This window comes from Amycolatopsis sp. NPDC004378 (assembly GCF_053602455.1).
Genome location: NZ_JBSGDR010000008.1, coordinates 1 through 112,408 on the forward strand (window position 1 = coordinate 1; position 112,408 = coordinate 112,408).

Genomic DNA, 112,408 nt, shown 5'->3' on the forward strand with positions numbered 1-112,408 from the left:
TCGTTCCAGCAGAAGATGAACACCAGGATCGCGGTGGTGAACACGCCCGGCGCGGCCAGCGGCGCGATCACCTTCCGGAACGCCTGGGCCGGCGTCGCGCCGTCCATCTTCGCCGCCTTTTCCAGCTCCCACGGGATTTCCCGGAAGAACGCCGAGAGCGTGTAGATCGACAGCGGCAGGGCGAACGTGATGTAGGGCAGGATCAGGCCCGGCCAGGTGTCGAACAGGTGCAGGTTCCGCTCGATGTTGAACAGCGGGGTCACCAGCGACACCTGCGGGAACATCGCGATCAGCAGCGAGAGCCCGACCAGCAGCTGCTTGCCGGGGAACTCCAGCCGCGCGATCGCGTACGCGGCCATCGTGCCCAGCACCACCGCGATCACCGTCGAGATGATCGCGATGCCGATGGAGTTCACCAGCGCCAGCAGGAACTCCGACGTCTGGAAGATGTCCGCGTAGTTCTGCCAGGTCCACGACTGCGGGATGAAGTACCCGTCGGTCAGCGTGTCCTTGGTCTTGAACGACAGCGAAACGACCCAGAGCACCGGCACCAGCGCGAACACCAGCACGAGGATGTCGACCAGGCCCCACCTGACCTTGCGGCCCGTCGTGACGGTTCCCATCACCATCAGCGCTTACCCCCGTCGTCCGAACCCGGTGCGGCCGTGCCGAACACCTTGATGAAGATGAAGGCGATGATCGCCACCGTGATGAAGATCAGCACCGCCATCGTCGACCCGATCCCGAGGTTGAGCCCCTTGACCAGGTTGTCGTAGGTCTGCATGGACACCGAGCCGGTGTCCTGCGCGCCGCCGGTGAGCACGTAGATGTTGTCGAAGATCCGGAACGCGTCGAGCGTGCGGAACAGCAGTGCCACCAGGATCGCCGGCTTCATCACCGGGAGCATCACCTTCGTGAACCGCTGCCACGCGCTCGCGCCGTCCATCGCCGCCGCCTTGAGCAGGTCGTCCGGCACCAGCGCGAGGCCGGCCATCAGCAGCAGCGCCATGAACGGCGTGGTCTTCCACACCTCGGCGCCGATGATGATGAACATCGACGGCCACTGCTCGGTGAGCGGGGCGCCGTCCGCGGCCAGCCAGTTCGCCAGGTAACCGGTCTTCGGCGTCCACGCGTAGTACCACGAGAACGCCGCGACGACCGTGACGATGCCGTACGGGATCAGCGCGACCGTGCGGACCAGGCCGCGTCCGACGAGCGTCCGGTGCATGATCAGCGCCAGCGCCATGCCGAGCACGAACTCGATCGCCACCGACACGACGGTCAGGAACATGGTCGTGCCGAACGCCGTCCACCAGTACGAATTGGACAGCACGGCCCCGTAGTTGTCGAAGCCGATGAACTCCTTCTGCGCGGGGAACCGCAGGTCGTAACGCTGCAGCGACAGCCAGATCGAGTAGACGATCGGGTAGCCGGTGACCGCGATCATCACGATGAACGCGGGTGCGCACAGCCACAGCCCGAGCTTCCGCTCGGCCTTCTTCCCCTCGGAGAGGGCGGGCTTGCCCTTCTTGTGCGACACGGGTTCCGGTGCCGCGGTGGCGCCCGCCGTGGTCGGGTCCTGGACGGTCACGGGATCACTCCCTTCGACTGGAGCGCGTCGTTCAGCTGCTCGCGCAGCTTGTTCGCGGTGGCCTGCGGGTCGATGTCGGCCGGCGGCGAAAGGACCTTGGACATCACCGTCGACATGTTCTGGTAGGCGGGGGTCAGCGGCCGCACCGCGGAGTCCTTGATGGCGTCGATGATCGCGTCGCGCATCGGGTACTTGAGCGCCATGTTCGGGTTGTCGGCGCTCGCGGGCTTCGACGGGTCGAGCGGCGTGTCGTTGTGGTACACCGATTCGATGGTCGGCGGCACGCCGTCGTTGATCGCCGAGAACTTCTGGTTCTCCGCGTTCCGCAGGCACAGCGCCGCTTCGAACGCCTCGGGCTTGTGCTGCGACAGCGAGCTGACGCCGAGGTCGTAACCGCCGATCGTGGTCTTGGCCGGCGTGCCGGCCTGCGCCTCGGGGTAGACGGCCCACTTGAAGTGCGAGACGTCCTGCGGCTTTTCCTTGGCGTAGGAGGCGTAGACGAACGGCCAGTTGAGCTCGAACGCGGCGTCACCGCGCTGGAACGTCTGACGGACGTCGTCCTCCTTCGAGTTGGTCAGCGACGGGTCGGTGATGCCCGACGACGCGATCTGCTTCAGCAGGGCGAGAGCCTTCACCGCGCCGTCGTCCAGCACGACGGACTTGCCGTCTTCGGACAGGATGTGCCCGCCCATTGACTGCACCAGCGTGTTGTAGAAGACGACCAGGCCTTCGTACTGCGCGCCCGTGAAGACGATGCTGTAGGGCTTGCCCTGCGCCTTGAGCTCCTTGGACTTGGCGATCATCTCGTCCCACGTCTTCGGCGGCGTGGGCGTGATCCGGTCGTCGTACCAGAGCAGCTGGACGTTGGTGTTCTTCGTGGCCGCGTAGAGCTTCCCGTCGTAGGTCGCCGTTTCCAGCGGCCCCTGCAGGACGCCCTCGGTCGCCGCGGCCTTGTTCTGGTCCTTCCACTCCTCGACCCAGCCGGCCTCGGCGAACTCCGAAACCCAGGTCACGTCGAGGCCCAGGACGTCCATCGCGGTGTCGCCCGCGGCGAGCCGCCTGGCCATCTGCAGGCGCTGGTCGTCCGCCCCGCGCTGCAGCTTGTTGTAGACGATTTCGTACTTCCCGTTCGCCGCCTTGTTGCAGTTGTCGACGACTTTCTGGAAGCTGTCTTCGGGCGCGTAGTAGACGTTGATCTTCAAGCCACCGCCCGAGCCGCAACCGGCGAGCATGCCGGTCACCAGAGCCCCTGCCCCCAGCAGGACCGCGGTGCGGCCGGGCGGGCGCCCCCGTTTGCCCGCGCCGATCCTCTTCCCCATAAGGCCTCCTCACCCGCGTGCACGCCGGATACCGCGGTGCTCGACGAGCACCACGACGCGATGAGGCGAACCGCGCCAGCACCCCGACGTGCTAGTGATCGGGCCGCCGCGCTGGTTGGGCGAGGCCGCCCGACTGGTGTCGGACAACTTATGCCGGGCGATCACACCCCGCAAGCAGTATCGGTAACGATTCAGCCCACTGCAGCTCGAACTGTGATTTTCCCCTGATAATGGTGCCTTTTTTCAGGTTGTGGCCGGCGGTGGTTTGAGAGCGAGCTTGGCGAGCAGCTCACGGGCCTGCTCGGCGGTGCGCGGCTGGCACAGGACGTCGTAGCGGCCGGCCACCAGCTGGCTCGCCGACGAGAAGTCCCGCCGCCCGCGGGACATGCTGTACCCGATGGCGGCGAACATCAGGCCGGACAGCACGCCCAGCACGAGACCGGTCAGCAGCTGCAGCGCGAAGCCCTGGTTGACGAACAGCCCGAGCAGCAGCCCGGCGAACAAGCCGAACCAGGCGCCCGACACGGCGCCGGTGCCGAGCACACGACCCCAGCTGAGCTTCCCGATGACGCGCTCGACCAGCATCAGGTCGACACCGACGATCGTCACGTCGCTGACGGAGAACTCGCTGTCCGCGAGGAAGTCGACGGCCTGCTGCGCCTCGCCGTAGGTCGCGTACGACCCGATCGGCCAGCCGGTCGGCGGGGTCGGCAGCCGCGGCAGGCCTTGGGGCGCCCGGCCGCCGCCGAAAGGACTACTCACCATCATCACCTGCGCACTCGTGGGTCTGGGCGTCCATCTTGTCAAGAACGCCCGGACCGTGCGAGCCGCTTACCCCGAAAGGCCGGGCACTTTTGTCGCCGTGTCGACATTTCCCGGAAATCAGGACCGCGTCTTGTACTCCCGCAGCAGGCCGCGGCTGATGATCGTCTTCTGGATCTCGCTCGTGCCCTCGCCGATCAGCAGGAACGGGGCCTCGCGCATCAGGCGCTCGATCTCGTACTCCTTGGAGTACCCGTAGCCGCCGTGGATGCGGAACGCGTCCTGCGTGACCTCGGCGCAGTACTCGGACGCGATCAGCTTCGCCATCCCGGCTTCGACGTCGTTGCGCTCGCCCGAGTCCTTGAGCCGGGCCGCGTTCACCATCATCAGGTGGGCCGCCTCGACCTTGGTCGCCATCTCGGCCAGCTTGAACGCGACGGCCTGGTGCTCGGCGATCGCCTTGCCGAACGTCTTGCGCTGCTGGGCGTACTCCACGGCCAGCTCGAACGCGCGGATCGCGATGCCGCACGCCCGCGCCGCGACGTTCACGCGGCCGACCTCGACACCGTCCATCATGTACGCGAAGCCCTTGCCCGGTGCTTCGCCGAGCACCATGTCGGCGCCGATCTTGTAGCCGTCGAAGACCGCTTCGGTCGTGTCGACGCCCTTGTAGCCCATCTTGTCGATCTTGCCGGGGATGGTCAGGCCCGGCGCCACCTCGCCGAAGCCCTCCGGCTTCTCGACGAGGAACGTCGTCAGGTTCTGGTGCGCCTTCTCCGCGCCTTCGTCCGTCTTGACGAGCAGCGCGATCAGGTTCGACGAGCCGCCGTTCGTCAGCCACATCTTCGAGCCGTCGATGACGTAGCCGTCGTCGGTCTTCTTCGCCTTGGTCTTGATCGCGGCGACGTCCGAGCCGAGGTCCGGCTCCGACATCGAGAACGAGCCGCGCACCTCGCCGGTGGCCATCCGCGGCAGGAAGTGCTGCTTCTGCGCCTCGGTGCCGTGACGGGAAATCATGTGCGCCACGATGAAGTGCGTGTTGATCACGCCGGACACGCTCATCCAGCCGCGCGCGATCTCTTCGACGACCAGCGCGTAGGTCAGCAGCGACTCGCCGAGCCCGCCGTACTCCTCCGGGATGGTGATCCCGAACAGGCCCATCTCCTTCATGCCCTCGACGATGTCCGCCGGGTAGGTGTCGGAGTGCTCGAGCTCCTGCGCGTGCGGGATGACCTCCTTGTCCACGAACGAGCGGACCGTGGACAGGATCTCCTGCTGCACGTCGGTCAGGCCGGCGGTCTGGGCGAGACGGGCCATCACGGCTCCCTTTCCGGTTGCGACGCCGGCTCCCGGCGCTGGGTTACCGGTGAGTATGACCCGAATCCCGAAACCCTGCTATGAGGGCGCTCACCCTCCGCTCCGTAGAGTGCGCCGCGGAGGGGGCGGACCATGGACCACCCGTACGACCCGGATGACCCTTACGGGCGCCCGGAGCCGGCCGCCGAGGTGCCGCGGCCGGGGCCGGGCCTGGCGCTCGGCGGGCTGGTCTGTTCGGTCGTCGGCAGCGTCCTGTGCCTGTTCGTGGTCGTCGCGGGGATCATCATGGGCCACACCGCGTACGGCAGGGCGAAGCGCGGGGAGGCGACGGGCCGGGGCCTCGCGGTCGCGGCGTTCGTCGTGGGCTACGCCGGGCTCGTGGTGAACGCCGGGCTGGTCGCCCTGATCATCGCGAACGGCTGGGTGCCGACCCGCTAACGTGGGAGCCCTGCACGCACGAGGGGACCCGTCATGACCGACCCGTCCGGGGACAAGGACCGTCCGGCCGAGCCGTACGACCCGCCGCCCACCGCGGAACCGGCGCCGTACTCGCCGGAGAACTACGACCCGCCGGCCGCGGAGCCCGACGCCGCGATCGCCGACCCGCCCGCGCCGCACGCCGACGCGACCGCGCCGCACGCCGAGCAGCCGCCCGCCAGCCAACTGCCGCCCAGCGCGTTCGAGACCCCGGCCGCCGAACAGCCGCGCGCGAACGAACTGCCACCCGGCGCCTTCGAAACCCCGAACACCGAGCAGACGCCCAGCGCCTTCGCAACGCCGGGCGCCGAACAGCCATCCGCGAGCCAACTGCCGCCCGGCGCGTTCGAGACCCCGGCCGCCCACATCCCCGGCACGCCGTACGTCGCGCCCGGCCAGCCGCAGGCGGCCTACGCCTACCAGCAGCCGTACCCGCCCGCGTACGGGCGGCCGTACGCGCCCCCGGCGCCCTACGGTGTGCCGCCCTACGGCGTGCCGCCGCAAAGGCAGGACAACGCGCTCGCGATCGGCGCGCTGGTCTGCTCGATCCTCGGCTTCTGCTCCGGCGTCACCGCGATCGCCGGACTGGTCATGGGCCACATCGCGCTGAGCAAGACGAACCGCGGCGAGGCGGGCGGCCGCGGGCTGGCCACGGCCGCCGTGATCGTCGGCTACGTCGTCGTCGCGCTGTGGGCCGGGTTCTTCACCACCCTGATCATCCTGGGCGTCAACGGCCAGCTGAACTAGTCGGCGGGCAGCACCGCGTCGCCGGGGCTGCGCGGGGACGGCGCCGCGTGGCCGTTCGCCTCCGGTTTCGCTTCCGGCGCCTCGGGTTCCGGCTCGAGCGTGAGCTCCGGTTCCGGGGCGGCGGCCGGCGCCGCGGGCTTCGGCGTCTGCGCATCGAGGAAGCGCAGCAGCTCCACCGGGAACGGCAGCACCAGCGTCGAGTTCTTCTCCGACGACACCTGCACGACGGTCTCCAGCAACCGCAGCTGCAACGCCGACGGGGTGTCGGCCATCCTCGCCGCGGCCTGCGCGAGCTTGTGCGACGCCTGCAGCTCACCGTCGGCGGAGATGACGCGCGCGCGCCGTTCCCGCTCCGCCTCGGCCTGTCGCGACATCGAGCGCTTCATCGCCTCCGGCAGCGCGACGTCCTTGATCTCGACGCGGTCGATGTGGATGCCCCAGTCCAGCGCCGGGCTGTCGATCATCAGCTCCAGGCCCTCGTTGAGGCGTTCGCGGTTGGAGAGCAGGTCGTCGAGGTCGCTCTTGCCGATGATCGAGCGCAGCGACGTCTGCGCGACCTGGCCGACGGCCGACCGGTAGTCCTGCACGTTGACCGCCGCGACGACCGGGTCGATCACCTTGAAGTAGACGACCGCGTCGACCCGGACGGTGACGTTGTCCCGGGTGATGCCGTCCTGGGCGGGCACCGGCATGGTCACGATCTGCATGTTGACCTTCTGCATCCGGTCCGCGAAGGGCATCAACAGGATCAAGCCGGGTTCCGCGACCCGCGACCGCACCCGCCCGAAGCGGTACACCAGGCCACGTTCGTACTGCTTCACCACGCGCACGCTGGCCGCGAGCCAGGCCCCGCCCGCGACTACGACGGCGCTGAGGATTTCCACCACCATGGCTGCTCCCGGGGTTGCGTTTTCCCCTGAAATCCCAGCGTACGCCCGCTGGGGACCCGACGAAACGCACTGGACGCGACTGCCAGGCTGGGGTGGTGAACGATCTCCGCGTCCCGCCGCTGTTCGCCGCCCGGGCGCCCCGGGTGCTCGGCCCGGGCGCCGTCCCGTGGCTGGCCGCCCTGCCGGACCTCGCCGCCGGGTACGCGCGGAAGTGGGGCCTGACGTTCGAGGGCGAGGCCATGCACGGTTACGTCGGCGTGGTGCAGCCCGCGCGGCTGCCCGACGGCACGCCCGTGGTGCTGAAACTGGGCTGGCGAGACGAAGAATCGGCCGACGAGCCGCTCGCACTGTCCACATGGGCCGGCCGGGGTGCGGTGCGGCTGCTGGAGTCCGCGCCGGACGACGGTGTCCTGCTGCTCGAACGGCTCGACGCCGGCCGCACGCTCGACGACCTCCCGCTGCGCTCGGCGATCCCGCTCATCGGCGGCTTGGCGCGGCGCTTGGCCGTCCCCGCTCCGGCCTCGATGTGGCGACGGCTGCGCGCCGAAGCCGCGGAGCTGGCCGAGGACCTCCCCCGCCGCTGGGCCGAGCTCGGCGAGCCGTTCGAAAAGCGGCTGGTCGACGACGCCGTCGCGATCTGCCGCGAGCTGGGGCCGGCGGCGGGCGAACTGCTGGTGAACGAGGACCTGCACTTCCAGAACGTCCTGGCGGGCACGCGCGAGCCGTGGCTGGTCATCGACCCGAAGCCGCTGGCCGGCGACCTCGAGTGGGGCGTGATCCCGTTGTTCTGGAACCGCTTCACCGAGTCCACACTGGACGATCGGTTCGCGCTGATTGTCGCTTCGCAGGAGCTGGACGCCGAGCGCGCCCGCGGGTGGACGCTCGTCCGCGCGGTGCAGAACTGGCTGTGGATGATCGAAGAGTGGTCCGAAACGGGCGAAGACAGCGACGACCCGGCCTTCGTCACAGTGGCGGAAATCGCTCCGTGGGCAGCCAGCCGATAGTGTCAGCGGCATGGCCGCGGTCAACAGGGTTTTCGCAGCTCAGCTGTCCGGGTTGCCGGTATTCGGCCCGGACGGCGAATCCATCGGCCGGGTTCGCGACCTCGTCGCCGGGCTCCGGCTCGACGCCCAGCCGCCGCGGATCCTCGGCCTGGTCGTCGAGCTGGCCACGCGGCGGCGCGTCTTCGTGCCGATGCTGCGCGTCACCTCGATCGAGCCCAGCGCGGTGACGCTCGCCACCGGCTCGGTCAACATGCGCCAGTTCAACCAGCGCCCCAACGAGGTCCTGGTGCTCGGCCAGCTCCTCGACGCGCACGCCACGCTGGCCGGATCGGACACGCGGATCACCGTCGTCGACGCCGGGATGGAACCGACCCGCACCCGCGACTGGGTGCTGGCCAAGCTCGCCATCCGCGAGCGGCGGCTCGGGCTGACCCGCCGCCGCGCGACCATGCAGGTGCTGCCCTGGTCGGAGGTGGCCGGGCTCGGCCTCAACGACCTCGGCGCACAGCCCCAGGGCGCCGGGCAGCTGCTCATGCTGTTCGACACCATGCGCCCGGCCGACATCGCCGCGACCGTGCGCGACCTCCCGCTCAAGCGCCGCCACGAGGTCGCCGACGCGATGGACGACGAACGCCTCGCGGACGTCATCGAGGAGCTGCCGGACGACGACCAGAAGGAGCTGCTGGCCTACCTGGCCGAGGAGCGCGCCGCCGACGTCCTCGAGGCGATGAACCCCGACGACGCCGCCGACCTGCTGGCCGAGCTGGCCCCGGCCGAGCAGAACCGGTTGCTGGAGCTGATGGAGCCGGAGGAGTCCGCGCCGGTCAAGCGGCTGCTGGAGTACTCGTCCGACACCGCGGGCGGCCTGATGACGCCGGAACCGGTGGTGCTGACGCCGGACACGACGATCGCCGAGGCGCTGGCCCACATCCGCAACGCCGAGCTGCCGCCCGCGCTGGCCAGCATGGTGTTCGTCTGCCGCCCGCCGACCGCGACGCCGACCGGGCGCTACGTCGGCGTCGTCCACTTCCAGCGGCTGCTGCGGGAACCCCCCGCCGAGCTCGTGGCCAGCGCGGTGGACACCGGGCTCCCGCCGCTGACGCCGGGCGCGTCGCTCGCCGAGGTCACGCGGTACTTCGCGGCCTACAACCTGACCTGCGGCCCGGTCGTCGACACCGAGGACCACCTGATCGGCGCGGTGACCGTCGACGACGTCCTCGACCACCTGCTGCCGGAGGACTGGCGCGAAACCGGCCTGCACGACACCTTGGAGGAAGACCGTGCCTGAGCTGACCTCGGGACGGCGGCTCGACCAGCCGCGCAGCCAGAGCCGGTTCAGGCTGAACATCGATCCGGACTCGTTCGGCCGGTTCACCGAGCGCATCGCGCGGTTCCTCGGCACCGGCAAGTACCTGTTCTGGCAGACGCTGATCGTCATCGTCTGGATCGTGCTGAACCTGGCCGCGGTGTCGCTGCAGTGGGACCCGTACCCGTTCATCCTGCTCAACCTGGCCTTTTCGACGCAGGCGGCGTACGCGGCCCCGCTGATCCTGCTCGCGCAGAACCGGCAGGACGACCGCGACCGCGTCTCGCTGGAGGAGGACCGCACCCGCGCCACCCAGACGAAGGCCGACACGGAGTACCTGGCCCGGGAGCTGGCGGCGCTGCGGCTGGCGATCGGCGAGGTGGCCACCCGGGACTACCTGCGCAGCGAGCTGGACCGGCTCCGGGACGACCTGGACGTCAAGCCCAGGAAGTCCCGCACCCCTACCGGTACGTAACATGGACGGGGTGACCAGTACGCAGCAGCTCCCCAGCGTCGACGACGTCCGCAGCGCGCTGAAGAGCGTGCAAGACCCCGAGATCCGGAAACCCATCACGGACCTGGGGATGGTCAAGGACGTGGCCGTCGGCGAAGACGGCGTCGTCACCGTCGGGATCTACCTCACGGTGGCCGGCTGCCCCCTGAAGGCGACGCTGACCAACGACACCAAGGAAGCCGTCTCGAAGCTCCCCGGCGTGGCCGACGTCAAGGTCGAACTGGACGTCATGAGTGACGAGCAGCGCACCGAGCTGCGCAAGTCCCTGCGCGGCGACCAGGCGGAGCCGGTGATCCCGTTCGCCCAGCCGGGCTCGATGACGCGGGTGTACTGCGTCGCGTCGGGCAAGGGCGGCGTCGGCAAGTCGTCGGTCACGGTGAACCTGGCCGCGGCGATGGCCCAGCGCGGGCTCTCGGTCGGCGTCGTGGACGCGGACATCTACGGCCACTCGATCCCGCGCATGCTGGGCGCGCGCGAGAAGCCGACCAAGGTCGACACGATGATCATGCCGCCGCAGGCCCACGGCGTGAAGGTGATCTCGATCGGCATGTTCACCCCGGGCAACACCCCGGTGGTCTGGCGCGGCCCGATGCTGCACCGCGCGCTGCAGCAGTTCCTCGCGGACGTCTTCTGGGGCGACCTGGACATCCTGCTGCTGGACCTGCCGCCGGGCACCGGCGACATCGCGATCTCGGTGGCCCAGCTGATCCCGAACGCGGAGATCCTGGTGGTCACGACCCCGCAGCAGGCGGCGGCCGAGGTGGCCGAGCGGGCGGGGGCGATCGCGCTGCAGACGCGTCAGCGCGTGGCGGGCGTCATCGAGAACATGTCGTGGCTGGAGCAGCCGGACGGCACCCGCCTGGAGATCTTCGGCGCGGGCGGCGGCGAGACGGTGGCTTCGTCGCTGTCGAAGTCGATCGGCTCCGAGGTGCCGCTGCTGGGCCAGGTCCCGATGGACCCGCGCGTCGTTTCCCAGGGCGACGCGGGCACCCCGATCGTGCTGTCGGATCCGGAAGCCCCGGCTTCGCAGGTGCTCGCGGAGGCGGCGAAGAAGCTCTCGGTCCGCGCGCGCGGGCTGGCGGGCATGATGCTGAACGTGACCCCCGCGGGCCGCTGACCGCGGTCCGGAACGGCGAAGGCCACCCCGCGGGGTGGCCTTCGGTGTCTCAGGTGGCGTCCGGGTCGATCGGCGGACGCTCGCCCGGCTTGAGGGGCTCCGGGGCCGGCCGGGTCTGGCCGACCGTGTAGCCGTTCGAGCCGTTGGTCCCGTTCGTGCCGGTGCCGCCGTTGAGGTTCGGGCTGCCGTTCGTGATGCCCTTCAGGCCGAGCGGGTCCGCGTCGCCGTCGAACAGGTGCTGCGTCACGACCCGCTTCGGGTCGAAGTTGCGCAGCCCGCGCAGGTCCTCCAGGGGCTTGCGGAGCTGGTCGAACTCCGGGCCCATCTCTTCGCGGAGCTGCTCGCGCGCGCCGTTCGCGAAGTCGCGGACCTTCTTCACGCTCTTCGCCATCCAGGAGGCCGCTTCGGGAAGCCGTTCCGGGCCGAGGATGAAGAGACCGGCGATGATGAGGACGAGGATTTCCCCCCATCCGACACTGTCGAACACCCGTCTACCTCCGCTCGGAACCTGCCCGCCCAGGGTACCCGTCCGCGCCCGCGCTCCGGCAGGCCGAACAGGGAACTCAGTCGGAAGCCAGGGTTACGTCGACGACGAAGCTGGCGCCGTCGCGGACCAGCTGCACCGGGACGACTTCGCCGACGTCGTGGGACCGGACCGCGACGGTCATCTCGGCGGAGTCGCGCACGAGGCGGCCGCCGATCTTCGTGATCACGTCGCCCTCCTTGATGCCCGCGTTCGCGGCCGGCCCGCCCGGCGCCACGTTCTTCACCTGGGCGCCCATGGTGGACGAGCCGGCGACCGTCGACGACGCGTTGATGCCGATGTCGGCGTGCTGGACCTTGCCGTCCTTGATCAGCGCCTTCGCGATCTTCACGGCGTAGTCGCTGGGGATCGCGAAGCCGATGCCGATGCTGCCGCCGTCCGCGCCGGACGAGCGGATCGACGAGTTGATCCCGACCAGCGCGCCGGTCGAGTCGACGAGCGCGCCGCCCGAGTTGCCGTGGTTGATCGCGGCGTCGGTCTGGATGGCCTCGTAGGTGACCGGCGGGGCGCCGTTGTCGCCGCCGGCGGTGATCGGGCGGTTCAGCGCGCTCACGATCCCCGCCGTCACCGAGTTCTGGAGCGCGAGCGGCGAGCCGATCGCCATCACGGTGTCGCCGACCTGCAGGTCCGACGACTTGCCGACCTGCAGCACGGTCGGGTTGGTGACGTTGACCTTCACCACGGCGAGGTCGGTCTTCTGGTCGGCGCCGACGAGTTTGGCCTCGGTGCGGGTGCCGTCGATGAAGATCGCGGTGACCTTGACGCCCGGGTCGGCGCTCGCCGAGGAGATCACGTGCTCGTTGGTGAGGATGTAGCCCTGCGGGTCGATCATCACGCCGGAGCCCTGCTCGCCGGATTCGGCGCCGGGCTTGAAGACTTCGAGCGAGACGACGGCCGGCGCGACGCGCTTGGCGATGTCGGCGACCGAGCCGGCGGGACGCTCCTTCGCCGCCTCGGCTTCGGAGATCGTGGCGGAGCCGGTGAGCTCGCCGCCGGTGTCGGCGACCCACCAGCCGACGAGCCCGCCGGCCGCGCCGATGAGCAGCGCGACGACACCGAGCAGGGCGAGCGCCTTCGGCTTGACGCGCCGCCCGAACAGCACCTCGGGCAGGCTGAGCAGCGCACCGGGGGGCCGGGCGGCGGGCTTTTCCTCGTCTTCGGCGGGCACGGCGGGTCCGGCGAGGACCGCGCCGGCGCCGGGATCGCGCCAGGGGTCGGCCGTGCTGTTCCAGAGCGGCGGATCCTGCGGGGCGGACTCCCCCGTGGCCTCGCGGGGGCGTTCGAGCAGGACGTCTTCGGCGCCGGGCGGCCGCCGGAAGGCTTCGGCGAGCGACTCGGGCGCGGGGGGCGCGAGGCTGACGCCGTTGGCCTTCTGCGGGGTGTAGAGCTGGTCGAACGCCCCGTCGACGCCGTGCGGCCGCCCGAAGACGGCGGCCTGGGCCGGATCGACGGCGGGCCGCGCGAGCGGCCGCGGACCCAGCCGGTCGGCGTCACGCGCGCCGGGCTGCTCGGGATTCACGTTCGGCTCGGTCATCATTCCCCGGTGCAGAAGATCAGGTGGCTGGGCGTGACGATACCCAAGCCCAGTGCTTCGAGTCTGCCGGTCCGCCGGTGAAGTGGCTGTTGCGAGGCCGAAGGCCGCCACGGGGAATCCCCCATGACGGCCTTCGCGGGAAAAGACTTCAGCGCATGCCCACCGGTACCGCGGCGGGTGCCGGGCGCGCGGTGGTGGTCGACGTCGGGACCGGGGCGGCCTGCTGGGGCACCGCCATCTGGGCCGGCAGCAGGTTCGCCTGCTGCGGTGCGCCGCCGCCCGTCTCCGGCGAGCCGTCACCGCTGTCCGCGGACGTCCCGACCAGGGCCAGGGCGCTCAGCACCAACCCGGAGACCACGACCCCGGCACCTTGGGCGGCACGGCGCTTGAAGCCGCCGCCGAGGACGTTCGGCGACTGGCCCAGCGGGGCCGACGAACCCAACGGCGCCACACCACCCAGGACGCCCGTGTCACGCAGGCCCGCGACCCGGTCGGGGCGCTGGACCGCGACCAGCTGGCCGTCGGCCGTGATGGCCAGGTTGTCCGGCGTGGTCGGCAGCTCCGTGTGCTGCGGGATGGACTGGAGGCTCGCCAGGAACCCCGCCGACATCGACGGCGCGCCCGCCCGGCGGATGGCCTCCACGGTCTGCCGCTGCGCACGCACCTCGGCGGCGCACGCGGCGCAACGCGTGATGTGGGACGCCGCGCGCTCGCGGGCGCCGTGCGTCAGTTCCCCGTCGACGAACGCCACCACGGCATCCGGCAGCAGGTGCGACTCGGGGAGTGCCCAGCCTCGCGGTGCGGTCATACCGACACCTTCGCAGACTCCGGTGCGTAAGCGCGCCGACGCTCGAGCGACGCCCGCAGCGCCTGGCGCCCGCGGTGGATGCGGCTGCGGACGGTGCCCAGCTTGACCCCCAGCGTCGCGCCGATCTCCTCGTACGACAGCCCTTCGACGTCGCACAGCACCACGGCCGCGCGGAACTCCGGCGGCAGCTCGTCGAGCGCCGCCTGCAGGTCCGGGTCCAGGTGGGTGTCCGAGTAGACCTGCTCGGGGCTCGGGTCGTCGCCCACGATGCGGTCGGTGTCCTCCGGCAGGCCTTCCATCCGCACGCGCGAGCGGCGGCGGGCCATGTCGAGGAAGAGGTTGGTGGTGATCCGGTGCAGCCAGCCTTCGAACGTGCCCGGCTTGTACGACGCCAGCGAGCGGAAGACCCGGATGAAGGTCTCCTGCGTCAGGTCCTCGGCGTCGTGGGTGTTGCCGGTGAGGCGGTAGGCGAGCCGGTAGACGCGGTCGCCGTGCTCGCGCACGACCTCGTCCCAGGACGGGGGCGTCCAAGCCGCCTCGTCGAGGGACACGGGCTGAGCCGCGACGGCGTCGTCGGCAACGGCGTTCTGCATCGCGGGAGCAGGCACCTCCATCTGTGTTTCTCCTGTCTGCTCCACCCAACGCGGGTCGTCGGCACGGTGTTCCCGTGTTCCCCATGAAGTCTGGCTCGACTCCTTATGGTTCTAGTGAGACTGGACTGAGAGCTGCCTGAGAACTTCTTCCCGGGTGCTTACCAGGGAGCCTGCGCGGATTTATCGACAACCAACGCTAACCTCCGTGCGTGAACACGCCCACCCCTGCGGCCGCGCCGGCCGATTCCGGGTTCGTCGACGGGTACCTGCCCGACGACGAGGTGCTGTCGTCGGCCCGGGCGCGGGCCGAGGACCTGGGCTGCACCTCCCTCAGTGCGGGGGCGGGGGCGACGCTGCGCTTCCTGGCCGCGACGTTGCGCGCGAAGGCCGTGGTCGAGGTGGGCACGGGCGCCGGGGTGAGCGGGCTCAGCCTGCTGCGCGGCATGGCCCCCGACGGCATCCTGACCTCGATCGACGTCGAGCCGGAGTACCAGCGGGCGGCACGGCTGACGTTCCGCGAGGCCGGGTACGCGCCGGGCCGCACGCGCCTGATCGTCGGGCGCGCGCTGGACGTGCTGCAGCGGCTCACGCCGGGTGGCTACGACCTGGTGTTCGTCGACTCGGCGCACATCGAGTACCCGGGGTGCTACGAGCTGGGCGTGTCCCTGCTGCGGCGCGGCGGGATCATCGCGTTCCACAACGTCCTGGCCGGCGGCCGGGTGATCGACCCGGCGCGCCGGGACCCGGAGACGCTGGCGCTGCGCGAGGTGGCCCGGGCGTTCCGCGAGGACGAACGCCTGGTCCCGGCCCTGCTCCCGGTGGGCGGCGGCCTGCTGGTCGCCGCGGCGACCTGAGTCAGCCCGCGTCAACCAGCTCCCGGCGTTCGGCTCGCACCCGCGCTTCAGCCCACGTTGACCAGCGCTCGCCGGGCTTCCCGCGCCGGCGCCGTCCCGGCCCCGACCGCGGCCACCGCCAGGAGCAGCCACACCGCCACCACCGCGATCAGCCACGGCCAGCCCGCGTGGCCGTAGACCCACGCGCCCGCCGCGCCGCCGACGCTGCTGCCCAAGTAGTACGTCGCCGTGTACATGCCGCCCACCTGGCCGCGCGCGTTCTCCGGGGCGTCGGCCGCCGCCCAGCCGTTGGCGACCGCGTGCGCTGCGAAGAACGCGCAGGTCAGCACCAGGAAACCGGCGATGACCAGCGGCAGCGAGTCCGGCAGCGTCAAGGCCGCGCCGACCCCGGTCAGCAGCAGCGCCCCGACCAGCGCCCGGCGGCGGCCGACGCGGGCCACCAGGCGGCCGGCCGCGGCCGAGGACACCGAGCCCGTCGCGTACGCCAGGAACACCAGCGACGCGATCGCCGGTGACAGGTCCAGCGGGTGGCCGGTCAGCCGGAAGCCCGCGGCGTTGTAGAGCGCGACGAACGAGCCCATGGCCAGCAGCGCCACCGCGTACTGGGCGAGCAGCACCGGCTTGCCCAACGCCGTGACGAGCCCGCGCGCGACGGCCTTCAGGTCGGCGGCGCCGCGGGGCTGGGTGCCCGGCGGGAGCGTCACGACGGTGATCGCCGAGCAGAGCGCGCCCACGCCCGCGACGACGTAGAGCGCGCCGCGCCAGCCGAGCGGTCCGGCGGTGAACCCGCTGGCCAGCCGGCCGGCCATGCCGCCGATGGTGTTGCCCGCGATCATCGCGCCGATCGCGGCGGCGACGCCCGCGCGGCCGAGCCGTTCGGCCAGGTAGGCGGCCGCGACGCCCGGGAACCCGGCGATCGCGACGCCCTGCAGGGCGCGCAGCACCAGCAGGGCCGGGTACGTCGGCATCAGCGGCAGCAGCAGGCCGAAGACGACCGAGGCGATCACCGACGTCAGGATCACCGGGCGCCGTCCGACCACTTCGGACAGTGCGGCGATCGGCAGGACGGCGACGGCGAGCGCACCGGTCGCGACGCTCATCGCGAGCGCCGCGCCGCCGGGGTCGAGGTGGTACTGCGCGGCGAGCTGCGGCAGCACCGGCTGCGGCGCGTAGAGCAGGGCGAAGGAGGAGATCCCGGCCGCGGCGACGGCGGTCTTGACTCGGCGGGTGGAGGTCACCACCCGAAAGTAAGCAAAGCTAACCAATACGTCCAATGCGTCACTCTGGCATGATCGATGCGATGACGTATGACTCGCTGTCGGCGCAGGTGGCACCGCACCTGCCCCTGCTCGCCGCCCTGCGGGAGACGAGGAACGTCACACGCACGGCCGAGCTGCTGGGCATCCCGCAGCCGACGGTCAGCCGCCGGCTCGCGGCCCTGGCCGACGCGCTGGGTGCACCCCTGACGGTCCCGCACGGCCGCGGCATCCGCCTCACGCGCGCGGCGGAACTGCTGGCGGAGGCCGCCGAACGCGGCTTGGCGGCGGTCGACACCGGCGTCCGGCTGGCCCGGGAGGAGGTGGCGCCGGAGTCCGGCCACGTCGTGCTGGGGTTCCTGCACCTGCTCGGGCGGTCGCTGGTGCCTTCGCTGCTGCGCGGGCACCGGGCGCGGTACCCGGGCGTCCGGTTCACGCTGGTCCAGGGCTCGCGGCAGGAGATGGTCGACCGGCTGGTCGACGGCGAGCTGGACCTGGCCCTGCTGGCGCCCCTGCCCCATGCCCCGTCGCTGGCCACGGCCGGCCTGGTCGACGAGGAGATCCTGCTTTCGGTCCCGGCGGGTCACCGCCTCGCGGGCCGGAGCTCGGTGCGGGTGGCGGAACTGGCGGACGAGGAGTTCGTGCTGCTGGAACAGGGCTACGGCGTCCGCACCCTGACCGACGAGCTCTGCGCGGCGGCGGGCTTCACGCCGCGGATCGCGTTCGAGGGCCAGGAGTCGGACACCGTGCGCGGCCTCGTGGCGGCCGGGCTGGGCGTGGCGTTGCTGCCGCGCTTCGGCCCGGGCAGCCCCGCGGGCGTCGCGGAGGTGCCGCTGTCGCCCCGCCCGTACCGCACGATCGGCCTGGCCTGGCGCGCCGACGAGCCGACGACCCCGGCGGTCGCCGGCTTCCGCGACCACGTCCTGGCCACCGCACGGCCGAAGCCGTGACGGTCAGGCCAGGGACGCCGTCAGCTCCACCAGGGTCCGGGCCGCGAAGCCGGTCGCGCCCGGGACGACCTCGTCGTAGTTCTTCTCCGACCGCGCCGGGCCCGCGATGTCCAGGTGCGCCCACGGCAGGCCCGAGGTGAACTCGCGCAGGAACAGCGCCGCCGTGATGCCGCCCGGACCCGCGGGGGTCTGCCGGACGTCGCCGAACTCGCCGCGGACGTTCTCCGCGTAGTCCTCCACCAGCGGCATGCGCCACCACGCCTCGCCCACCCGGGCGCCCGCCGAGACGACCGCGGCGGCCAGCGCGGAGTCCGAAGCGAACAGTCCGCCCGTGCGCAGTCCCAGGGAGACCTTCATCGCGCCGGTCAACGTCGCCGCGTCGACGATGTAGTCCGGGCCGAAGCGGCGGATCCCGTACGTCAGCGCGTCGGCGAGGACCATGCGGCCCTCCGCGTCCGTGTTGCCGACCTCGGTCGTCTTGCCGCCGTAGTGCCGGACGATGTCGCCGGGCCGGTACGACGAGCCCGAGACGTGGTTTTCCGCAGCCGGCACCAGCGCCGTCACCCGGACCGGGAGGCCCAGCACGGCGATCGCGCGGATCGCCGCGATGACGGCCGCGCCGCCCGCCATGTCCGTGCGCATCAGGTGCATGCCGTCGGCCGGCTTGATCGACAGGCCGCCGGTGTCGAACGTGATGCCCTTGCCCACCAGCAGCACGTGCTTCGCCGCGCCCGCCGGCTGGTACGCCATCTCGATCAGCCGCGGCGGCCGCGCCGAGCCGCCGCCGACGGCCAGGACGCCGCCGAAACCCTGCGCCGCCAGCCACTTCTCGTCCCGCACGGTCACGTCGACGCCCGGGCCGGCGACGCGCGCGGCGGTGTCCGCCAGCCAGGCCGGGGTCTTGACGTTGGACGGCGTGTTCGCGAGGTCGCGCGTCAACGCCGTCGCCGCCGCCAGCGCCGAAGCGCGGGCCACCGGCTCGGCCAGCCCGGTGTTCCCGGTGACCAGCCGGACCGTCCGGACGGTCGGCGAAGGGTCCTCTCCGGACACCTTGAACCGGTAGCCGCCGAGCAGCAGCCCCAGGGCCAGCTCCGTCACGTGCTCGGCGGAAGCCTCCTCGGGCAGCACCAGCTGCACCGCGCGGAACGCGCGACCGCCGGCGCCGACGTCGTCGGCGAGGCCCGCGTTCACCGCGCGGACCAGGGCCGCGCCCGCCTTCCGGTACTGCTTCGGCTCGCCGTCGCCCAGGCCGGCGACCCAGCGGGCCTCGTCGGCGGGGACCGTCTGCACGTCGCCCGCCTTGCCGGTGATCCGGACACCGCCGATCTCCAGCGGCTCGGACTCGACGTCGTCGGCGGGAGCGGTCACCAACCGGGCCGTCGGGGCGCCGCGGCGGAGGTCGCCCGCCACCTCGATGTCGAGCAGACTGGTCGGAACGGGGGGTAGCGGATTACGCACAGTGAGCAACCTTCGGGCGCAGAGGAACCGCGACCCCGGCCTCCGAAGGGAGACCGGGGTGCGACGGAAGGACGGTTCGGGAGGGCTTGCTAGCCGGTGACCTCCGCCAATGCGGCGCCGAGGTCCTTCGCTTCTTCCGCGGAAAGTTCGACGACGAGTCGCCCACCACCCTCGAGCGGTACGCGCATCACGAGGCCCCGCCCCTCCTTAGTCACTTCGAGGGGACCATCTCCGGTCCGGGGCTTCATGGCCGCCATAGCGTGCTCCCTCCGTCTCAACCGGCGCGCCCGGGTCGCGCTCGCGTGAAAGCCAGCCGGGTCTGGTGTCCATTGTCCCTCATCAGCGGCCGGGCGCATCAGCGGACCGATCTTTTGCCGCCGTATCGGTGCTGGTATGCGGCTCGCGCGAGGTGAAAGACTGTCGGACGACCGACGTATCCGCGCAAGGAGAAGACGTGACCACATCCGACGTCCTGCTGGCCGCCGACGCCGACGGGGTGCGCACCCTCACCCTCAACCGGCCGCAGGCGTACAACTCGCTGACCGTCGAGCTGAAGGAAGCACTGCTCGCGGCGCTGCGCGAGGCGGCGGACGACGAGGCCGTCCGCGCCGTCGTGCTGACCGGCTCGGGCAAGGCGTTCTGCGCCGGCCAGGACCTGAAGGAGCACGTGGGGCTGCTCCAGGCAGGTGACCCCGCGCCGCTACACACGGTGAAGGAGCACTACAACCCGATCGTCCAGGCGATCGTGTCCATGGAGAAGCCGGTGATCGCGGCGATCAACGGCACCGCGGCCGGTGCCGGAGCCGCCTTCGCCTACGCGAGCGACCTGCGGATCGCGGCCGAGTCGTCGTCGTTCCTGATGGCCTTCGCCAACGTGGGGCTGGGCCCGGACTCCGGCGCGTCCTGGACGCTGCAGCGGCTGGTCGGCTACGGCCGCGCCGCCGAGCTGATGCTGCTGGCCCGGACCGTGGACTCCGCCGAGGCGCTGCGCCTCGGCCTGGTCGGCGAGGTCGTGCCGGACGAGGAGCTGCCCGCGCGCGCCCAGAAGATCGCCGCGAAGCTGGCCAACGGGCCGACGGTGGCCTACGCGAAGATCAAGAGCGTGCTGAACCTCGCCGCGCAGTCGACGTTCGAGGAGGCCCTCGAAGCCGAGGACGCCGCCCAGACCGCGCTCGGCGCGACCGCGGACCACACCGAGGCCGTCGAAGCCTTCGTCGGCAAGCGCAAGCCGGACTTCCAGGGCAAGTGAGCCGCCGGCTGCTTCCGGGTCAGGCGGCCCGGAAGCAGCCGGAGACGTGGTCGTCGACCATGCCGGTGGCCTGCATCAGCGCGTAGCACGTCGTCGGCCCCAGGAAGACGAAGCCGCGCTTCTTCAGTTCCTTCGCCATCGCCTTGGACTCGTCGGTGATCGCCGGGACGTCCGCCATCGTCGCCGGGCGCCGGTGCGACGCGGGCGCGAACGACCACAAGAGATCGTCCAACGGGGTGTCCAAAGAATCGATCGCCCGCGCGTTCTTGATCGCCGCCAGGATCTTCGCGCGGTTCCGCACGATGGACGCGTCCTGCATCAGCCGCTCGACGTCGGCGTCGCCGAACTTCGCCACCTTCGACGGCTTGAACCGCTTGAACGCCTTCCGGAAGCCTTCGCGCTTGCGCAGGATCGTGATCCACGAAAGCCCCGACTGGAACGACTCGAGGCACAGCCGCTCGTACAGCTCGTCCTGCCCGTGGAGCGGGACGCCCCACTCCGTGTCGTGGTAGTCCACGTAGTCCGGGGTCGAATTGCCCCAGCTGCACCGCGCGACGCCGTCGGCGCCGACCAGCTCACTCATCCCCACCCACCGAATAGTCCTCAGCGAACCGCGCGAACCGCCGCAGCGACTGGCGCACCCCCAGCGCGAACGCCGGCCGCACCACCGGCCAGCCCAGCCGGCCCAGCGGCCCGAACGGCAGCCGCAGGTGCTCGGCCCAGACGAACGTCGAGCGCGTCGCGCCCTTCGGCACGACCTGGAACACGCCGGTGCCCTGCACGACGCTGCCCAGGTGGCGCACCGCGCACCGCACCGGCGGCTCCCAGCTGGTGATCTCCATGGTGTCGGTGAAGCCGACCCCGGCCAGCCCGGTGAACGCCGCGATCCGCGACCCGACGCTGCGGCCGTTCCCCTCGACGACCTCGACGTCCGTGCCGAGCATCCACTCGCCCTGGCGCGGCCAGTCCGTCAGCGCGAGCCAGGTCGTCCCGGCCGGTGCGCGGACCTCGACGGACAGGATCAGATCCGTCACTGGGCGCCTTCGGGCGAGCTCTCCCGCTCGCGTTCGCGCTGCTCCAGCTCGGCGACCCGGGTGCGCAGCTCGTCGAGCTCGACGCCGAGGCGGCGCATCACCCAGTCCACTTCGGACATCTTGTAGCCGCGCAGCACCAGCTGGAAGCGGACCTCCTGCAGGTCCTCGCCGGTGATGTCCTCGGCGGGCAGCCGCGTCGGCGAACTGCCCGGCGCCAGCGGGGCGAGCTCCTCACCCCGGCCGAACACGACGGCGGCGAGCAGGAACACCACGGCGGCCACCAGCAGCATGACTACGAGGTAGATCAGCGCGGTCGTCACGCGACGATCGTGGCATACCCACCCCAGGATCGTCTCGCGAGCACGACGAGCCGCAGCGAAAGCAGCACCCACGCGACCATCAACAGGACGCACGGGACGCTCAGGAACAGCCTCGACGCGTCGACGAACCCGGTGGCGCCGATCAGCAGCCCGACGGACGCGAGGTTGACGCCGACCGCGAGCGCGATGAGGACCCCGCAGAACCGGGCCAGCCCGGTGCCGTCCAGGCGGCGGCTCAGCCAGCGGATGCCGAGCAGCGCGAGCACGCCGATCACCGGCACGACGAACACGGCGCCGTGGGTGACGTGCGTGACGACCTTGTACCACCCGGGCGTCGGCGTGGAGAGCTTCGTCCACTCGCCGAAGGTGAGGATCCGGGCGTAGTCCCAGGACACCTGCATCAGCGGGACGCCGATGACGAGTTTCCACAGCGTGCGGACGCCGCTGAGCATGCCGAGCTCGGCCTGGTAGTCGCGGGCGACGACGGCCGCCGGGCCGAAGTCGGCGACCGCGCGGCGCTCGGCGTCCTCGTCGGTCCAGCCGCCGGCGCGGTAGGCGTCAGCGGCGTCGTTCAGGCCGTCCCGCGCCTCTTCGAGCAGGTCGGCCTTGAACCGGCCGCAGCCGTGCAGCCTGCGGTCCAGGTCCTGGAGGTATCCGTCGATCATGCTTCCAGCACTCCCCCGATGACCGCCGTGAACTCCCGCCACTCGGCGCGTTCGGCGGCCAAGGCCTGCTGCCCGGAGCGGGTGAGCCGGTAGGTGCGGCGCTTCCGGCCGGACACGACGTCCCATTCGCTGGCCAGCCAGCCGGCCCGCTCGAGCCGGCGCAGCGCCGGGTACACGGTGCCGGTCGGCAGGTCGAGCGCGCCGTCGCTGCGCAGCTGCAGGGCCTCGATGATCGCGTAGCCGTGCAGCTTGCGGCCGTCGAGCACGGCCAGCAGCAACGCGTCGAGGTGCCCGCGCAAGGTGTCCGCCTTCATAGGTACGCAGTCTACGCATGCCCACCCCGGAGACGCTATTGCCGGGACACTCCGGACACACCGGGGTATTTCCCGGAGATGACCCGGATCTCATGGATTTGGTGGCTACATGTAGCCAGTCTACGTATATAGTCGTTCGGCATGGACGCACTCCCGGTCGCGAGACTCCAGTTCGCGACGACGACCTCGTTCCACTTCCTGTTCGTGCTGCTCACGCTGGGTCTGGTCACGCTGGTGGCCGTGATGCAGACGCGCTGGACGCTCGGCGGCAAGCCCGAGCTGCTGCGGATGACCCGCTTCTGGGGCCGGTTGTACGTGATCAATTACGCGCTGGGGATCGTCACCGGAATCGTGATGGAATTCCAGTTCGGGCTCACCTGGACCGGGCTTTCCGCATTCGCCGGCGACGTCTTCGGCGCACCGCTGGCCATCGAGACGCTGGTCGCGTTCTTCCTCGAGTCGACGTTCCTCGGCCTGTGGATCTTCGGCTTCGGGCGCCTGAACAAGTGGCTGCACCTGGCACTGGTCTGGCTGGTCACGCTGACCGCGTACGCGTCGGCGATGTTCATCATGGTGGCCAACTCGTTCCTGCAGAACCCGGTCGGCAGCCGGCTCGAGGGCGGCACCCTGCGCCTCGACGACTTCGGGGCGCTGTTCTCGAACCCGGCGCTGGTCGCGTCGCTGCCGCACGTGCTCAGCGCGGCGCTGGTGACCGGCGGGTTCTTCGTGGTCGGCGTCAGCGCGTACCACTTCCTCAAGCGGACGACGGAGATCGAGTTCTTCCGCCGGTCGATGCGGATCGGCGTGGTCGCCGCGCTGGTCGGCTCGATCTTCGTGGTCAACCAGGGCTTCGCGCAGTTCGGCGAGCTGAAGATGTACCAGCCGGACAAGCTGGGCGAAGCCTCGGTGGGCGCGCCGCTCGGCGCGATGATCACGCTCGGGTTCCTCATGCTGCTCTGCGCGCTGCTGGGCACGCTGCTGCTGGTCCGGAACTGGGTCACGAAGGCCCGGTTCCTGCACTACCTGATGGTCGCGGCGATCCCGCTGCCGTTCGTCGCGGCCATCATGGGCTGGCTGGTGCGCGAGCTCGGCCGCCAGCCGTGGCTGGTCTGGGGGAAGCTGCGCACCGCGGACGCGATCGCGGGCGTCCCCGGCGGCCAGATCCTGTTCTCCTTCATCGCCTTCTCACTGCTGTTCGCCGCGCTCGCGGTCGCCGACTGGGTGCTCATGGCGCGCGTCGCCAAGCGCGGCCCGGAGCCGGTCGACGAGCCCGCCGAGCTGCCCGTCCTGAGCGGAGTCTGACCGATGGTGACCTTCTGGTGGTGCGTGCTCGGCCTGCTGACCTGCGGGTACTTCGCGCTGGCCGGCTACGACTACGGCGTCGGCATGCTCCTGCCCGCGTTCGAAGCCGACGAGCGGAAGCGGCGGCAGACGCTCGGCGCGCTCGGGCCGTTCTTCCTGGCCAACGAGGTCTGGCTGGTCGCGGCCGTCGGCCTGCTCTTCGGCGCGTTCCCGCACCTGGAGGGCAAGGTGTTCGCCGGGGCGTACGTCCTGGTCGTGACGCTGTTGCTCGGCCTCGTGACGTTCACGGCGTCGCTGCAGCTGCGCAGCCGCCGCCCGGACGCCCGCCGCGGCGCCTGGACCGCGGGCATCGTCGGCGGCGCGCTGGTGACGGCGATGTCGTGGGGCCTGTTCCTCGGCAACCTGGTCGTCGGGCTGCCCCCGGTCGCCGACGTGCTCGCGTTCTTCACCCCCTACGCGGCGCTGTGGGGCCTCGGCTTCGTCGCCTTGTTCTGCCTGCAGGGCGCGGCGTTCCTCGCCGTCCGGGCGCCGGCGGAGCTGACCGGCCGCGCGGTGCGGCTGGCCCGCGCGTGCACCGCACCCGTGTGCGCGTTCCTGGTCGTCGCCACGGGCTGGGGGTTCTTCGCGCTGGACGGCGTGACAATCCTCGGCGGCGGTGTCGTCGTCCTGGCGTTCACGGCTTTCGCCGTCTGCTGGCTGGGGTTGCGGACTCGCCGGTACCGGGTGGCGCTCGCCGGGTCGATGCTGCTGTCGGCGTGCCCGGCGCTGCTGGCCGGGACGCTGCGGTTCCCGACGGTGCTGGTGTCCTCGGGCGCCCCGCTGACCGTCGGCGACGCGGCGACGGCGGCCGGGACGTTCGCCGTCCTGGGCTGGTTCGCCGCGCCCGCGCTGGTGGTGCTGCTGGTCGTCCAGTGGCTGACGTGGCGCGCGCACCGGCACCCGCTCGACCAGCGTTCGCTGCTGCACTTCTAGGGGGACGCCGTGCCTGCCTTGCCCGGACTCCGGCCGTACCTGGCCGTACTGGCCACGCTCGGGGTGCTCTCCGCCGCAGCCGTCCTGATCCAGGCCGAGGGCCTGGCCACGCTGCTCACCGGCGGCGGGGTTTCGCTCTTCCTGGTCGTGGCGGTCGTCTTCCGGGGCGCGCTCGCCTGGGGCCACGGTGTCCTCAGTGGACGGTTCGCGGCATCGGTGCGCGGCGGCCTGCGACGTCGGCTGCTCGGCTCCGCCTCGGACCGCGCCGGGGTCGTCGCCACGCAGATCACCCGGGGCGTCGACGCGACGGACAGCTACCTGACCGGGTACCTGCCGTCGCTGGTGGTGTCGGTGGTCGTGCCGATCGCGGTCGTCGTGCGGCTGTTCACGACGGACCTGGTGTCGGCACTGGTGGTCACCGCGACCCTGCCGTTGATCCCGGTGTTCGCGATCCTCGTCGGCAAGCACACCGCGGCGCGCACCGCCCGGCAGTGGTCGCTGCTGACCAGGCTGGGCGGGCACTTCCTCGACGTCGTGCGCGGGCTCGGGACGCTGAAGGTGTTCGGGCGGGCGTCGGCGCAGGCGTCGACGGTCCGGGCGATGGCGTCCGCGCACGCCGACGCGACCTTGAAGACGTTGCGGGTCGCCTTCCTGTCGTCCCTGGTGCTGGAGCTGGTCGCGACCTTGTCCGTGGCCCTGGTGGCGGTGCCGATCGGGTTCCGGCTGCTGTCCGGTTCTCTCGACGCGCGGACGGCTCTGCTGGTGTTGGTGCTGGCACCGGAGGCGTACCTGCCGCTGCGCGCGGCGGGCGCGAAGTTCCACGCGGCCGCCGAGGGGTTGACGGCGTTGCGGGAAGCCCTCGCCGCGCCCGTGGTTTCCGTTCGGTCCGGGACGCGGTGCCGTCGCCGGGGCGCGCCTTCGCTGGAACTGGAGCGGGTCTCGGTCGTCCACGACGGCGTTCCCGCTCTGTCCGAAGTGGACTTGCGCGTGCCCGCCGGTTCGCGGGTGGCGCTGGTGGGGCCGAGCGGGTCCGGGAAGAGCACGCTGCTGTCGGTGGTGCTGGGGTTCGTCCCGCCGACCTCGGGGCGAGTCCTCGTCGACGGCGTGGACCTGCGCACGCTCTCCCTGTCCGACTGGCTGGCCGACGTGGCGTGGGTCCCGCAACGGCCGACGCTGTTCCGCGGTTCGCTGGCTTCCAATATCGCGTTGGGCGGCCCGGCCGACGTTCCCGCGGCGGCCCGGGCGGCGGCCCTCGATTCCGTGGCTTCCGGGTTGCCCGACGGCTTTTCGACCCAGGTGGGCGAACTGGGCGAGGTCCTGTCGGCGGGACAGCGTCAGCGGGTGGGGCTGGCGCGGGCACTGGCCCGGACTTCGGCGGGCTTGGTGCTCCTCGACGAACCGACGGCCCGCCTGGACTCCCGCACGGAGGCGGCGGTCCTGTCGGCGACGCGACGGCTGCTCCCCGGCCGTACTTCCCTGCTGGTCGCCCACCGACCGGCGATGATCGCCCTGGCCGACCGGGTGGTCGAGCTGCGCGACGGCCGGGTGTGCGCGGAGGTGGCGGCGTGAGCCGGCGGCGACATGAGCCGGACGCGCCCACGGCCCCCAGACGCCGTGGCGGCGTGAGCATCTGGGCCGTCTCCGCGCGGGACGTTCGGCGGCTCCTGCGTGCCGCGCTCCTGGGCGCCGGGGCCGAACTCGCCGCCCTCGCGCTCATGGCCACCGCCGCGTGGCTGCTGCTGCGGGCCGCCGAGCAACCTCCGCTCGGGGCACTGACCGTGGCCATCGTCGCCGTCCGGACGCTCGCCCTGCTGCGCGGCGGGCTCCGGTACGCCGAACGGCTCGCCGGGCACGAAGTCGTCCTGCGGTGGCTCGGCGCCCTCCGCACCCGTGTCTACCAGGCCCTCGTCCCCGGCTCGCGCCACTCCGGCGGCGACCTCGTCACCCGGCTCGTGTCCGATGTGGACGCTCTGCAGGACGCCGTGCTCCGGTGGCTGCTGCCCACCGGGGTCGCCGCGCTCGTCGGGGCGGTCGCCGTCGGGGTCACGGCCACCGCGTCCGGGCCTGCCGCCGTCGCCCTCGCGGCCGGGCTGCTCGTCGCCGGCGGGCTGCTGCCGTGGCTGGTCGCGCGTGTCACCCGGCGGGCCGCCGCCGAGGACGCGCCGAGGCGGGCCGAGCTCGCCGAACGCGCCGTCGAACTCGTCACCGGGCACCGGGAGCTGCTGGCCGCCGGCGCACTGGACGAACACCGCGACCGGGCGGCCGCCGTCGTCGACCACCTCGCCCGGAACGAACGGGCCGTTTCGGCCAAGACGGCCGCGGCGACCGCCGCCGGGACGCTCGTCCAGCTGGGCACCACGGCGGCCGTCGCCCTGCTGTGCCACGCCTCCGTGCCGTGGACCGCCGCGCTCACGCTGGGCGCCATGACCGCGTTCGAGGTCGTCCTCCCGCTCGTCGGGGCCGCCCGGCGCGTCCCGGAAATCCGGGCGTCGGCCGCTCGCGTGCGGGCCGTCCTCGCCACGCCCGTCCCGCCGAGCGGCACGCGGGTCGTCCGAAGTGGACACTTCCGGCTGGAGAAGGCCGGCGTCCGGTACCCGGGTCGCGCCCCCGCGCTGAGGGACATCGACCTCGACCTCCCGCCGGGCAAGCGCGTCGGGATCCTCGGGCCCAGCGGCGCCGGCAAGACGACCCTGCTCCGCCTGCTCCTCGGCACCGCAACCGCGACCGACGGCCGGGTGACCCTCGACGGCCACCCGCTCGACGAGTACGACCTGCCGAAGCTCGTCTCGGGCGCCGAAGCCGACGCCCACGTCTTCCACGCGACCGTCCGCGAGAACCTCGTGATCGCCAAACCGGACGCCACCGACGAAGAAATGCGGGACGCCTGCGAAACCGCCGGGTTCGACCTGGACCTCGACCGCGCGACCGGCCCCGACGGCGCCGCGTTGTCAGGCGGCCAGCGTCAACGGCTGATCCTCGCCCGCGCGGTCCTGGCGGCGCCGGAGGTCCTGGTGCTCGACGAGCCGGTCGAAGGCCTCGACCCCGCGCACGGTGACGCCGTCCTCGCTCGGGTGCTCGCGAAAGCGCGAGGCAGCGTCGTGCTCGTCACGCACCGGCCCGAGCACCTCGACGGCTTCGACGAGGTCCTCACCCTCGAGGACGGGCGAGCACTTCCCGCATCGGCGGCCGGTCCGCGACCCGGACGTCGGTGACGTCGGGCAGCCACTCCTCGTCGACCTGCACGAACTGGGTGAACGGCGCGTCGGCGGCCGGGACTCCGCAGCGCGAAAGGGCCGTGCCGAGGATCTGCCGGGACATCGCGCCGAGCTGCAGCAGCGACCGGTTCCGGTGCTTGCGGACGCCGAGGTTGACCTGCGCGAGCCCGTCGAGGCCGTAGCGGGCCTCGGCGTCGAGCAGCAGCCCGATCTCGACGCCGTACCCGGCGGCGAACGGCACCGACTCGAGGAACTCGCGGGTGCCCGCGTACTCGCCGCCGAGGGGCTGGACCAGCCCGCCGAGCGACGGGCGCAGCGCCGACAGCACCGGCCGCGCCAGCAGCTCGGTGACGCGCCCGCCGCCCGTGCTCTCCAGCCGCAGCGGCCGCCGGTAGAAGCCTTTGACCAGGTGGACGCCGGATTCGGAGACCAGCGGCCCGAGCAGGGAGGGCACGAACGACGGGTCCGGGTCGACGAGGTCGGAGTCGAGGAAGACGACGAAGTCGCCGCGGGTCGCGGCCAGCGAGCGCCACAGCACCTCACCCTTGCCGGGCACCGGCGGCAGGTCGGGAAGGACGTCTTCGCGGCGGACCACGCGCGCGCCCGCGGCCTCGGCGACCCGCGCGGTCGCGTCCGTCGATCCGGAGTCCACGACGATCAGCTCGTCGACGACGCTGCCGACCAGCGGCCGGACCGACGCGACGACGTCGCCCACGGTCCGCTCTTCGTCCAGTGCCGGTAGCACGACCGAAACCGTCCGGTCACCCTTCGCGGTCACGATGTCCTCGGGCGTCCAACCGGGCTCCTGCCACGTACGCCGCTCGAACCAACTCACGAGTAACGATCGTGCCATGCTGGTGCTACCGCACCCGAGGAGGAGGATCACTTGATCGCGCTGCTTGTCCGGTTCGTGCTGGGCCCGCTGGCCAGGGCGGTGTACCGGCCCGAGGTGCACGGCGTCGAGAACGTGCCCGAGACCGGCCCGGTCCTGCTGGCGGCCAACCACCGCGCGGCGCTCGACACCGGCGTGATCACGTTCGCGACCCCGCGGCAGGTCAAGTTCCTCGGCAAGGCGGAGTACTTCGTCGGCAAGGGCCTCAAGGGCAAGGCACTGGCCGGCTTCCTCGGCGGCCTCGGCTACGTCCCGGTCGAGCGCGGCAACGCCCAGGCCGGGCTGGCCGCGCTGGAAGCCGCCCGCAAGGTTCTCGACGCGGGCGGCGTCTTCGCGATCTACCCCGAGGGCACCCGCTCCCTGGACGGCCGCCTCCACCGCGGCCACACCGGCGTCGCGGCGCTGGCCCTGGCGACGGGCGCGAAGGTGGTGCCGGTCGCGCTGTCCGGCACCGAAGGCCTCCAGCCCGCCGGAGCCCGCATCCCCCGCCTCGCGAAGATCAGCATCACGTTCGGCAAGCCCCTCGACTTCTCCCGCTACGAGGGCCAGGACTACTCGCCGGCGATCCGCCGCTCGGTCACCGACGAGGTGATGTACCAGATCCTCGAGCTGTCGGGCCAGGAGTACGTGGACACCTACCACAAGCGGCCCAGCGAAGGCGTCGCCTGAGCGTCACCACGGCACCGGACCTTCGTCGTCGACGAAGGTGCCGGTCGGGCCGTCCGGCGGGATCGTCGCCATCCGCACCGCCGCCACCGCGCCCTGGGCCGGGGTGCGGAACCCGGAACCGCCGTTCAAGTCCGTCGCGCAGAAGCCCGGGCACACCGCGTTGACCAGGATCCCGTCGGGACGCAGCTCCCGCGCGTACTGCAGGGTCAGCGACGTCAACGCGGTCTTCGACGGGGTGTAGCCGGCGGAAATCGGCAGCTGAGCCTCGGGGTCGGCGTTCCTGGTCAGTGACGCGGCGCTGCTGGAGACGTTGACGACGCGCGGCGCGGCCGAGCGGCGCAGCAATGGCAGCAGGGTGTTCGTGACCGTGATGACGCCGAAGAAGTTCGTCTCGAAGATCGTGCGCAGCGTGCCCAGGTCGGCGGTGCTGGGGCTCTGCTGCGCGAGCTCCGTGCCCGGCGGGCGGGCGACGGCGGCGTTGTTGACCAGCACGTCGAGCCGGCCGTAGCGCTCGTCGAGGTGCGCGGCGGCCGCGGCGACCGACGCCGGGTCGGTCACGTCGAGGACCACCGAATCCACGCCCAGCTCCGCGGCCGCTTTCTCGCCCAGTTCGGCGCTGCGGGCGCCGATGACGACGGTGTGCCCGAGAGCGGCCAGCTGGGCGGCGATCTCGCGGCCGATGCCCTTGTTCGCACCGGTGACCAAAGTGATTTCGTCCATGGCTCCAGCACACCAGCGGGGCCCCCGCGCGAGCCAACACCGATGCCGCATCGGCCGATACTCTGGTGGTATGGAGACGCGGGAGCTCGCGTATTTCGTCGCCGTCGCCGAGGAGCTGCACTTCGGCCGGGCGGCACAGCGCCTCGGCATGGCGCAGCCGCCGCTCTCGCGCGCCATCCAGCAGCTCGAACGCCGCATGGGCGTGCCCCTGCTGGACCGCACGAGCCGCGGGGTGACGCTGACCCCCGCGGGCGTGGTTTTCCTTGCGGAGAGCCGCAAAGCGCTCGACGCGGTGGACGCCGCGGTGCGCCGGGCGCAGCGCGCGGGGCAGGAGGAGCCGAAGCTGCTCGTGGCGATGAAGCCCGACGGCGACGCCGGCCTGCTCGCGCGGATCCTCCCCGGTTACCGGGCCGATCCGGACGCGATCGAGGTCGAGGTCGTCGTCGGCGGGATCGGCGAGCAGTCCCGCATGCTGCGCGACGGCCGCGTCGACCTGGCGTTCCTGCACGGCCCGCACGACGACCTCGCCGGGTTCGACACCGAGTTGCTCCTGGAGCAGGACCAGCTGGCGTTGCTCCCCCGCGGCCACCGCCTGGCCGACCGGGCGGCGCTGGTGCTCGCCGATCTGGAGGGCGAGCCGTTCCCCCGGTGGCCCGGCAAAGACGTGCCCGGGCCCGAGGTCCGGGATCCCGGCCAGCTGCTCCAGCTCGTGGCGCTGGGTCAGGTCGTCGCGGTGGTCCCGGAGTCGGCCCGGCGCCACGTGCGCGCGGACGTCGTGTGCGTGCCGGTGCTCGACGCGCCGAGGACGACGGTGCTGCTGGCGTGGCCCGATCGGACGCGGTCCCGGGCGGTGGCCGCGTTCGTCCGGGCGAGCACGGACGTCAGATCCCCGGCGCTCCCTTCGCCCACTTAGGCGGGGCCGGCGGAACGTAGGTCTCGAACCGGTCGAGCAGCACCGCCGCGTCCGCGTCCACCATCAGCAGGTCCCGGTAGTCCGCCTTGACGAAGCCCTCGGTCACCATGTGGTCGGCGAACGCGACCAGCGGGCCGTAGTAGCCGTCGACGTCGACCAGGCCGATCGGCTTGCCGTGCAGGCCCAGCTGCGCCCAGGTCCAGACCTCGAAGAGCTCCTCGAGGGTGCCCGCGCCGCCCGGGAGGGCCAGGAAGCCGTCCGACAGGGCCGCCATCTTGGCCTTGCGCTCGTGCATGTCCCGGACGACGTGCAGTTCGGACAGTCCGGCGTGCGAGATTTCGACCGACGACAGGGCCTCCGGGATCACGCCGATCACCTCGCCGCCCGCGGCCAGCGCCGCGTCCGCGACGACGCCCATCGTGCCGACGCTCGCCCCGCCGTACACCAGGCCGATGCCGCGCTGGGCCAGCAGCTTGCCGAGCGCGGCCGCCTGCTCGGCGTAGCGCGGCGAGAACCCCATCGACGAGCCGCAGAACACGCAGATCCGGCTCATCAGTGCGTGTCCTCCCACGCCTGGTAGGACTCCTGGACCACGCGGACGGCGTCGTCGATGTCGTCGGTGACGTGCAGCAGGTCGAGGTCGTGCGGGCTGATCTTGCCCTCGGCCTGGACGGTCTTGGCGATCCAGTCGTAGAGGCCGCCCCAGTAGTCGCTGCCGAACAGCACCACCGGGAACTTCGTGACCTTCTTGGTCTGCACCAGCGTCAGCGCCTCGAACAGCTCGTCGAGCGTGCCGAATCCGCCGGGCAGGCAGATGAAGGCCTGCGAATACTTGATGAACATCGTCTTGCGGGCGAAGAAGTACCGGAAGTTGACGCCCAGATCGACCCACGGGTTCAGGCCCTGCTCGAACGGCAGCTCGATGCCGAGGCCGATCGAGAAGCCGCCGGCCTCGGCCGCGCCGCGGTTGACGGCCTCCATCGCGCCCGGGCCGCCGCCGGTCATCACGGCGAAGCCGGCGTTGGCCAGCGCGGCGCCGATCTTGCGGCCGAGCTCGTACTCCGGGTTCTCGCGCTTGGTGCGCGCCGAGCCGAACACGGTGACCGCGCGCGGGACCTCGGCGAGCGCGCCGAAGCCCTCGACGAACTCGGCCTGGATCCGCAGCACCCGCCACGGGTCGGTGTGCACCCAGTCGCTCGGGCCGCGCGCGTCCAGCAGCCGCTGGTCGGTGGTGCTGCCCTGGTCACGGCGGTCGCGGCGGAGCACCACCGGGCCCTTGTGCCGCTCGACCGGCCGTTCGGGGTACTGGCCGTCCGGCCATTCAGACTGTTCGCTCACTACGCCATGCTACGGCCTCGCCGCCGGCGAAAATGCCCGGAGCGCCGTGGAGGTGAAGTCGATGGCGGGCTCGTTACCGGGCCATGAACTCAGGTCGTCGGCGCAGCGGGAACCCCGGCCGTCGAAGGATTCATACGGACGGGTGCATTCCTTCGCGCCCGCCGGGAACGCACCGTCCCTCCAAAGTGGACATTTCGAGGTCGGGCACCCCGTCGTACCGCGCGTTCCAGGCGCCGAGGTTCGCTCCGGTGCGGCCTTCGCGGCCACCGTCACGAACGGAAGCAGGCGCTCCACTTCGTTAGGAAAATTGGCTATTCAGCGCGGAGAACGCTGTCCCGGCGCGGCCACGGGCGTCGATATGTCCGTTTCCGCGGCTTCGGTGCTGATGACCTACCGTGGTCCCATGACCGAACCGCTCGGCGCGCGGATCCGGCGGCTGCGCACCGACCGCGGGTGGACCCAGCGCGAGCTGGCCGAGCCCGGCTACGACCGCGGCTTCCTGGCGAAGGTCGAGACCGGCAGCCGGCCGCCGTCCGAGGAGATGCTGACCTACCTGGCACGACGGCTCGGCCTGACCGTCGACGAGCTGCGCTTCGGCCGTCCCCGCGGCGTCGCCGACGAGCTGCGCGCGTCGCTCGACGAGGGTTACCGCGACCTGGAACAGGGCCGGGTCGCCGTCGCGGAAGAGCGGTTCGCGTCGGTCGCGCGGCAGGCGGCGGGCTACCACCTCGACGACGTCGAGTGCTACGCGCGGTTCTGCCAGGCCGAGGTCAAGTGGCAGCTGTTCGACGTCTCGGCCGCGCAGAAGCAGCTGGAGCACGCCGAGGAGCTGGCCGGTGCGGCGCCGCCGTGGCTGCGGGCGATGATCGTGCACCGCTGGTCGGGCTGCCGGTACCTGAGCGGCGACGCGGGCACGGCGATCGCGCGCGTCGAGACGGCCCTGGCCGCCCCCGATCTCGACCCCGATGCCGAGTTGTGCCTGCTCAGCGCGTTGATCCACCCGCTGATGGAGATGGGCGGGCTGCACCGGGCGCAGCGCGCGGCCCTCGCCGGCCACCGGCTGGCGAAGGCGGCGACGCGGCCGGACTTCGTCGCGCGGTTCCACCGGCAGGCATCGCAGGTGTGGCAGGCGACGGGTCAGTCCGACCGGGCCGAGCAGGACCTGATCGAGGCGTGCCGCCTGTTCGCGTCGGTGGGGTTCGAGCGCGACGCGGCCCGCTGCCGCTGGGCGCGCGGGTACCTCCTGCGTCGGCTCGGCCGGCTCGAGGAAGCGCGCTCGGAGCTGACGGCCGCGCGGGACCAGCTGGCCGCGATCGGCGCGGAGGAGGGCGTCGCGGGGGCGACGCTCGAGCTGGCCGAGGTCCGGCTTCGCCAGGGCGCGCCCGCCGAAGCGGCGTCCCTGGTCTCGGCGGTCTGGCCCCTGCTGGCCCGCGACGTCGAATCCCTGGGCGAGGCAACGGGCCTGCGCGGCCAGATCGCCCAGGCCCACGGCGACCTCCCCACCGCGACCCGCCTCCTCCGCGAAGCGGCGGAAATCCAGACCCGCGCGTCCCTGCACGGCGCGGCCGTCTCGACGTCCCTTCGCCTCGGCGACGTCCTCCGACAACGTGGTCATCTCGACGAAGCCATCGAGGCCTACCGCCAAGGCCTGGACTCCGCCATCCCCGACGCCTGACCGTGTCGACCCCCCACTCACGCGTGATGCCCCTCTGATCACGCGTGATGCCCGTCCAATCACGTGTGATGCCCCTCCCGTCACAGGCTCGGGCCGGGACCCGGGTACCCGGACGGGCATCTCGCGTGATTGGGGAGGCATCACGCGTGATTGAAGGGGCATCACTCGTGATTGAAGGGTCGACACGGTGGACCACGGCGGGGTGGTGGTCCGGGCTGGGCAAGTTTCCTACCAAAGTTGGTGAATTGGTTCAGACCAGTCGGCAAGGCGGGGGTTTCCTGCGGTTTTGTCCGACGGGCCGTGATCTTCGACGGCGGGGGGTGGGCCGTTCGGCCCATTGACCGACCGGCGACCGGAACCTTTACTCGGACGCGTCCAGCCCAATAACACCAGTTATTCCGCTGGACACACTCCCCGCGTCCCCCGGAAAGGTGCCCCATGAGATCCCCACGAGGGCTGGCGGCGATCGCCGGCCTGGTCCTGACCTTCGCGGTGCCGGCGATCCCGGCCACCGCCGCCCCGGCCCAGCCCCAAGCCGTCCCGCCCGAGGCGCTCGCCGCCCGGGCCGCCGACCAGGCCGCGCTCGGCGGCGTCGACCGGCTTGCCAAGGGCGCCGCCGAGACGTTCGTCCGCACCGGCGTCACGCCGGGCGGCGGCGGCCTCTACTACGCCTCCTACCAGCGCACTTACCACGGCCTGCCGGTCGTCGGCGGCGACGCGGTCGTCGTCGCCGACGGCGCCGGGCGCGTCCGCGGCACCGAAGCGGCGCACACCGCTCCGATCGCCGTCACGACCCAGCCGACGCTCAAAGCCGAGCAGGCCACCAGGATCGCCAGGGCCAAGGTGTCCACAGTGGACACCGTCAGCGCGCCCCAGCTCGTCGTGCTGGCCGGCGACGCCCCCAAGCTCGCCTACGAAGTCGTCGTCAGCGGCCGCGACAACGCCAAGCCGACCAAGCTGCACGTCTTCGTCGACGGCGCGACCGGCCAGGTCCTCGACACCCGCGACGACGTCCGCGAGGCGGGCACCGGCAACTCCTACTACGCCGGGACCGTCTCGATCGACACGTCCGGCTCCGGCAGCTCCTACTCGATGACCGACCCGTCCCGCCGCGGCATCGCCTGCGGCCGCGAAGGCGGCGCGATCTTCACCAAGAACAGCAACACCTGGGGCAACAGCTCGGGCACCGACCTCGAAACCGGCTGCGTCGACGCCCTCTACAGCGTCCAGACCGAGTGGAAGATGCTCGGCGACTGGCTCGGCCGCAACGGCATCGACGGGGCCGGCGGCGGCTTCCGCGCGAGCGTCGGCCTCAACGACGTCAACGCCTACTGGGACGGCTCCTCGACGCACTTCGGGCACTCCCAGGACAACCAGCGCCAGGCGACGCCGATGGACGTCGTCGGGCACGAGTTCGGGCACGCGATCTTCCAGACGACGCCCGGTGGCGCCGGGTCCGGCAACGAGAACGGCGGGCTCAACGAGTCCACCGGCGACATCTTCGGCGCACTGACCGAGCACTACGCCAACAACCCCGTCGACACGCCGGACTACACCGTCGGCGAGGGCGTCAACCTCACCGGCACGGGCCCGATCCGGTACATGTACAACCCGTCGCAGGAGGGCGACCCGAACTGCTACTCGTCGTCGATCCCGAGCACCGAGGTGCACGCCGCGGCCGGCCCGCAGAACCACTGGTTCTACCTGCTCGCCGAGGGCAGCAACGCCTCGCCGGCCAGTCCGACGTGCAACGGCTCCAGCGTCACCGGCATCGGCATCCAGAAGGCCGGCAAGATCTTCTACAACGGCCTGCTGAAGAAGACGTCCTCCTGGAACCACAAGGCCGCCCGCAAAGCCACCCTCGAAGCCGCGATCGCGCTCTTCCCCGGCAGCTGCAGCGAGTTCAACGCCACCAAGGCCGCGTGGGACGCCGTCTCCGTCACCGCCGCGACCGGTGAGCCGACCTGCAGCGGCCAGCCGCCGGCCGGCAACGACTACTCGCTGACGCTGTCGCCGACGTCCGCGTCCGTCCAACCCGGACAGACGGCGACCACGACGGTGACCACCCGGATCACCTCGGGCAACGCCCAGACCGTGTCGCTGCTGGCCACCGGCCTGCCCGAGGGCGCCAAGGCGACCTTCAGCCCGGCGAGCGTCCAGTCCGGCGGGACGTCGACGCTGACCATCACCACCTCGGCGACCACGCCGCAGGGCACCAGCCAGGTGACGGTCACCGGTGACGGCACCGACGCCGACCACACCGCGCAGTTCTCGCTGACCGTCGGCACCGGCACCCCGCCGACCGGCTGCGGCGGGCTCGCCGAGTGGGACTCCGCGAAGGCCTACGTGCCCAACGACGTCGTGAGCCACAACGGTCACAAGTGGACGTCCACCTGGTACTCGACCGGAGCCGAGCCCGGCGCACCCGGTTCGTGGGCCGTGTGGAGCGACGCCGGCGCCTGCTGATCCCGGTCGCGCGGCGGCGGGCGACTCCCCCGCCGCCGCGCGGCCTACCCTGAACCCGTGGAAAGGCGGCCCGAGTGAGCGACAGCGTCGGCGAACGCTTGCGTGAGCTGCGCACCGAGCGCGGGCTCACGCAGCGCGAACTGGCCGGGCCGCAGTATTCGGCGGCGTACGTGTCTTCGGTCGAGACAGGCGCGCGGACCCCGTCCGGCGACGCGCTGCGGTTCTTCGCCCAGCAGCTGGGCATCGACCCCGACGAGCTGCTCGGCGGCAGCTCGCCGCGGGAGCTCCTCGAACTGGACCTCGAGCTGATCGAGACGGCGGACCGGTTCCTCACCGGCGACGCCCGCCGCGCGACGCCGCGGATGCAGCGGATCCGGCGCCAGGCCGAGCGCCTGGAACGGACGCGGCAGGCCGGGATCGCGCTGCTGTGGCTGGCCGGGTACTCGAGCGGCGACGTCCGCACGAAGTACGTCGCGGAGGCCGAAACCGCGTTGTCGGGCGAGCCGCCGCCGGTGCGGGCGATGGTCGTCCCGCTGCGCGCGGCCGTGCTCTCCGACTGGGGCGAGGCGCAGTATTCCTTGCACCTGCTGGAAACCTGCCACGCGGAGCTGCTGCGCGACGGCTACCCGCAGCCGTCGATGCTGCTGACCCTGCGGGCGTGCCTCGCCGAGCGGCACCTGCGGCAAGGCGATCTGGAGCGGGCCGCGGAGTACGCCGAGTCGGCGCTGCGGCTCACCCGGGGCGGGCCGGCGGTGCTGGCCGAGCTGACCCGCAGTCACGTCGAGGTGTGCCGCAGCCACCTGGCGGCCGACCGGTTCGCCGACGCGGCCGCTTCGGTCTCGGCGGCCTACGACCTGATGCAGGAACGGGCGCTGCACCCGGCGATGGCGCACTGCCTGCTGGCCAGGGCCCGGGTCCGCGGCCGCGCGGGTGACGTCGAGGGCGCGCTGGCCGACCTCGGCGCGGCGCGCGAAACGGCCTGGCCGGACGACGTCCCGGCGATCACGGTCGAGCTGGCGGCGGAGTACCTGGCCGCGGGCCGGCTGGAGACGGCGTCCGCGCTGCTCGACCAGGTGCGGCCGTCGGTGGTGGCGGGTACGTCGCTGGCGGCGGAGCTGCGGCTGCAACTGGGCGCGCTGGCGCGGGCCCGCGGCGACGTCCGGGGCGCGGCGGAGTACCTGCGGACGGCGGTCGAGCTCGCCACCGGGCTCGGGGCGCGGGGTGTGCTCGTGCGCGCGCTGCGGCCGTTGAGCGAGCTCTTGGGCGAGACCGGACGGCGGGAAGAAGCCGCGAACGTGCTGCGGAACGGGCTGATCGCGTTGGGCGCGGAAGCCGACTGACAACGTTTTCCTGAGCACTACGAACGATTCCCGGTGATCGAGATCGTCCGGCGTTCGGATGGTGTCCGGGACAGTCCCTACGAAAGTCGTTCCGGCGCGGAATGCGGTGAGAACGCCCAGCACGGGCGGGGTTTGTACGAATTGGGTCGCGAATCCGAAAGGTGACGTTGGTCCGTTCGGCGCATTGACGCCCGGATGCCCGGGTCCCTTTACTCGGATGCGTCCGGACGCATACCTCCTGTTGATCCCCGGGACACGTCCCCCTTTCCTTCACCGCCCCTCCTTCGTGGAAGGAAGAACTCGATGACCCATCGTGGGTTCAGAACGGGCTTGGCGGCCGCCGCCGGGCTCGCCATGACGCTCGCGCTGCCGGTGACCCCGGCGAGCGCGGCTCCGGCGGCCCAGCCCGCCGCACCGGATGTCGCCGCGGCCCGCGCCGCCGACCAGGCCGCCGTTTCGGGACTGGACGCGCTCAAGCGCGGACCAGCGGAATCTTTCCGGCGCGTCGGGCTCACCGCCGGTGGCGGCGGGCTGTTCTACGGCGCCTACCAGCGGACATACCAGGGCCTGCGGGTCGTGGGCGGCGACGCCGTGGTCGTCGCCGACGGGGCCGGCCGCGTCCGCGGCACCAGTGCCGCCGAAACCGCGCCGATCACCGTCGGGACGCAGGCCGCGCTCGACGCCGCGAAGGCCGCGGCCACCGCACGCGCTCAACTGCCCACAGTGGACAGTGTGAGCACGCCGGAGAAGGTCGTGCTGGCCGGGGCGAGCCCCAAGCTGGCCTACGAGGTCGTCGTCGCCGGGCGCACCGCCGCGGCGCCGAGCAACCTGCACGTGTTCGTCGACGCCGCGACCGGCGCGGTGCTCGACAAGCGCGACGACGTGAAGACGTTCGCCTCCGGGGCGCGCACCCAGGCCCAGCCGGGCACGGTGAACGTGGCCGGCACCGGCAACAGCTACTACGTCGGCAACGTCTCCATCGACACCACGCAGTCCGGCAGCACGTACACGCTGCGCGACCCGGGCCGGACCGGCATCAGCTGCGGCCGCGAGGGCGGCTCCGTCTACAGTGGACCGGACAACAACTGGGGCAACGGCACCGGCACGGACCTCGAGACCGGCTGCGTCGACGTCCTCTACAGCGTCCAGACCGAGTGGAAGATGCTCGCCGACTGGCTCGGCCGCAACGGCATCAACGGCAGCGGCACCGGCTACCCGGCGTCCGTCGGCCTCGCCGACGTCAACGCCTACTGGAACGGCTCGTCGACGCACTTCGGCCACTCGCAGGACAACCAGCGCCAGGCCACCTCGATGGACGTCGTCGGCCACGAGTTCGGGCACGGCATCTTCCAGTTCACCCCGGGCGGTGCCGGTTCCGGCAACGAGAACGGCGGCATGAACGAGTCGACCGGCGACATCTTCGGCGCGCTGACCGAGGCGTACGCGAACAACGCCAAGGACACCCCGGACTACGAGGTCGGCGAGGGCGTCAACCTGGTCGGCCAGGGCCCGATCCGCTACATGTACCAGCCGTCGAAGGTCGGCGACCCGAACTGCTACTCGTCGTCGATCCCGAGCACCGAGGTGCACGCCGCGGCCGGTCCGCAGAACCACTGGTTCTACCTGCTCGCCGAGGGCTCGAACCCGGGTGGCGGCAAGCCGGCCAGCCCGACGTGCAACAACTCGTCGGTCACCGGGGTCGGCATCCAGAAGGCCGGCAAGATCTTCTACAACGGCCTGCTGAAGAAGACCTCGTCGTGGAACCACAAGGCCGCCCGCAAGGCGACCCTCGAAGCCGCGATCGCGCTCTTCCCCGGCAGCTGCACCGAGTTCAACGCCACCAAGGCCGCGTGGGACGCCGTCTCCGTCACCGCCGCGACCGGTGAGCCGGCCTCGTGCAGCGGTGGCGGGCCGGACTTCTCCGTCGCGCTGAACCCGGCTTCGGGTTCGGTGCAGCCGGGCGCCTCGGCGACCACCACGATCAGCACCGCGATCACCTCCGGCGCGGCGCAGTCGATCACGCTGTCCGCCTCGGGCCTGCCCGCCGGCGCGACCGCGACGTTCAGCCCGGCCACCATCTCCTCCGGCGGCAGCTCGACGCTGACCATCGCGACCTCCGCGTCGACTCCGGCCGGCAGCTTCCCGATCACCATCACCGCCGACGGGGCGAGCACCGACCACACGGCGCAGTACACGCTGAGCGTCGGGACCACGGGCTCGTGCGCCGCGGTGACCAACTCGACCCGGCTGACCATCCCGGACTACCCGGGTGCCGCGGTCAGCAGCACCACCACCGTGGCGGGCTGCGCGCGCAACGCGTCCAACGCCACCAAGGTCGAGGTGCACATCACCCACACCTACAGCGGTGACCTGGTCCTCGACCTGGTCGCGCCGGACGGCACCGCCTACCGGCTGAAGAACTCGTCCAGCAACTCGACGCCGAACATCGACACCACCTACACCGTCAACGCTTCTTCGGAAGCCGCGAACGGCGCGTGGCAGCTCCGCATCCGAGACGTCGGCCCCGCCGACACCGGTTACCTGTCCTCCTGGACGTTGACCGTGTAGCACTCCCCCGAAGTCCGTGAATGCCACATTGAGGGACTTCAAGTCCCTCAATGTGGCATTCACGGCGGTTCTCCCAACCCCCACCGAAGGAATTCACCGCCATGAAGTGGAAGAGCAAGATCGGCGCCGGGGTCACCGCCCTGGCCGCCGTGCTGGGTGTGGTGACCGCGCCCGGAGGCGCCACAGCCACCGCCGCCACCGCGCTCGCCGCGCCGGACATCTCCCTGGCCAACATCAAGACCCACCTCAACCAGCTGCAGACCATCGCGAACAACAACGGCGGCACGCGCTCGGCCCGCGGCGGCGGGTACGCGGCATCGGTGTCCTACGTGGAAAACCTGCTGAAGAACGCCGGCTACACGACGTCGAGGCAGACGTGCACCAGCTGCCTCGGCCAGTCGCAGAACCTCATCGCGGAGTGGCCGCAGGGTGACGCGAGCCAGGTCATCATGCTCGGCGCGCACCTCGACTCCGTCAGCGCCGGGCCCGGGATCAACGACAACGGCTCCGGCAGCGCGTCGATCCTCGAGGTCGCGCTGACGCTGGCCCGCACCAACCCGGCGATGGCCAAGCGCGTCCGGTTCGCCTGGTGGGCCGACGAGGAGTCCGGCCTGGTCGGCTCCAAGTACTACGTCAACAACTTGCCGAGCAGCGAGCGCACGAAGATCAAGACCTACCTCAACTTCGACATGATCGGCTCCAAGAACTGGGGCTACTTCGTCTACGACGACGTCGCGTCGATCAAGGCGGTCTTCGACGAGTACTTCTCCTCGATCGGCATCCAGACCGAGGGAGACAGCGAAGGCGACGGCCGCTCCGACCACGCGTCGTTCAAGAGCGCGGGCATCCCGGTCGGCGGCCTGGCCACCGGCGCGGGCGACATCAAGAGCGCGGCGCAGGCGCAGAAGTGGGGCGGCACCGCGGGTTCGCCGTTCGACAACTGCTACCACCGCGCGTGCGACACGACGTCGAACATCCCGGACACCCCGCTGGAGAAGAACTCCGACGCGATCGGGTACGCGCTGTGGAAGCTGGCCGTCGCCACGACGACCGGCAACGACTACTCCGTCGCGCTCAACCCCACCGCCGGGACCGTCCAACCGGGACAGTCGCTGCAGGTCGCCGTGAACACCACGACGACGTCCGGGAGCGCGCAGTCGATTTCGCTGTCGGCCTCGGGCCTGCCCGCGGGCGCGACGGCGTCGTTCAGCCCGGCCACCATCTCCTCCGGTGGCTCCTCGACGCTGACCATCACGACGTCGGCTTCGACTCCGACCGGCAGCTTCCCGGTCACCGTGACCGCGGACGGCGCGAACGCCGACCACACGGCGACGTTCTCGCTCGGCATCGGCAGCTCGTCGTGCGCGGCGGTGACCAACTCGGCGCGCCTCGACATCCCGGACTACCCGGGTGCGGCCGTGAACAGCACGAACTCCGTGGCGGGCTGCGCGCGCAACGCGTCGAACGCCACCAAGGTGGAGGTGCACATCACCCACACCTACCGCGGTGACCTGGTCATCGACCTCGTCGCCCCGGACGGCACGGCGTACCGGCTGAAGAACTCCAGCAGCGACTCGACGCCGAACCTCGACACCACCTACACCGTCAACGCCTCGTCCGAGGCCGCGAACGGCGCGTGGCAGCTGCGGATCCGCGACGTCGGCCCGGCCGACACCGGGTACCTGTCCTCCTGGACGCTGACCGTCTGACCGTCTCGGGGGCGGCACTTCCCCGGGAAAGTGCCGCCCCCACATTTGTCTAGACCACCACCCGTTCGTAGGTAGTCACCGGTTCCCGCGGCACTTATGTTGGTGGCACACGCCGCGTTCGCCCTCGACGACGATGGGAATCGGTATGTCCGGTCGCAGAAACCGCCTGTTCGGAACCCTTCTGGCAGCGGCTTTGGCCGTCCCGCTGCTCGTGCCGGCCCCCGCGCAGGGGGCGGTGCAGGCCGACACGTGCGCGGTGAAGTCGCGCCCCGCGGGCAAGGTCCTCCAGGGGTACTGGGAGAACTGGGACGGCGCCGCGAACGGCGTCCACCCCGGGCTCGGCTGGATCCCGATCACCGACAGCCGCATGGCCCAGCACGGCTACAACGTCCTCAACGCCGCCTTCCCGGTGATCCGGTCCGACGGGACCGTGCTGTGGGAGGACGGGATGGACGCCGGGGTCAAGGTGTCGACGCCCGCCGAGATGTGCGCGGCGAAGGCCGCGGGCGCCACGATCCTGATGTCCATCGGCGGCGCGGCGGCCGGGATCGACCTGTCGTCGTCCACGGTCGCCGACAAGTTCGTCGCGACGATCGTGCCGATCCTGAAGAAGTACAACTTCGACGGGATCGACATCGACATCGAGACCGGCCTGACCGGCAGCGGGAACATCAAGACGCTCTCGGCGTCGCAGGCGAACCTGGTCCGGATCATCGACGGCGTGCTCGCGCAGATGCCGTCGAACTTCGGGCTGACGATGGCGCCCGAAACCGCGTACGTGACCGGCGGCAGCATCACCTACGGCTCGATCTGGGGCGCGTACCTGCCGATCGTCAAGAAGTACGCGGACAACGGCCGGCTGTGGTGGCTGAACATGCAGTACTACAACGGATCCATGTACGGCTGCTCCGGCGACTCGTACCAGGCCGGGACCGTCCAGGGCTTCACCGTGCAGACGAACTGCCTCAACCAGGGCCTGGTCGTGCAGGGCACCACGATCCGCGTGCCGTACGACAAGCAGGTCCCGGGCCTGCCCGCCCAGCCCGGTGCGGGCGGCGGCTACCTGTCGACGAGCCTGGTTTCCCAGGCGTGGCGGTCGGTTTCGGGCCTCAAGGGGCTCATGGACTGGTCGGTCAACTGGGACGGCTCGAAGGGCTGGACGTTCGGCAACAACGTGAAGTCGTTGCAAGGCCGCTAAGAGTCGCCGCCCGGGATCGGGTCGTCGTACTCGCCCGACGGGCCGGCGTACTCGCGGCCGTTCGGGAACGGCCACGGGTTCGGGACGCAGCCGTGCAGCCCGAGCGTCTGCTGCTCCATCACCGGCGCCGGCCGGCCCGCTCCCGGGCACAGCTCGTGGCCGTGGCCGAGCCGGTGCCCGGTCTCGTGCGTCACCATGTACTGGCGGTAGACGTCCAGCGAGGCGCCGTAGTTCGGGACGGCGCCGGCCCAGCGGGCGACGTTGAGCACGACGTTGCTGCCGTTGCGGCAGGACGTGTAGCCGTCCGGGCTGCCGCCGCACAGCATGTCCCGGCTGGCCGGCGTCGCGAGGTAGATCGTGAAGTCGGCGTCGTCCTCGGGGCCGACCTGCTGCAGCCGCCACTCGCCACCGCCGGTCCAGCCGCGCGGGTCGCCGAGGATGCCCCGGATCTTCTTGGCGAAGTCGGTGGGCCCGACGCCGTCGATGTCGGTCTCGACGGCGATCCGGTAGCGCATGAGCTTGCCCTGCGTGCCCGCGACCTGGTCGCTGCCGGGGGTGAACATCCACTGGGCGGAGCCGGTCCGCGGGAAGGTGATCTGCTGCTCGGCCTGCGTCGCGGGCTGCCGGGGCTGCTCGGCGGGCGGCGGCGGCAGGGCGGTGGCGTCCCCGATGTCGGTGCGGACGGGCCCGGCCGCGGGCGCGGCGACGGGCTGCTGCTCACAGGCGGTGAGCCCCCCGACGACCGCCAGTGCGAGCGCGGCGACGGCCGCGGCCCGTCTCGCGGTTTTCGGCATGAGTCCCTCCAGGACATGCGGCTTTCACGAGGGGATACGGACCGCGCGCGGGAAAGGTTGCGGTGACGCCCGGTGGCGGAGCGTCACCGCAGCTCAGCGCTTCGAGTGTGACGACGGCCACTCAGCCGAGGAACTTGCGGAGCACGTCCGTCACCTGGCGGATCTCCGCCGTCCGGACGTTCTCCTGCTTCGTGTGCGCCAGGGTCGGGTTGCCCGGGCCGAAGTTGACCGCCGGCATGCCCAGGGCCGCGAAGCGCGCCACGTCCGTCCAGCCCAGCTTCGCCGCCGCGCGGCCGCCCGCCGCCGTCACCAGCTCGGCCGCCGCCGGGGCGGACAGGCCCGGGAGGGCGCCCGGCGACATGTCCACAACGGACAGCTCGTACCCGTCGAACACCTCGCGCACGTGACGTTCCGCCGCCTCCGGCGTGCGGTCGGGCGCGAAGCGGAAGTTGACCGTCAGCACCGCCGCGTCGGGCACGACGTTCCCGGCGACGCCGCCGCCGATCTTCGTCGCCTGGAGACCCTCGCGGTAGGTCAGCCCGTCGATGTCGACGATCCGCGGCGCGTACTCCGCCAGCCTCCGCAGGGGCTCGGCCAGCGCGTGGATCGCGTTCTCCCCCATCCACGCCCGCGCGGTGTGCGCGCGCTTCCCGGCGAGGCTCAGCTCGACGCGCATGGTGCCCTGGCAGCCGGCCTCGATCACGCCGTTCGACGGCTCGCCGACGATCGCCAGGTCGCCCGCGAGCCACTCCGGCAGCTCGCGCTCGATGCGGCCCAGGCCGTTCTTGACCGCCTCGACCTCTTCGTTGTCGTAGAAAACGAAGGTCATGTCGTGCTTGGGCGAAGACAGCGTCGCCGCGAGGTGCAGGAACACCGCGTCGCCGCTCTTCATGTCGACCGTGCCGAGGCCGTGCAGGATGTCGCCCTCGCGCCGCGACGGCAGGTTCCCGTTCTCCGGCACCGTGTCCAGGTGCCCGGCGAGCACGACCCGTGACGCGCGGCCGAGGTTCGTGCGCGCGAGGACGGCGTCGCCGCTGCGGATCACCTCGAGGTGGGGCGCCTGCTTCTCGAGCGCCTCCTGCACGAGCGTCGCCAGCTCGGCCTCGCTGCCGGAGACGCTGAAGACGTCCACGAGCGCGGCGGTCAGGTCGACGGGGTCGGCGTGCAGGTCGAGGCTCATGCCCGGCACGCTACCGTGAGGGTGTGCGCAGGTTCCCCGTCGCCGTCGGCGGCACGTTGCTGGTCCTCGTCCTGTCCGGCTGCGGCACCGAAGCGGGCCCGACCCCCAAGCAGGGCGGCGAGCCCGGGCCGGACGCGCTCCCGACGAAGCTGGACGCGCTGACCGTCGACCAGTGCTACGCGAGCCCGCGCACCCAGCTGCCGAAGGGCTGCGAGAAGTACGTCACGGAGGTCGGCAACGTCCCGGGCTCGGCGCGCAAGCGGGCGGACGACCGCGACCCGCAGCTGGTCGCCGACGCGGACCAGCTCGACCGGGCGGTCAAGGCCTTCCGCGGCGCGAGCTGCACGACGGTGCCCGATCCGGGCGGCTCGTGCACCCAGGCGCTGGTCGACATCGCCGCCGCCCTGAGCGACCTGAAGAAGCAGGTCGCAGCCCGGCCCACGAGTGGTTGACGCTCGTCACTCGACTACCGTGTCGGGCGTGAGCGAGCAGAGCCCGAACCCCGAAACGACCGGCGCCAGCGGCGTCGGGCTGGCCACCGTCGCGACCGACGGGACGGTCCTCGACACCTGGTACCCGCACCCGAAGCTGATCGAAGGCGGCACGCCCGGCACGGACCGCCTCGGTGCCGAGGAAGCCGAGGAGCTGCTCGGCGAGGCCGCCACGGCGCTGCTCGGCCCGGACACCGACCGCGGGGTCGAGGTCGTCGCCGTCCGCACCACGATCGGCAGGCTCGCCGACGCCCCGGCCGACACGCACGACATCTACCTGCGGCTGCACCTGCTCTCCCACCGGCTGGTCCGGCCGCACGGCCAGAGCCTCGACGGCATGTTCGGCCTGCTGGCCAACGTCGTGTGGACCAACCACGGCCCGTGCCCGGTCGAGGGCTTCGAGACGACGCGGCTGCGCCTGCGCTCGCGCGGCGCGGTGACCGTCTACAGCGTCGACAAGTTCCCGCGGATGGTCGACTACGTCCTGCCGTCCGGCGTGCGGATCGGCGACGCGGACCGCGTGCGGCTCGGCGCGCACCTGGCGTCCGGCACGACCGTGATGCACGAGGGCTTCGTCAACTTCAACGCCGGCACGCTCGGTGCGTCCATGGTCGAGGGCCGGATCTCGGCCGGCGTGGTCGTCGGCGACGGTTCGGACGTCGGCGGTGGCGCGTCGATCATGGGCACGCTCTCGGGCGGCGGCAAGGAGACGATCTCGCTGGGCGAGCGCTGCCTGATCGGCGCGAACGGCGGCGTCGGGATCTCGCTGGGCGACGACGCGGTCGTCGAGGCCGGGCTGTACGTCACGGCCGGCACGAAGGTCGTCGTCGACGGCAAGGTCGTCAAGGCCCGCGAGCTCAACGGCATCTCCGGCGCCGTCTTCCGCCGCAACTCCGGCACCGGCGCGGTCGAGGTCGTGCCGCGGACCGGCTCGGGTGTCGAGCTGAACTCGATCCTCCACGCCAACGACTGAGGGCCGTAGTTCACCTACAATTCATGTGGTGACCACCGAATCGTTGCCACTCACTCCGGCTGAGCTGGGCCTGCCCGACGCGCCTGTCGAAGCGGGCCCGGCCGATCCGGCGGTCCACCACGTCCGCGCCAAGCTCGACCGGGAGATCCGCGCCCTGCTCGCGCACGAACCCGGCACGCGCTCGGGCGCCGATCCCGAGGACCTGCACCAGATGCGCGTCGCCCTGCGGCGGATGCGCAGCGTGCTGAAGCTGTCCGGCGCCCTGGTCGGGGAAGGCGCCGAGCCGGTGCGCGCCGAGCTGGGGTGGCTCGGCCAATCGCTCGGCGAGGTGCGGGACTACGACGTCCTCATCGGACACCTGCGCGAGGTGATCGCCGACTTCGAGGTCCGCGACCAGGCCGCCGGGCGCCGGCTGGTGTCGACGTTCGTCGCCGAGCGCGCCACGGCGAAGCGGCGGCTCACCCGGGCCCTGTCAAGCGCCCGGTACTCGACGCTGCTGCACGAAGTGAGCCTGCTGGCCCGGGACGGCCAGGGGCCCGTCGCGGTCGCGGAGTCCCCGCACGACCTCGTCGCCGGGCTGGCGAAACCGCACCGCAAGCTCGCCAAGGCCGTCCGCGCGCTGCCCGCCGACCCGCCCGACGACGACCTGCACGCCCTGCGCATCCACGGCAAGAAGCTCCGGTACGCGGCCGAGCTGGCCCAGACGTCGGCGAAGAAGAAGCGCGCGGCGAAGATCAAGACGCTGATCAAGGCGACCCGGGACTTCCAGACGGTGCTGGGCGACCACCAGGACGCGGTCGTCGCCGCCGAGCGGATGCGCACAGTGCTGGAGGCCGCCGACGGGCCGGTCGGGTTCGTCGCGGGCCGCATCGCCGAGCGCGAGCTGGCCCGCCGGGCCGAGGCCCGCGCGGCCTGGCGCGACTCCTGGGCCGCGGTCGACGCCGCCGCCACCGCCCTGCACGCCTGATCCCTCACGACAAGCCGCGGGAGACCGACCAGACGTAGCCGTCCGGGCGCACCAGCACCTCGGTGCCCGGCTTCACGTCGTAGGCCGCGTACGCGTGCCCGCCGTCGTCGACCAGCGCGTCCGGCGTCGGGGCCGATCCCGCGGGCAGGACGCGGTACGCGTGCTCCCCCACCGGGCCGTCGCCGAAGACCAGGCGCGTCGCGTGCGGGCCGCGGAACAGCTCGAACAGCCGGACGCGGGTGCCGTCGGCATCGGTCAGCAGCGAGTCCGGCGCGCGGTCGCCCGGCCGCAGCGCGCCGTCGCCGGCCGGGGACAGTGGACCGCCGCGGTAGCTGATGTCCAGCTGCTGGGTGTCCTCGCCGCGCCGGTGGGCGTCCTCGTCGCCGTCGGTGTACTTCTGCATCAGCTCCGTCGAGATGCCCAGGACACGGGCCGCGTTCGTGCGGCGCTCGGCCTCGTAGCTGTCGAGCAGCCCGGGTGAGCCGTCGGCGAGCTTCCAGCCCAGGTTGTAGCCGTCGCCGACGCCGGTGTTCAGGCCCTGCCCGCCGGTCGGCGGGTGGACGTGCGCGGAGTCGCCGGCCAGGAAGACCCGGCCCACGCGGAACCGCTCCGCCAGCCGCACGTTCGGCCGCCACACCGTCGACCAGGCCAGGTCCGACAGCGTGATCCCGCCGCCGGTCAGCGCGTCGAGCCGGGCCTGGACGGCCGGCAGCGCCGTCTCGGCCTCGAGGTCGCCGTCGCCGAGCGGCGAGCCGAACTGGAACCACGGCGTGCCCGGCAGCGGGCTGAACATCATGCCGCGCATCGGGTCGTCCAGTGCGCCGAACCAGTGCCCGAAACCGCGGTCGAGCCCCTCGGCGCGGACGTCGCCGAGCAGCATCCGGATCGACTCGTCGGTGGTGCCCTCGAACGCGATCCCCAGTGCCTTGCGGACGAAGCTCTTGCCGCCGTCGGCGCCGACCAGGTAGGCCGCGCGGACGGTCTCGCCGGTGCTCAACGTGGCCGTGACGCCGTCGGCCGACTGCTCGAAGCCGGTCAGCGCGGTCGCGAGCTCGACGTGCACGCCGAACTCCGCGAGCCGGTCGCGCAGGATGGCCTCGGTCTGCGACTGGCCCAGGAACCAGCCGGTCGGGTACGGCTTCTCCGGCGTCGGCTCGGCCAGGTCGAACATCATCCGCTCGCCGACGACCTCGCCGCCGACGTGGATCTGCGTCGGCACCGGCGCGGCCCCCTGCGCCAGGACGGCGTCGAGCACGCCCAGGTCTTCGAAGATCTCCAGCGTGCGCGGCTGGAGGCCGTCGCCGCGCGAGCCCATGAAGAAGGTTTCGGCCTTGTCGATGATCCGCACCGGCACGTCCCGGCGCGCCAGCTCGATGCCCAGGGTCAGCCCGGTCGGTCCTGCCCCCGCGATCAGCACCTGCACGTCCATGTCGCCCTCCCAGTGAATTGAAATTCAGTGAATCTGAATTCAGAATGACACTGCTAGCGTCCGGCGTCAAGGAGGTGGCGGTGAACCGCAAGGAGAAGGCCGCGGAGACCGAAGTCGCGCTGAAGGCGGCGGCCCGGCGCGTGTTCGCGCGGAAGGGCTACCTGAACACGAAGATCACGGACATCACCGCCGAAGCGGGCCGGGCCGCGGGGTCGTTCTACAACCACTTCGCGAGCAAGGAAGAGCTGCTCGAGGCGCTCCTGGCCGACCTGGCCGAATCCGGCGACGAGAGCGCGTTGTCCGAAGGCCACCTGTCGGACTTCAGCGACCCGGCGGCCGTGCGCTGGCACGTCGCGCAGTACTGGGACTTCTACAAGGAGCACGCGGCGACCATGCAGGCGCTGCGTCAGGCGGCGATGGTCAACGACGCGTTCGCGCGCACGGTGGCGAGCTTCGGCGCGACGCAGGCCGCGGACCTGACCGGCCACCTCGCGCACGTCACGGCGGCGGGCCTGCGCCTGCCGGCCCGCACGGAGCTGGCGATCGCGATGATGTACCAGCTGGTCGACAGCTTCGCGCAGATGTGGCTGCTCGACCCGGCCCCGGCGGGCTGGACGCCCCCGACCGACGAAGAGGCGGTCGAGGCCCTGACGAGGTTCGTCTACCGGGGCTTCACGGGCCGGGACTACTAGGCGGCGCGCTCATCGCCGCCGCCAGGAACGTGATCGCCCAGCGCCGGGCCGGTTCGCCCGAAGGCGGGCAGTCCGGGACCGGCGCGTTGTGGACGTCGACGCGGTCCACGGCCGCCACGGCGAGGATCCCCCGGACCCGGAACCACAGCTCCGCCTCGGACAGGCCGGGCAACGCGTCGCCGAAGGCCGCCAGGTAGCGATCGCGGACCGCGGCCTCGGCCGAGCCGGTCCAGGTGCGCATCTCCTCGGCCGGGTCGCCGATGATCCGCATGATCAGCCGGGACGTCCGGGCGCCACCGGCCAGCATCGCGTCGAACAGCGGACCCGCGAACGCCTCGACCAGGTCGGCGACCGGCGGGTGCGGGGTCCGGGCCAGCAGCCGGTCGAGCCCGGCGGCCTGCGCCGCGGTGATGGGCTCGACCACGCGGCGGACGACGGCGGCCAGGAGCTCCGCCTTCGACCCGAAGTGGTACCCGACGGCGGCCAGGTTCGCCCCGGCACGCTCGGTGATCGCGCGGACCGAGGCGCCGCGGAAGCCGTGCTCGGCGAAGAGGTGCTCCGCCGCGTCGAGGAGCTGGGAGCGGGTGTCGGAGACCGCCATGGACGGTTACTCTACATACGTCTGTTTCAAACAAACGTATGAATGATCAGGAGCGCCATGAAGCTGCTCGTGTACGGCGCCGGCGTCACCGGCAGCCTGTTCGCCGCCCGCATGCACCGAGCCGGGCACGACGTCTCGCTCCTCGCCCGGGGCGAACGCCTGGCCGCGCTGGGCCGGCACGGCGTGCGGCTCGCCGTGGAAGACAGCCCGGTCGTCGAGCGGGTACCGGTGCCGGTGGTCGAGCACCCGGCCGGCGGGTACGACCTGATCGCCGTCTTCACCCGCGCCCACCAGCTGGACGAGGTGCTCGAGTCCCTCGCCGACGTCGAAGGCGACGTGCTGTTCCTGCTCAACTGGGCGGCCGGCGCGGAACCGCTGGGCGCGGTGCTCGGCCACGAGCGGGTGCTGCTCGGCTTTCCCGCGGACGGCGGCACGATGGACGGCGACGTCGTCCGCTACCGCGCCGCAAGCCCCCTGACCCGCCTGGTCGCGATGTCGATCGGCGAACCCGACGGCCGGCGCACGCCGCGGCTGGACCGGATCGTGCGGACGTTCCGCGACGCCGGGGTCAACGCCAAGGCCACCCCGCGGATGGACGCCTGGCTCAAGACGCACGCCGCGCTCGAGGTGCCGCTCGGCCAGGCGGTGGCGGCGGCCGGAGGCCCGGTGGCCCTGGCCGGCGACCCGGCCGCGGTCCGCGCCATGCTCCACCGGATGCGGCGGAACCTGGGCGCGCTGCCGATGTCGCCGGTCCCGCGCGGGTTCGCGGCCTTGCGGACGCTGCCGGAAGGACTGCTCGTGGCCGTGCTCCGGCGCTTCCTGCGGAGCAGGACGGCCGTGCACAGCGGGCTCAGCAGCACCTCACCCGCGGCGGCGGCCGAACTCGAGCGGCTGGCCGGCCAGCTCGGGCCTAGGCGGTGAGCCGCTCCACGGCGGCGTCCACGCGCTCGTCGGTCGCGGTGAGCGCGACCCGGACGTGCCTGCCGCCCGTCGGACCGTAGAACGTGCCCGGCGCGACCAGGATCCCGCGGTCGGCGAGCCAGGACACGGTCGTCGACGCGTCTTCGTCGCGGGTGGCCCACAGGTACAGCCCGGCCTCGGAGTGGTCGATGCGGAACCCGTTGTCCTGCAACGCCTTCCGCAGCGCCAGCCGACGCCGTGCGTACCGCTCGCGCTGGGCCGTCAGGGCCTCGTCGTCAGTCAGGGCGGCGACCATCGCCTCCTGGACCGGGCGCGGCACGATCATGCCCGCGTGCTTGCGGACCTCGAGCAGACCCGCGATCAGGCGCGGGTCGCCGGTCAGGAACCCCGCGCGGTAGCTGGCCAGGTTCGCCGACTTGGACAGCGAGTGCACCGCGACCAGGCCGTCGGTCCGGCCGCCGGAGACGTCGGGGTGCAGGATCGACAGCGGGGCCGTCTCCCAGCCGAGCGCCAGGTAGCACTCGTCGGAGACGACCACGACGTCACGCTCGCGGGCCCACTCCACGACCTTGCGCAGGTGCTCCGCGGGGAGCACCTTGCCGGTCGGGTTGGACGGCGAGTTCAGCCAGATCATCGCCGGGCGCTGCGGGCCGAGCGCGACCGTGCTGTCGGCGCGCAGGATCGTCGCGCCCGCCAGCAGCGCCCCGACCTCGTAGGTCGGGTAGGCCAGCTCGGGGATGACGACGAGGTCGCCGGGACCGAAGCCGAGCAGCCGCGGCAGCCAGGCCACGGCCTCCTTCGACCCGATCGTCGGGAGCACCGCGTCCGGCTCGATGCCGGTGACGCCGTGCCGGCGGCCGAGCGCGGCGATGGCCGCCGCGCGCAGCGCCGGGATGCCGTGCGTGGTCGGGTACCCGGGGATGTCCGAAACCGACGCGAGCGCGTCGCGGATGCCGGCCGGGACCGGGTCGACCGGGGTGCCGATGGAGAGGTCGACCACCCCGCCGGGATGGGCGCTCGCCGTGGCCTTGACCTCGGCGAGCGAGTCCCAGGGGAAGTCGGGCAGCGAAACCCGGCTCATTCGCCCTGCGGGGGCAGCGCCTTGATGAAGCCCGGGTCGTGCGCGGTCTTGCCCACCTTGGAGGCGCCGCCGGGCGAGCCCAGCTCGTCGAAGAAGTCGACGTTGGCCTTGGTGTAGTCCGACCAGTTGTCCGGGACGTCGTCCTCGTAGTAGATCGCCTCGACCGGGCAGACCGGCTCGCAGGCGCCGCAGTCGACGCACTCGTCCGGGTGGATGTACAGCATCCGCTCGCCCTCGTAGATGCAGTCCACGGGGCACTCGTCGATACACGCCTTGTCGAGCACGTCGACGCAGGGCTCGGCGATCACGTAGGTCACTGCGCACTCCTGCTTTTCTCTGCAAACAGCCAGTCCGTGCCGACATTACGCGGCAGCGGCACCCGATCGGTTGGTGAGGCAAGCCTTAGCCATACCCGGGGTATGGCGAGGTCACCTCTCCCGGCGGCGCGGCGGCGGGGTGGCCCGCGCGTCACCGGTGATGACGAACCGCGGCTTGGGCGGCTCGTCCTCGGCCTTCTTGTCCCCCACGGCGCGGTTGAACCCCTCGGAGATCTCGTCGACGAGCTTCTCGTTGTGCCGCTCGTCCTTGCGCTGGATGCCCACGGCCACCTCCTCGGAAATCCGCTCCGCGACTTTCACGGCCTTGGGGACAATCTAACCGTGAACGCACCCGAGACGCTCGAAATCGCCTGCAGCAGAGCATGGCCGCCACTGGTCGAAGAACCCTTGGGAAACTGGCGGCTGCGCTGGGCGGGCGGGTTCACCGGGCGCGCGAACAGCGCGCTCGCGGTCGGCGACGCGGGCCGCCCGGTCCCGGACGCCCTGCGCGCCGTGTGTGACTTCGCCCACGATCGGGGGATCCCGCCGATGGTGCAGGTGATCCGCGACAGCCCGAACGAGCGCGCGATCGTCGCCGAGGGCTGGTCCGAGGCGACCCGGCACCACCGCGGCCACGAGGTCGTCGTCCTCACCGTCCCGCTCACCGGCGCTTCCCCGGCCGACGGCGTCGAGGTGCACGACGAGCCGACACCGGAGTGGTGGCAGCTGGCGCTCGGGCCCGGCGAGGACACCGAGGCCGCGCGCAGCGTCCTGACCGGCGGCAAGGTCGGCTACGGCGTCGCGACGCCCGACGGCACCACCGCCGGGGTGGTCCGCGGGGCGCTGGTGGACGGCTGGCTGCACGTCGGCCGCCTGGAGGTCGACCCCGCTTTCCGCCGCCGCGGGCTGGCGTCCGCGCTGATGGGCGCCCTGCACACGTGGGGCGCGGAACACGGGGCGGACCACGCGGTGTTGCAGGTGGCGGAGGGGAACGCGGGCGCGCTCGCGCTCTACGCGGGGCTCGGCTACGTCCCGCACCACAGATACCGGTACTGGGTGCCCGCACCCGGCTCGTGCGAGGATTCGACGTCGTGAAGATCGTGGTAGTGGTCGGCGGAGTGGGCGGAGCCCGATTCCTGCTGGGTGTGAAGGCAGCGCTGGGCATGGCACCGGAAGGTGCTTCGGAGTCCGGGCACGAGGTGACGGCGCTGGTCAACACCGGCGACGACGTCTGGATGCACGGCCTCCGGATCTGTCCCGACCTGGACACCTGCATGTACACCCTCGGCGGCGGGATCGACAAGGAACGCGGCTGGGGGCACTCGGGCGAGACCTGGGTCGTCAAGGACGAGCTGGCCGCCTACGGCGCCGAGCCGTCGTGGTTCGGGCTCGGCGACAAGGACATCGCCACGCACCTGATCCGGTCGCGGATGCTGCGCGCGGGCTACCCGCTCTCGGCGGTGACCGAGGCGCTGTGCGACCGCTGGCAGCCCGGCGTCCGGCTGCTGCCGATGTCGGACGACCGCGTCGAGACGCACGTGGTGATCGACGACCCGGAGCAGGACGGCCAGCAGAAGGCGATCCACTTCCAGGAGTGGTGGGTGCGCTACCGCGCCGAGCCGAAGGCGCACTCGATCGTCGCGGTTGGCGCCGAAGAGGCCAAGCCCGCGCCGGGCGTGCTCGACGCGATCTCCGGCGCCGACGCGGTGCTGTTCGCGCCGTCGAACCCGGTCGTCTCAGTCGGGACCGTGCTGGGCGTGCCGGGGGTCCGGGACGCGCTGCGCAAGACGTCGGCGGGCGTCGTCGGCGTGTCGCCGATCATCGGCGGCAAGGCGCTGCGCGGGATGGCCGACGCGTGCCTGACCGCGATCGGCGTCGAGACGTCGGCGGAGGCGGTGGGCCGGCACTACGGCTCGCGCAAGGACGACGGCGTGCTCGACGGCTGGCTGATCGCGGAAGGCGAGACGGCGGACGTGCCGGGCGTGACCGTCCGCGACGTGCCGCTGCTGATGTCCGATGTGGACGCGACCGCGGCGATGGCCCGCGCCGCCCTGGACCTGGCCGGAGCCCCCGTTGACTGACCACGCCTCCCCCAAGCTGGAGATCCTGCCCGTCACCGGGCTGCCGGAGTTCCGCCCGGGCGACGACCTGACCGGCGCGATCGTCAAGGCCGCACCCTGGCTGCGCTCGGGTGACGTCCTGGTCGTGACCAGCAAGATCGTCTCGAAGACCGAGGGCAGGCTCGTCAAGGTGCCGACGGACCCCGAGGTCCGCGACGCCGAGCGCCGCAAGCTCGTCGACCGCGAAGCGATCCGGGTGGTCGCGCGCATCGCGCGCACGGTGATCACCCAGAACCACCTGGGGATCGTGCAGGCGGCGTCGGGCATCGACGCGTCGAACGTCGAAGGCGACGAGGTCGCGCTGCTGCCGGCCGACCCGGACGCGTCGGCGCTGGCGCTGCGCAACGGGCTGCGCGAACGGCTCGGCGTCGAGGTCGCCGTGGTCGTCACGGACACGATGGGCCGCGCGTGGCGGGTCGGGCAGACCGACGCCGCGATCGGCTCGTCCGGGCTGCGCGTGCTGCACGCCTACCGCGGCGAGGTCGACGGGCAGGGCAACGAGCTGGCCGTCACCGAGGTCGCGGTCGCGGACGAGCTGGCCGCGGCCGCCGACCTGGTCAAGGGCAAGCTCGGCGGCACCCCGGTCGCCGTCGTGCGTGGTCTGGACATCTTCGACGACGGCTCGACGGCCCGGAACCTCGTGCGCCCGCTCGAGGAGGACCTCTTCCGGCTGGGCACCAACGAAGCCATCGCGCAGGGCCGGCGCGCGGCCGTCCCGGCGCGGCGCTCGGTGCGGCAGTTCGCCGACGAGCCGGTGGACCCCGCGGCGATGCGGCGCGCGGTGGCGTCCGCGCTGACCGCGCCCGCGCCGCACCACACCCACCCCGTGCGGTTCGTCTGGCTGCGCGACGGCGGCACGCGCAAGCAGCTGCTCGACGCGATGCGCGAGTCGTGGCGGGCCGACCTGTCCGGCGACGGGTTCACCGAGGAGCAGATCGCGAAGCGGCTCAGCCGCGGCGACATCCTTTACCGGGCCCCGGAAGTCGTCATCCCGTTCCTGGTCCCGGACGGCGCGCACACCTACCGCGACGAGCGCCGCAACGACTGCGAGAAGACCATGTTCACCGTCGCCGGCGGCGCCGCCGTGCAGGGTCTGCTGGTTTCGCTGGCCGCCGAAGGGCTCGGCTCGTGCTGGATCGGGTCGACGATCTTCGCCGCCGACCTCGTCCGGGACGTCCTCGGCCTCGACGAACGCTGGCAGCCGCTCGGTTCGGTCGCGATCGGCGTGCCGCTGGACGACCCCGGCCCGCGCGGGCCGATCACGCCCGGGGAAGGACTCCTGGAACTGTGAGCCTGCACGAAGACGCCGTCGCGACGCTGGGTTCGTGGCGGCCCGATCTCGCGTCCCAGGAGTCGCTGCGCCAGGCGTTCCTCGGGTTCCTCGCGGCGCGCGACGACTCGTGCCGACGGTCGTGCGCGGCCGGGCACCTGACGGCGTCGGCCGTGGTCCTGGACCACACCGGCACCCGGGTGCTGCTGACGCTGCACCCGCGGGTCGGGCGGTGGCTGCAGCTCGGCGGCCACTGCGAGCCGTCGGACGTCTCACTGGCCGGCGCCGCGCTGCGGGAGGCCACCGAGGAGTCCGGCATCGCCGGGCTGCGGATCTCCGCCGAGCCGGTGCACCTCGACGTCCACCCGATCACGTGCTCGCTGGGCGTGCCCACCCGGCACTTCGACGTCCGGTTCGCCGTGCACGCCCCGCCGGGGGCTTCGCCGGTGCGCAGCGAGGAGTCCGACGACCTGCGGTGGTGGCCGGCGGACGCGCTCCCGGCGGGCTCCGAAGATCTCGCCGATCTGGTGAAAGCGGCCGTTCCTGTCGGTGCCGGGCACTAGCCTGGGGCGCGGAGAGGGAGGACCCATGGCTACGCAGTTCCCCGAGCGGGTGCATTTCCATTCCGGCGGCGGCAGCGGCGGCGGCGCGTTCGGCTACGTCGTCCTGGGCCTGCTGGTCCTGGCGATCATCGTGTTCGTCGTCGTGGTCGCGGTGCGGGTGTCGAAGATGCGCCGCGAAGAGGCGATGAAGAACGGCGGTCAGTTCCCGCCCGCCCAGCAGAACTTCCCGCCGCAGCAAGGTTTCCAGCCGCAGCAAGGCTTCCCGGCGCCGTCGGGCGGATTCCCGCAACCGGCGTCGGGCGGGTTCCCCGCGCCGCAGCAGGGTTATCCGCCGCAGCCCGGCTTCGCCCCGCCGCAGGCCGGGTTCCCGGTTCCGCAGCAGCCGGGGTACCCGCCTTCGCAGCCGGTGCCGCAGGGGCCGTACGGGCAACGGCCGCCGGGGCCGGGAGCGGGACCGCAGAGCTGGTGATCGTCCCCTTCGACAGCAGCTCGCCGGTGCCGCCGTACGAGCAGGTCCGGTCCGGGTTCGCGACGCGGATCAACGACCGGAGCCTGGCCGTGGGCACCAAGCTGCCCACGGTCCGGCAGCTGGCGGCCGACCTCGGCATCGCCCCGAACACGGTCGCCCGCGCGTACCGCGAGCTGGAGGAAGCCGGGCTGATCGAGACGCGCGGCCGGGCGGGCAGCTTCGTCGCGGCCTCGGGCGACCAGAGCCGCGGCCGCGCCCAGCAGGCGGCGGCGGAATACGCGAAGACCACCCGCAAACTGGGCCTGTCCGACGCGGAGGCCCTGTCGATCGTCCGCGCTGCCCTGGAGGGTGACTCGTGAGTGTGCTGGTGCTGTTGATCCTGCTGCTGGTCGTCGGGGGCCTGGTGACGGTGGTGGTCATCGCGATCAACGCCAAGCCGAAGCAGCCGCCGTACCCGCCGCAGCAGCACCCGGGATACCCGCCCCAGCAACCCGGTTACCCGCCGCAGCCCTACTCGGGCCAGCAGCAGCCTTACCCGGGCCAGCAGCCGTACCCGGGCCAGCAGCCGCCGTACCCGCCGCCCGGCGGGTATCCCCCGGCTCAGTAGCAAGGTCACATGGCGCGGTAGTCGCGCAGCTCGATCCGCGGTCCGAAGCGGGGCCGGCGGTGGCCGGCCGCCTCCAGGTACCGCACCGCCCGCTGCCGCTGCGGGGCGTACGGCGTCAGCACCTCCGCCATCCCGACGTCGTCGAGTTTCACGCCGAGCACGGCGTTCCCGACCATCGACGGGATGTTGTAGTCACCGAAGCTGACCGCGTCCGGGTCGCCCCAGGCGCGTTGCGCGACCTCCGCCGCCGTCCACACGCCGATGCCGGGCACGGTCCGCAGCAGGTGCCGCCCGGCGATCCCGCCCAGCTCGACCGCCCGCTCCAGGTGCCGGGCGACGCGCGCCGCGTTGATCAGCGTGGTCCGGCGCTTGATGTCGACGCCCGCGCGGTGCCAGTGCCAGTCCGGCAGCGACCGCAGCGCCACCGGCGTCGGCGGGACGCGCAGGCGGTCCGGCCCCGGCCCGGGCGCCCGCTCGCCGAAGCGGCGGCACAGCTCGGCCCACGACCGGATCGCCTCCTTGCCGGTCACCTTCTGCTCCAGCACCGCGAGCACCAGCCAGTCCCACACCACGCCCGTCGCGCCGAGCCGCAGCCCGGGGTTCTCCCGCCGGGCGCGCGCGACGACGTCGTGGTGCGCGACGAACTCCGAGTCGTCGTCCTCCGCGCCGAGCAGGGCCGGGACGCCACTGAGCAGCCGGTCCGCGCCGGCGCCCCAGGCCGCAGCCTCGAACCGGCCGTCGGTCAGGCGGCGCAGCGCGAGGGTGCCCGGGCCGTCCGGGGTGTTCGACGCGAGCCAGGTGATGCCGCGTTCGTCGTCGAGGATGTTGAGCGACCCGCGGCCGCGCCTCAGCGGACTCAGGACACGGCCTGGGTCGACTTCGAACGCGGGGCGCCAGAACATCGCTACGCGTCGCTCGAGAAGCGGACGGAACCGTCGGGAAGCACGGTGTCGGGCCAGATCCGGGCGCCGTCGAGCAGTTCGCAGCCGGCCCCGACGGACACGCCGTCGCCCAGCACGACCCCGCGCAGCACCGCACCGGCGCCGACGCGCGCGCCGTGCCCGAGCACCGAACGCTCGACGATCGCGCCCTCGGAGACGGCGGCGCCGTCGAACAGCACCGAGCCGTCGATCTTCGCGCCCGAGCCGACCACCGCGCCGCCGCCGATGGTCGAACCACCGGACAGCTGGGCGTCTTCGGCGACGGAAGCACCGTCGAGCACCAGGAAGTCGCCGGGCCGGCCGGGCAGCGCCGACGTCGGCGCGACACCCCGCACCAGGTCGGCGGAGCCGCGCACGAACGCCTCCGGCGTGCCGACGTCCAGCCAGTACGACGCGTCGACGAAGCCGTGGATGTGCGCGCCCTGCTCCAGCAGCTGCGGGAACGTCTCGCGCTCGACCGACACCCGGCGCCCGGTCGGGATCGACTCGATCACCGGGCGGCGGAAGACGTAGCAGCCGGCGTTGATCTGGTCGGTCGGCGGGTTCGGCGTCTTCTCGAGGAAGGCCTGGACGCGGCCGGTCTCGTCGGTCGGCACCGAACCGAACCGGCTCGGGTCGGGCACGCGCTGCAGGTGCAGGGTGACGTCGGCCTCCGACTCGCGGTGCACGCGCAGCTGCTCACCGAGGTCCGAGCCGGAGATGATGTCGCCGTTGAAGACGATCACGTGGTCCGCACGCAGCTTGTCGTAGACGTTCCGGATCGCGCCCGCGGTGTCGAGCGGCTCCTCTTCGACGACGTATTCGAGGTCCAGACCGATCGACTTGCCGTCGCCGAAGTACTCCTCGAACACCTCCGCACGGTAGCTCGTGCCCAGCACGACGTGCCGGATCCCGGCTTCGCGGATGCGGGAGAACAAGTGGCTCAGGTACGGCGTCCCGGCTGTCGGGAGCATCGGCTTCGGTGCCGAAAGGGTCAGTGGCCGCAGGCGCGTGCCCTTGCCTCCGACCAGCACGACGGCGTCGATCTCGACCTCGGACGTCACGGAAATCTCCTCTTGTATCACGCACCGCTGAGCGACAAGCCGCGGGAAACCCTGACGGAGGTCGCCCGGAGGGCCTACCCTAGACAGGAAACAGGCGGGCCTTTCCCCAGAGGGCCCCCGGGTCAGTCGGGAGGCCGAGGGGATGGACCCCCGCGATCGGGCGGACGCCCTGCTCGCACGAGCCCAAGCGCGCGGTGTGTTCGTGGTGACACCCGACAGAGCCACGTCGCCGATGGACTCGTCGAACACGCAGCAGATCCCGCGCGCGCAGATCGACGGCCTCGACCGCAGCCGCGACCCCGACACGACCACGCAGCTGCCGGCGTCGCTGATCGAGGAGAACGACCACCCGCTCGCGGGCTCGGCGCCGACGCGGCGGATGGAGACCCAGGGTGGCCGCCGCGCGCAGCCGACGACCCCGCTGAGCACGCCGACGCCCACGACCCCGATGCACACGCCGCTGGCCCGCCGGCCCCAGGCCGAGCCGATAACGAGCCCGCTGAAGGAGCCGGACCCGGAGGACACCGGCCTGGTGCCGACGGTGACGCAGACCAACGGCAAGTCCGACCTTTCGCGCCGGCTCGACGGGATCTAGCGCGTCTCGAGCTTCAGCCGCACGGCGAGGCCGAGCTTCGCGGCGGCCAGGACCGGCTTCCAGACGAGGCCAGGGTGGCGGTCGGCGAGGTAGCGGTACGCGCTGGCGTGGTGGGCCTTGAGCATCTTCTTCGACGCCTGCGACGTCGAGTGCCCGCCTTCGTGGACCACGCTCGAGGACGGGGCGTAGACGTTCAGCCAGCCGGCCTTCGCGAGCCGGTCGCCGAGGTCGACGTCCTCGAAGTACATGAAGTAGCTCGTGTCGAAGCCGCCGACGGAGTCGAACGCCTCCCGCCGGAACAGCTGGCACGACCCGGACAGCCAGCCCGAGGTGCGCTCGACCGGCGTGCCGGTCTCCTGCCGGTACTGCTTCGTCCAGGGGTTGCCGGGCCAGACCTTCCCGAAGAGGGCGTGCCCGATGCCCCGGCCGAAGGAGGGCAGCAGCCGCGCCGAGGGGTAGACGACCCCCTCGAGATCGTGGATCAGCGGCCCGAAGGCACCCCCGCGCGGCCACCGCCGCGCGACCTCGAGCAGGGCGTCGAGCGACCCGGGCTCCCACTCGAGGTCCGGGTTGACGACGACGACCCAGCCGTACCGGTCGTCCAGCTCGGCGACGCCCCGGTTGGCGGCGGTCCCGTAGCCGAGGTTCTCCCCCATGGCGAGCAGCTGGACGTTCTTGCGGTGGGCGGTGGCCTTCTCGAGGGCACCCTCGACGGACGCGTTGTCCGCGACGACCACCTTGAGCTCGCGCTCGGTGGCCTTCTCGAGGGTGTCGAGGAACCGCTCGATGGTGTCCTCGGAGAAGTAGGTCACGGTCACGACGCCGACTTCGTCGCCATAGCGGGAGTGCTCAGTCACCCGGCCATTGTCCACTCATCACCCAGCGCAACCCCGCCGCCCCGCAGCGCGTGACGGAAAGGGCCAATGCCGCCGTGTCGACCCTTCAATCACGTGTGTCGGCTCTTTGAGCGCGGGTCAGCGGGTGCGGAGGTGGCGGGACCAAGCCTTGGCGTACGCCTCGCGGTGCCGTTCCGCGGTCGTCGCCCAGGAGAACTCCTTCGCGCGCTGCTGGGCCGCCGTGGCCAGCTCGGCTCGGCGGCCCGGGTCCGCCAGCAGCTCGGAGATCGCCGCCGCCACGTCGCCCGCGCCCACGCCGCAGTACGCCACCGCGTCGCCGCCCACCTCCGGCAGGGACAGCCGGCGCGTCGTCAGCACGCACGCGCCGCACGCCATGGCCTCCAGCACCGGGAGCCCGAACCCCTCGCCCAGCGACGGGTACGCCACCAGCGAAGCCCCGCCGAGAAAGCCGGCCAGGGTGCCGAAGGGCAGATATCCTGCCCGGATCACCCGCAGCCGGTGCGGCACGGCGTCCAGGGCCCGTTCCACCTGCGTGTCCCAGCCCGGCTGGCCGGCCAGCACCAACGCCGGCGCGTCGCGCTGCCCGGCCACCGCCCGCGCGAAGCCGCGGATCAACGCCGGCACGTTCTTGCGCGGCTCCAGCGCGCCCAAGAACGCCACGTACGGGGTCCGGCCCAGCCCCACCGCCGCTCGGGCGGCGGCGACTTCCGAGGGCGACGGCGGGTGGAAGCGCTCGCTGTCGACGCCGTGGTGAATGACTTCCAGCGAAGCGTGCCGCACCTGGCCGACGCGGGTCAGCTCCGCGGCCGTCGCCGCCGAGGGGACCACGCACAACGTCGCGCGGCGCAGGGCCGTCGCCGTCCACGCGCGGAAGAAGCGGGCCTTCACCGAAGAGTGCAGGACCGCGTCGGTGAAGAACGTCGCGTCGTGCAGCGTGACGACCGATGCCGCCGACGTGGCCAGCGGCATCGTGTAGTGCGGCGAGTGGACGACGTCCGCGCCGAGCCGGCGCACCAGTCTCGGCAGCGTCGCCTGTTCCCAGGTCAGGCGCGCGGTCCGGGTGGTCGTCGACGGCGAGGCGGGCACGATGCGTGAGTGCGGTGCCAGCCGATCGTAAAGCCGCAGGTCCCGGGGCTGGCAGACGACGGTGACGCGCGCCCCGTCGGCGTCCAGGGCGGCGACGAGCGAATCCACGTACCGGCCGACCCCGCCGCGGTCCGCGGGAACCGCGGTCGCGTCGATCAGAACCCGGGGGTCTTCGCTCACCCCTGCAGGGTACGGCGGTGACCCGGTGTCATGGTGGGGAACTGGCAAACACGTCAGCCGTGTGCGCGGGTGTGGATCGCCCAGACGGCTTCCGCCGCCCTACGCCACGTGAACGTGCGGGCTCGTTCCCTCCCCGATCGGGCGAGGTCGTCGGCCACAGACGGTGAACCCAGCACTTCGCGTAACGCCGTGGCCAGCGCTGCCGCGTCGCCGCGCGGCACCATCCGGCCCGCGCCGCCCGCTACCTCGGCCAGCGCCGGGACGTCCGTGTGCACCACCGGCACGCCCGCCGCCATCGCCTCCAGCAGGCCCAGCCCGAAGCCCTCGGCGAGGCTCGGCACGGCCAGCACGCTCGCCCGGCGCAACGCGGTCGCCAGCTCGGCGTCCGGCACCTTCCCCAGCACCCGCAGCCGGTCCGCGGGCAGGCCGCGTTCCCGCGCCAGCGCGGCCGGGTCGACGCCGCCCCAGCCCGGCTGGCCGGCCAGCACCAGCACCACGCCGTCCAGCGCCGCGACCGCGTCGACCAGCACGTCGATGCCCTTGCGCGGCTCGATCGTCCCGACGGCCAGCACGTACCGCGAAGGCAGGTCCAGCTCGGCGGCCCCCTCGGGGACCCGCACGCCGTGCGGCACCACGTGCACCGGGACGCCGACGTCGACCAGCACCGCCAGCTCGTCCGCGACGGCCCGGGTCGGCACGACCAGCCCGGTCGACGACCGCGCCGCCCGCGCGATCATCGACCGGTGCCAGCTGACGCCGCGCGCGGTGAGCGTCTCGGGGTGGGTCCAGGGCACGGTGTCGTGCACGGTGACGCTCACCGTCTTCCCGGCCGGGGCGCGCGGGGGCGCGAACGGCGTCGGCGCGTGCACCGCGTCGCCGCCCGGCCACCAGGGGATCCCCAGCTGCCACGCGCCGACCAGCACCCGCGGCGGGATCCGCAGCACCCGCGGGCCTTCGACGCCCTCGAGCTCGGCCGCGCGCACGTCGGCGTGCCGCGCGACCACGCTGGAGACCGTCCAGCCCGGCGGCGCGGTCCGCGCGAGGGCGGGGAGCAGCTCGGCCGTGTAGCGCCCGGTGCCTCCGGGCACGGGCGCGAGGAGCTGCTCGGCGAGCACGACCAGTTCGGGCACGCGGCTATTGTGCGGGACGTGACCGCGAATCCCGCCACCACGGTGGTCGTCGTGACCTGGCGGGGTGCCGGGCACGTCACCGCCTGCCTCGACGCGCTCGCCGCGCAGACGCGTCCACATCGGACGCTCGTGGTGGACAACGCCTCCGACGACGGCACCGCCGCCCTGCTCGCGGCCCATCCTTCGCGTCCGCAAGTACTTCGCCTCCCCCGCAACGCGGGCTACGCGGGCGCGCTCGCCGTCGCCGTCCGGCGCGTCGGAACCCCGCTGATGGCGTGGCTGAACGACGACGCCGAGCCCGAGCCGGACTGGCTCGCGACGCTCGAAGACACCCTGGAAAAAGCCCCGTTGGCCGCCGCGGTGACGTCGCTGCTCGTGCGGCCCGGCGGCGGCACGCAGTCCGCCGGCGTGCGGCTCACCGCCGACGGCCACGGCGCCGACCTCACCACCCCGGCGGACGAGGTGTTCGGCTTCTGCGGTGGCGCGGCCCTGCTGCGCACCGACGCGCTCGAGAGCGTCCACGGCGTCCCGGCCGGGTTCTTCTGCTACTACGAGGACACCGACACGGCGTGGCGGCTGCGGCTGGCCGGGTGGGACGTCGTCGCGGCGCCCGAGGCGCGCGTCCGGCACGCCCACGGCGTCAGCAGCGAGCTGGGCTCGCCGCTGTTCCACCGCTGGAACGAGCGCAACCGGCTGCTCATGCTGCTGCGCTGCGCGCCCCGCGAAGTCGCGGTGAACCAGCTGCTGAGGTTCGCCGTGTTGACAGCGGTACTGCCCCTGCGGCCCGGGCGCCCCCGGGCGGCGAACTTCCGGTTCGGCCTGCGCTGCCGCGTCCTGGCCGAGGTGATCACGCGGCTGCCGGCGACGCTGCTGGCCCGCCGCGCGATCGGCCGTGCGGCCGCGCTGAGCCGAGGCGCGGTCTGGGAGGCTTGGGCTGGCCTTTAAGCTGGCGCTCACCCGACGAAGGAGCTGGCTTTGGCGCAGGGGGAACCGCAACCGCTCGTCTCGGTGATCGTGGTGAACTACCGCGGCGCCGAAGACACGATCGCCTGCCTGCGCGCGCTCGCCGAGCACGACTACCCCGAGCTCGAGCTGATCTGCGTCGACAACTCCGACGAAGCCGCGCGCATCCGCGAAGCCGTGCCCGGGGCCACCGTGGTCGAGGCAGGCCGCAACACCGGCTTCGCGGGCGGTTGCAACCTCGGCGCGAAGCACGCGACCGGCACCGTCCTCGGGTTCCTCAACAACGACGCCCGCCCGGCGCCCGGCTGGGTCTCCACCGCCGTCGCCGAGCTGCGCGCGCAGCCGCGCGTCGCCGCCGTGGCCAGCAAGGTCGTCGACTGGGACGGCACCGGCACCGACTTCGTCGACGGCGGCCTGACCTGGTTCGGCATGGGTTACAAGCGCCACGCGGGCTCGCCGCTGGCCGACGTCCCGGCCGCCGAGCACGAGGTCGCGAAGGACGTCCTGTTCGGCACCGGCTCCGCGATGTTCGTCCGGGCCGGCGTGTTCGCCGAGCTGGGCGGCTTCGACGAGCGGTTCTTCATGTTCTACGAGGACGTCGACCTCGGCTGGCGGCTGAACCTGCGCGGCTGGCGCGTCCGGTACGTCCCGGAGTCGCTGACGTACCACCGCCACCACGGCACGATGGGCGCCGTCGACGCGCCGGAAACCGGCCGCGAGACCTTCCTCCTGGAGCGCAACGCGCTCGCGGCGATGTACAAGAACCTCTCCGACGAGACCCTGGCCCGCGCGCTGCCCGCGGCGCTCGCGCTCGCCGTCCGGCGCGCCACCGCGCGCGGCGAGCTGGACGCGACCCAGCTGGACCTCGAGCGGGGCGTCGGGCCGATCGAATCCGGGGACGTCGCGATCCCGCGAACCACGCTCGCCGGGCTCCTGGCGATCGACCAGTTCGTCGAGCAGCTGCCCTCACTGGGCGCGTCCCGGGCGGTCGAGCAGGCCGCCCGCGTCCGCACCGACGCCGACCTGCTTCCCTTGCTGCGCAAGGCTTTGGAGCCCGCCTACCCGTTGCCGCGCTACCTCGCCGCGCACGAGATCCTCGTCGAGGCGTTCGGCATCGAGCAGGCGTTCGGGCAGCGGCGCAAGATCCTCGTGATCACCGGCGACGCCCTCACCGAGCGGATGGCCGGCCCGGCGATCCGCGCCTGGAACATCGCGCTGGCGCTCGCCGCCGAGCACGACGTCCACCTGATCACCACCAACCCGCTCGCGACGCCGCCGCCCGCGCCGTTCCGCGTCAGCGCCGGCAAGCACCGCGAGCTCGAGGCGCCGATCGCCTGGGCCGACGTCGTCGTGCTGCAGGGCCACGTGCTGGAACTCGCGCCGTCGCTGAAGAAGGAGCACAGCGGCAAGATCGTCGTCGCCGACCTCTACGACCCGATGCACCTGGAGCTGCTGGAGCAGGGCAAGGGCGTCGCCGACGACCGGCGCGCGGCCGACCTCGCGGGCGTCACCCGCGTGCTGGACGCGCAGATCGAACGCGGCGACTTCTTCCTGTGCGCGTCCGAACGGCAGCGGCACCTGTGGCTCGGCCACCTCGCCGCGCTGGGCCGGTTGTCCCCGCGGCTCTACGACGCCGACCCGACCACGCAGTCGCTGCTCGCGGTCGTCCCCTTCGGACTGTCGCCGCAGGCACCGGTGCGCACCGGGCCAGGCCTGCGGTCGTCGCTCGGCATCGGGGGCACCGACCACGTCGTCCTCTGGGCCGGCGGGGTGTACAGCTGGTTCGACCCGCTGACGCTGGTCCGCGCGATCGACGAGCTGCGCCGCCGCCGCGGCGACGTCCGGCTGGTGTTCCTCGGCATGAAGCACCCGAACCCCGAGGTCGCCGAGATGGACATCGGCACGCGGACGATCCGGCTGGCGGATTCGCTGGGGCTGACCGGGAAGCACGTCTACTTCAACGAGCAGTGGGTGCCCTACCACGAGCGCCAGAACTGGCTGCTGGACGCGAACTGCGGCGTCACGACGCACTACGAGCACGTCGAGACGACGTTCGCGTTCCGCACCCGCGTCCTCGACTACCTGTGGGCCGGGCTGCCGATCGTCACCACCGACGGCGACTCGTTCGCCGACCTCGTGCGGGCCGAACGGCTCGGCGTCGTCGTCCCGGCCGAGGATGCGTCCGCGCTGGCCGAAGCGCTCGAGAAGTGCTTGTACGACGAGGAATTCGCGGCGGGCTGCGTCGAGCGGATCGCCGTCGTCGCGCAGCGGTACACCTGGCCGGAGGCGCTGAAGCCGCTGGTGGAGTTCTGCCGCGACCCGCGCCCGGCGGCCGACCGGCTGCCCGGATCGGCGGACCTGACCAAGACGGCGCCGGTGCGCGGCCGCGAGATGCTGCGCCGCGACGCCGACCTGGTCCGGGAGTACCTGGCGGCCGGCGGGGCGACGGAGCTGGCGCGGCGCGTCGGCGGGCGGGTCCTGAAGGTCGCGAAGCAACGGCTGCGCCGTGGCTAGGTCCCTGAGCGTCCTCCTCGACGGCACTCCGCTGCTCGGCGCCCGCACCGGGATCGGCCGGTACACCGCCGCGCTGAGCGAAGAGCTGGTGTCGATCCCCGAGGTGGACACGCGCGCGGTGGCGTTCACGCTGCGCGGCTGGCGGCGGCTGCGGCACGTGCTGCCGTACGGCGCGCGGGCCCGCGGGATGCCGGTTTCGGCGCGGTTGCTGCGGGCGGCCTGGCTGCGCTCGGACTTCCCGCCGGTGGAGCTGTTCGCGGGTCCGACGGACGTCGTGCACGGCACGAACTTCGTGCTGCCGGGCCGGGTGCGCGCCGCGGGCGTGGTGACGATCCACGACCTGGCCTTTTTGGACAATCCCGCGGAGCTGGCGCCGAGCGACCGCGGCCTGCCGGAACTGGTCCGCCGCGGCGCCCACCGCGCCAACGTGATCTGCACGCCGACGGCGGCGGTGGCCGACTCGGTGGCGGAGCGCCTGGACGTCTCCCGCGACAAGATCGTGGTCACCCCGCTGGGCGTCAACCCGGCCTGGTTCACGGCGCGCCCGCCGGACGACGAGCGGCGCGCGCGGCTCGGCCTGCCCTCGCGGTACCTGTTGTTCGCGGGCGCGGCCGGCCCGCGCAAGGGCCTGGACTGGCTGACCCGCGCCCACGAGGCGGCGCCGGACCTGCCGGACCTGGTGTTCGCCGGCCCGGGCCCGTTCCCGCGCTCGTCGCGCACGTCCCAGACCGGCTATCTGTCCGATGTGGACCTGCGCACGGTGGTGGCGGGCGCGTCGGCCCTGGTGCTGCCCTCCCGCGACGAGGGTTTCGGGCTGCCGGTGCTGGAGGCGATGGCCTCGGACGTCCCGGTGGTCTGCACGGACATCCCGGCCCTGCGCGAAGTGGCGGGCGACTGCGCGAGCCTGGTCCCGTACGGCGACGTGGACGGCCTGGCGGAGGCACTGCGAACGGCGGTGACGGACCCCCACGCGGTGGCGACGTCTTCGGCCCGCCGTGCACACGCGGCCAACTTCACGTGGCGCACGTGCGCCGAACTGACGGTCGGCGCCTACCGGCTGGCCTCAGGCCGTCACTGAGCCTGCCGCGAAGCAGGCATCCGAGGCTCGTAACGGTTCAGCGTGGGCCGGCGACCTAGGAGCATCAGTCACGCTGCTTCCCGGTGGAGGGCCGCCCGATGCCTGACGACGCCGATCGGGTCACCGCACTCGCCGCGATCTACGCCGGCACCCGAGCCGACAATTCCTCGATCGCGAACGTGTCGCTCGCCCTGCTGGGCGCCGGGGCCGCCTACATCGCCGCGACACTGGCGTTCGCGGACAAGTTCGGATCCGCGGTCAGCTGGGTGGTGGTGGCCATCCTCCCGAGCCCGCTGTGGCTGGTCGCCGCCTTCCACTCGCTCCTGGTGTGCCTTTCCATGGTCAACGCCGTGACGATCCAGTACACCGAGGAAAAGCTGCTCGACGTCGCGGGTGTTCCGGACGGCGAACGCAGCCGGATAGGCGCCAAACGCGGCGAAGCGATCGGGAACATCATGATTGCCCGCTGGCCGCACAAGGTGATGGAAGCCATCATCTACGGCGGCGCCGGGGCGCTCGTCGTCGGGTACACCGGGTACACGTTGACCTTGTCCTGGTCCCACGCCCCCGTCTCGACCGTCGTCTTCGCCTGCCTTTACGGCTTCGCGCTGGTCTCGACCGTTTTCTCGTGGACCTACGGGTTCGGGCACGCGGCCGAGACCGCGGAAGTCCTCGTTCCGGGAACCAGCCGACCTCAAACCGTGGCGGAACCTGCCGCGAAGTAAGCGTCCAACGCCTCTTCCCACGGCCGCAGCGGGGTCAGCCAGGCTTCCTGCCACGACGCCGGCGACAGGACCGAGTACGCCGGCCGAGTCGCCGCCTGCGGGTACTCCGCCGACGTGCACGGGTGCACCCGCGATGGATCCGCCCCCAGCCGCGAGAAGATCGCCTTGGCGAAACCGCACCAGCTCACCGAGCCCGCGTTCGTGCAGTGCAGGGTGCGCCGCTCCGGGCCGTCGCCGCCCGCCGCGCGGGATGCCAGCTCCAGCAGGCCCGCCGCCAGGTCGGCCGTCCACGTGGGACCTCCCACCTGGTCGTCCACAACGGACAGTTCCGGGCGCGCGGACTCCAGCCGGGCCATGGTCTTCACGAAGTTCGAACCCGAATGCCCGTACAGCCACCCGGTCCGCACGACCCACGACGACGCGCCCGACCCGAGCACCGCGTCCTCGCCCGCCGCCTTCGTGCGGCCGTACGCCGAGCGCGGTCCCAGCTCGTCGGCCGGCTCGTACGGCGTCGAGGCGTCGCCGGAAAAGACGTAGTCCGTCGACACGTGGATCAGCGGCACGCGGCGGGACGCGCACGCCGCGGCCAGCACCCGGGGGCCGTCCGCGTTCACCGCGAACGCGCGCTCCTCGTCCGTCTCGGCCTTGTCGACCGCCGTGTACGCCGCGGCGTTGATCACCACCGGGGCCGAGCCCGTCTCGCGGGCGCGGTCCGCCAGCGCGCCGACCGCCGCGAGGACCTGGCCCGTCGCCGTCACGTCGAGCTCCGCGGAACCCGGCGCCACCACGTCCACCGAAGGGGACGCCAGCGCGGCCAGGTCGCGGCCGAGCTGTCCGGAACCGCCGGGCACGAGCACCGTCAGCCGCACGAGCACATCCTCACTTCTTGAGCGCGGCCCGCTCCGCCAGGGGCTCCCACCACGCGCGATTGTCCGTGTACCAGGCCACTGTCGCGGCCAGACCGTCCTCGAAGGACACCCGCGGAGCGTACCCCAGCTCTTCGCTGATCTTCGTGATGTCCACCGAGTACCGGCGGTCGTGGCCCTTGCGGTCCTCGACCGGTTCGACGCTGTCCCAGCCCGCACCGAGCGCGGCGAGCAGCTTCTCCGTCAGCTCGCGGTTGGTCAGCTCGACGCCGCCGCCGATGTTGTAGATCTCGCCCGGCCGCCCGTGGTCGGCGACCAGCTGGATGCCGTGGCAGTGGTCGTCCACGTGCAGCCAGTCACGGACGTTGAGCCCGTCGCCGTACAGCGGCACCGGCCGCCCGTCGAGCAGGTTCGTGACGAACAGCGGGATGACCTTCTCGGGGAACTGGTACGGACCGTAGTTGTTGGAGCACCGGGTGACGCACACCGGCAGCCCGTGCGTCCGGAAGAAGGACCGCGCCACCAGGTCGGAGGACGCCTTCGACGCCGAGTACGGCGAGTTCGGCTCCAGCACGTGGTCTTCGGTCCACGAGCCGGTCTCGATCGAGCCGTACACCTCGTCCGTGGACACGTGGACGAACTTCGAGACGCCCGCGTCCAGGGCCGCCTGCAGCAGGTTCTGCGTGCCGAGCACGTTCGTCAGCACGAAGTCGGCGGCACCGAGGATCGAGCGGTCCACATGGGACTCGGCGGCGAAGTGCACGACCAGGTCGACACCGCGCATGACGTCGGCGACCTTCCGCCCGTCGCAGATGTCGCCGCGGACGAACCGCAACCGCGGGTCGGCGGCGACCGGCGCCAGGTTGGCCTCGTTGCCGGCGTAGGTGAGTTTGTCCAGCACCACCACCTCGGCGTCGCGCAGCGCCGGGTAGGCGCCGCCGAGCACCTGCCGGACGTAGTGCGACCCGATGAAGCCGGCACCACCGGTGACCAGGACCCGCATCTTCCCGCCTTTCCTTCGGCCCCGACCGGGGCAATCGGCCCCCAGCCTACGGAGGCCCCACAACACCCTCAGTAGAGTCTCGCCGAGAGGCACGTTCGTGCCCTGGGGGAAGCACGGGGTTCACAGGGGAGGAAGCGCGTGACCGAATGGCCGGCGCCGCCCGTCCCGGCACGGCGCAGTCACGGCGTCGGCGTCTTCGCACGCCGCGGCGGCAAGGTCGTCGTGTCCCTGCTCTCGGTCGCGATCCTGGCCCTGACCTGGTACGGCTGGAACTACATCGGCGACCCGAACAGCGGCCTGACCACCACGAACGTGTTCGCCGACACCGAGGCGCACGCGAAGCCGCTCGACGGCGCGATCGACATCCTCCTGGTCGGCCAGGACAGCCGCACCGACGCGCAGGGCAACCCGCTGCCCCGCGAGGTGCTGGACATGCTGCACGCCGGCGTCTCCGACGGCGAGCTGAACACCGACACGATGATCCTCGTGCACATCCCCCAGAACGGGCAGCACGCGATCGCGATCTCGTTCCCCCGTGACTCCTGGGTGGAGCTCGCCGGCGGCTACGGCAAGCACAAGCTCAACAGCGCGTTCGTCTACGCGTACACGGACACTTACAAAACGTTACAGCGCCAGGGAATGACCGACCTCAAGGAAGCCGACGCGCAGGCGAAGGTCGCCGGGCGGAAGAACCTGATCGCCACGATCGAGAAGTTCATCGGCAAGCCCGGCATGATCGACCGCTACGCCGAGGTCAACCTGGCGAGCTTCTACGAGATCACCAAGTCGATCGGCGGCGTCGAGGTCTGCCTGAACGGCCCGGTCAAGGAAGCGAAGTCCGGGGTGGACCTGCCGGGCGGGCGCCAGACGATCGAGGGCGTGCAGGCGCTCGCGTTCGTCCGCCAGCGCTACGGCCTGCCGAACTACGACCTCGACCGGATCGCGCGCCAGCAGGCGTTCCTCTCCGGGCTGGCCCGCAAGGTCATCTCCACCGACGTGCTCACCAGCCCGGGCAAGATCGCCGACCTGGTGGCCGCGGTGAAGAAGTCCGTCGTGGTGTCGCAGGGCTGGGACCTGACGGAGTTCGCCGAGCAGATGCGCGGCCTGACCGGCGGCAACATCGAGTTCCACACCATCCCGACGCTGGGCAACGCGGTGATCGGCGGCGCCGACGTGCTGCGCGTCGACCCGGCCGCGGTCCAGGCCGAGGTGACCCGCCTGACCGCCGACGGCGGCACCTCCACCACGCCGGCGCCCGCGCAGCTGCCGGGCGCGAACGCCGTCACGGTCGAGCTGTTCGACGGCTCCGGCTCGCCGTCCCTGGCCGGCCAGACGCACGCGACGCTCCAGGGCAAGGGCTTCAAGCTCGCCGCCGACCAGAAGCTGAGCACCCGCACCACCACGGTCGTCCGTTACAACCCGGCCGACGAGACCGCGCTGGAACTGGTCAAGCAGGCCCTCGGCACGACGGTCCAGGCCGAGCCGGACCGCGACGTCACGGCCGGCCACGTGCGCGTGCTGCTGGGCAAGGACTTCCGCAGCTCGGCCGCCGGTTCCGGGGGCGCGCCGTCGACGTCGGCCGCGAAGCCGCCGGCCACGCCGACGGCGACCGCGAGTGCCACCCCCGCCGCGCCGCCGATCACCGCGGGCGACGTTCCCTGCGTCAACTAGACTGCGTACGCAGGGTGGTCGGGGGGAGCGAGCCAGGGTGGCAGACGAGCAGGTAGAACCGGAGCCGGACGCGCAGCCGGTGACGCAGCGCGACGACGATCCCGAGTGGAAGCCGTCGCCGTTCCCGCGGGACGCCGCTCCGGAGGTCGCAGTGGCACCGCCGTCGCGGGCCGGGCGAGCCGGGAAGGTGACCCGCCGGGTGGCGGTCGGTCTCGTTTCGCTGCTCGCGCTCGGCGTCAGCGGCTACGCGTACGTCACGAAGGACCAGCTGCAGAGCACCGTCCCGACGACAGACGCGCTCACGCCGCGCGCCGGCGAGCCCGCGCCGCCGCCGGCCGACGACGGCGCGGACGACATCCTGCTCGTCGGCAGCGACGCGCGGACGGACGCCCAGGGCAACCCGCTCCCGCTGCGCGTACTGAAGGAGCTGCGCACCGAGGCCAACAACGGCGCGGTGAACACCGACACGGTGATCCTGCTGCGGGTGCCGAAGAACGGCGGGAAGCCGTCGGCGGTCTCGGTCCCGCGCGACACGTGGACGAACATCCCGGGCCGCGGCGAGGCGAAGATCAACTCGGCGTACGGCATCGCGAAGGCGCACTTCGCCCAGGAGCTGCGCGCGCAGGGCGAGCACGACCAGGCGAAGATCGAACGCGACTCGGACACCGAGGGCCGCCGCGTGCTGGTGCAGGCCGTGCAGGACCTGACGCAGGTGCGCGTCGACCACTACGCCGAGATCAACCTGCTGGGCTTCTACCTGCTCACCGAGGCCCTCGGCGGCGTCCGGGTCTGCCTGAACCACGCGACCGAGGACAAGGACTCGGGCGCGGACTTCCGCCGCGGCGAGCAGACGGTCTCCGGCGGCGAAGCGCTTTCCTTCGTCCGCCAGCGCAAGAACCTGCCGCGCGGCGACCTCGACCGGATCGTGCGGCAGCAGGCGTTCCTGTCCTCGGCGCTGCACCAGGTGCTCTCGGCGGGCACGCTGACCAGCCCGGGCACGCTGAACAACCTGATGGACGCGGTGCACCGCTCGCTGGTCCTCGACCCGGGGCTCGACCTGCTGCAGTTCGCGCAGCAGGCGAAGGGCATCGCGTCGGGCAACCTGACGTTCGCGACGATCCCGGTCCTCACGGCCAACGGCCGCAGCCCCGACGGCCAGAGCATCGTGCAGGTCGACCCGCAGGCGGTCCGCGAGTTCGTGGCGGGCCTCGCCGGACGCCCGGCCCCCGCGGCGGCCAAGGCACCCGGCTCGACCCCCACGGGCGGCGGCTCGGGCAGCGGGGCGGCCCCCGCCGCCGCAGCGCTGCCCCCGGACCCCGCCGCCGCACTCCTGCGCCCAGCTCCCGAGGGCGCGCCGCAGTCCCCAGCCCCCGCCGCGGCCGCGCTGCCCCCGGACCTCGCCGCCGCGCGCCTGCCCCCGGCCCCCGCCGCGGCACCGCCGGCCCAAGCCTCCGACGGCGTCCCCTGCGTCAACTAGCTCTGCCAACCCGCCCTCAGGCGAAGTCGGCGCGGTGGTCCTCCGCCCACTGCCGGAACGTGCGCGGCGCGTTGCCGGTCACCTCGCGGACCACGTCCGTCACCTCCGAGGGCTCGTCCAGCGTCCGCGCCCAGGCACGCAGGATCTCCGGCGGGACCTCGGGCGGCCAGCCCAGCGCGACCATCCGCTCGGCGGCCTGCTCCGGCGTCAGCTCCTCGACCGGCAGCGGCCTGCCGAGGACGTCGGCGAGCACCGCCGCCTGCTCCCGGAACGTGATCGGCGCCGGACCGCTGAGCCGCAGGGCCGCTCCCTGGTGCGAGCCGTCGATGAGGATCCTCGCGGCGACGTCGCCGATGTCCTGCTCGTGGATGGCGCCGACCCGCGAGTCCGGGTAGGCCGTGCGCACGACGCCGTCGGCGATGTCCGCGCGCCAGCCCAGGACGTTCGTGGCGAACGCGCCGGGGTTGAGCCGCGTCTCCCCGAACGGCGCCGCGACCAGGGCCTGTTCCACCGCGTGGTGCAGCGCCGCGACGCGGCTCTGCGCGGACCCAGGCTCGAGGATCGCGCCCGAGGACAGTTGCACGACGTGCCGCACGCCGGCCGCCTCCGCCGCCTTCACGAAGGCCTCGATCCCCGACGGCCGCGTGTACAGGAACACCGCCGAGACGCCGTCGAGCGCGGCGTCCAGTGTGGACGGATCCTCCAGGTCCGCGCTCACCTTGGCGGTCGGTACGTCGAGCGTGGTGGCGTCGCGGGAGGACGCGCGAACGTCCTGACCTGCGGCGACGAGCGCGTCGAGCACCGCGCGCCCGACGTGCCCGCGGGCACCGGTGACGAGAATGGTCATGAGGGCTCCCCAGCTTCCCAAATAGCTTTGCTTGCAAAACAAAGCTACTCAGCCCGGCGAAGCCGTGTCAACCGGCGAACCGCGTGGTCCGCGCTTTAGGCTTTTCCGCATGAGCCTGACCGACGAGCTGCTGCGCCCGCTGCTGGCCTCGCCCGCCAAACCGTTGATCACCCACTACGACGACCAGCTGGGCAGCCGCGTCGAGCTGTCCGTGGTGACGACCGCCAACTGGGCGGCCAAGACGGCCAACTGGCTGACCGAGGAGTTCGACGTCGAGCCGGGCGACGACGTGGCCGTGCAGCTCCCGGCGCACTGGCAGACCGTCGGCGTGCTGCTCGGGGCGTGGTGGTGCGGGGCGCGCGTGGTGACCGAAGGTGCCGGCGCGCGGGTGGCGTTCGTCGGGCCGGACGACCCGGAGCCGACCGGCGCCGCGGCGACCGCCGTCGTCACGCTCGACCCGATGGGCCGCGGCCTGGCCGAGCCCCCGGGCGGCGGTGCGTTCGACTACCTGACGGAGTCCCGCGCGGCGGGCGACCAGTACAGCCCGCTCTTCCCGATCCCCGGCGACACGGCCGCGCTGTTCGAGTCCACAGTGGACGAGGTGCTGGCCGAAGCCCGCAACCGCGCGGCGAAGCTCGGCCTGACCGCCGACGACCGCGTGCTGTCCACAAGGGACTGGACCGGCCCCGAGGGCATCCTCGACGGCCTGCTCGTCCCCCTGGCCGCGGGCGCCCACCTGGTCCACGTGAGCAACGCGGACCAGGCCAAGCTGGGTGCCCGCCGCGATGCCGAGCGCACCACGGCGGACCTCCCGGCCTAGGCGTTCTGCAGCTCGCCGGCTTCGGCGGCGGCGCGCGCCCGCTTGCGGCCCCACAGCAGGTGGTCCAGCGAGAGCCGGCCGCCGTTGAAGCCGAGCGCCAGCCCGGCCAGCGCGAGCACCAGGACGAGCTCGTAGCCGCCCTGGCCGGTCAGGCCGTTGTCGATGTGCACCGAGAGCAGCGCGCCCACGGAGATCACGACGTAGCCGATGCCGACCAGCGGCATCAGGAACCCGGCGATGAACGCGACCGAGCCGAGGATTTCGACGGTCATCGCGAAGACCGCGGCGGCCGTGGGCAGCGGGATGCCCGTCATCTCGAAGAACTTCGCCGTGCCGTCGATGCCGTTGTTCCACTTCTGCAGCCCGTGCGCGAGGAAGACGACCGCGACGCCGATCCTCCCCAGCAGCAGTGCCACGTCCTTGAATCGTCCGAACATCCGGTTTCAGCTCCCCGGTGGGTGAATTTTCAACTGACTCGCCCAACGTAGAGGCCCGGCGCGCCCACCCGAAGCTCCGGAGGGTGATCGACAGGGAACCGACAGGGACCGATATTCGGTTGGGCGCACCCCGGGCGCGGGGCTATCTTCGCCCTGACCTGCGTCCACGACCGTGAGGAGACCCCGATGCGCCGACAGACCGTCCGACCCGGCCTGTCACCCGCATCACAAAGGACTCCTCGCCCTCGTGAAAACCCTGAACATCGGCATTCTCGCGCACGTCGACGCCGGTAAGACCAGCCTGACCGAGCGCCTGCTCTTCGAAGCAGGCGCCATCGACCACCTCGGCAGCGTCGACCGCGGCGACTCCCAGACCGACTCCCTCGAGCTCGAACGCCGCCGCGGCATCACCATTCGCTCCGCGGTGGTCTCGTTCGTGACCGGCGGCGCCCGGATCACGCTGATCGACACGCCCGGCCACTCCGACTTCATCGCCGAGGTCGAGCGCGCACTGCGCGTACTGGACGGCGCGGTGCTCGTCGTGTCCGCCGTCGAAGGCGTCCAGGCCCAGACCCGCGTGCTGATGCGCACCCTGCTCCGCCTCGGCATCCCGACGCTGGTCTTCGTCAACAAGATCGACCGGATGGGCGCGCGCGACCAGCTCGCCGACATCCGCGCGAAGCTCGCGCCGCGGGCGGTCGCCCTGGCCGCCGCCACTTCGCCGGAGTTCCTGGCCGACGGTGACGACGCCTTCCTGGAGTCCTATGTGGACGACCGGGTCGACGCCGCGGCCTGCCGCGCCGAGCTGGCCCGGCAGGTCGCCCGCGCCGCGGTGCACCCGGTGCTGACCGGCTCGGCGATCACCGGCGCCGGCGTGGCGGACCTCGTCACGGCCATGGCCGAGCTGCTCCCGGCCACCGAACGCACCGGCGACGGCCCGCTCGCCGCGACGGTGTTCAAGATCGACCGCGGCCGCGCGGGCGAGAAGATCGCCTACGCCCGCCTGCACTCCGGCTCGCTCGCGCCACGGCAGCGGATCTCCTTCTACCGCGGCGAAACCGAGTTCACCGGCCGTGTCTCGGCGGTCGAGGTGGCCGGGGACGACGTGGCGCTCGCCGGGGACGTCGCCCGGGTGCGCGGCCTGCGCGAGGTCCGGATCGGCGACCGGCTCGGCTCCCCCGGCACCGTCCGCGACGGCGTGTTCGCGCCGCCGAGCCTGGAGACCGTGGTGCGGCCGGTCCGGCCCGAGCAGGCGGCACCGTTGTTCACGGCGCTCACCCGGCTGTCCGAGGAGGACCCGTTGATCGACGTCCGCCGCCACGGCCACGACATCTCGGTCCGCCTCTACGGCGAAGTGCAGAAGGAAGTCCTGCGCTCGATGCTGGCCGAGGGCGCGGGCATCGACGTCACGTTCGAGCAGACGCGCACGCTGTACGTCGAGAAGCCGATCGGGCGCGGCGAGGCCGTCGAACACCTCGATCCCGAACAACGGCTGTACTTCTTCGCGACGGTCGGGCTGCGGGTGGAACCCGGATCCGGCGTCACGTTCGACTTGTCGGTCGAGCTGGGCTCGCTGCCGCTGGCGTTCCACAAGGCGATCGAGGAGACCGTCCACGCGACGCTCGGCCAGGGCCTGTACGGCTGGGAGGTGCTCGACTGCGCCGTCACGCTGACGCACACGGCGTTCTTCAGCCCGCTCAGCGCGGCGAGCGACTTCCGCAAGATGACCCCGCTCGTCCTGATGGCGGCGCTGCAGGAGGCCGGCACGCGGGTGCACGAACCGGTGCACCGCTTCGAGCTGGAGGTCCCGGCGAACGCCGTCAGCGCGGTGCTGCTGAAGCTCGCGGACCTGCGCGGGGTCCCCGGTGAGCCGGTCGTCGGGCCGGCGTCGTGCACGCTGCACGGCACCATCCCGGCCGAGCACGTCCACGAGTTCGAGCAGGCGCTGCCCGCGCTCAGCCAGGGCGAAAGCGTCTTCCTCAGCGAGTTCGCGGACTACCGCCCTTATCCCGGGCCGCCGCCGACGCGGCCCCGGACCGGCGAGAACCCGTTGGACCGCAAGGAATACCTCGCGCAGGTCGCCCGGCGTTAGCGCTTGTGCGCCCAGGCCGCGCCGAAGCAGTACGCGCCGAACGCGGCGAGCCCGAGGGCGACGACGACCAGCAGCGCGGTGCCGAAGGGCTGGGCGGCGAGCGTCTTGAGCGCGGCGTCCAGCCCGCCGGCCTTGCCCGGGTCGGCGGTGAACCCGGCGATGGCGACGAGGATCGCGACGATCGCGAGGACGGCTCCCTTGGCGAGGTAACCGACCCGGCCGACGCCACCGATCCAGCGCTTGGTCCGGCCCGGCAGTTCGGTGGTGTCGAGGTCTTCGAGGAACTTCTTCTTGAAGCCCTTGACCCCCGCGGCGATCGCGACACCGAGGATGGCCGCCGCGGCGATGACGACCAGCGCGGGCCCGGCGGGCAGCTGGAGGAGCTTGGCCGTGAACTCCTGCTGGGTCTGGTTGCTCGACCCGCCCCCGCCGCTGCCGGTGGCGATCTTGAACGCGGTGAACCCGAGCACGATGACGACGACGCCACGCGCGCCGGCGCCGATCCGCTTGCGCGTCCGCTTCCCGCCGCTGACCCACTCGTAGCCGGTGGCGGCCATCAGGAACTGCCAGAGGCCGAACAGCACCAGGCCGACGGCGAGGACCCAGAGCAGCACCTGGCCGAACGCCGTCGAGCCGATCTCCTGCAGCGCGCCCTTCTGGTCGGCCTGCTTCCCGCCGCCGAAGGCGACCTGGAACGCGAGGTAGGCGAGGACGAGGTGGACCAGGCCGTAGCAGGCCATCCCGGCCCGGCCGAGCACTTGCGCGGTATCGGTCTTCTCGCCTCTGCCGGCGGCGGCTTCTGTCCGGTTCATGCGGTGTGGGGTACCCACGGCGGCCCGCGATCGGTTGGGCCAAGCGGCGCAATCGCGCCCTGTGATGGGACGATCCCGGCGTGGATGCGCGCCTGGTCGGCTACTGGTCGGAAACGGAGGTGCACCCCGGCTCGCCCGAGTACACCGAGCTCGGCTTCCGCGCCGACGGATCGGGCTGGCTGTACTGGTCCAGCTGGAGCACGGAGTTCGCCGTCCTGCGCTTCGGCTGGCACACCCCGGAACCGGGCCTGCTCACCGTGCGCCTGCGGATGGAGCTCGACGGCTCGTGGTCGGCGGACGGCGCGCACCGGGTCGAGCGCTGGGCGGCCGTCGACACGCTCGTCGAACGGGCGTGGGCGCTCGAAACCGAGCTGACGCTGGACCGTCCGCTGGACGACGCGCTCGGCGGCACGCGGTTCCGGCCCGTCGCGGGCGGCGGCATCGACCCGACGCTGGCTTAGGCCGGCCGGCGCCGGATCGCGTCGAGCCCGGCCCAGCCGCCGTTGGCCGCGAGCAGCGTCAGGACTTGTTCGGCTTGCTCGGCGAAGCGCGTGAGGTCGTCGTGCAGCAGCGCCGCACGTTCGCTGTCGAGCTGGTCGAAGTCGTCGAACCAGAGCCCGATGGCCGAGCCGGCGGTGACTACGAGGCCCTGCACCAGCCGCAGGAACCCCGGCGACGGCTCGGCGGCGTCGGCCCGGTAGGCCGTCTCGATCTCGTCGCACGCGGCGAGGAGGTCACGCAGCTGGCGGACGGCGTCGGCGGGCGTCCCGTCCCAGGCGGCCGTCGGCCAGGCGCGGTCGGACAGCTCGAGCCACAGCCGCCAGCCGGCGACCAGCTCGGCTTCGTCGTGGGGCGTCCAGGACGCCGGAACCGGCCAGTACATGCTTCGAGAGTGACACCGCCGGAGCGGAAATCCGCCCCGGCGGTGGGTTATGTCTCATGTGGCGTAGCTCAGCTGATCACCGGCGGCACCGGGACGCACGGCGGCGTCTTGGCGTGGGCCGGGTCGAGCGCGTTGAGCACCAGCCCTTCGGCGACCGGGTCGTAGGTGATGCCGAGGTGGTCGGTGAAGTCGAGGGCGCAGACGTTCTGCAGCAGGATGTTCTTGACGTTCGGCGCGGCCGCGAGGAACGCGCTCGTGTACGGCGTGACGACGTCGTCGTAGCGCGTCTGGATCACGGTGTACTGGATGCCGTCGACGGTCTCGCCGCCGGCGTTGAGGTCGGTGAGGAAGGGCGAGCCGACGGCCTGTTCGTTGCACGACTGGCAGACGGTGCCGAGCGCCGCGGGCACGCCGGGGATCCGCTCGAGGGTGCTGAGCAGGCCGAAGAGATCGGTCCCGTGGTTGGACGGCGACAGCCCGACCAGGCGGCTGATCTTGCCGGCGCCGCCGAGGTACTTGATCCAGTACCGGATGTTCATCCCACCCTGCGAGTGCCCGACGACGTCCAGCTTGCTCGCCCCGGTCGCCTGGAGGATCTTGTCCCCGAAGGCGGCAAGCGCTTTCGCGGTGTCGGCGATCGGCCCGACGGTCTGCAGGAAGCTCCCGGGCGCCCCGCCGAAGTTCCCGGCGAAGACGCAGTACCCGGCGTCGGCGAGCTTCTGGGACAGGTTGGCCCAGTTCTCGTAGGCGTTGGCGGTGGTCCCGTTGGAGAGCAGCACGGGGTTCGGGTGCGCGGCGGAGGGCTTGCAGGCCCAGTCGTTCGTCCCCGGCGGCGCGATGGTCGGGTTCCCCAGCGAGTACGCGGCCGCCGTGAGGATATTGGGCTGCACGGGCCCGGTCGGTTCCTTCGCCGCGGCCTGCCCCGCCCCCAGTGTGAGCGCCGCCGCCGTGGCGAGGGCGGCGGTCAGCCACTTGCGCGTCATGCCCATCCGGTTCACCTCTCTGTGAAGGATGGTGATCCACGTCACCAAGTGGTTAACGCGCGAGTAACTTGTCCGGACACTCCCCTCCGGGGGTGATTTTCTGACGCGATGTCAGGTGCTAGGGCAACAGAAAGCCGCGAGTGGCACTCACCGACATGACAAAGCCCCCGGCGATGACTCGCCGGGGGCTTCGAGTGGCTCCGGGTCAGCCCTTGAGCAGGGCCCGCGCCATCACGAGCTTCTGGATCTGGTTGGTGCCTTCGTAGATCTGCGTGATCTTGCGGCAGGTCTGAGCCGACCTGGCGATCATGCCTGAAAACAGCCTCTGAGCTGCGGCGATCCATCTCGGTAGTTCTCGGTGGATCTTGGCCTTCCCCGACGTCCGACGGCCTGTAGACGGCCTGGTGATGTCGGGGGTCTTGCCGCGTCCAACTGCTCGGGCTTGCCAGTCGACGAGCTGGAAGCGGCTCCACAGTGCGCCCTGATTGGGGCTGCGTCGGCGGCTCGGCTGCTTCATCGTCGGCACTCCTCCGGCTGGTCGGCGTCGGCGAGGCGGGTAGAGCGGTGGCTGTTCGTCCCCGTCTTCCTCGCCCCTGCCGCGCTTAGCGCCGGGTCGTCGGTGTCAAGGGTGAGCGCAGCTCATCGCAGAGCGACGCCGTAGGCGCCCTTGATGGCGGCGGACCGGTGTTAAACGATCGCCTGCGAGGGAGTGGCCATCGCTGATGAGCTGGTTTCGACGTAACACTGATCGACTCAGCAACGTTATTTGCCGTATGGGGTTCATCCGGTCAACCCGCCGTCGGCGGTGCGCGTGCACGGTCGGCCAGTCGGCGGGCTGCCCGGCGACCGGCGGCCGGAGCGGAGCGGCAGGCCGTCCGAGTCGCACTCGGGCAAGCCCGCCGCACGGGTGGTGACGTGCGCGCCGCCGACGGCGGCCGCGCCCTTGATCCCATAGAGCCGAATTCGGCAGCTGTGGCTGTACTCTGAGCCGACGCGAGGAGCCTGATGACCAACCCGCCAACTAGCGCGAACGAACTCCTTGATGCTGTCAGCAAGCTCGAATCTGATCCAACAGGCGTGGATACATTCAGGCGCTACGTATGGCAGGCAAAGCAAGTGGTTCGCATCTGGTGCACTTCGCTCGGCACAGACTCGACTCTAAAGTATGTGATCTGCGAGCATGTAGAAGACGTCACACTGATTTACGACGGCAGCATCAAGTTTGTCCAGCTGAAGACGCGGACTCGTGGCTCATGGAGCGTGCCGAAGATGTGCACATCCGGACTGGACGCTCTTGCCCGCTCTTACAATGAGAGCTTGAAGCATAATTGCAATATAGTTTCCACTTTTGAATTGTGGCTCGAAGGCCCGATATCGGAAGCTCCTGACACAGTAAAATTTGTGCAGGATCCTCGAACTGCAAATTCGGCCACCAGGACAAAACTTATCAAGCTAGGTGTCCCAAAAGCTCAACTAGACGACTTTCTTTCGCGACTAGCCATACGACCAAACCAGTCTCCTCGGGCAGACATCGACGCAAAAGCCGTTTACGAACTAAACACGCTATGGCCCTCTATGTCTCAACCTGAGGCGCACGCTCTATACGAGCGACTCCTACAGTTTGTGACCGCCGCACAGCAGGCAGACGTCATTCCATCATTATTCGCAAAATATTTGGGACGCACAGAAGATAGCAAGTTCGCCACCGTGGACAGCACAGACGGAACGCCTGCAAACCTAAACATACTTCAAGTCCTGAGCAGCGAGGACATACGTCGAATTACTCCGCCAACTCCTGCCGAAAGAGCCGACAAGTTACTGGGCCGAGTGAGCGAAGGCTCGACTCTCTCTATGCTTGAGCTGAAACTTGATGCCGCAGGGGCCGACGAGGACACAAAAGAAGACGCCAAGCGACTCCGTGCCGATATGGAGATACAGAGGCAACTACTAATCGCCTCTCGCGACAACGCCGAAGATCAACTCGAAAGCCTAGCTTCACGCGTCTTGATAGTCGCGAAGGCTACAGCACGAAAAGTGGATCAAGAAGGCGCAATGAATCCGGCGATCTCATCCCGTCCCGCAAGAGCAATATCTGCACACTTTCTGAGCAACCCAAACATACTAGGGGGCCTTGATACTAGCTCCCTATTCGCAAAGGACGGCTTGCAAGTATACGGGTTTCTTGCTCATCTTTCCGATGGCTGCCGATTCTCCTGGAAGGACGCCAGGTGAATCAAGTAAATGACGACGGCCAGTCGACTAAAGTAGATCGATCCGACAATCGACGTCGCCTCTACCGTGCAACACCGGAATCTGAAGCTAGAGTTCTCCTTCTGATCGACCAATTCAGCAGGACCGCCCGGGGTCGGGAGCGGTTCCTTGAAGGCCGAGTAAAGCTAGCAAAGCTTGACTTCTTGATTCGATATCCGCGCCACTTTTCTAGAGTCATCGAGGCATGTGGCGCAACAGCAACAGATCTAGCCTCGTTAGACAAAACCGACTTCCCTCTAGATGCCCGGATGATGCGCTATCGATACGGCCCTTGGGATCCGTCGTACTATGCAATCCTGGGATCACTAATAGGTCGCGGACTCGTAGTTGTTTCGCCTCTGGCCGGCCGGTCCGGCTTTGGCTATCGAACCAGTTCACTGGGAGAACAGGTTTCCAACGAGTTACGGCTTGACGAAAGTTTCGAGCAGACAGTCCAACGCCTGCGATTGGCGAGGAAGTACCTCGACAAGTCCGGAACAACTCTCAAGAATTACTTGTACGAACTACCAGAGATCGCCGACGCTAACTGGCACGAGGAGTTGATTTAGCAGTGACCACCGCCAGTCGCAATTTGTCGCGAGCTCACAGGATAGAGATATCAAAGCTGGAGCTGCTCGGCGGCGGACGCGAGGTGCCGTTCAAGCCCGGCCTCAATATTGTCCAAGGCGAGATTTCCAGCGGCAAGACGACATTTGTTCGACTTATACGCTCACTCTTCGGAACGGTGCCTTCGGGTTTACCACCCGAAACCGGCTACATTCGGACCATCCTCGGAGAGGTTTACCTAGGCGACAGAGAATGGAAGATATTTCGCCCACTCGTCACAACCAATACCGCTCCCGTCGACGTAGCGGAAATTCAGTTCAACGAAGACTGCGAACCGGTCGCCTTTAGGCTTCCTGCCGGAGGCAAGGGACAGCCTTACAGTACTTTCCTGCTCGACCAACTTTCAATCCCTGCAGTAAGCGTTCCTCGCGCACGAAGTAAGCCCTCCGAGGCCTTGACCCCAGTGACGATGACCGACTGGTTAGGCTATTGCATCGTTACTGGTGACGAGATTGACACCCAGGTGTTTGGACATCTTCATCAATTTCGCGACATCAAGAGGCGGGCCGTATTCGAGCTTGCCTATGGCTACTACAACCCTGACGCCGCCAGAATGGCAGCAGAGTTGCGCAGCCTAGAGTTACAGATCGATGCGATCGATCGCGATTCAGATGCAATTAACGCAATCATCGCCTCAACCCCCTTTGCTGATGCTCGCGCGCTTGAGAATCAGTTACAGCAGTTAGCCCGAGAACTTGCCGAAGTTCGTGATCGACAGAGTCGTTCGGCGGCTGCGTCATTCGAAGTCCCGGGCGTTCGCGAGTTACGGTCAGCAGTGATCTCCTATAGAGGTCGCCAGGCCGACCTCAACGAAAGGATTCGCCGACTAGAGGCGCAGCTTGTCGACCTACGCGACCTTGAACGTCAACTTAAAAGCCAAGCCGCACGTCTAACACGCGCAATTGTGGCCGACGAATGGTTGGTCGACTTCGACTTCATCGTCTGCCCTCGCTGCGGCAACGACGTCGACAAAAGTCGGATAGACCCAACTCACTGTTACTTATGCCTCCAAGAGCCGCGACAAGCGACCTCTCGGGACGACTTACTGTCCGAACAAAGCCGAATTACTGAGCAAATCACTGAAACAACGTCAGTCATTAGTTCTCGACTCAAGACATTGAGTGACCTCAACATACAAGCACAAGAACTTGAGGCCGGTGCCCGCAGTGCAACGCTCGCGCTAGACGAAGCAACATCATCTTTCGTCTCAGAGCGCGCAGTGGAACTTGAGTTTCACGCCGCGCGGCAGGCCGATCTTGAAGCCAACATCCGGCGCCTACGCGAGTATCTAGAGGTTCACGAGAAGCTTCGGACCCGTCAAGAGATGCGCACCTCCCTGGAGGAGAAGCGCGATGAACTCCTGACGGAAATAAGCGGGCTTGAACTAGATGATTCAACCCCCGAGGAGAACGTCAAGGCGCTAGAGAAGCGCATGCTTTCGTATCTTCGAAGACTCAACATTCCGGAATTCGATGAAGGCCTGACAGTCAAGATCAACAGGACAACGTACTTGCCAATTGTTTCCGGTCGAAAATTTGACGAGCTTTCCAGCCAAGGACTCAAGACACTTGTGAACATAGCGCATGCTTTAGCACATCATACCGTAGCTATCGACCGAGGACTGCCGATGCCCGGCCTCTTAGTATTGGACGGATTGATCGCAAACGCTGGCTACGAAGGGTTTGACAGAGCCAGAATCGGTGATATCTACGATCTACTTCTAGACGTCAGTAACGAGTACAGTGAAGCCTTGCAGATTGTGGCGGTCGACAATGACTTGCCGACAGGGGTACTACTCGATCTCTCGGATCGCGTGATCCTTACTCTCGACCGCGAAAATCGGTTGATCAGAATACCGGCACAACGGGCCAATAGCGATGCGGAAGGGTCCGAGGCGCAGGCAGATAGTGAAGGGAGTTCATCCGCGCCCTGACTGCTAGCCTGGAGGCATGCGTGGTGCGGGTGATCAGCTCAGCATCGGGGAGCGTATTGCCTTCTACCGGCGGCGGCGAGGTCTGTCGCAAGCGGTGCTGGCCGACCTGGTGGGCCGGTCTGAGGACTGGTTGAGCAAGATCGAGCGTGGTGAGCGCGATATCCGCAGGTTGGACGTGCTCGCCGACGTCGCGCGGGGTCTGCGCGTCACACTGGGTGACCTCCTCGGCGAACCGGTGCTCCTGGAGGACCAGGACGAGAACGACGACGTGCCGGCCATTCGTGACGCGCTGATGGCTCCTCGGCGGCTGTCTCGGACGCTGTTCTCCTCGTCGATGTCCCCGGAGTACATCGACCCGGCGCCAGCGGCGCAACTGGTGGAAGGTGCCTGGTCGAGCTACCAAAAGGGCGACCTCGGTCGCGTGGTAACCGCTCTCCCTGGGCTGATCAAGACCACTCAGGAGATGGAAGCAGCGTCGGCGGATGACGCGACGTACCGGCGGGCGTGTGCAGCGGTGTCCGCGCGGGTGCATCACCTGGCCGCGACGACGCTGAGCAAGATCGGCGAGGCCGACCTCGCCTGGATCGCGGCCGAACGCGCCATGCAGGCGGCGGATGAATCGGATGACCCGCTGGTCCTGGCCTCGGCCGCCCGTTCGGGTACGCACGCGCTGCTGGCGGTCGGCCGGTTCGATGACGCTCTTGAGCTGGGCGACGTGGCCGCGAAGTGGCTCCTCCCGAGGATGGCGTCCGGTGATCCGGCGGCGCTGAGTCTCTACGGGATGCTCTACCTGCGGACGGCCGTGGCTGCAGCCCGGCACCAGGACCGCTCGACGGCGAACGAACTGCTATCGCACGCAGGCCGCGCGGCTGATCAGCTCGGGGTGGACGCGAACTACTGGCAGACCGGGTTCGGCCCGGCGAACGTCGAGCTGCACCGGCTTTCGGCCGCACTCGACCTGGGCGACATCTCGCAGGTGATCGAGTCCGCGCCCCGGACCAACGTCGACCACCTACCGGTCGAGCGACAGGTAACCCACCTGATCGACTTCGCGCGGGCGCTCAGCCTGGTCGCCAAGGACGAAGAGGCTCTTCAGACCCTGCTGACGGCAGAGCAGAAGGCGCCGACGATCGTCCGACACAGCACGCTGGTCCGCGAGGTCGTGCGGTCGATGTACCGGCGTGCCCCGGCGACCGGTGGCAAGAAGTCGTCGCTGCTGCTCGCCCTGGCTGAGCGCTGCGGCGCGGTGAGGTAGCCGGATGGGCTCGCGTGTTCTCGGTCTGGTCGGTTCGGGCGCTGGCGGAGTCGAAGACCTGGTGCCCCGGTTGATCAAGCCCGCTCAGCGGGACGGCTGGACCGTCGCGGTGACCTTGACTCCGACCGCCGGCCGCTGGCTGGCTGAGTCCGGCGGGGTCACCGAACTCGAAGAAGTCACCGGCTACCCGGTGCGGATCGAGCCGCGCTCCCCCAGCGGCACCAGCCCGCACCCGTCGCCGGACGTCTACTTGGTAGCCCCTGCCTCGGCGAACATGGTCGCCAAGCTCGCGCTCGGCATCGCCGACAACCAGGCACTCACGCAGGTCAACGAGGCAATCGGGACCCGGAACCTGCCGGTGGTCGTCTTTCCTCGCGTCAACGCCGCACACGCTCGTCACCCGTCCTGGGACATGCACATTGAGGCGCTGCGGCGTGCCGGCGTGCACCTCGTCTACGGTGACGACGTCTGGCCACTGCACGAGCCGCGGAGTACGCCGGGGCGAGAACTGCCCTGGTCAGCCGTACTCGACGCCGTGAATACGGCCGTCTCCCCCTCGCGCTAGCCCCCTGTCGCACCTACCCGGACAGTTTGTCCGGGGTGATCCACACCACCGGGTGTCTCCTGGTTCCAGCGCGCCCACCCGGGCACGCCGAGACCGAGACATCTGGAGTGCAGATGGGCATTCACGTGGTGATTCAGCCCCTCGTCGGATACGGCGCGGCGGTGGTTTCACCATCACCGGGCGTTCGCCAGCTCGTGGCGGGCAGCGAAGAGGCCTCGTTCATTATCCAAGTGCCCGCCCGTATCGGGGGCCTGATGGACACGGCGCGGTTCGCGCGCAGTCTGGCCGTTGCCGCGAATGAGTTCGGCGAGTGGTGCGAAGTCCAGAACCGTACCCGGTCGTATTCCTCTTCCCTCGAACAGCAGTGGTCCAGCGCGGTCGATGACGCCGCGCCCGGTGAGCGCGACTGATTCCAGAGAACACAACAGACACAGCAGGGGCTAAAATGGCTATCTACAAGGGTTTTCGCTTTCCGATCGAGTTCGACGACGCCTTCGCTCAGGGTTTGGTCATGGTTGGCGAGGTCTCGCCGGACAACGAGTACCAGTCCCGTGAGGACAGGGCAGCCGGTCGCCCGGCGCGGCAGCGGGTCGACGAGGTGACCGGTAAGCGGCAGTGGAAGGTGACGGTCACCGACCCGGCCGAGACGAAGGCGAAGCGGGCATCGTTCGAGATCACGTTGCTCGCCGACGTGCAGCCGGTCCCGGCGACGTCCGAGGCGCTGCCGGGGATGCGTCCGATCGAGCTGGAGGGGCTGACGGCGGAGCCGAAGGTCGCCGGGCAGGGCGAGTTCAAGTACCAGTCCTACGTCTTCCGGGCGACCGGGTTCAAGACGGCGACCAGCGGCTCGGGCACGAAGGCCACGCGGTCGGCGTCGGGTGGCGAAGGGGCGGCGAAGGCGGCGTGAGTGGGGCGAACACGTCCGGGCCGGTTCGCGACGCCAGGGCGTTTCAGGAGCTGGTCCGGGCGTGGGAAACGGCGTACCGCGACTACATGGCGGCGTGGGAGCACGGCTCACGGGTGCTCTCGCCGGTGGCCTCGCTGAACACGTCGAATGCGGCGCGGCGGGTGTCGCGGGCCTGGCACGAGCTGGCCAAGTCGCGCGGGCTGCCGTGGTGGTGCGTGGCGGCTCTGGAGTCGGCGGCCGAGGGATTCGCGGAATTGGCACGGGATTGGGCGAGTAAGGCAGACGGCGATGGGGTTTCGGGTCGACGGGTTCGGCGTGACGTGGACGGTCGAGTCTCGGGATTCGGTGACGGTGGAGGAGACGGGTCCGCATCCGGCCAGTCCGCCGGTGCTGGTCGTGACCGGGGCGACGTCGGTGGCGACGCTGGCTCTGCCGGGGGATGTGGAGGAGTGGCCGGCGTGCGTGGCGTTCCTTCTCCGGCTCCGCGACGGGGTGGACGACCTGGCGGCCCTGGTGGCTGCGCGCGCGGCAGTTCCGGTCGGTCCTGATGGGGGCGGAGACGGTGGTCAGGTCGTATCGCGAGGTTGCGACGCTGGCTGACGCGCGGGAAGCCGTGTTCGTTCTCCGGCCGGAACGGGATGCTGCTCTGTCGGTCTGGGTTGAGTTCCATCGGGCGAACGCGGCGATGTATGAGCGGGTCGCCGAGCTGGATGAGCGTCATTACTGGGAGGCGTTGTACTGGGTCGGTTATGAGATGCGGCAGGTCGAGAAGCTGACAAAAAAGCCGGAGTGGAAGTCGGGCTACGGTGATGCGCGGTGACGGTCGAGATCGATCCGGCGGTAGTTGCGGAGCTTGTTGATCAGTACGCGGCCGGTGAGACCATCGAAGGGTTGGTCGCGCGCTATCCGTTCAGCTATCGGAAGATTCGCACCATCCTTATCGACGAGGGTGTGACGCTTCGGCCTCCGAAGATCCCGCTTCCTCCGACGCCGCCGGGCCTCGTCAATGCCTACAACTTCGGCCGGTCGATCCGGCAGCTCGCTGCCTCGTATGGCTTGAGCTACAACCAGACCCGCAACATCCTGCTCGCTGAAGGTGTGCAGCTTCGCTCGCGCGGGCAGTGCTCGACCCGGCTGGAGGTGAGCGGAGCTCGACAGAACTAGCTACGACGGCAACAACCGAAAACTGACAATTTTCGCACGCCGGGACGTGTGACATATAAACACGTCCTTGCGCACTCAAGTTTGCCCTTTAGAACGCAGAACCGGTTCCTGGCTACCAACCTTTTCGCCGGTTCTGCGTCTGTCCACTGGAGAAGTGAACAATGCAGACGATAAATGATGACAACGGACGGCGGTCAACCGGGGTCACCCGGATGCGCTGCGCGGAATGCAAGCGGTTCGCTCGGCTGTTGCCGGGTGAGACCAAGTGCGCTCCCTGCTTGGGGGCGTTGCCGCTGGATCTCTCGGCGGCGCTGCGGGGTGGTCGGCGATGACCTCCCCCGGAATGCTCGTGATCGCCCTGGCCGGCCTCGGCCTCTTCGTGTGGGTCCTGGCCAAGATCGGGCGGGCCTTGGCGTCCATGGCTGAGCTGCTGACCGCCATGGTTGTCGTGTTCGTGGCCCTGTGGTGGGCCTGCAAGGTCGTGTTCTGGCTGTTCTCCCAGGTCGTGATCCACTGGCGCACCTCGTTGACCGTGATCGCGGTCTACCTGTGGTGCGTCTGGGTCGGCTGGGTCTGGCTCGTGGTCAACCTCGTCGGCCTGGCACTGATCCTCGGGGTCTGGCGGCTGCTCGACGTGACCTCGTTCGACCAGTGGTGCGGCCGGCCGTTGCGGTCGTGGTGGCTGCGCTGGGCCGTGTACCACCTCAAGCTGCCCGGCTGGCTGCACGCCTGCGGCCTCAGCGTCCGCGATGCCGCGCTGCCGGTCGAGGTGACCGTGAACCTGGTGGGTCGCCGGAAGGCTTCGCGGGCGACGGCTCGGCAGTCCGGGGTTCAGGTGCCCAAGGTCCTCGGCGTCCGCTCGGGCCCGTCATGGGATGAGGTCCGAGTGCGGCTGGTACCCGGCCAGAAGCCGGAGGATTTCGACGAGGCGGCCCGTGCGCTGGCGTCGGCGCGGAAGGTCGCGCGGTGTCAGGTGCGGGAGCTGGAGCCGAACCTGGTCTCGATCGACTTTCAGCGTCGTGACCAACTGGCCGGCCTCGTGCCTTCTCCGGACCTGCCTGAGGGGCAGTCCGCCGTGGACTTACGGCAGGTGTGGGCCGGTCGCACGGAGTACGGGCATGACTGGCGCGTGCCGTTGCTCGGCTCCGGTGCGCACTGCCTGACCGCCGGTGCCTCGGGTGCGGGGAAGAACTCGGTGATGTGGTGTCCGCTCGTCGCTGCCGCGCCTGCGATCCGCTCGGGTCTGGTGCGCATGTCGGGGATCGATCCCAAGGGGATGGAGCTCGCCTACGGGCGCGGGATTTTCGCCCGGTACGCGGTGTCCGGGAAGGACGCGCTCGAGGTGCTCGACGGCCTGGTCGAGGAGATGGAATCCCGTAAGCGGGAGTTCGCCGGTCGCGTCCGCACCATCCCGCTGTCCACGGAGTACCCGTTGGAGCTGCTGGAGTTCGACGAGATTGGCGCGCTCACGAAGTACACCGACCGCAAGACCCGCGAACAGATCGTCGAACGCGTCGCCCTACTCAACACCCAAGGTCGCGCCCTGAACATCTCCGTACGCGGCTATGTGCAGGAACCAACCAAGGACACCGTCCCGGTCCGGGAGCTGTTCACCCGCCGCGTGTGCCTGCGGGTCACGTCAAAGACGCACGTCGGCATGGTCCTCGGCGACGGCGCCTACGAACGGGGCGCCTGGGCCAACCGCATCGGCGACAGCGAAGCCGGTGTCGGGTTCGTCTGGGGCGAAGGCATCCGCGAACCGCTGCGCATCCGCGCAGGCTGGGTGTCCGACGAGACGGTCAAGGCGCTGGAGCACTACGTCACCAACGGCAGCACGGCTCGGCCCGCGCTCGGCGGCGAGGGGGTGGCCGCGTGAACCGGCTGATGGTCTTCCTCGACACGATCCGGGACCACCTCGACCTCCACCAGCTCCCGCCGGTCGCCACGGTGACCGTGCGGACCTGGTCAGACCCGCTCACGGTCCAGCTCGACGCACATCGGCTACCCGACGTCGCCGGGGCTCTGTTGACCTGGGCCAACACCCTCGACGACGTGTCGGCCTCACTCTGGCGCACCCCGGAGGGCGACTCGGTGCACCTGTCGCTCACCGGCCGAACCCCGTGCGGAATCCCCGTGCACGTCTACGGCGGCGTCGCCTACGACCCGGCGGCGTTCCCGGATCTGCCCGCTGGCCAGCGGCAAGACATGCCCGTGTTCCAGCTCCGTCAATGGAACCGCCCCGGGGAGGTGGCTGCCTGATGACGCCAGACACCACACGACCGGCCACTGCCGGGACGCGGGCGGAACGGATACGGACACCGCTCGCAGCTGACGTGATCCGGGCAACGGCGGAGAAGCACGGCGTCTGCGTCCGCCCGTTCACCATGGAGATCGGCGACACCGAGACCGGCGAACTCCGCTACGTCCCCGTCCCGTGCGGCTCCACCGTCGAGTCGGTGTGCCTGCCGTGCGCGCGGAAGGCGAAGGCGCTGCGGCAGGCCCAGTGCCGCGAGGGCTGGCACATGACCGAAGAACCCGTCCTTGCGGCTGAACCGCCCTCGGAGGACCACAAAGAGCTGCTGACCTACCGCGCCGACCTGGTGGCGGCCTACCGGGAGGTGGTCGGGCACGACCAGGCGGAGGCGGAAGAGCTGCGCGAGGAGATCGCCGGGGTTGATGCGGAACTTCGGCAACTTGGGATGCGGGGCCGGCTGCCAGCGCTCAACGTGCCGACGAAGCAGGCGGTGAAGCGGTCGACTCGTCGTAGGCAGGACGCGCCGAACCTGCCCCGACGTAAGGTCGCGAAAACGACGGTCGGGCGGGAGTACGCGGGAAAGTTCCGGCCGTCGATGTTCGTCACGCTCACCTGCGACACCTACGGCCCGGTCCGCGACGGGGCACCGGTCGACCCGGCCCGCTACGACTACCGGCGGGCAGCGCGGGACGCGGTGCACTTCTCCGCGCTGGTCGACCGGTGGTGGCAGAACCTGCGCCGGGTGATCGGCTGGGACGCCCAGTACTTCGCCACGGTCGAGCCGCAGAAGCGCACGGCTCCACACCTGCACGCGGCAATCCGTGGGGCGATCCCGCACGACGTCATCCGCCAGGTCACCCAGGCCACCTATCACCAGGTCTGGTGGCCCAATCACGACCAAATCGTCTACACGGGTCGGCTGCCGGTCTGGGACCCGGACACGCGTGCGTTCATCGACCCGGACACCCGGCAATCGCTGACCAGCTGGGACGACGCCGTGGACCAGGTCGAGGACCCGGCACACGTGGTCACCTTCGGGCAGCAGGTCCACTCAAAGGGCATCCTCGGCGGCACCGAAGAGGCCGGCCGCCACATCGGCTACCTCACGAAATACCTCACCAAGTCCACCGGCGAGGTCGTCGAGGCAGACACCGCGCGGCTGCGGGATCACCACGACCGGCTGCACGCCGAACTGTCGGTGACCCCGTGCTCCCCTCGCTGCGCGGTTTGGCTGCTGTACGGGGTCCAGCCCAAGGGCGCGGGCAGCAAAACTACCCCCGGCCACTGCAAGGGACGGGCTCACCGCCGGACCACGCTCGGGCTGCCGGGGCGGCGGGTGCTGGTGTCGCGCAAGTGGTCGGGCAAGACCCTCGACGACCACAAAGCCGACCGGAAGGCGTTCGTTCAGCAGGCGTTGGCGGCGATCGGGATCGAGAAACGACAACCGGACCCGGCCAGGCTCGTGTGGCGCAAGGTCGAACCGGGAGACCCGCAGGTACCGCCCCGGCCGCACCTGGTCATGCGTGCCATCGCGGAACGGATCACGTGGAAGGCCGAGTACGACCGCGCGCTACTCGCTGCCGCCGGACCACCAGGGGACGGTCCGAAAACTTCGGCAACTCAGCTCGCAGCCTAACCAGGGGGAACAGATGAACATCAGCAACATGGACCGGCTGTGGTCGGTCGACGACGTCTCCGCCTACCTCGGCGTCCCGGTCAAGACGCTGTACCAGTGGAAGTGGCGCGGCGAAGGTCCCCCGGTTCGGAAGATCGGCCGTCACCTCCGCTACGACCCGGCGAAGGTCCAAGCCTGGGTCAACGGAGAGGCGGCGGCCTGATGGGACACATCCAAGATCGCTGGTACCGCCCTGCGCGTGACAAGGAGACTGGCAAGGTCCTCCTGAACGCGCGGGGAAAGCCGGTGCTCGAAAAGACTGAGCTGTACGGCACCGGCCTGCGATACAAGGTGCGCTACCTCGACCCGGACGGCGAGGAGCGTTCGAAGTCGTTCCCTGACAAGCAAAAGAAGCGCGCGGAAGACTTCCTCATCGGTGTGGAGTCGGACAAGCGCGAGGACAAGTACATTGACCCGCGCTCGTCGTCCAAGACGTTTCGGCAACAGGCCGAGAACTGGCTCAAGGCACAGTCACCCGACCCGGCAACGCGCGAGATTCTGCGTAGCCGACTCGAAAGCCAGATCTACCCGGTCTTCGGGCACCTGAAGTTCGGACAGATCAAGCCGTCGACCATTCGTGACTGGCTCGGCGTGATGGAAGAGAAGCGGCTCGCTGCCAACTATCAGGTCGTGCTGTTCACCATCGTGACCGGCGTCCTGGACTCGGCGATCGACGACAAGTTGATCCGGGAGAACCCCTGCCAGGCGAAGACCGTTCGGCGACCGGTGGGCAGCAGTCCGCAGGTCGTGGTGTGGCCGGAAGAGCAGGTGCACAAGGTGCGGGCCGGGCTCGCTGAGCGGTTCCGCGTCGTCGTCCCGCTCGGGTCCGGGCTCGGGCTGCGGCAGGGCGAGATTCTGGGCTTCTCGCCGGACGATACCGACCGGGAGGAGATGGTGGTCCGCGTTCAACGGCAGATCAAGACCGTCAAGGGCGTGATGATGTTCGCTCCGCCGAAGGGCGGCAAGACGCGGACGGTGCCGCTCTCCCCCGCCCTGCTGGCGGAGATCGATGACCACGACGACCGGTTCCCGGCGACCGCCGTCACGCTCCCGTGGAAAACGCCCGACGGCGATCGGGTCACGGTCCGGCTGCTCGTCACCGGCGAGGCCGGCCGCCTGTACACCGGCGACCTGTTCACCAAGGTCGTCTGGCAGGGCGGGTTCAGGGAGGCGAAAATCACCCACCGTGGCCGGGCCGACGGCATGCACGCGCTGCGGCACTTCTACGCCTCGACGCTGCTGTCCCGCGCGGTCTCGATCAAGGAGCTGGCCGAGTACCTGGGGCACGCCGACGCGGGCTTCACGCTGCGGACGTACACGCACCTGGTCCCGTCGAGCCACCAACGGGCTCGGCAGGCCATTGACGCGGTGTTCGGGCGGCCTGGTGCCGATGACGGCCTGGAGGCGGCCTGATCATGGACCACCAGGGCCACCCGAACTACCGGATCAAGATCAATCTAGCCCTTGAGCAGGGCGCGGGCCATGACGACCTTCTGGATCTGGTTGGTGCCTTCGTAGATCTGCGTGATCTTCGCGTCGCGCATCATGCGCTCCACCGGGAAGTCGCGGGTGTAGCCGGCGCCGCCGAAGAGCTGGACCGCGTCCGTCGTGACCTCCATCGCGATGTCGGACGCGTACGCCTTCGCCGCCGAGGCCATGAAGCCCGCGCGCTTGTCGCCGCGCTCGGAGGCCGCCGCCGAGGCGTACACCAGGTGGCGGGCCGCCTCGATCTTGGTGCCCATGTCGGCCAGCATGAACTGGACGCCCTGGAACTCCGCGATCGTCTTGCCGAACTGCTTGCGGTCCTTCACGTACGCCACCGCCGCGTCGAGGGCGCCCTGCGCGATGCCCAGCGCCTGCGCGCCGATCGTCGGGCGGGTGTGGTCGAGCGTGCGCAGCGCCGTCTTCAGGCCCGTGCCCGGCTCGCCGATGATGCGGTCGGCGGGGATCGTGCAGTTCTCGAAGTAGATCTCGCGCGTCGGGGAGCCCTTGATGCCGAGCTTCTTCTCCTTCGGGCCCACCGAGAAGCCCGGGTCGTCCTTGTGCACGACGAACGCCGAGATGCCGTTGGCCTTCTTCTCCGCGTCCGGGTCGGTCACGACCATCACCGTGTACCAGGACGACTCGCCCGCGTTGGTGATCCAGCACTTGGTGCCGTTGAGCACCCAGTGGTCGCCGTCGAGCCGGGCCCGCGCGCGCATCGACGCGGTGTCCGAACCGGCCTCGCGCTCCGAAAGCGCGTACGACGCCGAGGCCTCGCCCGACGCGATCGAGGGCAGCACGAGCTTCTTCAGGTCTTCGGAAGCCGACAGGATGATCGGCTGCGTGCCGAGCTTGTTCACCGCCGGGATCAGCGACGCCGACGCGTCGACCCGGGCGACCTCTTCGATCACGATGCAGGCGCCGACGGCGTCCGCGCCTTGCCCGTCGTACTCCTCGCCGATGTGGACGGCGTTGAAGCCCGACTTGACCAGCGCGTTGTACGCCTCGATCGGGTAGCGCTCGTTCTCGTCGACCTCGGCCGCGTACGGCGCGATCTCCTTCTCGGCCAGGGCCCGGACCGCGGCCCGCAGCTCCTCGTGCTCCTCGGCAAGCTGGTACAGGCCGTCGGTCACTTCCGGTCACCTTCTCTACGACGTCGGGAGGGTTCTGTCGATGTTAGCGCTCGTTCACAGTCGGCGTCCTTGTGTCCTTGACCGCAGAAATCGTACGGTCGAGTGATGCCGCTCACCGCGCCGACGACGCCGCCCGGTCTGCCCGTTTCCCTCGACTACCCCGAAGTCCCGGTCGGCTCGATCCTCGCCGCGGGCGCCGCGCGCTGGGGCGACCGGACCGCCTTCGCCCACGACGGCCGCAGCCTCACCTTCACCGAGACCTACCGCGCGGCCAGCCGGTTCGCGCACGCGCTGCGGGCCCACGGCGTCGGCCGCGGCGACGTCGTGGCGCTGCACTTGCCGAACTGCCTGGCCTTCCCGGTCGCGTACTACGGCACGCTGCTGGCCGGGGCCACCTTCAGCCCGGCGAACCCGCTGCTCCCGCCGGACGACCTCGCGTTCCAGCTCACCGACTGCGAGGCCGCCGCGGTCGTGACGTTCGGCCCGGTCGCGGGCGCGCTGGCGAGCGTCGCCGACCGCATCCCGGCGCGGCTCACCGTCGTCGTCGGCCCCACCGGCGACCTGCCCGAAGGCGGCTTCGAGTTCGAGGCGTTCCACGCGGGCCGGCCGGAGACGCACCCGGCGGTGGACATCGACGTCCACGAGGACCTCGCCCACCTCGCCTACACCGGCGGCACCACCGGCCGGTCGAAGGGCGTCCGGCTCACGCACCGCAACGTCGTGGTCAACACCCTCCAGCACGCCTGCTGGGGCTCCGGCTCGGTGCCGGCGCTCGACGACCGCGGCGACGTCACGCTCGACCAGATCGGCAGCGAAGCCGAGTGGCCGACGCGGTTGGGCACGGGCGTCGCGATCAACCTGACGCCGTGGTTCCACGCGATGGGCATCATCGGCGGCCTGAACGCGGCGGTGATCGCGGGCACGTCGATCGTCCTGCACTCGCGCTTCGACCCGCCGGCGTACGTCGCCGACGCCGAGCGGCTCCGCATCACGGGCATCGGCGGCGCCCCGGCGCTGTTCGCGGCGCTGCTCGCGACGCCGTCGTTCCACACGGCCGACCTGTCCTCGGTGCGCTCGATCGGCTCGGGCGCGGCGCCGATGAACCACGCGATGATCACCGCGCTGCGCGAGCGCTTCCCGGGCGTGGTGGTCACCGAGGGCTACGGCCTCACCGAGGCGACGATGGGTGCGGTGATCTCCCCGACGTACACCTCGGGCACGCGCAAGGTCGGCTCGGTGGGCCTGCCGATCTTCGACACGGAGGTCAAGATCGTCCCGGCCGAGGGCGGCGAAGACCCGCTCCCGCCGGGCGAGAAGGGCGAAGTCTGCCTGCGCGGCCCGCAGATCATGCAGGGCTACCGCAACCGTCCTGAGGAGACGGCCGCGGCCCTGGTCGACGGCTGGCTCCACACGGGCGACGTCGGCATCCTCGACGCGGACGGCTACCTGTCCATCGTGGACCGCAAGAAGGACATGCTGCTGTACAAGGGCTACAACGTCTTCCCGCGCGAGCTGGAGGAGCTGCTGATCACGATGCCGGGCGTCGCGGCGGCCGCGGTGGTCGGCCGCCCGGACGTCGAGGTCGGCGAACTGCCAGTGGCGTTCGTGGTGCCGCGCGGCTCGCTGGACGCCGACGAGCTGATGGCCGCGGTCAACGAGAAAGTGCTGCCGTACAAGCGGTTGCGGGAGGTGCACGTCGTCGAGCAGATTCCCGTTTCGGCCGCCGGGAAGGTGCTCAAGCGCCAGCTGCGGGAGCAGCTGATCGGCAAGCTCGACGGCTGACCGGGGCGCCCGCCGGCCACGAGCCGGGTCCGGCGGGCGAAACCTTCGCTACTTTCCGGCCTTCGCGCGCAGGGCCGCGTCCTTGTCCAGGACCAGCTTCTCGAGGTCCGCCTGGAAGCGGGACATCTTCGTGCGCAGGCCTTCGTCGGACGCCGCCAGGATGCGGACCGCCAGCAGGCCCGCGTTGCGCGCGCCGCCCACCGAGACCGTGGCCACCGGGACACCCGCCGGCATCTGGACGATCGACAGCAGCGAGTCCAGGCCGTCCAGGTACTTCAGCGGGACCGGGACGCCGATCACCGGCAGCACCGTCGCCGAGGCCACCATGCCCGGGAGGTGGGCCGCGCCGCCCGCGCCCGCGATGATCACGCGGATGCCCCGCGCCACGGCCGACGTCGCGTAGTCCAGCATGCGCTGCGGGGTGCGGTGCGCCGAGTAGACGCCGACCTCGTACTCGACGCCGAACTCGTCCAGCGCCGCGCCCGCCGCCTCCAGCGTCGGCCAGTCCGAGTCGCTGCCCATGATCACGCCCACCTGCGGCGCCATACCGGTTACTCCCGTCAGTGGATCTCGTAGCCGTCGAGCCAGACGGCGTGGGACAGCCAGTGCGCGGCCAGCAGCGCGCGGTCGCGCAGCTCGGCCATGCGGTCGCCCGTGAAGTTGACGTGCCCGAGCTTGCGCCCCGGCCGCTCCTGCTTGCCGTAGAGGTGCACCCGCGCCTCGGGGTACCGCGCGAAGAGGTGGTGCAGCCGCTCGTCCGGCCCCATCTCGGGCAGCTCCGACGCGCCCAGCACGTTCGCCGACACGCACGCCGGCGCGACCAGGTCCGTCCGGCCCAGCGGGTAGTCGAGCACCGCGCGCAGGTGCTGCTCGAACTGCGACGTGCGCGCGCCGTCCATGGTCCAGTGCCCGGAGTTGTGCGGGCGCATCGCCAGCTCGTTGACCAGCAGCCCGGTGTCCGTCTCGAACAGCTCCACCGCGAGCAGGCCCGTGACGTCCAGCGTCGACGCGATCCGCAGCGCCAGGTCCTGCGCCTCGTGCACGCGCTCCGGCGCGAGGCCGGGCGCCGGGGCCAGCACCTCGGTGTTGATGCCGCCGGTCTGCACGGTCTCGACCACGGGGTACGCCGCGCCCTGGCCGAAGGGCGAGCGGGCGACGAGCGCGGACAGCTCCCGCCGCATCGTCACCTTCGCCTCGACCAGCAGCGCCGTGCCCGCTTCCAGCAGCTCCGGCACCGTCTCGCGCGCGTGCTGCGCGGTGTCCAGCATCCAGACGCCGCGGCCGTCGTAGCCCCCGGACGACGCCTTGAGCACCACCGGCCAGCCGTGCGCCTCGCCGAACGCGAGCACGTCGTCCACAGCGGACACCTCGGCGAAGGCGGGACCCGGCACTCCGAGCCCGGCCATCATTTCGCGCATCACCAGCTTGTTCTGCGCGAAGCCCAGCGCGCTCGGCGCCGGCCGGATGACGAAGCCCTCCATCGCCAGCGTCAGCAGGTGCTCACCCGGCACGTGCTCGTGGTCGAACGTGAGCACGTCGACCGACGCCGCGAACTTCCGCAGCGCCTCGAGGTCGGTGTGGTGCCCCAGGGTGACGTCGCCCGCGACGAGCCCCGCCGCTTCGTTCTCGCCCGCGGCGAGCACGCGCAGGGACTGGCCGAGGGAGATCGCCGCCTGGTGGGTCATCCGGGCCAGCTGCCCGCCGCCCACCATGCCCACGACGGGAAGACCGGTGTGTTTGTCCATAGCGCCAGTCAGCCTACTGCGCGGATTTTTGACAATCCGACGGGCAGTCACGGCGGACTGGTGCGGTGAGCACGCCGGCGCCGGAACCGCATCCGCCTGCTTTCGGCCGGATTGTCAAACGGTCACGACCTGGGGTGACCGCCGGACCAGGCGTAGCTCGCGTGCCGCGAGGCCAACGATCCCGGCCGCCGCCGCGAGGACGTAGACGTTGCCGAGGACCGACCAGCCCAGGCCCCAGCCGAATTCCGTGTCGCCGCCGTTGGGCACCAGCATCACGATCTGGGAGGCGAACAGCACGGCCACCGCCGCCGCGGCCCACCACCGCGCCTTCACCACCAGCAGCGTGATCAAGGGCACGCACCAGACCCAGTGGTGCGACCACGACACCGGCGAGAGCAGCAGCCCGTAGAACGCCGTGACGAGCAACGCGCCCGCGTCTTCACCGCGCCGGTGCAGCCGCACGACCAGCCACACCGCGGGCACGGCGAGCACCGCCGCCACCCCGACCGCCACCGCCAGCGACCAGGGGGCCAGCTCCGAAGCCCGGTTGACGAGCCCGTTGAGCGACTGGTTGAAGATCCAGTGCACCGACCCGACCCGGCTCGGGTCGGTCGCCGAATCCCGCCAGAACCGCGCCGCGTCCACCGGGATGACCGCGAACATCACCGCTTCGAGCGCCACGAACGTGCCCAGGGCCCGCAGCCCGTCCTTCCACCGGCCCGTGAAGAACAGGTGCGGCACGAAGATCAGCGGGGTCAGCTTGATCGCCGCTGCCACGCCGATCAGCACACCCGCGAACCGCGACCCCCTGGCCGAGAGCACCAGGACGTCCAGCACCACGAACGCCATCAGTATCACGTTGATCTGGCCCAGGAACAGCGTCTTCCACACCGGCTCCAGCGCCAGAGCGGCGGCCGTTCCCGCCGGCAGCGCCCACCACGAAAGCGAGCGCCCCGGCGACGACGAAACCACCGTGATCACGACGATAAGGCCGACCACCGACAAAACCGCGATCACGCCCCACACCAGGCCGGAGGGCACCAGGGCGAGCGGCAGGAACAGCGGCGCGGCAGCGGGGGTGTAGGTGAACGGCAGCCGCACCCAGTCCGGCAACGCCGTCAGCACGTCCCGCGTGTAGAGCGGGTCGCCGTGCAGCAGCGTCAACGCGCCCGCGCGGTAGACGGCGCTGTCCGCGCCCAAGTGCCAGCCGGCCAGCCAGACGACGACGCCGAAGCCGAGCACCAGCAGCGCGATGACCCCGGCGAGCAGGCGGCCGGTGCGCGCCTCAGACGCCGGACGCGACGTCGACATGCTCGTCCGAAGTCGCGGCCCGCTTCCGCGCCCGCCGCTGCAGGCCCCAGCGCAGGACCAGCGCCGCGGCGAGCACGACCGGCATCAGGATGTACGCGTCGCCCAGGATGTTCTGCCAGACCGTCCAGTGCAGCTCGACGTTCCGGCCGTTCGGCAGGATCAGCAGCACGCAGCTGACGAACACGAACGCCGCGAGGAACGTCCCCAGCCAGCGCTTCCAAGCCGTCTTCGGCGTGGTCTTGGGCAGCCGCGAGACCAGCAGCACGATCAGCGGGATCACCCACACCCAGTGGTGCGTCCACGAGATCGGCGAGATCAGCAGCGTCCAGAACGCGGTGACCAGCAGCGCGGCCAGCGCCTGGCCCTTGCGGTGGAACCGCATGAGCAGCCACAGCGCCGGGATCGCGAGCAGGAAGCCGATGCCCATCGCCGCCTTCGACGCCCACGGCGCGAGGTCGGTGGCCCGGTTCATCAGCGCGTTCAGCGACTGGTTGCCCGCCCAGTGCACCGGCCCGATCCGGCCGGTGTCGGGCAGCGTGACCGTCCAGTACTTGGCCGCGTCGTGCGCGTTGACCAGGAACATCAGGCCCTGCAGCACGACGAACGTCGCGAGCCCGCGGAGGGCGTCCATCCGGCGGCCGGTGACGAACAGGTGCCCGAGGAACACCAGCGGCGTCAGCTTGATCGCCGCCGCGACGCCGACGAGCACGCCGCCCCAGCGGCTGCCACGCGCGCCGATGACCAGCATGTCCAGCAGGATCATCGCCATCAGGACGAGGTTGATCTGGCCGAGGAAGATCGTCCGCCAGACCGGCTCGAGGCCGAGGAAGACCAGGAAGAACACGATCGTCGAGCGCGCGGGCGAGGCCCACCAGCGCGGCCCGTCCTCGGCCGGGCGGGGCAGGGCGCCGATCGCGATCCGGATCGACAGGGCCATCGCCATCAGCGAGATCGCCGTGATCAGGCCCCACGAAATCTGCGTGGGGAACGCCGCGAGCGGCACGAAGATCAGCGCCGCCGTCGGCGGGTAGGTGAACGGCAGCAGCGCCCACCACGGCTCGTCGGCCAGCGTGTTCGCGTCGTAGAGGGAGTCGCCGTGCAGCAGCGTCAGCGCGCCGGCGCGGTAGACCGCGCTGTCGACGCCGAGCACCCAGTCGTGCTGCCAGCCGTAGATGCCGTACCCGATCGCGACCAGGGGGATCACCGCGAGGATCAGGATCGACCGCGGGCGCACGGACAGGCGGGCGAGTGACCTCCGCAGGGCCAGTCGGTGCTGGGGTCGGGCCACGACTTCGCCGTCGACGTCGCTGGATACGGTCCTGGTCACCGCACCAGGAAATCATGACCGGTCTCCTCAGGGGCGCGAGGGTCCGGGCGGAACCGGACTTTTCGCCCGTTCTACGCCCGGGCGAGACGGACCAGGAGGTCGCACGCCATTTCGTGGGTGGCGGGCAGCCGCACGGCCGACACCCGCGGCCGGCCGGCGTCGGCGAGCTGCGCATCGACGGAAAGCCGCTCGTGCAACGCTCGCCGCAGCGCGACACCGTGCGAAGCGACGCGCTCGTCCTTCGGCACCAGAGCGGCCACGACGGACGGCCCGAGCGAAGCGACGCTCTGCCCGCTGTCGAACACGGCCCGCAGCGCGTCCGCGACCAGGATCATCCCGGTCAGCCGCGGGAACCCGGTGATCGTCCGGAGGTCCAGGGAGACGACCAGCAGCACGAAGTCTTCGGCGGCCGGCCGCTCGCGCGCGGCGGCGGCGCGGTAGACCTCGACGAGCCGGGTGCGCAGGTAGGCGGCCGAGGGCAGGCCCGTCAGCGGGTCGGTGACCTCGGTGTGCACGAGCTGGTCGGTGGCGACGTCCGCCCAGGCCAGGGCGGTGGTCCGGAGCAGCCGCGCGGGTGCCGCGTCGACGTCCGGCGAGACGAACCCGTCGCCTTCGTGGTCGACCACCGCGTGCAGCGCGGCCATGTCGGCGAGGGTTTCGGCGAGCCCCGCGCCGGCCGCCGCCCGCGCCCTCGCCAGCCCGGCCAGCGCGGTCTCGGCGGCCTCGACACGGCCCTTGGCCATCACGGCCGCGCAGACCGCGTCGACCTCGGGCAGGGCCCAGTCGCTGGGGAAGCGCCAGCCGGCGGCCAGGCTGGCGGTGCGCCAGCGGGCCCGCAGCGCCCGCAGGGACCGGTCTCGGTCGGCGGTCGGGGCGTCAGCAGCGCCGGGGCGCACAGCCGGAACGTCCACTGGCCACCCGCCCCTTTCGTCCGGTCCGTGTCGATCTTGCTCGGTGCTTCACGGTGAGGACGTGCCCCACCGGGACCCGTGACGCGTACTGGCGAGTTTTTGTTAAGAAGCTTTCTCGCCGTGACCCGGCAGTGGGTGATTCGCTCCGCCGTCGGAGTCAACACCCCCACCACGACGTGACGGCCAAGGGTGGGTCAGTCACACTTGTGTCGCGTCGCGGACTTGCCTGTAATGGCAGGTCCTGGCCCTAGCCGACCGAGGAGTGCCGTGTCCACCGTTCCCGCCGATCTCAGCGGAAAGAGTGACGCCGAGCTGATCGCCGAGGTCCGCGCGGGAAAGATCGAGTCGTACGGGCCGCTCTACGAACGGCACACCGGCGCGGCACACAACCTCGCCCGTCAGCTGGCCCGGTCGAGCTCGGAAGCCGACGACCTGGTCTCCGAGGCGTTCGCGAAGGTGCTCGACACGCTGCGTGGCGGCAAGGGGCCGGACACCGCCTTCCGGGCGTATCTGCTGACCGCGCTGCGTCACACCGCGTACGACCGGACCCGCAAGGAACGCCGGGTCGACCTCAACGAGGACATGACCGACGTCTCGGCCGAGGCCCTCACCGTCCCGTTCTCCGACACGGCCGTCGCCGGGCTCGAGCGGACGATGGCGGCCAAGGCGTTCGCCCGGCTGCCCGAACGCTGGCAGGCCGTGCTCTGGCACACCGAGATCGAGCAGCAGAGCCCGGCCGAGGTCGCGCCGCTGCTGGGGCTGACCGCGAACGGCGTCTCCGCGCTCGCGTACCGCGCCCGGGAAGGGCTGCGGCAGGCGTACCTGCAGGTCCACCTGCAGGAGAACGCCGAGGAACGCTGCCGCGCCTGCGCCGAACGGCTCGGCGCGTGGACCCGCGACGGGCTGTCCAAGCGGGAACGCGCCCAGGTCGAGGCCCACCTCGACGAGTGCGAGAACTGCCGGGCCCTGGCCGCGGAGCTCGCGGACGTCAACGGCGGCCTGCGCGCGATCATCGCCCCGATCGTCCTGGGCGGCGCGGCCCTCGGGTACCTCGCCACCATCGGCGCCGCCAAGGCGAGCGCGGCCACGGCGGCGACCGCCGGTGCGGCCGCCGTCGGCGCCGCGGCCTCGGGCAAGGCCGGCGCGGCGGCGGGTGCCGCCGCCGCGGGCCCCCGCCAGTTCGCCGGGGTCGCCGCGTCCGGCACCGCGGTCGTCGCGGCCGTCGTCATCGCGCTCACCGCCGGCGGCGGGTCGCAGGACATCCCGGTCGCGGCCCAGGTGCCGCCCCCGGCCGTCCAGCCGGTCCAGCCGCCCGCGCCGAAGCCGCAGCCACCCGCGCCGCCGCAGCCCCCGCCCCCGCCCGCGGCTCCGCCGGTCGCCCCACCGCCGCCGGCCGTCCCACCGCCCGCGCCGCCGGCACCGCAGCCCGCCCCGCCGGCCCCGGCGCCCCCGTCGATGTCCGCGACGACCCCGCCCGGCGGCGTCGAGCTGAGCCCCGGCGCCGCGACGAACCTGCCGATCACCGTCCGCAACGACGGCGGCAGCCCGTCCGACCCGGTGGCCGTCGCGCTGAAGCTGCCCCCGGGCGTGCACGCGGTCAACACCGGCGGCGGCGGCGCGCCGATGGCGTTCGCGCAGAACGGCCCCGCCCCGATCACCGTCAACTGCCCGGGCGGCGACGGCACGGTCACCTGCAAGACCGGCACCGGCCTGCAGCCCGGCCAGAGCGCGACGCTGAACTTCCGGCTCCAGGCCGACGAAGACGCCCAGGGCGGCACGGTCACCGGGTCCGTCACGGCCGGGGTGAAGATCAACGTCGCGGTGAGCGTCAAGGTCACCGTGAAGCAGCCGCCGGAAGCGGTGGTCCTGGAAGCCCAGGGCGACGGGCTTTCCGCGTTCCCCTGGACCCGCAACCCGCTGGTCTACGTGCGGGTCAGCAACACCGGCGAGACGACCAAGCCGGTCACCGTCGCCTTCGACCACCCGCTGGGGCAGTGGTGGAGCCTGCGCGGCTTCCCCTGCACGAACACCGGCGAGGGCGCGACCTGCACGACGACGACCGCGCTGGCCCCCGGCCAGCACGTCAACCTGTGGGTGCGGCTGAAGGGCCGCCCCGACGACGGCCGCGTCACGATCACGGCGAAGCTCGGCAAGGCGTCGGCGGCGCCAGTGACCGTGGACTTCGGCTGCTGGCACAAGTGGTGCGGCAAGGACCCGCTGCCGACGACTTCGCCCTCGACCACGCCTTCGAAGCCCACGCCGAGCAAGCCGGCCAAGCCGTCGTCCACCCCGCCGACGACGACGTCGGAGAGCAGGCCGACGACCACGCCACCGACGTCGAAGACCACGACGAGCGCGCCGCCGAACCCCGGCACCAGACCGGGCGACCAGCGGCCGACCACCACCCCCGAGCGGGGATTCGGCTGGCTGACCGGGTAGCGTCCGCGCGGTGCGCGAGCTGCTGAAAAAGCATCGCGAGCTCCTCCGCTTCGCCGTCGTCGGCGGGATCAGCTTCGTGATCACGATGTCGGTCAACTACGGCTTGAAGTTCACCGTGCTGCGGACCCACCCGGTCACGGCGCTGATCGTCGGTGTCCTGGTCGCGACCATCTTTTCGTACGTCGCCAACCGCGAGTGGTCGTTCCGCACCCGCGGCGGCCGCGAACGGGCCCACGAAGCCGCGTTGTTCTTCCTGATCAGCGGCATCGCACTGGGCCTGAACGCGCTGCCGCAGTGGTTCTCGCGGTACGTGCTGGACCTGCAGGCCCCGCGGCTTTCGCCGTTCGGCGTCGAGGTGGCCGACTTCGTCAGCGGCATCATCATCGGCACCCTGCTCGGGACGGTGTTCCGCTGGTGGGCCTTCAAGAAGTGGGTGTTCCCGGACGAAGGCGCGCGGGTTCTCGAGGTCGCGGAAGATCCGGACATTCAGGACCGCAAGGCCGCCTGAACCACAGGTCAACGCGGTGTGCTCCTAGACTGCGGGATGTGACCGTTGTGGAAACCGTGCTCAAGCGCACGCCGGAACCACTGCGTTCGGTGCTGATCAAGCACCGGGAGCTGCTGAAGTTCGGCATCGTGGGCGGAACGACGTTCCTCGTCGACAACGGGGTCTGGTACCTGCTCAAGCTGTCGGTGCTGGAGTCGAAACCCACCACGGCGAAGGCGATCGCGATCATCGTCGCGACGATCGTCTCGTACATCCTCAACCGCGAATGGTCGTTCCGCACGCGCGGTGGCCGCGAACGCCACCACGAAGCCGCGCTGTTCTTCGTGATCAGCGGCATCGCGGTGATCGTCAACCTGATCCCGCTGTACGTCTCGCGGTACGTGCTCCACCTGGAGATGCCGCACGTGACGCGGCTGGTGCAGGAGATCGCGGACTTCGCGAGCGGGTCCATCATCGGCATGCTGCTGGCGATGTTCTTCCGCTTCTGGGGCTTCAAGAAGTGGGTCTTCCCGGACGAACTGGGCGAGCGCCGGCGCGACACCGGCGACGTGACCCGCCTGCGCTGAGCTCTCGCCGTAAACTACTTGTCTTCTGACATGTAGTTGTCTAGAGTCATCCTCGTCAGTGTTCCTTCGTGGTGACGCCGTCCGGGTTCGGCCGGGCGAGCGGGACGATTCGAGGTGGTTTCCGAGCGCGAAGAGGTCGCACCCGTCCGCGGGTGACGATGAAGCCTTTTCCCGACTCGACGGGACGTGCGTGAAGCACGTCCGCATCTCTCGTCCCTTCTGACGACACGAGGACCTTCCTTGATTTCCCTCGCGCCCGAGCGCGTTCGAAAACGCGCCCTCACGGGCCTCTTCCTGTCCGTTTTCCTCGCGATGCTCGACGCCCAGGTCGTCGCCACCGCACTCCCCCGGGTCGCCGCCGAGTTCGGCGGGACCGGGGCCTACGCCTGGGTCACCACGGCCTACCTGCTCGCCGGGAGCGTCACCGCGCCGGTCTTCGGCAAGCTCGGCGACGTCCACGGCCGCAAACGTGTGCTCCTGGGCGCTCTCGCCCTGTTCCTGCTCGGCTCGCTCGCCTGCGGCCTGGCGCCGTCGGCCGCCGCGCTCGTCGCGGGCCGGGTCCTGCAGGGCGCCGGTTCCGGTGGGCTCTTCGTTTCCGTCGGCGCTTCGCTCGGCGAAATGTTCACGCCTCGCGAAGGCGCGAAGTACTTCGGGTGGTTCTCGATCTGCTTCGCCGTCGCTTCGCTCGCCGGGCCGGCGATCGGCGGCCTGCTCACCGGGGTGGCCGGGTGGCGGTCGATCTTCCTGGTCAACCTGCCGCTCGGGCTGGTCGCCGTCGCGTTCCTCAGGCGCCTCGAACTGCCGAAACGACGGCGAGACGCGCCGTTCGACTTCGCCGGCGTCGTCCTGCTCGGCGTGACGGTCACCGGGTTCACCCTGCTCACGCCGTGGTCGATCGCCGTCGGCGCGGCGGCGGCCGTCGCGTTCGTCCTCGTCGAACGCCGGGCCGAAGCACCCGTCCTGCCGCCGCGCCTGGTCAAGGACCGGACCTTCGGCGTGTCCGTGCTCCTCAGCGTGCTCGCCGGGTTCGCGTTCCTCGGCTCGGTCAACTACATCGCCGTCTACCTCCAGGCCGACGCCGGTCCGGCCGAAGGCGGGCTGCGGCTGGTGCCGATGACGCTCGCCGTGTCGGTCTCCTCCGTCGTCGCGAGCAAGGTCATCGCCCGCACCGGGGCGTACCGCTGGGCGCCGCGGCTGAGCATGGCGCTCGGCCTGCTCGCGGTGCTCGGCCTGCTCGCCTTCGACGCCTTGCCGCTCGTCCTGGGCTGCCTGGTCGTCTTCGGCCTCGCCGCCGGGCTCAACCTGCAGGTCCTGGCCCTCGCCACGCAGAACACCGCGCCGCCGGACGACCGTGGCGCGGTCGCCGCGGCGGTCAACCTCGCCCGCGCGCTCGGCTCGGCCCTCGGCCCGGTCGCGCTCGGCTTCGCCTACCAGTCCGGCACGCACGGCGTCTTCCTCGCCCTGCTACCCGTCCTCGCGCTCGCCCTCCTCACGGCGTTCGCGCTCCCGCACGTCCCGCTCCGCGGAAAAGGAGAACCCCGATGATCTTCGTCCTCGGCGCCACCGGCAAGGTCGGCCGCGCCCTCGTCCCCGCCCTGCTCGACGCCGGCGCCGCCGTCCGCGCCCTGACCCGCGACCCGGCCAAGGCGCGCATCGACCCACGCGCCGAAGTCGTCCAGGGTGACCTCGACACCGCGGACCTGGCCGCCCTCTTCGACGGCGTGGACCGCGTCTTCGTGCTGACGCAGGGTGCCACCGCCGAGCGTGAGACGGCGGTCGTGCGGGCCGCCGCCCGCGCCGGCGTCACCCACGTCGTCAAGCTGTCCACCACCGGCGTCCACTTCGGACAGTCCGATCCGATCACCCGCGCGCACGCCGAGGCCGAGCAGGCCATCCGCGAAGCCGGGCCCGCGTGGACGATCCTGCGTCCCGGCGCCTTCATGGACAACCGGTTCGCCTGGCGGGAGTCGATCCGCGAGGAGAACGCCGTGTACGTGCCCGAAGGCGACCCGGCGTCCGCGCTGGTCCACGTCCGCGACATCGCCGCGGTCGCGACCCTCGCCCTGACGACGTCCGGCCACGAAGGAGCGACCTACGAGCTCACCGGCGGAGAAGCGCTCACCACCGAAGCGCAGGTCTCGATCCTCGCCGACGCGATCGGCCGGCCCGTCGAGTACGTCGAAGAGCCGCACAGCGCCGCGCGCGAACGCATGATGCGGAAGTACGGCTGGCCGGCCGAAGCCGTCGACGGGTTCTTCGCGCTCAAGCGGGCGTCCGCCGAGCACGAGCACGTCGTCTTCGACACTGTCGGACGGGTGCTCGGCCGGGCGCCGCTGCCCTTCGCGACCTGGGCACGTGAGAACGCGGCCGCGTTCACCTACCATTACCGGGGGTGACGGCGGGGAGGTGAGCCGGATGAGCCTGCGCGTCCTGGTCGTGGACGACCATCCGTTGTTCCGGTTCGGGGTGTGCACGCTGCTGGACGCCGAACCGGGCATCGAGATCGTCGGCGAGGCCGCCAGCGGCGCCGCCGCCGTCGACGCCGCGGGCGCGCTCCGCCCGGACGTCGTGGTCATGGACCTCCACCTGCCCGACCTGTCCGGGATCCAGGCGACCCGGCACATCGCCCAGGCGAGCCCGGACACCGGCGTGCTGATGCTGACGATGGCCGACGAGAGCGAGTCGGTCTTCGCGGCGATGCGCGCCGGTGCCCGCGGCTACCTGCTCAAGGACGCCGAGCCGGACGAGATCATCCGCGCGGTGCAGGCGGTCGCGCGGCGCGAGGCGATCTTCGGCCCCGACATCGCGAACCGCGTCCTCGGCTTCTTCAACCAGCCGCCGGCCGCCAGCGAGCCGGTGTTCCCGGAGCTGACCGGGCGCGAGCGCGAGGTGCTGTCCCTGATCGCGGCCGGGCACAGCAACGCCGTCATCGCGACCACCCTGTGCCTGAGCCCCAAGACGGTGCGCAACCACATCTCGAACGTCTTCGCCAAGCTCCACGTCGCCGACCGCGCCGAGGCGATCGTCCGGGCCCGGGACGCGGGCCTCGGCCGGTCCTGACGGGCAGCCTGTCCGGGCAACATCGGGACGCCGGTCCCATGCGCCCGGGACACCCCGGCGGGCACTGTGGTCAGGGTGAGGGGTGGATCCCCCTTCGCACCGTTCGAGGGGAATGGGTGACGATGTTCGAAACCGACCGGACTCCGGTGGTGGTCCGCGCCACCGATCCGATCCTGCACAACGGCGTCTGCGTGGCGCTGCGTTCGCGTGACGACGTCCGGGTCGTCGACGGGGAGGCGGCCGACTCGGCCATGGTCGCGTTGCTGGTGGCCGACCGGCTCGACGAAACGATGACCCAGCTGCTGTCCGCGCTGCACCACCAGGGCTTCACCCGCATCGTGCTGGTCGCGGGCGAGGTCGACGACAACGAGATCCTGGGCGCGGTCGAGCACGGGGTCTGCGCGGTCGCCCGCCGCGCCGACGCCGGGCCGGAGGTGCTCGTCCGGCTGATCAAGGCGGCCGCCGCCGGCGAGGGCGCGCTGCCGCCCGACCTGCTCGGCCGGCTGCTGAACCGGGTTTCCCGGCTGCAGCGCCAGGTGCTCCAGCCGCGCGGCCTGCACCTGGGCGGGATGAGCAACCGGGAGACGGAGGTCCTCCGGCTCGTCGCGGCGGGCCACTCGACGCAGGAGATCGCCGACGAGCTGTGCTACTCGCAGCGCACGGTGAAGAGCATCCTGCACGACGTGACCAACCGCTTCCAGCTGCGCAACCGTTCGCACGCGGTGGCGTACGCGCTGCGTGAAGGGCTGATCTGACCCATGATCGCCCAGGTCGACGAGGCCCTGTGCCGGCTGCTGCGGCCCCGCTTGCCGGCGGGGACGCAGATCCGTCTCGACCCGCCGAAACCGACCTGGCAGACGGAGTCGCAGGGGCGAAGCGTGGAGCTGTTCCTCTTCGCGCTGCGCGACGCCGTCGGCGAGGGAGAAGAGGGGGAAGGAAGGCGCGCGGCCCGCCGCTGCGCGCTTTCCTACCTCGTCACGGCGCGGGCCGCACAGGTCGCCGAGGAGCACGACCTGCTCGACGCCACCCTGAGCGCGGTGCTCGCCAGCGAGCAGCTGCCCACCGAAAGCGCTTCCCCGGTGCGGATGGCTTTGGCCGCAACGGATCCGTCGGCGTTGTGGACGAGCCTGGGCATGCCCGCCCGGGCCGGCTTCGTCCTCCAGGTGACGACCGACCTCTAACGCGGGACGCGCTCGGCGGGCCAGCGCACCTCGGGCACGTCACTGGGCCGCGGCACCTTCAGGAAGAGGCTGAACACGGCCGGGCGGCGGTTGGACAGCTCGAGCCGGCCGCCGTCCGCCTCGACCAGCGCTCGCGCCAGTGCCAGCCCGACGCCGGTCGAGCCGCCGCCGGAGAAACCGCGTTCGAAGATGTGCGGGGCCAGCTCGTCCGGGACGCCCGACCCGGTGTCGCTGACCTCGACGACCACCGTGCCCTCGGCGTCGCCGCGGCGGGCGACGACGTTCACCGTGCCCGAGCCGTGGCGCAGCGCGTTGTCCAGCAGCACGCCGACGACCTCGCGCAGCCGCCCCGGCGTCGCGCGGGCCATCAGGCCGTCGGCGACGCGCATCCGCAGGTTGCGGCCCTCCGAGCGGAGCAGTTCACGCCATTCCTGCGCCATCTCGGGCAACTGCTTCGGCAGGTCGACGGGTTCCGCGCCGACCTCGCGGGCCGCGCGCGCCGCCGCCAGCAGCTCGTCCAGTGCCTCGGCGAGCCGGTCCGCCTGTTCCTGGGCGGCCTTCGACTCGTCGGCCACCTCTTCGTCCGGGTGGACGGTGAGCGGTTCCAAGCGCAGCTGCAGCGCCGTCAGCCGGCTGCGCAGCTGGTGCGAGACGTCGCCGACGAGCTGGCGTTCCCGCTGCACGAGCTGGGCCAGCGCGGTGCCGGACGCGTCGAGCGCCTCGGCGACCATGTCGAGCTCGCCGACGCCGTATCGGCTCGGGTCGGGCCGGAAGTCGCCGCCGCCGAGGCGGGACGCGCGTTCGGCGACGTGCCGCAGGGGTTTCGCCAGCCGTCGCGCGGTCGCGATCGCGACCACCGCGCCCGTGCCGACCGAGAGCAGTACGAGCAGCACGACGACCAGGGTGACCGTCGTCTGCCGTTCGTGCATCGGGCCGGCCGGGACGGCGATCGCGACCTTGCCGTCGCGCGCGAGGTCGGCCGTCTCGGTGACGGTGTCCGGCCCCGGGTCGTTGCCGTAGCGCTTTTCCTGCTGGTTCGGGACCTGCACGGTCAGGATCCCGTTCGCCGGCACCGCCGCGCGCACCTGGTCGAGGTCGATCTCCTGGCCGTTGGCGATCTCGGTGTCGAGGATCGCCGCCGCCGCGCGGGCGTTCTCGGCGAGCGTCTCGCGGTAGCTCGACTCGATCTGCCAGCTCGCCACGATGCCCAGCGGGATGCCGAGGACCGCCGCGGTGACGGCGACGGCCAGCAGGA

At 71.1% G+C, this 112,408-nt stretch carries 113 protein-coding genes (1 of these 113 cut by a window edge); 65 read left to right on the forward strand and 48 right to left on the reverse strand.

Going from position 1 to position 112,408, the window contains the following annotated elements; translation table 11 throughout:
• The 5 genes from ACWEN0_RS23440 to ACWEN0_RS23460 form a co-directional block, all read right to left on the reverse strand.
• A partial coding sequence (locus ACWEN0_RS23440; protein WP_451977155.1) for a carbohydrate ABC transporter permease occupies positions 1-629 on the reverse strand: 629 nt, incomplete at its 3' end.
• Positions 629-1,591, reverse strand: a complete 963-nt coding sequence (locus ACWEN0_RS23445; protein WP_451977157.1) for a carbohydrate ABC transporter permease — start codon at positions 1,589-1,591, stop codon at positions 629-631. The genes ACWEN0_RS23445 and ACWEN0_RS23440, both read right to left, overlap by 1 nt.
• On the reverse strand, positions 1,588-2,910 hold the full coding sequence (locus ACWEN0_RS23450; RefSeq protein WP_451977160.1) for an ABC transporter substrate-binding protein: 1,323 nt from the start codon (positions 2,908-2,910) through the stop codon (positions 1,588-1,590). Before ACWEN0_RS23450 ends, ACWEN0_RS23445 begins: the two co-directional genes overlap by 4 nt.
• A 243-nt stretch (positions 2,911-3,153) precedes the next feature.
• On the reverse strand, positions 3,154-3,678 hold the full coding sequence (locus ACWEN0_RS23455) for a general stress protein (protein WP_451978140.1): 525 nt from the start codon (positions 3,676-3,678) through the stop codon (positions 3,154-3,156).
• Positions 3,679-3,792: 114 nt separating this feature from the next.
• Positions 3,793-4,989, reverse strand: coding sequence for an acyl-CoA dehydrogenase family protein (locus tag ACWEN0_RS23460; RefSeq protein WP_451977163.1), 1,197 nt, complete (start codon positions 4,987-4,989; stop codon positions 3,793-3,795).
• A gap of 132 nt (positions 4,990-5,121) precedes the next feature.
• Here ACWEN0_RS23460 and ACWEN0_RS23465 point away from each other — a divergent pair, with 132 nt between their 5' ends.
• Together ACWEN0_RS23465 and ACWEN0_RS23470 are read left to right on the forward strand one after the other, a co-directional pair.
• The gene (locus tag ACWEN0_RS23465) at positions 5,122-5,427 is read left to right on the forward strand and encodes a DUF4190 domain-containing protein (protein WP_451977166.1); all 306 of its coding nucleotides are present in this window, start codon (positions 5,122-5,124) and stop codon (positions 5,425-5,427) included.
• A 33-nt stretch (positions 5,428-5,460) separates the two neighbouring features.
• On the forward strand, positions 5,461-6,213 hold the full coding sequence (locus ACWEN0_RS23470) for a DUF4190 domain-containing protein (protein ID WP_451977169.1): 753 nt from the start codon (positions 5,461-5,463) through the stop codon (positions 6,211-6,213).
• Here ACWEN0_RS23470 and ACWEN0_RS23475 read toward each other — a convergent pair.
• Positions 6,210-7,103 carry a slipin family protein gene (locus ACWEN0_RS23475; protein WP_451977172.1) on the reverse strand — a complete coding sequence of 298 codons (894 nt, stop codon included), beginning with the start codon at positions 7,101-7,103 and terminating at the stop codon, positions 6,210-6,212. The two genes, ACWEN0_RS23470 and ACWEN0_RS23475, sit on opposite strands and share 4 nt — an antisense overlap.
• Positions 7,104-7,195: 92 nt before the next feature.
• Here ACWEN0_RS23475 and ACWEN0_RS23480 point away from each other — a divergent pair, with 92 nt between their 5' ends.
• The 4 genes from ACWEN0_RS23480 to ACWEN0_RS23495 are packed head-to-tail and all read left to right on the forward strand — an operon-like array spanning position 7,196 to position 11,044.
• Positions 7,196-8,107: an aminoglycoside phosphotransferase family protein gene (locus ACWEN0_RS23480; protein ID WP_451977175.1), complete on the forward strand. Its 912-nt coding sequence runs from the start codon at positions 7,196-7,198 to the stop codon at positions 8,105-8,107.
• 10 nt (positions 8,108-8,117) lie between these two features.
• Positions 8,118-9,395: a magnesium transporter MgtE N-terminal domain-containing protein gene (locus ACWEN0_RS23485; protein WP_451977178.1), complete on the forward strand. Its 1,278-nt coding sequence runs from the start codon at positions 8,118-8,120 to the stop codon at positions 9,393-9,395.
• The gene (locus tag ACWEN0_RS23490) at positions 9,388-9,888 is read left to right on the forward strand and encodes a DUF1003 domain-containing protein (protein WP_451977180.1); all 501 of its coding nucleotides are present in this window, start codon (positions 9,388-9,390) and stop codon (positions 9,886-9,888) included. The genes ACWEN0_RS23485 and ACWEN0_RS23490 overlap by 8 nt, the downstream gene beginning before the upstream one ends.
• A gap of 10 nt (positions 9,889-9,898) precedes the next feature.
• Positions 9,899-11,044 (forward strand): Mrp/NBP35 family ATP-binding protein, encoded by a 1,146-nt coding sequence (locus ACWEN0_RS23495; protein WP_451977183.1) that lies wholly within the window; start codon positions 9,899-9,901, stop codon positions 11,042-11,044.
• 49 nt (positions 11,045-11,093) lie between these two features.
• Here ACWEN0_RS23495 and tatB read toward each other — a convergent pair whose 3' ends face one another.
• From tatB to sigE, 4 genes are all read right to left on the reverse strand, one after another.
• Complete coding sequence (tatB, locus tag ACWEN0_RS23500) at positions 11,094-11,531, reverse strand: Sec-independent protein translocase protein TatB (protein ID WP_451977186.1); 438 nt, start codon at positions 11,529-11,531, stop codon at positions 11,094-11,096.
• A gap of 76 nt (positions 11,532-11,607) precedes the next feature.
• Complete coding sequence (locus ACWEN0_RS23505; protein WP_451977189.1) at positions 11,608-13,125, reverse strand: trypsin-like peptidase domain-containing protein; 1,518 nt, start codon at positions 13,123-13,125, stop codon at positions 11,608-11,610.
• A 145-nt stretch (positions 13,126-13,270) separates the two neighbouring features.
• The gene (locus ACWEN0_RS23510; protein ID WP_451977191.1) at positions 13,271-13,930 is read right to left on the reverse strand and encodes an anti-sigma factor family protein; all 660 of its coding nucleotides are present in this window, start codon (positions 13,928-13,930) and stop codon (positions 13,271-13,273) included.
• On the reverse strand, positions 13,927-14,544 hold the full coding sequence (gene sigE, locus ACWEN0_RS23515; protein ID WP_451977194.1) for an RNA polymerase sigma factor SigE: 618 nt from the start codon (positions 14,542-14,544) through the stop codon (positions 13,927-13,929). Before sigE ends, ACWEN0_RS23510 begins: the two co-directional genes overlap by 4 nt.
• Positions 14,545-14,732: 188 nt before the next feature.
• Here sigE and ACWEN0_RS23520 point away from each other — a divergent pair, with 188 nt between their 5' ends.
• Positions 14,733-15,377: an O-methyltransferase gene (locus ACWEN0_RS23520; RefSeq protein ID WP_451977197.1), complete on the forward strand. Its 645-nt coding sequence runs from the start codon at positions 14,733-14,735 to the stop codon at positions 15,375-15,377.
• Positions 15,378-15,424: 47 nt separating this feature from the next.
• Here ACWEN0_RS23520 and ACWEN0_RS23525 read toward each other — a convergent pair whose 3' ends face one another.
• Positions 15,425-16,615 (reverse strand): MFS transporter, encoded by a 1,191-nt coding sequence (locus ACWEN0_RS23525; RefSeq protein WP_451977200.1) that lies wholly within the window; start codon positions 16,613-16,615, stop codon positions 15,425-15,427.
• A 62-nt stretch (positions 16,616-16,677) separates the two neighbouring features.
• Here ACWEN0_RS23525 and ACWEN0_RS23530 point away from each other — a divergent pair, with 62 nt between their 5' ends.
• Positions 16,678-17,583, forward strand: a complete 906-nt coding sequence (locus ACWEN0_RS23530; protein WP_451977203.1) for a LysR family transcriptional regulator — start codon at positions 16,678-16,680, stop codon at positions 17,581-17,583.
• 3 nt (positions 17,584-17,586) lie between these two features.
• On the opposite strand, the gene ACWEN0_RS23535 is transcribed toward ACWEN0_RS23530, so the two are convergent.
• Both ACWEN0_RS23535 and ACWEN0_RS23540 read right to left on the reverse strand, forming a co-directional pair.
• A complete protein-coding gene (locus ACWEN0_RS23535; protein WP_451977206.1) occupies positions 17,587-19,041 on the reverse strand; it encodes a leucyl aminopeptidase family protein in 1,455 nt (484 codons plus the stop codon).
• A gap of 89 nt (positions 19,042-19,130) precedes the next feature.
• A complete protein-coding gene (locus tag ACWEN0_RS23540; RefSeq protein ID WP_013222969.1) occupies positions 19,131-19,298 on the reverse strand; it encodes a DUF3117 domain-containing protein in 168 nt (55 codons plus the stop codon).
• A gap of 197 nt (positions 19,299-19,495) precedes the next feature.
• On the opposite strand from ACWEN0_RS23540, the gene ACWEN0_RS23545 reads away from it, so the two are divergent.
• Entirely contained in the window at positions 19,496-20,290 is a 795-nt protein-coding gene (locus tag ACWEN0_RS23545; RefSeq protein ID WP_451977209.1) for an enoyl-CoA hydratase-related protein, read from the forward strand.
• A 19-nt stretch (positions 20,291-20,309) separates the two neighbouring features.
• Here the strand turns inward: ACWEN0_RS23545 and ACWEN0_RS23550 are convergent, their stop codons facing one another.
• From ACWEN0_RS23550 to ACWEN0_RS23570, 5 genes are read right to left on the reverse strand one after another with little or no spacing between them, the layout of a single operon-like run.
• Positions 20,310-20,873 (reverse strand): DNA-3-methyladenine glycosylase I, encoded by a 564-nt coding sequence (locus ACWEN0_RS23550; protein WP_451977212.1) that lies wholly within the window; start codon positions 20,871-20,873, stop codon positions 20,310-20,312.
• A complete protein-coding gene (locus ACWEN0_RS23555; RefSeq protein ID WP_451977216.1) occupies positions 20,866-21,324 on the reverse strand; it encodes an SRPBCC family protein in 459 nt (152 codons plus the stop codon). The genes ACWEN0_RS23550 and ACWEN0_RS23555 overlap by 8 nt, the downstream gene beginning before the upstream one ends.
• Complete coding sequence (locus ACWEN0_RS23560; protein ID WP_451977219.1) at positions 21,321-21,644, reverse strand: DivIVA domain-containing protein; 324 nt, start codon at positions 21,642-21,644, stop codon at positions 21,321-21,323. The genes ACWEN0_RS23555 and ACWEN0_RS23560 overlap by 4 nt, the downstream gene beginning before the upstream one ends.
• A complete protein-coding gene (locus ACWEN0_RS23565) occupies positions 21,641-22,309 on the reverse strand; it encodes a permease prefix domain 1-containing protein (protein WP_451977222.1) in 669 nt (222 codons plus the stop codon). Before ACWEN0_RS23565 ends, ACWEN0_RS23560 begins: the two co-directional genes overlap by 4 nt.
• Positions 22,306-22,623: a helix-turn-helix transcriptional regulator gene (locus tag ACWEN0_RS23570; RefSeq protein WP_451977225.1), complete on the reverse strand. Its 318-nt coding sequence runs from the start codon at positions 22,621-22,623 to the stop codon at positions 22,306-22,308. Before ACWEN0_RS23570 ends, ACWEN0_RS23565 begins: the two co-directional genes overlap by 4 nt.
• 141 nt (positions 22,624-22,764) lie before the next feature.
• Here ACWEN0_RS23570 and ACWEN0_RS23575 point away from each other — a divergent pair, with 141 nt between their 5' ends.
• Genes ACWEN0_RS23575 through cydC form a run of 4 tightly spaced genes read left to right on the forward strand, consistent with a single transcriptional unit; the run spans position 22,765 to position 28,109 of the window.
• Positions 22,765-23,925 carry a cytochrome ubiquinol oxidase subunit I gene (locus ACWEN0_RS23575; protein ID WP_451977228.1) on the forward strand — a complete coding sequence of 387 codons (1,161 nt, stop codon included), beginning with the start codon at positions 22,765-22,767 and terminating at the stop codon, positions 23,923-23,925.
• A 3-nt stretch (positions 23,926-23,928) separates the two neighbouring features.
• Positions 23,929-24,897: a cytochrome d ubiquinol oxidase subunit II gene (locus ACWEN0_RS23580; protein ID WP_451977231.1), complete on the forward strand. Its 969-nt coding sequence runs from the start codon at positions 23,929-23,931 to the stop codon at positions 24,895-24,897.
• A 9-nt stretch (positions 24,898-24,906) separates the two neighbouring features.
• The gene (gene cydD / locus ACWEN0_RS23585) at positions 24,907-26,466 is read left to right on the forward strand and encodes a thiol reductant ABC exporter subunit CydD (protein ID WP_451977234.1); all 1,560 of its coding nucleotides are present in this window, start codon (positions 24,907-24,909) and stop codon (positions 26,464-26,466) included.
• 53 nt (positions 26,467-26,519) lie between these two features.
• The gene (gene cydC, locus ACWEN0_RS23590) at positions 26,520-28,109 is read left to right on the forward strand and encodes a thiol reductant ABC exporter subunit CydC (RefSeq protein WP_451977237.1); all 1,590 of its coding nucleotides are present in this window, start codon (positions 26,520-26,522) and stop codon (positions 28,107-28,109) included.
• Here cydC and ACWEN0_RS23595 read toward each other — a convergent pair.
• A complete protein-coding gene (locus ACWEN0_RS23595) occupies positions 28,045-28,947 on the reverse strand; it encodes a glucosyl-3-phosphoglycerate synthase (protein ID WP_451977240.1) in 903 nt (300 codons plus the stop codon). The genes cydC and ACWEN0_RS23595 overlap by 65 nt on opposite strands.
• Before the next feature lie 51 nt (positions 28,948-28,998).
• On the opposite strand from ACWEN0_RS23595, the gene ACWEN0_RS23600 reads away from it, so the two are divergent.
• Positions 28,999-29,673 (forward strand): lysophospholipid acyltransferase family protein, encoded by a 675-nt coding sequence (locus ACWEN0_RS23600; protein WP_451977243.1) that lies wholly within the window; start codon positions 28,999-29,001, stop codon positions 29,671-29,673.
• 3 nt (positions 29,674-29,676) lie between these two features.
• Here the strand turns inward: ACWEN0_RS23600 and ACWEN0_RS23605 are convergent, their stop codons facing one another.
• A complete protein-coding gene (locus ACWEN0_RS23605) occupies positions 29,677-30,393 on the reverse strand; it encodes an SDR family oxidoreductase (protein ID WP_451977246.1) in 717 nt (238 codons plus the stop codon).
• A 70-nt stretch (positions 30,394-30,463) separates the two neighbouring features.
• Here ACWEN0_RS23605 and ACWEN0_RS23610 point away from each other — a divergent pair, with 70 nt between their 5' ends.
• A complete protein-coding gene (locus ACWEN0_RS23610) occupies positions 30,464-31,306 on the forward strand; it encodes a LysR family transcriptional regulator (protein WP_451977249.1) in 843 nt (280 codons plus the stop codon).
• Here ACWEN0_RS23610 and ACWEN0_RS23615 read toward each other — a convergent pair.
• Both ACWEN0_RS23615 and ACWEN0_RS23620 read right to left on the reverse strand, forming a co-directional pair.
• On the reverse strand, positions 31,275-31,859 hold the full coding sequence (locus ACWEN0_RS23615; protein WP_451977252.1) for an LOG family protein: 585 nt from the start codon (positions 31,857-31,859) through the stop codon (positions 31,275-31,277). The two genes, ACWEN0_RS23610 and ACWEN0_RS23615, sit on opposite strands and share 32 nt — an antisense overlap.
• On the reverse strand, positions 31,859-32,644 hold the full coding sequence (locus ACWEN0_RS23620; protein WP_451977255.1) for an LOG family protein: 786 nt from the start codon (positions 32,642-32,644) through the stop codon (positions 31,859-31,861). Before ACWEN0_RS23620 ends, ACWEN0_RS23615 begins: the two co-directional genes overlap by 1 nt.
• 385 nt (positions 32,645-33,029) lie before the next feature.
• On the opposite strand from ACWEN0_RS23620, the gene ACWEN0_RS23625 reads away from it, so the two are divergent.
• The 6 genes from ACWEN0_RS23625 (at position 33,030) to ACWEN0_RS23650 (ending at position 43,600) form a co-directional block, all read left to right on the forward strand.
• Positions 33,030-34,319, forward strand: a complete 1,290-nt coding sequence (locus ACWEN0_RS23625; RefSeq protein ID WP_451978143.1) for a helix-turn-helix domain-containing protein — start codon at positions 33,030-33,032, stop codon at positions 34,317-34,319.
• 438 nt (positions 34,320-34,757) lie between these two features.
• On the forward strand, positions 34,758-36,785 hold the full coding sequence (locus ACWEN0_RS23630) for a M4 family metallopeptidase (RefSeq protein WP_451977258.1): 2,028 nt from the start codon (positions 34,758-34,760) through the stop codon (positions 36,783-36,785).
• A 74-nt stretch (positions 36,786-36,859) separates the two neighbouring features.
• A complete protein-coding gene (locus tag ACWEN0_RS23635) occupies positions 36,860-38,125 on the forward strand; it encodes a helix-turn-helix domain-containing protein (protein WP_451977261.1) in 1,266 nt (421 codons plus the stop codon).
• 303 nt (positions 38,126-38,428) lie between these two features.
• Complete coding sequence (locus tag ACWEN0_RS23640) at positions 38,429-40,693, forward strand: M4 family metallopeptidase (protein WP_451977264.1); 2,265 nt, start codon at positions 38,429-38,431, stop codon at positions 40,691-40,693.
• A 101-nt stretch (positions 40,694-40,794) separates the two neighbouring features.
• Entirely contained in the window at positions 40,795-42,402 is a 1,608-nt protein-coding gene (locus tag ACWEN0_RS23645) for a M28 family peptidase (protein ID WP_451977267.1), read from the forward strand.
• 145 nt (positions 42,403-42,547) lie between these two features.
• Complete coding sequence (locus ACWEN0_RS23650) at positions 42,548-43,600, forward strand: chitinase (protein WP_451977270.1); 1,053 nt, start codon at positions 42,548-42,550, stop codon at positions 43,598-43,600.
• Here the strand turns inward: ACWEN0_RS23650 and ACWEN0_RS23655 are convergent.
• Positions 43,597-44,394, reverse strand: a complete 798-nt coding sequence (locus tag ACWEN0_RS23655; RefSeq protein ID WP_451977272.1) for a DUF3152 domain-containing protein — start codon at positions 44,392-44,394, stop codon at positions 43,597-43,599. The genes ACWEN0_RS23650 and ACWEN0_RS23655 overlap by 4 nt on opposite strands.
• 121 nt (positions 44,395-44,515) lie before the next feature.
• On the reverse strand, positions 44,516-45,574 hold the full coding sequence (dapE, locus tag ACWEN0_RS23660) for a succinyl-diaminopimelate desuccinylase (protein WP_451977275.1): 1,059 nt from the start codon (positions 45,572-45,574) through the stop codon (positions 44,516-44,518).
• A 23-nt stretch (positions 45,575-45,597) separates the two neighbouring features.
• On the opposite strand from dapE, the gene ACWEN0_RS23665 reads away from it, so the two are divergent.
• Genes ACWEN0_RS23665 through ACWEN0_RS23675 form a run of 3 tightly spaced genes read left to right on the forward strand, consistent with a single transcriptional unit; the run spans position 45,598 to position 48,005 of the window.
• A complete protein-coding gene (locus ACWEN0_RS23665; protein ID WP_451977278.1) occupies positions 45,598-46,026 on the forward strand; it encodes a hypothetical protein in 429 nt (142 codons plus the stop codon).
• Between the two features lie 28 nt (positions 46,027-46,054).
• Positions 46,055-47,038 carry a 2,3,4,5-tetrahydropyridine-2,6-dicarboxylate N-succinyltransferase gene (gene dapD, locus ACWEN0_RS23670; RefSeq protein WP_451977281.1) on the forward strand — a complete coding sequence of 328 codons (984 nt, stop codon included), beginning with the start codon at positions 46,055-46,057 and terminating at the stop codon, positions 47,036-47,038.
• 28 nt (positions 47,039-47,066) lie between these two features.
• Positions 47,067-48,005 carry a CHAD domain-containing protein gene (locus ACWEN0_RS23675; protein WP_451977283.1) on the forward strand — a complete coding sequence of 313 codons (939 nt, stop codon included), beginning with the start codon at positions 47,067-47,069 and terminating at the stop codon, positions 48,003-48,005.
• A gap of 4 nt (positions 48,006-48,009) precedes the next feature.
• Here ACWEN0_RS23675 and ACWEN0_RS23680 read toward each other — a convergent pair whose 3' ends face one another.
• A complete protein-coding gene (locus ACWEN0_RS23680; RefSeq protein WP_451977286.1) occupies positions 48,010-49,434 on the reverse strand; it encodes an FAD-dependent monooxygenase in 1,425 nt (474 codons plus the stop codon).
• A 44-nt stretch (positions 49,435-49,478) separates the two neighbouring features.
• Here ACWEN0_RS23680 and ACWEN0_RS23685 point away from each other — a divergent pair, with 44 nt between their 5' ends.
• Positions 49,479-50,126 (forward strand): TetR/AcrR family transcriptional regulator, encoded by a 648-nt coding sequence (locus ACWEN0_RS23685; protein ID WP_451977289.1) that lies wholly within the window; start codon positions 49,479-49,481, stop codon positions 50,124-50,126.
• Here ACWEN0_RS23685 and ACWEN0_RS23690 read toward each other — a convergent pair.
• A complete protein-coding gene (locus ACWEN0_RS23690; RefSeq protein ID WP_451977292.1) occupies positions 50,107-50,727 on the reverse strand; it encodes a TetR/AcrR family transcriptional regulator in 621 nt (206 codons plus the stop codon). The genes ACWEN0_RS23685 and ACWEN0_RS23690 overlap by 20 nt on opposite strands.
• Before the next feature lie 57 nt (positions 50,728-50,784).
• Between ACWEN0_RS23690 and ACWEN0_RS23695 the strand changes: the two genes are divergently transcribed.
• On the forward strand, positions 50,785-51,648 hold the full coding sequence (locus ACWEN0_RS23695) for a ketopantoate reductase family protein (RefSeq protein WP_451977295.1): 864 nt from the start codon (positions 50,785-50,787) through the stop codon (positions 51,646-51,648).
• Here the strand turns inward: ACWEN0_RS23695 and dapC are convergent.
• The 3 genes from dapC to ACWEN0_RS23710 form a co-directional block, all read right to left on the reverse strand.
• Complete coding sequence (gene dapC / locus ACWEN0_RS23700) at positions 51,638-52,729, reverse strand: succinyldiaminopimelate transaminase (RefSeq protein WP_451977298.1); 1,092 nt, start codon at positions 52,727-52,729, stop codon at positions 51,638-51,640. The genes ACWEN0_RS23695 and dapC overlap by 11 nt on opposite strands.
• Positions 52,726-53,046, reverse strand: a complete 321-nt coding sequence (gene fdxA, locus ACWEN0_RS23705; protein WP_086680320.1) for a ferredoxin — start codon at positions 53,044-53,046, stop codon at positions 52,726-52,728. The genes dapC and fdxA overlap by 4 nt, the downstream gene beginning before the upstream one ends.
• 111 nt (positions 53,047-53,157) lie before the next feature.
• Entirely contained in the window at positions 53,158-53,331 is a 174-nt protein-coding gene (locus tag ACWEN0_RS23710) for a hypothetical protein (RefSeq protein WP_451977300.1), read from the reverse strand.
• Between the two features lie 57 nt (positions 53,332-53,388).
• On the opposite strand from ACWEN0_RS23710, the gene ACWEN0_RS23715 reads away from it, so the two are divergent.
• From ACWEN0_RS23715 to ACWEN0_RS23745, 7 genes are read left to right on the forward strand one after another with little or no spacing between them, the layout of a single operon-like run.
• The gene (locus ACWEN0_RS23715; protein ID WP_451977303.1) at positions 53,389-54,141 is read left to right on the forward strand and encodes a GNAT family N-acetyltransferase; all 753 of its coding nucleotides are present in this window, start codon (positions 53,389-53,391) and stop codon (positions 54,139-54,141) included.
• The gene (gene cofD / locus ACWEN0_RS23720; protein WP_451977306.1) at positions 54,138-55,127 is read left to right on the forward strand and encodes a 2-phospho-L-lactate transferase; all 990 of its coding nucleotides are present in this window, start codon (positions 54,138-54,140) and stop codon (positions 55,125-55,127) included. The genes ACWEN0_RS23715 and cofD overlap by 4 nt, the downstream gene beginning before the upstream one ends.
• A complete protein-coding gene (locus ACWEN0_RS23725) occupies positions 55,063-56,457 on the forward strand; it encodes a coenzyme F420-0:L-glutamate ligase (RefSeq protein ID WP_451977309.1) in 1,395 nt (464 codons plus the stop codon). The genes cofD and ACWEN0_RS23725 overlap by 65 nt, the downstream gene beginning before the upstream one ends.
• Positions 56,454-56,999: an NUDIX hydrolase gene (locus tag ACWEN0_RS23730; RefSeq protein WP_451977312.1), complete on the forward strand. Its 546-nt coding sequence runs from the start codon at positions 56,454-56,456 to the stop codon at positions 56,997-56,999. Before ACWEN0_RS23725 ends, ACWEN0_RS23730 begins: the two co-directional genes overlap by 4 nt.
• A 25-nt stretch (positions 57,000-57,024) precedes the next feature.
• On the forward strand, positions 57,025-57,468 hold the full coding sequence (locus ACWEN0_RS23735; RefSeq protein ID WP_451977315.1) for a hypothetical protein: 444 nt from the start codon (positions 57,025-57,027) through the stop codon (positions 57,466-57,468).
• Positions 57,465-57,827 carry a GntR family transcriptional regulator gene (locus tag ACWEN0_RS23740; RefSeq protein WP_451977318.1) on the forward strand — a complete coding sequence of 121 codons (363 nt, stop codon included), beginning with the start codon at positions 57,465-57,467 and terminating at the stop codon, positions 57,825-57,827. The genes ACWEN0_RS23735 and ACWEN0_RS23740 overlap by 4 nt, the downstream gene beginning before the upstream one ends.
• A complete protein-coding gene (locus ACWEN0_RS23745; protein ID WP_451977321.1) occupies positions 57,824-58,075 on the forward strand; it encodes a hypothetical protein in 252 nt (83 codons plus the stop codon). Before ACWEN0_RS23740 ends, ACWEN0_RS23745 begins: the two co-directional genes overlap by 4 nt.
• Before the next feature lie 5 nt (positions 58,076-58,080).
• On the opposite strand, the gene ACWEN0_RS23750 is transcribed toward ACWEN0_RS23745, so the two are convergent.
• Together ACWEN0_RS23750 and ACWEN0_RS23755 are read right to left on the reverse strand one after the other, a co-directional pair.
• Positions 58,081-58,977, reverse strand: a complete 897-nt coding sequence (locus ACWEN0_RS23750) for a DNA-3-methyladenine glycosylase family protein (RefSeq protein WP_451977324.1) — start codon at positions 58,975-58,977, stop codon at positions 58,081-58,083.
• A gap of 2 nt (positions 58,978-58,979) precedes the next feature.
• The gene (locus ACWEN0_RS23755; RefSeq protein WP_155549152.1) at positions 58,980-60,059 is read right to left on the reverse strand and encodes a mannose-1-phosphate guanylyltransferase; all 1,080 of its coding nucleotides are present in this window, start codon (positions 60,057-60,059) and stop codon (positions 58,980-58,982) included.
• 142 nt (positions 60,060-60,201) lie between these two features.
• On the opposite strand from ACWEN0_RS23755, the gene ACWEN0_RS23760 reads away from it, so the two are divergent.
• Complete coding sequence (locus ACWEN0_RS23760; RefSeq protein ID WP_451977327.1) at positions 60,202-60,654, forward strand: hypothetical protein; 453 nt, start codon at positions 60,202-60,204, stop codon at positions 60,652-60,654.
• On the opposite strand, the gene ACWEN0_RS23765 is transcribed toward ACWEN0_RS23760, so the two are convergent.
• From ACWEN0_RS23765 to ACWEN0_RS23775, 3 genes are all read right to left on the reverse strand, one after another.
• Entirely contained in the window at positions 60,651-61,511 is an 861-nt protein-coding gene (locus tag ACWEN0_RS23765; protein ID WP_451977330.1) for a glycosyltransferase family 2 protein, read from the reverse strand. The genes ACWEN0_RS23760 and ACWEN0_RS23765 overlap by 4 nt on opposite strands.
• A gap of 117 nt (positions 61,512-61,628) precedes the next feature.
• A complete protein-coding gene (locus ACWEN0_RS23770; RefSeq protein WP_451977333.1) occupies positions 61,629-62,777 on the reverse strand; it encodes a glycosyltransferase family 4 protein in 1,149 nt (382 codons plus the stop codon).
• Positions 62,778-62,830: 53 nt separating this feature from the next.
• Positions 62,831-63,907, reverse strand: coding sequence for a glycosyltransferase family 4 protein (locus ACWEN0_RS23775; protein WP_451977336.1), 1,077 nt, complete (start codon positions 63,905-63,907; stop codon positions 62,831-62,833).
• 9 nt (positions 63,908-63,916) lie between these two features.
• On the opposite strand from ACWEN0_RS23775, the gene ACWEN0_RS23780 reads away from it, so the two are divergent.
• The 4 genes from ACWEN0_RS23780 (at position 63,917) to ACWEN0_RS23795 (ending at position 69,187) form a co-directional block, all read left to right on the forward strand.
• Positions 63,917-64,852: a glycosyltransferase family 2 protein gene (locus ACWEN0_RS23780; protein WP_451977339.1), complete on the forward strand. Its 936-nt coding sequence runs from the start codon at positions 63,917-63,919 to the stop codon at positions 64,850-64,852.
• Between the two features lie 30 nt (positions 64,853-64,882).
• A complete protein-coding gene (locus ACWEN0_RS23785; RefSeq protein ID WP_451977342.1) occupies positions 64,883-67,384 on the forward strand; it encodes a glycosyltransferase in 2,502 nt (833 codons plus the stop codon).
• Positions 67,377-68,462, forward strand: a complete 1,086-nt coding sequence (locus ACWEN0_RS23790) for a glycosyltransferase family 4 protein (protein WP_451977345.1) — start codon at positions 67,377-67,379, stop codon at positions 68,460-68,462. Before ACWEN0_RS23785 ends, ACWEN0_RS23790 begins: the two co-directional genes overlap by 8 nt.
• Before the next feature lie 98 nt (positions 68,463-68,560).
• Positions 68,561-69,187: a hypothetical protein gene (locus ACWEN0_RS23795; RefSeq protein ID WP_451977348.1), complete on the forward strand. Its 627-nt coding sequence runs from the start codon at positions 68,561-68,563 to the stop codon at positions 69,185-69,187.
• Here ACWEN0_RS23795 and rfbD read toward each other — a convergent pair.
• Together rfbD and rfbB are read right to left on the reverse strand one after the other, a co-directional pair.
• Positions 69,157-70,062 (reverse strand): dTDP-4-dehydrorhamnose reductase, encoded by a 906-nt coding sequence (gene rfbD / locus ACWEN0_RS23800; protein WP_451977351.1) that lies wholly within the window; start codon positions 70,060-70,062, stop codon positions 69,157-69,159. The genes ACWEN0_RS23795 and rfbD overlap by 31 nt on opposite strands.
• A 4-nt stretch (positions 70,063-70,066) precedes the next feature.
• Entirely contained in the window at positions 70,067-71,056 is a 990-nt protein-coding gene (rfbB, locus tag ACWEN0_RS23805; protein WP_451977353.1) for a dTDP-glucose 4,6-dehydratase, read from the reverse strand.
• Between the two features lie 138 nt (positions 71,057-71,194).
• Here rfbB and ACWEN0_RS23810 point away from each other — a divergent pair, with 138 nt between their 5' ends.
• Positions 71,195-72,727: an LCP family protein gene (locus ACWEN0_RS23810; RefSeq protein WP_451977356.1), complete on the forward strand. Its 1,533-nt coding sequence runs from the start codon at positions 71,195-71,197 to the stop codon at positions 72,725-72,727.
• A 37-nt stretch (positions 72,728-72,764) separates the two neighbouring features.
• On the forward strand, positions 72,765-74,204 hold the full coding sequence (locus tag ACWEN0_RS23815; protein WP_451977359.1) for an LCP family protein: 1,440 nt from the start codon (positions 72,765-72,767) through the stop codon (positions 74,202-74,204).
• 16 nt (positions 74,205-74,220) lie between these two features.
• On the opposite strand, the gene ACWEN0_RS23820 is transcribed toward ACWEN0_RS23815, so the two are convergent.
• Positions 74,221-75,051: an NAD(P)H-binding protein gene (locus ACWEN0_RS23820; RefSeq protein ID WP_451977362.1), complete on the reverse strand. Its 831-nt coding sequence runs from the start codon at positions 75,049-75,051 to the stop codon at positions 74,221-74,223.
• 109 nt (positions 75,052-75,160) lie between these two features.
• Between ACWEN0_RS23820 and ACWEN0_RS23825 the strand changes: the two genes are divergently transcribed.
• A complete protein-coding gene (locus ACWEN0_RS23825) occupies positions 75,161-75,871 on the forward strand; it encodes a TIGR03089 family protein (protein ID WP_451977365.1) in 711 nt (236 codons plus the stop codon).
• Here ACWEN0_RS23825 and ACWEN0_RS23830 read toward each other — a convergent pair.
• Positions 75,868-76,308, reverse strand: coding sequence for a DoxX family protein (locus ACWEN0_RS23830; protein WP_451977368.1), 441 nt, complete (start codon positions 76,306-76,308; stop codon positions 75,868-75,870). The genes ACWEN0_RS23825 and ACWEN0_RS23830 overlap by 4 nt on opposite strands.
• 247 nt (positions 76,309-76,555) lie before the next feature.
• Here ACWEN0_RS23830 and ACWEN0_RS23835 point away from each other — a divergent pair, with 247 nt between their 5' ends.
• A complete protein-coding gene (locus ACWEN0_RS23835) occupies positions 76,556-78,400 on the forward strand; it encodes a GTP-binding protein (protein ID WP_451977371.1) in 1,845 nt (614 codons plus the stop codon).
• Here ACWEN0_RS23835 and ACWEN0_RS23840 read toward each other — a convergent pair.
• On the reverse strand, positions 78,397-79,212 hold the full coding sequence (locus ACWEN0_RS23840; protein WP_451977374.1) for a DUF1206 domain-containing protein: 816 nt from the start codon (positions 79,210-79,212) through the stop codon (positions 78,397-78,399). The two genes, ACWEN0_RS23835 and ACWEN0_RS23840, sit on opposite strands and share 4 nt — an antisense overlap.
• Before the next feature lie 80 nt (positions 79,213-79,292).
• Here ACWEN0_RS23840 and ACWEN0_RS23845 point away from each other — a divergent pair, with 80 nt between their 5' ends.
• Entirely contained in the window at positions 79,293-79,673 is a 381-nt protein-coding gene (locus tag ACWEN0_RS23845) for a hypothetical protein (protein WP_451977376.1), read from the forward strand.
• Here the strand turns inward: ACWEN0_RS23845 and ACWEN0_RS23850 are convergent.
• Together ACWEN0_RS23850 and ACWEN0_RS23855 are read right to left on the reverse strand one after the other, a co-directional pair.
• Positions 79,670-80,095: a hypothetical protein gene (locus ACWEN0_RS23850; protein ID WP_451977380.1), complete on the reverse strand. Its 426-nt coding sequence runs from the start codon at positions 80,093-80,095 to the stop codon at positions 79,670-79,672. The two genes, ACWEN0_RS23845 and ACWEN0_RS23850, sit on opposite strands and share 4 nt — an antisense overlap.
• A 68-nt stretch (positions 80,096-80,163) precedes the next feature.
• Positions 80,164-81,084, reverse strand: coding sequence for an esterase/lipase family protein (locus ACWEN0_RS23855; protein ID WP_451977383.1), 921 nt, complete (start codon positions 81,082-81,084; stop codon positions 80,164-80,166).
• 999 nt (positions 81,085-82,083) lie between these two features.
• Between ACWEN0_RS23855 and ACWEN0_RS23860 the strand changes: the two genes are divergently transcribed.
• The 13 genes from ACWEN0_RS23860 to ACWEN0_RS23920 all read left to right on the forward strand — a co-directional run bounded on the left by ACWEN0_RS23860 (position 82,084) and on the right by ACWEN0_RS23920 (position 95,121).
• A complete protein-coding gene (locus ACWEN0_RS23860; RefSeq protein ID WP_451977386.1) occupies positions 82,084-83,310 on the forward strand; it encodes a dsDNA nuclease domain-containing protein in 1,227 nt (408 codons plus the stop codon).
• Positions 83,311-83,899: 589 nt separating this feature from the next.
• On the forward strand, positions 83,900-85,888 hold the full coding sequence (locus ACWEN0_RS23865) for a hypothetical protein (RefSeq protein ID WP_451977388.1): 1,989 nt from the start codon (positions 83,900-83,902) through the stop codon (positions 85,886-85,888).
• A 16-nt stretch (positions 85,889-85,904) separates the two neighbouring features.
• Complete coding sequence (locus tag ACWEN0_RS23870; protein ID WP_451977391.1) at positions 85,905-87,143, forward strand: helix-turn-helix domain-containing protein; 1,239 nt, start codon at positions 85,905-85,907, stop codon at positions 87,141-87,143.
• A gap of 4 nt (positions 87,144-87,147) precedes the next feature.
• Entirely contained in the window at positions 87,148-87,708 is a 561-nt protein-coding gene (locus tag ACWEN0_RS23875; protein WP_451977394.1) for a flavoprotein, read from the forward strand.
• A gap of 113 nt (positions 87,709-87,821) precedes the next feature.
• Complete coding sequence (locus tag ACWEN0_RS23880) at positions 87,822-88,118, forward strand: hypothetical protein (protein ID WP_451977397.1); 297 nt, start codon at positions 87,822-87,824, stop codon at positions 88,116-88,118.
• Between the two features lie 35 nt (positions 88,119-88,153).
• Positions 88,154-88,615 carry a hypothetical protein gene (locus ACWEN0_RS23885; protein WP_451977400.1) on the forward strand — a complete coding sequence of 154 codons (462 nt, stop codon included), beginning with the start codon at positions 88,154-88,156 and terminating at the stop codon, positions 88,613-88,615.
• A 547-nt stretch (positions 88,616-89,162) separates the two neighbouring features.
• Positions 89,163-89,435, forward strand: a complete 273-nt coding sequence (locus ACWEN0_RS23890; protein ID WP_451977402.1) for an AMED_5909 family protein — start codon at positions 89,163-89,165, stop codon at positions 89,433-89,435.
• The gene (locus ACWEN0_RS23895; protein ID WP_451977405.1) at positions 89,432-89,779 is read left to right on the forward strand and encodes a helix-turn-helix domain-containing protein; all 348 of its coding nucleotides are present in this window, start codon (positions 89,432-89,434) and stop codon (positions 89,777-89,779) included. The genes ACWEN0_RS23890 and ACWEN0_RS23895 overlap by 4 nt, the downstream gene beginning before the upstream one ends.
• A 328-nt stretch (positions 89,780-90,107) precedes the next feature.
• Positions 90,108-91,655 carry an FtsK/SpoIIIE domain-containing protein gene (locus ACWEN0_RS23900; RefSeq protein WP_451977408.1) on the forward strand — a complete coding sequence of 516 codons (1,548 nt, stop codon included), beginning with the start codon at positions 90,108-90,110 and terminating at the stop codon, positions 91,653-91,655.
• Positions 91,652-92,038 (forward strand): hypothetical protein, encoded by a 387-nt coding sequence (locus tag ACWEN0_RS23905; protein ID WP_451977411.1) that lies wholly within the window; start codon positions 91,652-91,654, stop codon positions 92,036-92,038. Before ACWEN0_RS23900 ends, ACWEN0_RS23905 begins: the two co-directional genes overlap by 4 nt.
• Complete coding sequence (locus tag ACWEN0_RS23910; RefSeq protein ID WP_451977414.1) at positions 92,038-93,669, forward strand: replication initiator; 1,632 nt, start codon at positions 92,038-92,040, stop codon at positions 93,667-93,669. Before ACWEN0_RS23905 ends, ACWEN0_RS23910 begins: the two co-directional genes overlap by 1 nt.
• A 13-nt stretch (positions 93,670-93,682) precedes the next feature.
• Complete coding sequence (locus ACWEN0_RS23915; RefSeq protein WP_410668777.1) at positions 93,683-93,871, forward strand: helix-turn-helix transcriptional regulator; 189 nt, start codon at positions 93,683-93,685, stop codon at positions 93,869-93,871.
• A complete protein-coding gene (locus tag ACWEN0_RS23920) occupies positions 93,871-95,121 on the forward strand; it encodes a tyrosine-type recombinase/integrase (RefSeq protein ID WP_451977417.1) in 1,251 nt (416 codons plus the stop codon). Before ACWEN0_RS23915 ends, ACWEN0_RS23920 begins: the two co-directional genes overlap by 1 nt.
• A 44-nt stretch (positions 95,122-95,165) precedes the next feature.
• On the opposite strand, the gene ACWEN0_RS23925 is transcribed toward ACWEN0_RS23920, so the two are convergent.
• The gene (locus ACWEN0_RS23925; protein WP_451977420.1) at positions 95,166-96,323 is read right to left on the reverse strand and encodes an acyl-CoA dehydrogenase family protein; all 1,158 of its coding nucleotides are present in this window, start codon (positions 96,321-96,323) and stop codon (positions 95,166-95,168) included.
• A 105-nt stretch (positions 96,324-96,428) separates the two neighbouring features.
• On the opposite strand from ACWEN0_RS23925, the gene ACWEN0_RS23930 reads away from it, so the two are divergent.
• Positions 96,429-98,105 carry a class I adenylate-forming enzyme family protein gene (locus ACWEN0_RS23930; RefSeq protein ID WP_451977423.1) on the forward strand — a complete coding sequence of 559 codons (1,677 nt, stop codon included), beginning with the start codon at positions 96,429-96,431 and terminating at the stop codon, positions 98,103-98,105.
• A gap of 48 nt (positions 98,106-98,153) precedes the next feature.
• On the opposite strand, the gene purE is transcribed toward ACWEN0_RS23930, so the two are convergent.
• From purE to ACWEN0_RS23955, 5 genes are all read right to left on the reverse strand, one after another.
• Positions 98,154-98,651: a 5-(carboxyamino)imidazole ribonucleotide mutase gene (gene purE, locus ACWEN0_RS23935; RefSeq protein WP_451977425.1), complete on the reverse strand. Its 498-nt coding sequence runs from the start codon at positions 98,649-98,651 to the stop codon at positions 98,154-98,156.
• A 14-nt stretch (positions 98,652-98,665) separates the two neighbouring features.
• A complete protein-coding gene (locus ACWEN0_RS23940) occupies positions 98,666-99,850 on the reverse strand; it encodes a 5-(carboxyamino)imidazole ribonucleotide synthase (RefSeq protein WP_451977428.1) in 1,185 nt (394 codons plus the stop codon).
• A 114-nt stretch (positions 99,851-99,964) separates the two neighbouring features.
• A complete protein-coding gene (locus tag ACWEN0_RS23945; protein WP_451977431.1) occupies positions 99,965-101,161 on the reverse strand; it encodes a glycosyltransferase 87 family protein in 1,197 nt (398 codons plus the stop codon).
• Positions 101,136-102,488: a glycosyltransferase 87 family protein gene (locus ACWEN0_RS23950; protein WP_451977434.1), complete on the reverse strand. Its 1,353-nt coding sequence runs from the start codon at positions 102,486-102,488 to the stop codon at positions 101,136-101,138. Before ACWEN0_RS23950 ends, ACWEN0_RS23945 begins: the two co-directional genes overlap by 26 nt.
• Positions 102,489-102,559: 71 nt before the next feature.
• Entirely contained in the window at positions 102,560-103,399 is an 840-nt protein-coding gene (locus ACWEN0_RS23955; protein WP_451977437.1) for a GGDEF domain-containing protein, read from the reverse strand.
• Positions 103,400-103,666: 267 nt separating this feature from the next.
• Between ACWEN0_RS23955 and ACWEN0_RS23960 the strand changes: the two genes are divergently transcribed.
• The 8 genes from ACWEN0_RS23960 (at position 103,667) to ACWEN0_RS23995 (ending at position 111,153) form a co-directional block, all read left to right on the forward strand.
• Entirely contained in the window at positions 103,667-105,838 is a 2,172-nt protein-coding gene (locus ACWEN0_RS23960; RefSeq protein WP_451977440.1) for a sigma-70 family RNA polymerase sigma factor, read from the forward strand.
• Between the two features lie 10 nt (positions 105,839-105,848).
• A complete protein-coding gene (locus ACWEN0_RS23965) occupies positions 105,849-106,346 on the forward strand; it encodes a GtrA family protein (RefSeq protein ID WP_451977442.1) in 498 nt (165 codons plus the stop codon).
• Positions 106,347-106,384: 38 nt separating this feature from the next.
• Entirely contained in the window at positions 106,385-106,912 is a 528-nt protein-coding gene (locus tag ACWEN0_RS23970) for a GtrA family protein (RefSeq protein ID WP_451977445.1), read from the forward strand.
• A gap of 240 nt (positions 106,913-107,152) precedes the next feature.
• Positions 107,153-108,457 (forward strand): MFS transporter, encoded by a 1,305-nt coding sequence (locus ACWEN0_RS23975; protein ID WP_451977448.1) that lies wholly within the window; start codon positions 107,153-107,155, stop codon positions 108,455-108,457.
• Positions 108,454-109,308: an NAD(P)H-binding protein gene (locus ACWEN0_RS23980; protein ID WP_451977450.1), complete on the forward strand. Its 855-nt coding sequence runs from the start codon at positions 108,454-108,456 to the stop codon at positions 109,306-109,308. Before ACWEN0_RS23975 ends, ACWEN0_RS23980 begins: the two co-directional genes overlap by 4 nt.
• Positions 109,309-109,327: 19 nt before the next feature.
• Entirely contained in the window at positions 109,328-109,972 is a 645-nt protein-coding gene (locus tag ACWEN0_RS23985) for a response regulator (protein ID WP_451977453.1), read from the forward strand.
• A gap of 122 nt (positions 109,973-110,094) precedes the next feature.
• A complete protein-coding gene (locus tag ACWEN0_RS23990; RefSeq protein ID WP_451978146.1) occupies positions 110,095-110,727 on the forward strand; it encodes a response regulator transcription factor in 633 nt (210 codons plus the stop codon).
• A gap of 3 nt (positions 110,728-110,730) precedes the next feature.
• Positions 110,731-111,153 carry a Pvc16 family protein gene (locus ACWEN0_RS23995; protein ID WP_451977457.1) on the forward strand — a complete coding sequence of 141 codons (423 nt, stop codon included), beginning with the start codon at positions 110,731-110,733 and terminating at the stop codon, positions 111,151-111,153.
• On the opposite strand, the gene ACWEN0_RS24000 is transcribed toward ACWEN0_RS23995, so the two are convergent.
• Positions 111,150-112,408 carry the 3' portion of an ATP-binding protein gene (locus tag ACWEN0_RS24000; RefSeq protein WP_451977459.1) on the reverse strand. It continues 25 nt past the right edge of the window, so 1,259 of the gene's 1,284 nt are visible here — the last part of the coding sequence; its start codon lies beyond the right edge, outside the window; the stop codon is at positions 111,150-111,152. The genes ACWEN0_RS23995 and ACWEN0_RS24000 overlap by 4 nt on opposite strands.

What these genes read in the sequence shown, in the direction of transcription:
- ACWEN0_RS23450 (WP_451977160.1), bottom strand. Translation starts at nt 2,910, where the DNA reads ATGGGGAAGAGGATCGGCGCGGGCAAACGGGGGCGCCCGCCCGGCCGC.
- ACWEN0_RS23455 (WP_451978140.1), bottom strand. Translation starts at nt 3,678, where the DNA reads ATGATGGTGAGTAGTCCTTTCGGCGGCGGCCGGGCGCCCCAAGGCCTG.
- ACWEN0_RS23460 (WP_451977163.1), bottom strand. Translation starts at nt 4,989, where the DNA reads ATGGCCCGTCTCGCCCAGACCGCCGGCCTGACCGACGTGCAGCAGGAG.
- ACWEN0_RS23465 (WP_451977166.1), top strand. Translation starts at nt 5,122, where the DNA reads ATGGACCACCCGTACGACCCGGATGACCCTTACGGGCGCCCGGAGCCG.
- ACWEN0_RS23470 (WP_451977169.1), top strand. Translation starts at nt 5,461, where the DNA reads ATGACCGACCCGTCCGGGGACAAGGACCGTCCGGCCGAGCCGTACGAC.
- ACWEN0_RS23475 (WP_451977172.1), bottom strand. Translation starts at nt 7,103, where the DNA reads ATGGTGGTGGAAATCCTCAGCGCCGTCGTAGTCGCGGGCGGGGCCTGG.
- ACWEN0_RS23485 (WP_451977178.1), top strand. Translation starts at nt 8,118, where the DNA reads ATGGCCGCGGTCAACAGGGTTTTCGCAGCTCAGCTGTCCGGGTTGCCG.
- ACWEN0_RS23505 (WP_451977189.1), bottom strand. Translation starts at nt 13,125, where the DNA reads ATGATGACCGAGCCGAACGTGAATCCCGAGCAGCCCGGCGCGCGTGAC.
- ACWEN0_RS23510 (WP_451977191.1), bottom strand. Translation starts at nt 13,930, where the DNA reads ATGACCGCACCGCGAGGCTGGGCACTCCCCGAGTCGCACCTGCTGCCG.
- sigE (WP_451977194.1), bottom strand. Translation starts at nt 14,544, where the DNA reads ATGGAGGTGCCTGCTCCCGCGATGCAGAACGCCGTTGCCGACGACGCC.
- ACWEN0_RS23530 (WP_451977203.1), top strand. Translation starts at nt 16,678, where the DNA reads ATGACGTATGACTCGCTGTCGGCGCAGGTGGCACCGCACCTGCCCCTG.
- ACWEN0_RS23540 (WP_013222969.1), bottom strand. Translation starts at nt 19,298, where the DNA reads ATGGCGGCCATGAAGCCCCGGACCGGAGATGGTCCCCTCGAAGTGACT.
- ACWEN0_RS23550 (WP_451977212.1), bottom strand. Translation starts at nt 20,873, where the DNA reads ATGAGTGAGCTGGTCGGCGCCGACGGCGTCGCGCGGTGCAGCTGGGGC.
- ACWEN0_RS23565 (WP_451977222.1), bottom strand. Translation starts at nt 22,309, where the DNA reads ATGATCGACGGATACCTCCAGGACCTGGACCGCAGGCTGCACGGCTGC.
- ACWEN0_RS23570 (WP_451977225.1), bottom strand. Translation starts at nt 22,623, where the DNA reads ATGAAGGCGGACACCTTGCGCGGGCACCTCGACGCGTTGCTGCTGGCC.
- ACWEN0_RS23575 (WP_451977228.1), top strand. Translation starts at nt 22,765, where the DNA reads ATGGACGCACTCCCGGTCGCGAGACTCCAGTTCGCGACGACGACCTCG.
- ACWEN0_RS23580 (WP_451977231.1), top strand. Translation starts at nt 23,929, where the DNA reads ATGGTGACCTTCTGGTGGTGCGTGCTCGGCCTGCTGACCTGCGGGTAC.
- ACWEN0_RS23605 (WP_451977246.1), bottom strand. Translation starts at nt 30,393, where the DNA reads ATGGACGAAATCACTTTGGTCACCGGTGCGAACAAGGGCATCGGCCGC.
- ACWEN0_RS23610 (WP_451977249.1), top strand. Translation starts at nt 30,464, where the DNA reads ATGGAGACGCGGGAGCTCGCGTATTTCGTCGCCGTCGCCGAGGAGCTG.
- ACWEN0_RS23615 (WP_451977252.1), bottom strand. Translation starts at nt 31,859, where the DNA reads ATGAGCCGGATCTGCGTGTTCTGCGGCTCGTCGATGGGGTTCTCGCCG.
- ACWEN0_RS23625 (WP_451978143.1), top strand. Translation starts at nt 33,030, where the DNA reads ATGACCTACCGTGGTCCCATGACCGAACCGCTCGGCGCGCGGATCCGG.
- ACWEN0_RS23630 (WP_451977258.1), top strand. Translation starts at nt 34,758, where the DNA reads ATGAGATCCCCACGAGGGCTGGCGGCGATCGCCGGCCTGGTCCTGACC.
- ACWEN0_RS23640 (WP_451977264.1), top strand. Translation starts at nt 38,429, where the DNA reads ATGACCCATCGTGGGTTCAGAACGGGCTTGGCGGCCGCCGCCGGGCTC.
- ACWEN0_RS23645 (WP_451977267.1), top strand. Translation starts at nt 40,795, where the DNA reads ATGAAGTGGAAGAGCAAGATCGGCGCCGGGGTCACCGCCCTGGCCGCC.
- ACWEN0_RS23650 (WP_451977270.1), top strand. Translation starts at nt 42,548, where the DNA reads ATGTCCGGTCGCAGAAACCGCCTGTTCGGAACCCTTCTGGCAGCGGCT.
- ACWEN0_RS23655 (WP_451977272.1), bottom strand. Translation starts at nt 44,394, where the DNA reads ATGCCGAAAACCGCGAGACGGGCCGCGGCCGTCGCCGCGCTCGCACTG.
- dapE (WP_451977275.1), bottom strand. Translation starts at nt 45,574, where the DNA reads ATGAGCCTCGACCTGCACGCCGACCCCGTCGACCTGACCGCCGCGCTC.
- ACWEN0_RS23680 (WP_451977286.1), bottom strand. Translation starts at nt 49,434, where the DNA reads ATGGACGTGCAGGTGCTGATCGCGGGGGCAGGACCGACCGGGCTGACC.
- ACWEN0_RS23685 (WP_451977289.1), top strand. Translation starts at nt 49,479, where the DNA reads ATGACACTGCTAGCGTCCGGCGTCAAGGAGGTGGCGGTGAACCGCAAG.
- ACWEN0_RS23690 (WP_451977292.1), bottom strand. Translation starts at nt 50,727, where the DNA reads ATGGCGGTCTCCGACACCCGCTCCCAGCTCCTCGACGCGGCGGAGCAC.
- ACWEN0_RS23695 (WP_451977295.1), top strand. Translation starts at nt 50,785, where the DNA reads ATGAAGCTGCTCGTGTACGGCGCCGGCGTCACCGGCAGCCTGTTCGCC.
- dapC (WP_451977298.1), bottom strand. Translation starts at nt 52,729, where the DNA reads ATGAGCCGGGTTTCGCTGCCCGACTTCCCCTGGGACTCGCTCGCCGAG.
- ACWEN0_RS23725 (WP_451977309.1), top strand. Translation starts at nt 55,063, where the DNA reads ATGTGGACGCGACCGCGGCGATGGCCCGCGCCGCCCTGGACCTGGCCG.
- ACWEN0_RS23735 (WP_451977315.1), top strand. Translation starts at nt 57,025, where the DNA reads ATGGCTACGCAGTTCCCCGAGCGGGTGCATTTCCATTCCGGCGGCGGC.
- ACWEN0_RS23750 (WP_451977324.1), bottom strand. Translation starts at nt 58,977, where the DNA reads ATGTTCTGGCGCCCCGCGTTCGAAGTCGACCCAGGCCGTGTCCTGAGT.
- ACWEN0_RS23760 (WP_451977327.1), top strand. Translation starts at nt 60,202, where the DNA reads ATGGACCCCCGCGATCGGGCGGACGCCCTGCTCGCACGAGCCCAAGCG.
- ACWEN0_RS23795 (WP_451977348.1), top strand. Translation starts at nt 68,561, where the DNA reads ATGCCTGACGACGCCGATCGGGTCACCGCACTCGCCGCGATCTACGCC.
- rfbB (WP_451977353.1), bottom strand. Translation starts at nt 71,056, where the DNA reads ATGCGGGTCCTGGTCACCGGTGGTGCCGGCTTCATCGGGTCGCACTAC.
- ACWEN0_RS23820 (WP_451977362.1), bottom strand. Translation starts at nt 75,051, where the DNA reads ATGACCATTCTCGTCACCGGTGCCCGCGGGCACGTCGGGCGCGCGGTG.
- ACWEN0_RS23825 (WP_451977365.1), top strand. Translation starts at nt 75,161, where the DNA reads ATGAGCCTGACCGACGAGCTGCTGCGCCCGCTGCTGGCCTCGCCCGCC.
- ACWEN0_RS23830 (WP_451977368.1), bottom strand. Translation starts at nt 76,308, where the DNA reads ATGTTCGGACGATTCAAGGACGTGGCACTGCTGCTGGGGAGGATCGGC.
- ACWEN0_RS23840 (WP_451977374.1), bottom strand. Translation starts at nt 79,212, where the DNA reads ATGAACCGGACAGAAGCCGCCGCCGGCAGAGGCGAGAAGACCGATACC.
- ACWEN0_RS23850 (WP_451977380.1), bottom strand. Translation starts at nt 80,095, where the DNA reads ATGTACTGGCCGGTTCCGGCGTCCTGGACGCCCCACGACGAAGCCGAG.
- ACWEN0_RS23855 (WP_451977383.1), bottom strand. Translation starts at nt 81,084, where the DNA reads ATGGGCATGACGCGCAAGTGGCTGACCGCCGCCCTCGCCACGGCGGCG.
- ACWEN0_RS23860 (WP_451977386.1), top strand. Translation starts at nt 82,084, where the DNA reads ATGACCAACCCGCCAACTAGCGCGAACGAACTCCTTGATGCTGTCAGC.
- ACWEN0_RS23870 (WP_451977391.1), top strand. Translation starts at nt 85,905, where the DNA reads ATGCGTGGTGCGGGTGATCAGCTCAGCATCGGGGAGCGTATTGCCTTC.
- ACWEN0_RS23875 (WP_451977394.1), top strand. Translation starts at nt 87,148, where the DNA reads ATGGGCTCGCGTGTTCTCGGTCTGGTCGGTTCGGGCGCTGGCGGAGTC.
- ACWEN0_RS23880 (WP_451977397.1), top strand. Translation starts at nt 87,822, where the DNA reads ATGGGCATTCACGTGGTGATTCAGCCCCTCGTCGGATACGGCGCGGCG.
- ACWEN0_RS23885 (WP_451977400.1), top strand. Translation starts at nt 88,154, where the DNA reads ATGGCTATCTACAAGGGTTTTCGCTTTCCGATCGAGTTCGACGACGCC.
- ACWEN0_RS23890 (WP_451977402.1), top strand. Translation starts at nt 89,163, where the DNA reads ATGGGGGCGGAGACGGTGGTCAGGTCGTATCGCGAGGTTGCGACGCTG.
- ACWEN0_RS23900 (WP_451977408.1), top strand. Translation starts at nt 90,108, where the DNA reads ATGACCTCCCCCGGAATGCTCGTGATCGCCCTGGCCGGCCTCGGCCTC.
- ACWEN0_RS23910 (WP_451977414.1), top strand. Translation starts at nt 92,038, where the DNA reads ATGACGCCAGACACCACACGACCGGCCACTGCCGGGACGCGGGCGGAA.
- ACWEN0_RS23915 (WP_410668777.1), top strand. Translation starts at nt 93,683, where the DNA reads ATGAACATCAGCAACATGGACCGGCTGTGGTCGGTCGACGACGTCTCC.
- ACWEN0_RS23920 (WP_451977417.1), top strand. Translation starts at nt 93,871, where the DNA reads ATGGGACACATCCAAGATCGCTGGTACCGCCCTGCGCGTGACAAGGAG.
- ACWEN0_RS23930 (WP_451977423.1), top strand. Translation starts at nt 96,429, where the DNA reads ATGCCGCTCACCGCGCCGACGACGCCGCCCGGTCTGCCCGTTTCCCTC.
- purE (WP_451977425.1), bottom strand. Translation starts at nt 98,651, where the DNA reads ATGGCGCCGCAGGTGGGCGTGATCATGGGCAGCGACTCGGACTGGCCG.
- ACWEN0_RS23940 (WP_451977428.1), bottom strand. Translation starts at nt 99,850, where the DNA reads ATGGACAAACACACCGGTCTTCCCGTCGTGGGCATGGTGGGCGGCGGG.
- ACWEN0_RS23945 (WP_451977431.1), bottom strand. Translation starts at nt 101,161, where the DNA reads ATGTCGACGTCGCGTCCGGCGTCTGAGGCGCGCACCGGCCGCCTGCTC.
- ACWEN0_RS23980 (WP_451977450.1), top strand. Translation starts at nt 108,454, where the DNA reads ATGATCTTCGTCCTCGGCGCCACCGGCAAGGTCGGCCGCGCCCTCGTC.
- ACWEN0_RS23985 (WP_451977453.1), top strand. Translation starts at nt 109,328, where the DNA reads ATGAGCCTGCGCGTCCTGGTCGTGGACGACCATCCGTTGTTCCGGTTC.
- ACWEN0_RS23990 (WP_451978146.1), top strand. Translation starts at nt 110,095, where the DNA reads ATGTTCGAAACCGACCGGACTCCGGTGGTGGTCCGCGCCACCGATCCG.
- ACWEN0_RS23995 (WP_451977457.1), top strand. Translation starts at nt 110,731, where the DNA reads ATGATCGCCCAGGTCGACGAGGCCCTGTGCCGGCTGCTGCGGCCCCGC.